The sequence below is a fragment of the Enterococcus sp. DIV1639a genome, assembly GCF_050530445.1.
In the GTDB taxonomy this organism is placed as follows: domain Bacteria; phylum Bacillota; class Bacilli; order Lactobacillales; family Enterococcaceae; genus Enterococcus_B; species Enterococcus_B hirae.
On the sequence record NZ_CP172886.1, the window covers coordinates 1,010,172 to 1,125,514 of the forward strand.

Below are 115,343 nucleotides of genomic sequence, written 5' to 3' on the forward strand. Positions count from 1 at the left end.
TCAGTGGACCAAGAACTACGGGCGACGGTTATTATGAAGCAGTTATCCAAGATCCTGAAGGAAATCTGATTGAGTTAACGACAGATTGAGACGGATTACATCATACAAAAATATAGCAAAGGATAGAAAGCACATGGAATTCAGCGAAGAGAAAAAAATTGACCTTGATGCATTGTTCGCGCTCTATACAGCTGTAGGATGGTCAGCCTATACGAAGGACATCCAACAATTAGCTCTGGGAATCCAACAATCTCTCAAAGTGATAACGGTATGGGACGAACAACAATTGATTGGATTGATCCGTAGTGTCGGGGATGGCGAAACAATTCTTTACATTCAAGATTTGCTTGTTCATCCAGCTTATCAAAACATGGGGATTGGGACACAATTAATCGAAAAAATGGTACAAGCTTATCCAAAAGTCAGACAAAAAGTTTTATTGACAGAAAATGAACAACGAACCCGTCGATTTTATGAAAAATGCCAATTTAAATCGGTAGCGACACAAGAAATGATTTGTTTTTATCGCGAATATTGATAGTTACGAAAGAGCCCATTGTAGTGAAAACAAGGAGATAGTCACAACAATTACGCATGGTTGGCTGATGAAAAATTAGTCATTAATCAGCATAAGTGTTCTTGGTTGACTTTGACCAAGTTTGACGTATAATACAAATTGTTCGATACTTACAAAAAGTAAGGCGGACAGATTCTTTTTGGATTTTTCCAAAGAAGTCTATAATGGACAACAGATGAGAGCAAAACTTTAAAGCTCTAAATTAATTAGGAGGTTTGTTAATTATGGCAAAAGAACATTATGATAGAAGTAAACCACACGTAAATATTGGAACCATTGGACACGTCGACCATGGGAAAACTACTTTAACTGCTGCGATCACTACAGTACTAGGTAAAAAAGGCTTAGCAAATCCTCAAGACTATGCTAGTATCGACGCAGCACCAGAAGAACGTGAACGTGGAATCACGATCAATACTGCTCATGTGGAATACGAAACAGACAAACGCCACTATGCACATATCGATGCACCAGGGCATGCGGATTACGTGAAAAACATGATCACTGGGGCAGCTCAAATGGACGGAGCAATCTTGGTTGTTTCTGCTACGGATGGCCCAATGCCTCAAACTCGTGAACACATTTTACTTTCTCGCCAAGTAGGCGTGAAATATTTGATTGTTTTCTTAAACAAAACAGATTTAGTCGATGATGAAGAATTAATTGATCTAGTAGAAATGGAAGTTCGTGAACTATTAAGCGAATATGGATTTCCAGGTGATGATACACCTGTAATCAAAGGATCAGCATTAAAAGCATTACAAGGTGATCCTGATGCAGAAGCAGCTATCATGGAATTGATGGACACAGTCGATGAATACATCCCAACACCAGAACGTGATACGGACAAACCATTATTGTTACCCGTCGAAGATGTATTTTCAATTACTGGACGTGGAACAGTAGCATCTGGTCGGATTGACCGTGGGGCTGTTCGAGTCGGTGATGAAATCGAAATCGTAGGGATCAAACCAGAAACGCAAAAAGCCGTAGTAACAGGAGTTGAAATGTTCCGCAAAACGCTTGATTACGGTGAAGCAGGGGATAACGTAGGTGTGTTATTACGTGGGATTCAAAGAGAAGACATCGAACGTGGCCAAGTGATTGCCAAACCTGGTTCAATTACACCTCATACTAAATTCAAAGCAGAAGTGTATGTTTTGACCAAAGAAGAAGGCGGACGTCATACACCATTCTTCAATAATTATCGACCACAATTTTATTTCCGCACAACTGACGTAACAGGAACAATTGTTTTGCCAGAAGGAACGGAAATGGTCATGCCTGGCGACAACGTAACGATCGATGTAGAATTGATTCATCCTGTTGCTATTGAAAACGGGACGACTTTCTCCATTCGTGAAGGTGGTCGTACAGTAGGTTCAGGTATCGTAACAGAAATCGAAGCCTAAGAACAAAGGATAGATAAATAAAAAAGACGCACGATTCAACAAGTCAGATGACTTTTAGAATCATGCGTCTTTTTTTCTTCCATCATTAGATATAAGTTGTCATATTCAGCGTTTTTGTAACCATTTCTTTAAACCTACTAATCGCTTTTTATGGTCAACTGGTGCATTATCAATGATCAATAATGCGATCATGACATAGGCAATCCAACTGTCACGTGAATAGGAAGTATAGCGGGAAGTCCAATGAGTCGCATATTTATCTTTATACTCACGCAAGCCGTGGAAAGAGTAAAAATGTGAACCAAATTCATAAACTAAGTAAGCAATTCGTTCTTGAATAAAACTTTTTCTTGAGGTTCCAACGTTGGATAATGGCGCCATCCCCAAGTTGAAAAACTCAATCTGTTCCTCTTTCATATACTCAAATAAATGAAGGAAAAGATAATCCATACTTCCAGCTGGTGCTTTCTCAGGATCATAACGCATCAAATCAATCGTGCCGATTTTGTTATCTGTGTAGGTTGGCATGATCGAAGCAAATGCTACTAAGTCTTGTTGTGGGTCTTTTAAAACAGCGATCGGTGCCCGCTGTAGATAATCTTCTGAGAAGAACCCCAGTGAAAAACCTTTTTCTTTTCGGCTTCCTAACCATTGATCAGAAATTTGTTTGAGTTCAGTCATCTGTGTCGCAGAAAAAGGTGGCTGAATAATCTCAAAAGTAAAACCTTCTCGGTCAATCCGATTCAAGATCGCACGTGATCCTTTCATTTTCTTTCCAGAAGTAGTGAAATTGGCTAATTCAACGTGTGCTTCTTCGCCCATTTTGATGAAGTCATAGCCGAATTCATGTAAAATCATCACGATTTCTTCACTCGTTTCATAAAAGACGGGGAGGTAACACAAACGATCAGTTTCTTCAATAAACGCTTCGATAGCAGCAGGAAAATCTTCTTTTTTACCCGAAGGATCGCCCATCACGATACATTTATTATTGTAACAAGCAAACTGTAATAAAACCGTTCCAACTTGGTCTTTTTCGTAAATAAACATGCGCTTGTCTTTTAAGAAAATCAATTGACTGTCAGAATTTCCGCCAAAGGTATGGAGGATATTTAACGCTTTTTCTTCATCCAACGGTTCGCCGACTTGCTGTTTCTTTCCTTGTAGGAAGTGGACGAAAAGAATGATGATAAAGCTTACTGCAATAATAGCAAATAATCCAGATAACCAAATCTTTTCTGACGGGAACAAAAAGAACGAAATAAAATGATGCTTACGATGAGGAAATGTTGGCAGATTATAAACGCCAATAATGATGTAAAGCAACGCTAAGGCACCAATAATCACACCATCAATCGTCAACCATTCCCATGAATAAATGATTTGTTCTCTAAATAATTCATTTTTCGAAGCAATTACGATCAACAACAGTAACAATAGGAAAATAGCTGCAGTAAAGCTAAAGTCAATAATCGTCACATAAGATGCTGCTAAAAAGATCAGTGCAATAGTTGGCCAATAGGCTCTTTTGACTCTTGCAGCAATCCCACGCCCCATGATGACAAAGAGAAATCCTAACAACATACTTGGGAATTGAATAATAAAATGCAACCTTAACGGATTGATACTATGCAGCCAACGAAACTCGGTAAAAGCTTGTGGGATCGTTGCTGAAAGAACCATCATGATACCAGAAAAATATAAAAGGACGACGACGGCTTTATGAGCAATCTCTGTTGCCAGCTGCTTAGGAATACCAGAATAACGTTGATCAAAGGTTGAGCCAATATTCTTAAAGAAAAAGACGATTCCGATCAAAAAAGGAATAATGTAATAAAAAATTCGGTACAGTAAGATCCAAACGACTACAGTTGCCTTTGGCACACCTATGGCAGAAAGACCGATAATCATCATGATATCAAAACTACCGATTTCACCAGGAATCATCGAGACGATTCCGATAACTGAAGCTGCGATAAAGAGCGGTATCGTTTGCCACAAATCGACTTTGATATCCATAAGTGCCCCAACTGCTAGAAAGGTGAACAAGACACCAGACCATTCTAAGATCGAGACAAGCAGCAATTGTCCTTGTGTTTTTAATGAGAGTCCTCCGAGGTAGCCCTCTTTTTTTAAGGTAGTGACTACAAAAACAAGTGGGAAGTATAACCCACCACCGATCAACCAAATCCAATACTGCTTAATAAAAGGCGCAACCGGTGCAAAAAAGACCATAAAAAAAGAAATCAAACTATAAATAGACAGTCCAGCCATTAGAAATAAAAAGATCTTCGACAAAGCTTGCATCAACTGCTTACTGTCTTTTTTATGACCGTATAATTCGGAGCGTAATCCGATGCTGACAAAGCCGCCAAAACCGGCAACATTGTTGATGGTATTGATCAACCAACTTGTTTCAAATAAATAACTCTTTTTTAATTTTTGTCCCAACAAGCGGTTAAGGATGATGTCATACCCAATCATCGGTGCAACAGATAGTAATCCAACAATGAGCATCAACCCCGTCTTCCAAAGTGGGATTGTTGCAAATGTTTCGGCTAATTGAGCGATCGATAGTGTTTTGCCAATATTGATCAATTCACTAACGATAATGACAACCACAGAAATTAAAAAGATTGTTTTAAAGAGACCTAAATGGTTTTTGAACCATTGTAAGGCTTGTTTTAACAAAAAAATCACCTACTATTCTTATTATTCAGACAAAAAATCTAATACTTCTTGATTGAAACGTTGAGGATCTTTTCTAGCTAACTGATGTCCTTGTTCGTTCACTAAAACAAAAGAAGCATTTGGGATCGTTTTTGCTAGGTAAAGGGAGTGTTGCAGTTTGATCACATCTTTTTTTCCAACAATAATCAATGTTTTACATTTTATTTTCTCTAAATCTGCTGTTGAAAGACCGATATCTTTTAACAACAATTTGATCACCAATAAATTTTTTCTAAGCGATGGGCAAACTAAAGAAAGCAACCACATACCAATATAATGACAGTAGCTAAGCAGTCTCGCTGAGAATAAAACCCCTTTAACTAAAGTATTTCCTGAATTTAATATTAATCGATGTACTTTCTCTGGATAATAACTTGAAAAGACCAATCCAAGATTAGCTCCATCACTAAAACCTAGTATATTTGCTTTTGTAATTCCTTCAAGTAGCATGATGGTATAAAGATCTTCTGCCATCAAACGAAAAGACAAGGTATTTGCTTGATTCGTTGAACGTCCGTGACCTCGACTATCAATGAGATAAACGGTATAAAACTGACTAAAGACAGGAACTTGCTCTGAGAAGAAACGACCACTGCCATCATTACCATGGAGTAAAAACAGAGGCATGCCATTTCCGCTTTTCTCATAATAGATCTCTGTTCCATCAGTCATTTTTGCATATTTCTTTTCTTTTTTCACATAATCACCTACTGGTTAAAGTATAACGACAATTCTCCTATAAGAGCAATTGTTTTCCTAAAAAAACAACGATCATTTTCGTAAGATAGTAAAAAATTCCGAAAATTTCAGTTTTTATTAAGGAAAGGAACAAATGATTAGTAAGAAATAGCCAAGAACGATAATAAATAGTAAGATAAAAAAAGATGTCAAAATAACTAGGTGAATGTTTATGAAAAAAAAGAAAAAATCAATCTTTCGAAGAATCGTCTCTTTTTTAGTGATTGTCTTGGTCATAGGAGTATTGATCATCTTAGGAAAAACCTATCAATCGATTAAAAGAGTAGAAAAGTACGAACCAGAAATAACAACAGCAATCAAAAAGTACCATATGGAAGAGTACGAGTCTTTGGTCAAGGGGATCATTTTAACAGAATCAAAAGGCAAGGGGATTGATTTGATGCAAAGTTCGGAAAGCGCCTATGGTAAAGCCAATGTGATCGATAATCAAAAAGAAAGTATCGATCAAGGGGTCAGCTACTTAGCAGAAATGATCAATGAGGCAAAAAAACAAGGATGTGATCTTGATACAGCTATACAAGCCTATAACTTCGGTAAGGATTATATTGTCTACGTAAAAAACCGAGGTGGGGAAAATACCATGGAGATAGCAGAAGAATATTCCAAAAATGTCTTGAGTCCACTTTTAGGTAATGAGAAAAAAACCAAGTATCGCTATTGGCGAGTCCCCTCATTGCTTTACAATGGCGGTTATCTTTATCATAATGGAGGGAACATGTTTTACACAAAAGTTGTCAAGATGAATGAAGACCTCATTGAGTTATATGACAAAGTTTTTAACTAATTGAGTGTAATGCTGAGATTTTTTTGCTAGATCTTTATCTTATCAGAAAGAAGGAGTGCTCAAAAAAGTGGAAAAAGAACAAATCATAACAGAAAAGGTAGCGAAAGATTCAGGGAAAGACTGGCTATTGCGCTTTGTAAAGGGAATGTTTATCGGTTCGGGTTTTATTTTACCGGGGGTAAGCGGAGGCGCTTTAGCAGCTGTTTTTGGGATGTACGAACGATTGATCTCTTTTTTAGCTCATCTAACCAGAAATTTTAAAGAAAACGTGCTTTTCTTTTTGCCTGTCGGATTAGGAGGCATCAGCGGAGTCTTTTTGCTTTCCTTTTTGGTGAGTTTCTTATTAGGGACATATGAAACGACGATTTTATGGTTTTTTGTTGGGTGTATTGTAGGTACTGTTCCAGCGTTGTGGAAAGAAGCTGGAAAGAAAGGGCGGCAATCAGGTGATATCATCCTGATGATCGTCACATTGATCGTGGCTTATTTCTTTTTACTTTACGGATCACAACTATTTGATGGTCAAGTTGAACAAAACACAGTAACTTGGATCATCGCTGGCGGTCTAATCGGCTTAGGGATGATTGTTCCTGGACTGAGTCCCTCGAATTTTTTAGTCTATATGGGGTTATATAAGGCGATGGCTGATGGTTTCAAAGAAGCTCGCTTAGACGTGATTTTACCGATCGGTTTAGGCGCGGTAGTCTGCGTGTTGACGTTATCAAAGTTATTTGATTTTATCTTTTCTAAGGCATATAGTAAATTGTTCCATTTTATTTTAGGAGTTGTTTTTGCTTCGACGGTAATGATTGTTCCTACAGATTACACAAATTTAAGTTTACTAGGAATCATCTTTTGTCCCATTTTATTTTTTGCTGGTATCGCATTAGGTTGGTGGATGAGTCGTTTAGAAGAACAATATAAATAAAGGTTGAATGGCACATGATTTTTGCTGGGATTTCTCAGCGGCATAGAATCATGTGTTATTATTTTGTATAAATTTGTAAAAAATAAGTTGTTTTTAATAATAGAACAAGCTAGACTTAAATATATTGATTATTTTTTGAAAGTTGGCGAAAAATGGAAACGAAAGAAATGAAGGGTCTTACTCAGGAAGAAGTGAGACAAAAAATTTCCTCTGGGCAGCAAAATGATTACCAAGAGGATGCATCAAAAAGTACTAAGCAGATTCTTAGTGACAATATACTAACGCTGTTCAATTTTTTAAATTTTGGTATTGGGATTTGCTTACTATTGGTCGGTGCCTATTCCAATATGGCTTACCTGGCAATCATTGTGGTGAATATCATTATTGGTATCTATCAAGAAATCCATGCTAGAAATCTAGTAAGAAAGCTATCGATTGTTTCGCAATCAGAGGTACGAGTTATCCGCGAAGGAAAAGAGCAGTCGATTTCAACAAAAGAATTAGTTTTAGGAGATGTCGTAAAGATTGGTGCAGGGGAACAGATTCCTTCTGATTTAAAAGTGATCTCAGGACGCGCAGAAGCCAATGAGGCACTATTGACAGGGGAGTCAGACCTGATTGTCAAAACCGAAGGAGATGAATTGCTTTCAGGTAGTTTCTTAACCAGTGGTTCTGTTTTAGCTCAAACGATTCGTGTTGGCGCAGACAACTATGCAGTTCGCCTAACGAGTGAGGCAAAAACCCATAAAGCGATTCATTCTGAACTTGTCGATTCTATTCGAAAAGTATCGAAATTTACTAGCTTCATTATCATTCCATTAGGTATTATTTTATTTTTAGAAGCGTTATTTATCCGTGATGCTTCCATTAAGATTTCTGTTATTGCTTCGGCAGCAGCATTACTAGGGATGTTGCCTAAAGGCTTAGTCCTTTTGATTAGTATTGCACTGACTACTGGTGTAACGAAATTAGCAAAGAAAAGAATCTTGGTCCAAGATATGTATTCGATTGAAACACTTGCTCATGTAGATACGCTTTGCTTGGATAAAACAGGGACGATCACTGAAGGAAAAATGAGTATCCAACGGGTCGAAGCCCTAAATCCTAAGTACGAAAAAGCGATTCCTGAAATCATGGGAACCTATCTAGCTGAAAGCAGTGACAATAATCTTACCATGCGGGCACTTAGAGATTACTTTCAAGTAGCTAATCGCTATACTGTGACTGAAAAGTTAGCTTTCTCTTCTGACCGAAAATGGGGAGCGATGGAGTTTCCTGAATTAGGTGTGATCTATGTAGGAGCTCCTGAACGTTTGGTTGAAAAATCACAACTGCCAGAAAGTTTGGTGGATGCTCAAGCAAATGGCTACCGTGTATTGATGCTGGGGATCGCTCCTGAACAACATTTGACTGAAGGAGAGCCAAAAGGTGTTGAACCAATCGCGCTGTTTGAGATTGACGATCCAATACGTAAAAATGCAGAAGAAACATTAGCCTATTTACATGCTGAAGGTGTGAATCTAAAGGTTATTTCAGGTGATAATCCGTTCACAGTTTCAAATATTGCCCGCCGTGCAGGCTTACCAAATTATGATTCGTATGTTGATCTTTCTACGATGACAGAAGAAAAAGCTGTCCGGGAAGCCGCTCATGAGTACACGGTCTTTGGTCGTGTGAGTCCACAACAAAAGAAAACATTAGTGAATGAATTAAAACAAAGTGGTGGAACTGTGGCTATGACTGGGGATGGAGTCAATGACGTATTGGCACTGCGTGAAGCAGACTGCAGTATCGCCATGGCTGAAGGAGACGGTGCAACAAGACAAATTGCTAATCTCGTTTTACTTGATTCTGATTTTACGACTTTACCAGAAGTCTTATTCGAAGGGCGTCGTGTCGTAAACAATGTGACCAAAGTTTCAGGTATTTTCTTTATCAAGACGATCTATTCGTTTATTCTTTCTATCTTATGCGCAATTACTGCAATCGGGTTTCCATTCATCCCAATCCAGATCACATTGATTGACTTAGCTATTGAAGGTTATCCTTCTTTCTTCTTATCGTTTGAACAAGATAAACGAAAGATTACCTATCGTTATTTACCAACAGCATTGATCAATGCATTGCCAAATGCATTGCTAGTCGTATTGAATATTATTGTGGTTTATATTTTAGGAAAAGTTTTGCCATTTACCCAGTTGCAAACGACCACTTTAATGTATTATCTATTGATCGGAATCAGCTGTATGGCAGTAGTCAAAGCGTGTTATCCATTTAATCCGTTGCGAATTTTCTTAGCGGTAACAACTGTTGTAGGGATTTATGTAGCAGCGATGCTTTTCCATCATCTGTTAGAAGTTGATCTAGGGTTAGGAACGGCTTGGCCATATTTCATTGGTTTTATGATCGTTAATATCATTTTGAGACTGATTTATGGAAAGACCAATATCCGTGACTACTTATTGAATAAATTAGCAACAACGAAATAAACCGTTGCTTGTTCTTAGAATGACAAGTATTATACTTGAAAAAGTTTAGAATTGTGATAGAATGAAATATGTATAATTGTGTCCTTTAAAATCGCACTGATTTTCGTTAGTGCGATTTTTTACCGGTTATTCTCCTGAGGTATCTCTTTGACAGATGCCAATTAGCTATTTACAGGGGGTGAAAGCATGGCTCAACGGATTCCTCAAGAAGTCATTGAAACGATTCGTGGACAAACGAATATTGTTGAGGTGATTGGTCAATACGTCCAATTAAAAAAATCTGGAAAGAATTATTTAGGTTTGTGTCCTTTTCATGAAGAACGAACACCATCTTTCTCGGTGGCTGAAGATAAACAGATTTTTCATTGCTTTGGTTGCGGAAAAGGAGGAAACGTCTTTACTTTTCTTCAAGAACTAGAAGGACTTAGTTTCCCAGAAGCAGTCGTCAAAGTTGCTGATTTTGAACAAATTCAGTTAGAAGATCAATGGCGCAAACAAACACTTCCCTTCGAAAATAGCGATTCAATTACAGGAAAATTGATTTTAGCGCATGAAAAAGCCGCAGAAGTATATCATCATATGTTGCTACACACGAAAGTAGGCGAGCAAGCTTTAGATTACTTACTACAACGTGGTTTGACACTAGAATTGATTGAAGAATTTGCGATCGGATTTGCACCGAATGAACGTTCATTTTTGAAACAAGTATTTAAAACTGAAGCATACGATCAAGAAGTGTTGGAACGTTCTGGTTTGTTTATCTCTCATGAGGATGGAGGAATATCTGATCGGTTTTACCAACGTATCATGTTTCCTATCAGAAACCCTCAAGGGCGCACGATTGGTTTTTCTGGACGCTGGCTTGCACCAGAAAAAGGACAAGAAAAAGATCAACCCAAATATTTGAATAGTCCAGAAACAGAATTATTCAATAAAAGACAAGTGTTGTTCAACTTGGATAAAGCACGTAGTGATATCCGAAAAAGCGGTGAAGTTCTTTTATTTGAAGGTTTCATGGATGTCATTGCTTCTTGGCAAGCAGGTGTAAAAAATGGGATAGCTTCCATGGGAACGAGTTTAACGAATCAACAGATCCAGCAGATTGAACGAGTAACCAAAGAACTAGTTTTTTGTTACGATGGAGATAAGGCAGGATTCGAGGCAACGAATCGAGGGATCGAATTGTTACGACAAAATAGTCGATTGCAATTATCAATCGTTGTGATTCCGGAAAAACTTGATCCCGATGAATATTTACGTAAATATGGAAATGACTCCTTTAATGAACTGATCTTTCATGGTCGTGAAACGGTCTTTACTTTCAAGTCACGTTATTTGAAGCAAGACAAGAATCTGGAGAATGAAAAAGATAAAATCCAGTACTTAGAAGAGGTATCGAGAGAACTTAGTCAAGTTGTCTCGCCAATCGAACAAGATATGTATTTGTCGCAACTAGCGACCGAATTTCAACTTAGTCGTGAAACCCTGCAAAAGCAAATACGGGATTTTCGCAGGGAAAATCAAACGAATCGAACCAACCAACCAACGACATTGCCAGAACCAGCTATTTCACGGACGGCAATAACGAAAAAGAGACCGCTGACTCAAGTAGAAAAAGCGGAACAAATGCTCTTGTACAGAGTGTTCAAAGAGATATCTGTCCGTAATCTTTTGAAAGAACAGCAATTTCAGTTTATTCATGACATTTATGCAGAAGTATATTTTTTATTCGATGCATTTGTGTCACAACATGATGAATTCAACCTTGCGGAGTTTTTGGACTTTTTGCAAGATGAAAATTTAAGGCGTTTAGTGGTGGAAATCGAGTATTTGCGTGTAGCCGAAGAAAGCACACCAAGAGAAATCCAAGACTTATTGCGTGTAATCAGAAAGTCTAGTTTAGCTGATGAAATAACTTTAAAAAAACAAATGCAGCAAGAGGCTAGAAGAACTGGAAACAAGCAATTAGAATTGGAATTAACGATTGAGATCATTAATTTAACAAAACAGTTAAAACAAGCCGAATAGCTACTCAAGGGGGGCCTTCTTTTATGGCAAATGTAACAGAGAATAAAAAGTATGAAGCAGCAGTAGCAGCTTTTATCAAAGAAAACAAACCAAAAAGACAAGTCGTGTATGATGATCTTTCAAATAAACTTGCAACGCCATTCACATTGAATGCGGATGAGATGGATAAATTGATCCAAAAAGTCGAGGATGCTGGAATCAGCGTTGTTGATGAAAATGGAGATCCATCGATCCATAGCTTGAAGAGTGCAGAGAAAAAAGCGGAACAAGCAAAAACAGAAGATCTGTCAGCACCTACTGGTGTAAAAATCAACGATCCAGTTCGTATGTATTTAAAAGAGATTGGTCGTGTTTCCCTATTAACTGCGGAAGAAGAAGTAGCTCTTGCTTTAAAAATCGAAGAAGGTGATCAAGAAGCAAAACAGCGTTTAGCTGAAGCAAACCTTCGTTTGGTCGTAAGTATTGCTAAGAGATATGTTGGACGTGGCATGCAATTTCTTGATTTGATCCAAGAAGGAAATATGGGCTTGATGAAAGCTGTTGAAAAATTTGACTACCGTAAAGGATTCAAATTTTCAACTTATGCTACATGGTGGATCAGACAAGCAATCACTCGTGCCATCGCTGACCAAGCACGTACGATCCGTATCCCAGTGCATATGGTAGAAACCATCAATAAATTGATCCGTATCCAACGTCAATTACTTCAAGATTTAGGAAGAGAACCGACGCCAGAAGAAATTGGTGCAGAAATGGACCTTCCTACAGAAAAAGTACGTGAAATATTGAAAATTGCGCAAGAGCCAGTTTCTTTAGAAACACCAATTGGTGAAGAAGATGATTCTCATTTAGGAGACTTCATTGAAGACCAAGAAGCTACTAGTCCTGCAGAACATGCGGCTTATGAATTGTTAAAAGAACAATTAGAAGATGTTTTAGATACATTGACTGACCGCGAAGAAAATGTTCTCCGCCTACGTTTTGGTTTAGACGATGGTCGTACCAGAACACTCGAAGAAGTTGGGAAAGTATTCGGAGTAACACGTGAACGTATTCGACAAATCGAAGCGAAAGCGTTACGTAAATTACGCCATCCATCACGCTCAAAACAATTGAAAGATTTCTTAGAGTAAAAATAGGATTCAAATTTTGAATCTTATAGACAATGACTGTCTTTTAAAATAGCGAGTAGCCTTTAGTGAAAACAAAGTAGCACGGGATCAGAATAGATGATCCCATGCTACTTTTTTAGTCAATAGCTGAGTCAAAAGCTTGAATCTGATCATAATAAACAAATAATTGATGCGCTATTAAGATTATGATGATGAAAACATAAATAATTGCGTAACTATGCGTAATTATAAGAAACTTTTTGTAAATTATTTGTTTTATGTTTACGAGTTATACTATTTGATATCCGTTTGATCAAAATAGGCTCTTGGCGAAACTTTCAGAATATGGTAGATTAAATGGTAGCGTAAACCTAACAAAAGGAGCCGATCGCTCAGTGATAAAAAAATGCCCAACGTGTGGATCAAAGAAAATCAAAGGAAAGTTGATTTGTCCTGATTGTGGTTACCAAATAAAAGAGCAAGACCAACACACGAATGAAGAAAAGAACAACAGTCAATTACCAATAGATTCTTCAGAAGAACATTTTCCTGACACGGAATTAAATGATTCAATCGAATGGTCAGAATTAACAGAGTTACCATTAGAATCGGTCATGGCCTTGTTTAAAGAAGAATCATCTGAAGAAACGAATCTAGCAGAAACTAATGATGCTGAAGAAGAAGTCACTAAAAAGCTAAATACAAAGCCGTCAACAAGTGAAGAAGGAACTAATTCGAAAAAACAAGTTAACGGCGATGAAATGACGGATGAACTCGAAGCAGAACAACAAAAAAGAGTAGCTGAATTAAAAGAATTTGTTGATCATGAAAAAGAAAATTCGATTTTATCTGCTTATATCAAAGCTCATAGAGAAGATACAACAGAAGAACATGCAGAAGAATTGATGCGAATGATCCAAGAGGAACTCGCAGCTAAAAATGCCAAAGAGACTGATTCAAAACAAGAAAGTACAGTGCCAGGAACTAACGAACGTGAAACGAAAGAAAAGGAAACAGTTGATACGAAGGATAGCGTTGTTCAGCCAACTGACCATCAAGCGATTGATCAAGAAGAAACGTTCGAAACGGCAACAGAAAAAAATCATGAACGCTTAACGGCACCCCAAACTTCAGAAGAAAATCAACTGCTTTCTTCTAAGGAACAAACTGAAGAACCAGTGCCCGCTTCAAAATCGACTCACGTCCAATCGTCGTCAGAAAATCTTTTGATAGGAAAAAAAGAAGTCGAAGAAAAAGCGAGTGCGGAAGATGTCGATAAAAACTCAACCCAAGAGGACGAAGCGTTAAACGAAAATTTGAAACCTGAAGTTTCAGAAAAAGATATTCCGAAAGCAGCTCCATCACAAGAGAATCAATCAAACGGAGAAGTTCTAAAAGAAGAAATATCGAAAAAAGAAACAGCAAAAGAAGAAGTACCGAAAGAAGAATCGGTAAAAGAAGAAGAACCAAAAGAAGAAATTCGTAAGAAAGATTCTTCAAAACCAGAAGCTATAGAAAAAACAGAATTATCAAATGAAATCGATCAAAGGACAGAAACGGAACAAAAAGAACCAGTTACATCAGCTAAGACTGATGAGGGGAAACGAAAAAGATCGAAAAAAGGACCGTATCTGGCTTTAGCAGCAATCGTCTTGCTCGGAGTCGGTGGTTGGGCTTATTATGACCATCAGCAAGATGTTCAGGCACAAATCGCTGCACAAGAAGAAAGACAAAAACAAAAGGTGGCAGATCTACAAACAGCCTTGAATGCTTTTTATACAGATCCGTCTCACCAGTTTATCCGTACTTCAATGATCAATCAAGACTTAGCTAAACTAAAGACTGATCTGAATGACGTAAAAAAAGAGAAAGAATACCCTGAATTAGAAAAAACATTCCAGGATATCCAAACCAAAATCAAAGATATTCAACGTGTCAACCAGTTATTTACTTCGGTAGTGATTGACGATGATCATTTAGCAGCTGATCCCAAACTAAAAGAGGATCAAGCCATTCAACCAATCACTACAAATGAAACTGCTTTTGGACGTCTGATCAAGCAAGCGCAAACCGAAGCAGAGGATCAATACAAACAATTGCAGACGGCTAAAGATAAAGTGAACGTTGTCTATCATGATAATCAAGTCGTAGACAGTGCGAACAGAGAGCAGTATGACGAAGCAAAAAATGCTGTAGAGCAAATCAAAAATGAAGAGCTAGCTGTCGCTTTAAAAGATCAACTAAAAAAAGTAGATGAAACCTTGACTGCGAAAGAGCAGAAAGAAGCACAAGCAAAAGAAGAAGCAAAAAAAGCTGAAGAAGCAAAAAAAGCAGCTGAAGCAGCCAAACAAGCTGCAGCTCTGGCTGCACAACAAGCAAAATCTAGTTCCACTACCAATAAGACTAATTCAGCCAATCAACCCATCATGTCAACTCGACAAAGTGATGTGGCTGATGCATCTAATCCAGCATGGAATTGGGCACCAGGAGTCCAACAAAGTGTTATTGCTACTTGTATTCAACGAGGCTACATTGTGGCAGGTGGATATAAACTAGAAAAAGCGAGAATCGAAAATGGTGAAGGTTACTATAATCTTTATGCTACTTCAACCCAATCTAATTTGATGCGTGGAATCGGTGAAAGTGCATTACCATTTTATATTGTGACGATCAATTGTAAAACAGGCTGGTTTGGCGGAAATGGCAGCCATTAATCTGCTAGATAGACAATGATCAAATACTACTCAGATATCGTAGATCGTATGGAACTAAGTGGATGACCATATAGGATCAGATACACGATGTCTGAGTTTTTTTGCGACGACTAAGACCAAACCAACTACTAATCATGGAAACATTATGTTATGATAGCTAAGAAAAGATGGCTGAATCTTTTATAAATAAGGAGAAATAAGATGAATGAATTACTGGCAACAATATTTACCGGAATGGTAATTGATGAAAATGAAAAAAATTACTTTGTCCAGAAAAATGGACAAACTTTTGGGTTAAGTAAAACCGAAGGGACCTATCGTATCGGTGAAGCAGTCGAAGGGTTTGGTTATCAAAATCAAAAACATGAAAATCGTTTTACTACGTTGATTCCTAAAAGTCGAATTGGTCACTATGCTTTTGGTACAGTGACCGCTTCACGAAAAGATTTAGGAGTATTCGTCGATATTGGATTACCCGACAAAGATTTTGTGGTCTCATTAGATGAACTACCAACAATGACAGAACTTTGGCCTAAAAAAGGCGATCGTTTAATGGTTGCTTTAAGAGTCGATAGCAAAGACCGAATTTGGGGTAGTTTAGCCGATGAAAAGATTTTTAAATCATTGAGTAAACGTGGAACAGAAGAAATCAAAAATAAAGACATTACAGGCGTTGCTTACCGCTTGAAACTGACCGGAACGTACGTCTTAACAGATGATTATTATATCGGATTTATCCACCCATCAGAACGCTATAATGAGCCGCGCTTAGGTGAACAAGTCAAAGGACGAGTAATTGGTGTGAGACCTGATGGAGTATTGAATCTTTCATTAAAACCAAGAGCATATGAAGCAATCTCTGATGATGCACAAATGATTTTAACAATCATCGAACGATCAGCAGATGAGCAAATCCATTTTACTGACAAATCTGATCCGGAAGATATCATGAAAACTTTTGGTATAAGCAAGGGAGCTTTTAAACGAGCAATCGGCAATCTATTAAAACAAGGACTAGTCAAACAAGAAGCAGGCGTAACGAAACGAATTAGAAAATCTAATTGAGAATACCTTGCATGTTTTTCTTAACTAGCTTATAATTATTTTAATTTAGAAAGAGATTCTTTTTGTTTGATTATAATTATTATAAATTGTCGGGGTTGAATACATGGTTATGAATGCGATGTCAGTAATGAAAAAAACGAAACAACAATTGCACGAGTCGGGGTTCAAATTAACCCCACAAAGAGAAGCAACTTTACAAGTACTTTTAGAAAATGAGAAAGAACATTTATCGGCAGAAGAAGTCTTTTTTCTAGTGAAAAAAAAGAGTCCAGAAATTGGGTTAGCTACTGTCTATCGGACGTTAGAGATTTTGACCGATTTGAAAGTCATTGATAAAGTCAGCTTCAATGATGGTGTTGCTCGCTATGACTTGAGAAAAGAAGGAGCAAAACATTTCCATCATCATTTATTGTGTTTACGATGTGGCACGATTGAAGAGGTCGAAGAAGATTTATTGTGTGAAGTGGAAGAAATTGTGGAGCAACGGTATCACTTTTTGGTAAAAGATCATCGCTTAACATTTCATGGTATTTGTCAAAAATGTTACACTAAAGAAAAAGAAAGCAAAACCGTCTGATTGCTAGACGGCTTTTTCTTTGCCTAGCTGTAAAATAGACTATCGAAAATGAAGGGTATCTGATATGATAGAAGAGCACGAGGTGGATTATTATGAATGAAGAAATTAATGATTATCTCCACTATTTGACGATTGAACGTGGCTTGTCATTAAATACGAGAAAAAGTTATGAACGAGATTTGTTACAGTATCTTCACTATTTAGAAGATGAGCAAATCACTTCCTGGCAAGATGTCGATCGCTACGTCGTGATCAATTATCTGGAAAAGATGCATGATGAAAAGAAAGCTCCAGCAACCGTGACCAGAATGATTACTAGCTTGAGAAGATTTCATCAATTCTTACGTCAAGAACGATTGACTGATCATGACCCGATGCAACACATTGATACGCCTAAAAAGGTTCAAAAGTTACCTAGTACCTTATCCTTGACTGAGGTTGAACGATTGATCGAAACACCTGATACAACCAAAAATCTAGGGATCAGAGATCGAGCAATTCTAGAAGTCATGTATGCAACAGGTATGCGTGTCAGTGAACTCGTTGGTTTAAAGCTAAGTGATCTTCACTTGTCGCTCGGCTTGGTCCAAACACTTGGTAAAGGGGACAAAGAACGGATCATACCTCTAGGTGATTATGCGATCCAATGGTTGGAGCGGTATCTAGACGAAGCACGCCCCCTCCTTGTAGCGAATCCTTCTGAAACGCATGTATTTGTCAATCATCATGGTACAGGGTTATCACGGCAAGGTATCTGGAAAAACCTTAAACAATTAGTGCGTGAAGCAGGAATCAATAAAGAGGTGACCCCTCATACTTTAAGGCATAGTTTTGCGACACATTTGCTGGAAAATGGTGCAGATCTTCGAACGGTACAGGAATTATTAGGACATGCTGATATCTCAACAACACAAATTTATACACATATCACAAAGAAAAGAATGACGGATGTTTATAAGCAGCATTTTCCAAGGGCTTAGTCATAGGAAGGTGAAAAAATGTTAACACATTACCGAAAAGAAAATCGTAAAATTGCTATGGGACTGTTAAGTTTTCATAAGAAACTAACGGATAAATCGAATTTACTCAAAGAAATCAATACCTATGAAACAGAAGAAGGATATGAACTTTTTTTCTTCACACCAGAAGGTTCAACGAATATTCAAGGGATTATTGGTGTTTATTGGGGTGAAAATCAGGAATTGATTATTCACGATGTTTCATTGAATCCATCTTATCGGGGAGATCAGATGGGCTTTCAAATGCTTGATGAACTTCAAGAAAAATACCCAGACTTTTCCATACGACCAACAGAGATTACCCGTCCATATCTCGCAAAATGGGTCGATCGAAACAAGAAGAAAGAGTGAATATGGTGACAGAAATCAATATCAAATTAGATATATTTGAAGGACCCTTAGATTTACTCCTTCATTTGATCCAGCAAATGGAGATCGATATTTATGATATCCCGATTGCAACGATCACTGAGCAATACATGAGTTATATCCATACGATGAAAACTCTTGAACTTGCTGTTGCTGGAGAATATCTAGTGATGGCTGCCACGTTGATGGCGATCAAAAGCAAAACTTTGTTACCTGTTCAAGAAGCAATCATTGAAGATGAGTATTGGGAAGAGGACCCGCGTGACGAATTAGTCAATCAATTATTGGAATATCGAAAGTATAAGTATGCTGCAGAGCAGTTAACCGAAAAAGCCCAAGAGAGAAGCTTATATTATACGAAAGAACCAGTTGCAGTAGACGATCTCATTGGACAAGAGAAACCATTGAAACGTGGACAAGTCAAAAAGATTGATTTGTTTCATGCGATGGAAAAAATCTTAGAGCGAAAGAAATTCTCAGAGAAAGTTGAAAAAACGATTACTCCTGATGATACAACAATTGAAGAACGTATCATCTTTATTGAAGAGCGTCTTAAGCAACATCATAAGGGATGCTCTTTTGAGTCTTTTTTTGAAACGCCTTCGAAAACAGAAGTAGTCACTACATTTATGGCTTTATTAGAAATGATGAAAAATGGTCAGATCGTTGCGCAACAAGAAGGAAATTATGAAACAATTATGCTTTATCTAGCAGTAGGAGATACCAAAGATGACAAAATTAAGTGAACTTGAAGCCATTTTATTTATTGTTGGCGAGGAAGGAATCGGGTTAGAAGAAATCAGCTATCTGTTAACTATTACGAAAGAAGAGACAGTGGCTTTATTAACGGAATTAAAAACAAGATATGAAAATGATCCAGCTAGTGCTTTGCATATTTTGGAAACAGAGGCACATGTCGTTTTAACAACCAAAAAAGAGTTAGCGCCATTGTTGAAACGCTATGCCCAAGGGACGTCTAATACTCTCTCACAAGCAGCTGTCGAAACGTTGGCGATCATTGCATATAAACAACCGATTACCAGAGTAGAAATCGAACAAATTCGTGGGGTTCAAGTCTCAGGTGCCATTCAGCGGCTAGCTGCTCATCAGTTGATTGAAGAAAAAGGACGCGTGGAAGGACCTGGACGACCTATTTTGTATGGGACGACTCCTTATTTTTTAGATTATTTTGGTCTCAACTCATTAAAAGACTTACCAGATATACAAGCAATGGAGCATTCATTAAACGAAGAGTCTTCACTCGACTTATTCTTTGATGAAATGGATGAAGGAGAACAGATATAATGGAAAGACTACAAAAAGTAATTGCGCATGCAGGGATCACTTCCAGACGTAAAGCGGAAGAATATATTTTGGCTGGACGAGTAAAAGTCAACGGCAAAGTAGTAAAAGAACTCGGAGTAAAAGTTAGCAAACGTGATTTGATCGAAGTAGATGAAGTGCCGATTTATCAAGAAGAATACGGGTACTATTTACTATATAAACCAAAAGGCGTGATTTCCGCTGTTGCTGATGACAAGGGACGAAAAGTCGTAACTGATTTGCTCCCAATGGTGAAAGAACGAATTTATCCAGTAGGACGATTAGATTATGATACTTCGGGTATACTGCTCTTGACTAATGACGGTGATTTTGCGCAACGTTTGACCCACCCGAAACATGAAGTAGACAAAGTATATGTGGCGAAAGTCAAAGGGATTGCTACTAAAACAATGTTATCTCCCTTGACGAAAGGGATAAAAATCGAAGGGAAACGAACTTCACCAGCACGTTACCAAATATTATCTGTGGATCCTAAGACAAATCATAGTATCGTTGAATTGACTATCCATGAAGGTAGAAATCATCAGGTAAAAAATATGCTTCAAGCAGTTGGCTTACCTGTTCAAAAATTAAAACGAGAAAAATACGGCGATTTGACGCTTCAAGGCTTACGCCCTGGCGACTATCGTGAGTTGAACAAAAAAGAAGTCAGCAGTTTATTGAATCAATCAAAATGATTACTTACTTATTATAAGAATAAATGATTGCATTTTTTCTCAAGCGATGTATAATGTAAAGGTAAACAAAATTATAAATGGTTCGTCTTCAGGGGCAGGGTGAAATTCCCGACCGGTGGTTATAGTCCACGACCTACTTTACCTAAGTAGCTGAATCGGTGAAATTCCGATACCGACAGTATAGTCTGGATAAAGAAGATAGAGCTTATTTGACGTAGTTTTTTGCCAAATAACTCTAACTCTCCCTGTTATTGGAGAGTTTTTTTATTTGCAAAAAGTTCGTCGAAAAGTTCGCTGAAGAGGAGTCCTAACAGGAGGATTTCAAATGAAGAACACCCGTGTACAAAAAATGGTCGCTGTGGCATTATTTGCTGCGATCGGATTGGTTTTGCAATATATCGCATTTCCGATCATGCCAGCCTTTAGTTTTTTAAAGATCGATTTTAGTGATATCCCAGTACTGATCAGTATGTTTTTATTTGGTCCAGTTGCTGGATTGGTTACAGCTTTCTTACGATCGATCTTACACTTGATCACTACTGGCTTTTCACCAGATAATTTGGTAGGAGATACAGCTAGCTTTTTAGCAACAGCTATCTTTACCTTACCTATTTTCTACTTCTTCCGTAAGAAGACTCAAGTAGGGAAAAATAAGTTTTTAGGTGTAATTTCTGGTACGATCGCAATGACGATCTTCATGAGTGTCGCAAACTATTTTGTGATTACCCCATTATACCTTATGTTTTTAGGTTTAAATGCTAATCAAATGTTAGGGATGCCGTTAGCTAATTATGTCCTGATCGGAATTGTCCCATTTAATATCATTAAAGGATTTATCGTCAGTGCTGCCTTTTTGGTTTTACACGCAAAATTATTGCCATGGTTAAGTCGGAAACAACACCAGTTGGCACAAAGACATACAGTGACGAACAACAAATAAATAGTACAGCAGCTCATGCTCGTTTATCCATTTTTAGAGGGAAGCATGAATTGATGCCACTTTCTTAATTATTTTATCATTAAAAAAATCAGTCAAGGCTCCTTAACTTTTACAATATAAAAAGTTAAGGAGCCGTTTTTGTCAGTACTAGTATTTCTGAAAAAGTAGTCCAACTATTAGAAAAAAAGGGGATGAGAAAATAAACATTGTTTTTTCTAAAAAGAATTCAAGGAAATAAAAAAATATCGGAAATTTTAATGAAAAAAAATTCATTAACTCACGTTGTGTAAGCGTTTTATAAACGGTGTTTGAGTATTTCTTTTGTTTATGCATAAAAATGTATTTTATGATTCAAAATGTGAAATTAATCACTTTTTGAATGATAAATAGTTTTGTTATAATGGGAGTGGAAAACGCTACAATTGTATTGAAAAAGCTTTACCTTAAATTTCATAGAGAAAGGAGTGAAAGCAGGATTTTTGAATAAAATTTGCCAAATCAATAGGTTATTGTTTTGGTTATCGTATTCTTTTTGATAAAATAACTGATGGAATCACTCTTATAAGATTCTAATGTTACAAGAAAGGGAGAAGAACATGGAACAAACAAAGAAGAAACAATTTCAAATGCCTTCAGCGTATACGGTCTTATTTATTATTATTGCGATTATCGCTGTACTAACTTGGTTCATACCAGCTGGACATTATAGTGTCAATGATGCAGGCAACATCATTGCTGGATCATATGAACGAGTAGAGCAAAATCCTCAGGGGCTATGGGATATCTTTATGGCACCGATTAATGGGATGCTAGGTGTACCTGCTGGGGAATTAACGAAAGAAACACCGGCTGCTATTCCAATTTCATTCTTTATTTTAGTTGTGGGTGGTTTCTTAGGTATTATCAATAAAACTGGTGCTTTGGATGCAGGGATTGCTTCCGTTGTAAAACGCTTTAAAGGGAAAGAAAAAATGTTGATCCCTGTGTTGATGATCCTATTTGCATTAGGTGGTTCAACTTATGGTATGGCGGAAGAAACTATTCCGTTCTATGCTTTATTGATTCCTGTTATGATGGCTGTTGGGTTTGATACAGTTGTTGCAGTAGCTATCGTTTTAGTAGGGTCACAAGTTGGTTGTTTAGCTTCAACCGTTAATCCATTTGCTACTGGGGTCGCTTCTCAAGCAGTTGGTATCTCAATGGGTGAAGGAATCGGGTTACGTTTCTTGATGTTCGTGGTACTATTGGCTATCTCAATTGCTTATGTCTACCGTTACGCATCTAAAGTGGAAAAAGACCCAACGAAATCACTTGTATATAAACAACGTGAAGAAGACATCAAACATTTTGATATCGATTCAATTGGTCGTCAAGAATCAATTACTAAAAGACAAAAACATGTAAATATCCTATTTTTCATTACCTTTGGTATTATGATCATTAGTTTGATTCCTTGGACAACATTGAATAAAAACTTTACGATTTTTGAATCATTAACTAACTGGTTAACAGGGTTACCTGTAGTCGGAACTGTTTTAGGTAAAAACATGCTTCCTTTAGGAGAATGGTATTTCCCAGAAATTACCATGTTGTTCTTAGTGATGGCTATTGTAGTGGCAATCACTTACGGAATGAAAGAATCAGTCTTTATTTCTGAATTCTTAGCAGGAGCTTCAGATTTGATCGGTGTTGCGATCGTGGTAGCTGTTGCACGTGGTATCCAAGTTGTGATGAATAATGGTTTAATCACTGATACGATCTTACATTGGGGTGAACAAGGATTAAGTTCATTGTCATCTAGTGTCTTCTTGATCTTAACGTTTATCTTCTATATCCCTATGTCATTCTTGATCCCATCAACTTCTGGACTAGCAGCAGCTACTATGGGAATCATGGGACCAATGGGTGAATTTGCAGGCGTTGGTAAAGATTTAGTTATCACTGCTTATCAATCAGCATCTGGTTTGGTCAACTTGATCACACCAACATCAGCAATCGTTATGGGGGCTGTTGCGATCGCTCGTTTTGATATTTCCGTTTGGTGGAAATTCACAGGAAAATTGATTGCTATCCTATTTGTAGCCATTTGTGTTATCTTAGGTGTAGCGGCAATGTTATAACAAAGTAGACAAAACCGTTGACTTAGAGTGTACATGGTTTTTTACTTGATGTGAATGGACAAGATCCAAGCTCAACTATTTATTGTTTGAAAAAAGAGGTTGTGTCTGTTGTTTTGACATAACCTTTTTATTATATTAGGAGGCTAGTAACATGAAACAATTTGTAACAAAACAACATCATGAACAAGCATTGGAATCTTTAAATGAATTGATTCGAATCCCTTCAGTTCTGGACGAATCAGATACTGGTGAAGGGCATCCTTTTGGGACAAAAGTGATCGAAGCATTGGATAAAGTGTTAGAAATCAGTGAAAATCTAGGATTTAAGACATTTAAAGATCCAGAAGGATATTATGGTTATGCGGAAGTCGGATCTGGCGATGAGCTATTTGGTATCTTGTGTCATATGGATGTCGTTCCAGCTGGCGATGAAAACAATTGGGATTCTAAACCATTTGAACCAACTGTCAAAGATGGTTGGTTGATTGGACGAGGATCACAAGATGACAAGGGACCTTCCATCGCTGCAATGTATGCTGTCAAATCTTTGATGGATGCAGGCGTTGAATTTAATACACGTATCCGATTTATTTTTGGAACCGATGAAGAAAACTTGTGGCGTTGTTTAGATAAATACAACGAAAAAGAAGAAGGTATTACGCAAGGATTCGCACCAGATGCAGAGTTTCCATTGATTTATGCTGAAAAAGGATTACTACAAGCTTACCTAACTGGACCGGGAACATCTGAATTTTCAGTTAAAGCTGGTGGCGCACTGAATGTCGTTCCAGATGCAGCTCCTTATGCTGGTGAAAAATTAGCTGAAGTCAAAGAAGCATTGAAAAAACATGGATTTGACTTTGAAGATCAAGGAGAATCAATTGTCGTTCTTGGAAAAAGTATCCATGCCAAAGATGCAGCAGAAGGTGTCAATGCAATCTCTCGTTTAGCGATTGCTCTTTCTGAAGTATTTGATTTTGCTCCAATCAACTTCTTAGGTCAATTAGTTCAAGAAAATGCTACTGGTGAAAACGTGGTAGGAAAAACGGTGGATGAACAATCTGGCGAATTGACAATGAACTTTGCTAGTCTGGAAATCACTCCTGAACAAACTAAAATCGGGGTCGACATGCGTATCCCAGTAACTTTCAAAAAAGATGAACTCGTAGAAAAACTAACAGAAACTGCTAAAAAGTATGAGTTGACTTATGAAGAATTTGACTTCTTAGATTCCCTTTATGTTCCATTAGACAGTGAATTGATCAAAAATCTTTTAGGAACTTACCGTGATATTACTGGTGATATGACTGAACCATTTGTATCTGGCGGTGCAACTTTTGCACGGACGATGAACCAATGTGTAGCATTTGGTGCAATGTTCCCAGATACCCCTGATTTTATGCATCAGGCAAATGAACGTTGGGAACTAAGCAGCATGTACAAAGCAATGGAAATCTATGCAGAAGCTGTTTACCGTTTGTGTGGAAAATAATCATTTGAAATGCTCAACTAAATACACTTTAGTTCAATAGAGAACGAAACTGCTCTCTTACTGTTAAAGGCTGATGAAGGTCAATGTACATTCATCAGCCTTTTTTTTGTTATAGTGGGTCTTGTTGAGGGGAAGAGTTAGGTCTAAGAAAGATCGCATTTAGTGCCACTGGCTAAACAAATTTATTCTTTTTCAAGAAAAAAGAGTTGCAATTTATTCGTATTTTATTTAGTGTGAATTTATAATCGATCAATAGGTACGATAAAAGGAGAATAGGTGAGAGATGTGAAGATATTTAAGCGAGTATTAATTGGTATAATTATTTTTTTGGGGCTAGCAGGAGGCGCTGGGTACTACTATTTACAACAAAATACCTATGAACCATCTAGTCAAGCAAGTCAAATAGCCCAAAATGGAAAGGATAAAAAAGATTATTTATTTTTTGAGACGAAAGAAAAAAGTCAAAAACCACTGGTTATTTTTTATCCAGGTGCTTTGGTTGAACCAGCTAGTTATAGTGTCTGGGCTGAACAATTAGCAAAAAGTGGATACTCCGTAGCAATCGCTAAGATGCCTCTTGACTTAGCCATACTTAGTGGGAATAAGGCAGATAAGATCAAAGAAGACTTTTCAAATCGAAATTATGTGATTGGTGGACACTCATTGGGGGGCGTCATGGCGAGTCGTTATGCTAATCAGCATTCTTCTGACAAACACTTAAAAGGAATCTTTTTCTTAGCAAGCTATCCTGATGAAAAAGGTACATTGGCGAAAACGACATTACCTGTATTAAGCCTGACTGCTTCTAATGATAAAGTCTTGAATCAAAAAGCCTATGAATCAGCTAAAGAATATTTACCTGAGCAAACAGAATATGTTTCGATTAATGGAGGAAATCATGGCGGATTTGGCAGCTATGGGGAACAAAAGGGAGACGGTAAAGCTAAGATTACAAACGAAGACCAACAAACAGCGATTACCAATACGTTAATCAATTGGTTAGGAGAATAGAGTTCCAGACCTAAATCTTACAGCTCACTTTAAAAATGAGTAAAAAGTGTGCATCAGCTCTTTGAAAAAAGCTTGAATTTTTTTAAACATGAGAAACTGTTAAAAAAAAATTCAAGCTTATTGTTATCGTAGCTTCCCGCTTCTTTCATGACTTTATCTAAGGCAGTTCAGAAGTCCATTTATCAGAAACTTTGCCGAAGAGCTACATAAGTCACAATCTTTATATAAATAGACTAGAGATAAATCAACTCAAACTTTCACTTGAACATAGAAAGAAATTTGTTCAAACACCATTTCCAGGTCAACTGCCTACTTTTCAAATCATCATTATTAGAAACACTTACATTGATCTATATTCATTTGGTTAACTAGTTTTCATGATTTCTCTAATAAAATAGCTCTTACTGGACATTTTTGATAAGCTTTTCTGACGGCTTCCTCGTCAGTTTGAGAAACAAATTGCTGATGAGCTTCTGGTTCTTGCGCAAATAAAACGATTCCTTCTTCATCATAATCAAAGATATCTGGGGCTTCAATTTGACAAAGACCACAAGCGATACAGCGCTCAGGTACTAATTTACATAGTAATGACATTTTGACCATCCTATTCTTAAGGGGAGTAATATGACTTCATTTATTTTAGCTTTATTTTCAACAAGAAACAAGTTAAGGATCAGCTCCTTATACCAAGTTATCACAGGAAAACGAACGAGTTCGGTATTGATTTATAGTTTTTTAAACCATTTATTATTTATACATGGTAGTTTTCCTAAAATGAATCAAGAAGAATTTACACGTATCATTGACCAATTAGTTGACCAAAAGTTCCTTATTCAGCTAGAAGATGGCGTGATGATCACTCATTTAGGTGAAAAAACTTTAGCAGAAAAAAAGATTGATCTAGAAGGGCTCCATTATGATCGTTATGGCAGAACCGCTGAGAATTGTTGGCGGTTGATCAAGTTTGCTGTTCAAGTTGTCTCTCATCTGGTAAATAATAAAAAGGAATACTTACCGATTGAAACTAGTCCGTATTATACTATCCAAGTAAAAAAATGGTTAGCTGACACACAACTAGATCGACAAACCCTAGCAAAAAAATTAAGCCAAGAACTGAGTGAAATCTTTTCAACGATGACATCTGAATCGGCTAACTTTCTGGCCAATCAATTTTCAGGTATCAAGTCACCTGGTCTATTAACTTATCAATTAACAGAAATAACCAATGAAGTGCAACGTGAATTGTATGAAGCAAAGCAAGTACACCTGCTGCTAAAAACAATCGAAGAAAAAAAAGATTCGTTGCTTTTTCAATTGGTTTCACCACTACTTATGCAAAACTTCAATCAAAGTATGTTAACGACGAGAAAACTGATTTTATCTGGATGCTCAATTGATGAAGTAATGAAGATACGTCATTTAAAAAGAGGAACAGTAACCGATCATTTGATCGAATGGCAACTTTATTTAACTGATTTTCCTTATCAAAAAATGATCACCGAGCAGACATTTAAGCGACTAAGTCAACTATCGAACATCAAAGAATGGAATTATCGAGAATTAAATGAAGTCGCACCACTAGACTATGGAGAGTTTCGTTTTTATCAAATTGGTGTATTGAAAGGGGAACTGAAGAATGTCGCTGAAGGATGAACTACAAAAACGTTTTGGATTTACTTCGTTTCGTTCAGGACAAGAAGAAATCATCCAGTCTTTATTGAATGACCAAGATGTCCTCGCAGTGTTACCGACAGGAAATGGAAAAAGTCTATGCTACCAACTGACCGGTTATCTGCGTGAAGGAATGGTTATCATTGTTTCACCTTTGCTTTCATTGATGGAGGATCAGGTGATGCAACTACAGAAACAAGGAGAAAAGCGAGTTGTTGCTTTCAATAGTTTACTATCTAGAACGGAACGATATTATGTGTTAAATCATTTGTCCAATTATAAATTTTTATTTTTAAGTCCAGAAATGTTGACGCAAAAAGATGTGATAGAACAATTACAAAAACAAAAAATTGGGTTATATGTGATCGATGAGGCGCATTGCGTTTCTCAGTGGGGGGTAGATTTCCGTCCGGAATACCAACAACTAGGAGAAATTGCTCAGAAATTAGGCTCTCCAGTAACGCTTGCCTTGACAGCAACCGCTACTGCAGCCGTGCAACATGATATTGAAACTGTTCTGTTTAAAAAATTGCCAGTTCGCATTATCCATTCGGTTAATCGACAAAATATTGCTTTATATGTCAAAAAAACCACTCAAAAAGAAGTTGACCTAGAGCTCTTGATGAAACAAGCCAAAGGATCGATGATCATTTATTGTGCGACTAAGAAAGAGGTAGAGCGTTTGTATCAGCTATTTCGCTCACGTTTTACTATCGGCTATTATCATGGTGGGTTAGAGGCATCACAAAGACGACAGTTGCAACAACAATTTAGTCAAAATAAACTTCAATTTTTGATTGCGACGAATGCTTTTGGTATGGGCATCGATAAGCCAGATATCCGTTATGTTGTCCATTACGATTTACCAGATAGTTTAGAAAATTATGTTCAAGAAATCGGGCGTGCGGGAAGAGACCAACAGGCGAGTGAAGCGATTCTTTTATACAAAGAAAATGACGAACGCATTCATTATTTTTTTAATCAACTTTCTAGAGAACAACGACAAAGTTTTGAAATTTATCTGCAGTATCATAGCAATGAACAAGAACAATTCGATGAGATTCAACAAAAATGGTTAGAAATAATTGCACAAACGAGCAATCCGCAAGAGTGGTTAAATCGGCTAAAACGTCAAGAAAAAGAAAAGGAATATCGACTACAACAAATGCTTCATTATGTCAATGCAAAGACTTGTCGAAGAGCGCTGATTCTTGAATACTTTGGGGAGAAACTGATAAAAAAACCAGAAAAATGTTGTGATATTGATGGAGCGGTCCTTACGAGTCAGGAAAATAGAGAAGTCAGCCCATCTGTAGAGCTAAAACAGTGGCAAGATATTTTACTAAATTTATTTTAAAAAAACATTGGATAGAAAATTTATAAGACAATCGCGTTCTGGCTATGGTATAATATTCACGATAGAAATTAGGAGGTTAATAAGGTGAGCAGAAAAGATAGACATCATTCATCAGAAAATAATGAAACACAAGAGCCATGGGAACAACCGATTTATGACACTGAAGACGAAGTTTCTTCAAGAAGTTCTCAACGACAACAAAAGAAAGGCAACACGCTGTTTTTGTCTCTCTTCTTAGTATTATTAGTATTGTGTATTGCAATTCCAGCGGGAGCTTACTTCTGGATTAGAAATGGGTCTTCCAATGCTTCAAGTGCATCATCAACTACAACAACGTCTTCTGTAGTGGAAAGTACGACCTCATCAGAAGTATCATCAACAAAAGAATCAAGTACGGAGCCTGAAAGCACTACTCAGACAGAATCAGTAGTAGCAAGTACACCACAAAGTACTACTGTACCAGAGGAAACAACGCCTTCGACAACGTCTACTTACCAACAAGAAACACAACCAACTAGCACGGTAGAAGAAGCGACAACACCATCCTCTTCGGCTGCTGCAGATGGATCAACAGTGACTGTTCAACCAGGTGACGGACCTAAACAAGTAGCTGAACGTGCCGGGATCACTATTGATCAATTATTTGCATTAAATGGTTTAGATCCAAATAATTATATGATTTATCCTGGACAACAATTAAAAGTTAAATAATCTTAGCCGCGATCTGCGGCTTTTTTTTTGAAAAGGGAGTTATAGCATGACACAAATCAGTATTGCAATAGATGGACCTGCTTCGTCAGGTAAAAGTACTGTTGCAAAAATTTTGGCAAAAGAATACAACTATATTTATACCGATACAGGCGCCATGTATCGTGCCATTACGTATCTAGCGATAAAACATCAAGTACCTTTTGGAGATGAAGAGCAACTCGTAAAGCTGATCCAAGCCTATCCAATCTCTTTTATCCAAGAGACAGACGGTCAACACGTTTTGGTGGCAGACCAAGATGTAACTACAGAAATTCGTCAGCCAGATGTGACCAAGGCAGTTTCTGAAGTTTCTGCTCATCAAAAAGTACGTGAAGCACTGGTTTCGATCCAACGTAAAATTGGTGAACATGGTGGGGTTGTAATGGACGGCCGAGATATTGGTACTTCTGTTTTACCTCAGGCAGAAGTGAAAATATTTTTAGTAGCAAGTGTAACAGAACGGGCACAAAGACGCTATAAAGAAAATATTGAAAAAGGGATACCAACAGAGTTGGAAACTCTTACGAAGGAAATCCAAGAGAGAGATCATTATGATTCTACAAGAAAAGTATCCCCTTTAAGACAAGCGGATGATGCCATTCGAATCGACACTACTGGAAAATCGATTACGGAAGTTGTCCAATCCATCAAAAAAGTGGTCACAGAAAAAGGCTATCTTTTGTAAAAAGGGAAAAACTCAGGATTTTTAGGGTAAACCAAACGAAATCGCTTTATTTTTTTTAAATAATCAATTAAACTAAAATTAGTACCGTTGTTACGGCAGAATGTTGGTTAGGAGGACAAATGTTATGACAGAATTTGAACAAAATCAAACAGAAAACAGTCAATCAATGGAAGATGCAATGAATAGCGTCCAAGAAGTAAACGTTGGAGACGTTGTATCCGGCGAAGTTTTAGTAATCGAAGATAAACAAGTTGTGGTAGGAATCGAAGGTGCCGGAGTTGAAGGCGTCGTTCCTGCTAAAGAATTGTCTACTTCACCTGTTGAAGATATCAACGAGGTAGTAAAAGTAGGAGATACTCTAGAACTTGTAGTTATCAGTACTATCGGAAAAGATAAAGAAAACGGTAGCTATTTGCTTTCAAAACGCCGTTTGGATGCCAAAAAAGTTTGGGAAGATATCGAAAAAGATTTCCAAGCAGGTAATATCATCGAAGCACCTGTGACGAATGTCGTAAAAGGCGGCTTAGTCGTTGATGTAGGTGTTCGTGGTTTTGTACCAGCTTCAATGGTGGAAGATCATTTTGTTGCTGATTTTTCAGAATACAAAGGTCAAACATTGGCGTTCAAGATCGTTGAGATCGAACCTTCAGAAAACCGTTTAATTCTTTCACACAAAGCAGTTGTGGAAACGGAAAAAGAAGAAAAGAAAAAAGAAATTCTAGCCAATATTCACGAGGGAGACGTTATCGACGGACGAGTAGCTCGTATTACTGATTTTGGTGCTTTCGTTGATTTAGGTGGAATTGATGGATTGGTCCATGTTTCTGAGATCTCACATAGCCATGTGGCGAAGCCTAGTGATGCTTTAGCAGTTGGGGATGAAGTAAAAGTAAAAGTTCTTTCGATTAATCCTGAACAAGAACGTGTTTCTCTTTCAATTAAAGACACGTTGCCTGGGCCTTGGACTGATATTGAAGAAAAAGCCACTGTTGGTTCAGTTTTAGATGGAAAAGTGAAACGTTTGACAAGCTTTGGTGCATTTGTAGAAGTATTCCCAGGGGTAGAAGGTCTGGTTCATATTTCTCAAATCTCTCACAAGCACATCGCTACACCTCATGAAGTACTTCATGAAGGGGATGAAGTGCAAGTAAAAGTTTTAGAAGTACATCCTGAAGAACATCGTATTGCCCTTAGCATCAAGGCTTTAGAAGAAAAACCAGCATCGGAAGAAGAACCAAAAGATGTTGAAACCTATGAATTACCAGAAGAAAATACTGGTTTCACAATGGGTGATCTTTTAGGTGATGCTTTGAAAGAAGAAGTCGAAGAAACGACTACTGATGATTCAGAGAAATAAAATTTTTGAGTGTTCATTTTAAAAAGACTGAAATGAGACAAAAAGATCAATCAATGTTTACAACATTGATTGATCTTTTTCTGTTATTATCATTAGAACTAGTTAAACTCACAAATCGAGTGAAAGATAAAACCAACTGCTGTGAGAAGGGTTAAGGAATACCTAATAAAGTACATCGTTTAGACCATACCCAATGGCTGTGCAAATGCCATATTGTATTCACAATTGGAGATATTAGATAGATGATTTGCTTAAACTATTTATCAGAGCTGGAGATTTCTGTCAAACTACTATCAAAACTCTATCATTGTTTAATTAGAAGCTATTTTTTGGGCTAGCCCTAAACAACCGATAATTCCAGCTTGATCTCCTAATTTTGGAAAAACAATATATTCTTCTATTTTCGGATGAGCAACATAATTCTGATTAAGTTTTGAAAATTCACGATGAATTTTCTCTTGTAAGTGTACTTGTTTCATTACACCGCCACCTAGAATGATAATATCCGGTGAAAACATCATTGTAGTATTATGAATGCATTGGGCAATGTAAAAAGCTTCCATGTCCCAAAAAGGATGATCTTCCTTTAAATCTTGACCTTTAATTCCTATTCTCTTTTCGATAGCAGGTCCTGCTGCCATACCTTCTAAACAATTTTGATGATAAGGGCAGTTACCCTTAAAGTGATCGTCAGGGTGATTACGTACAATCATATGCCCCATTTCCGGATGACTGAATCCCTCGATAAATCTTCCATTTTGCAGTGCACCACCACCTATACCTGTGCCAACTGTATAATAAACAACTAATGAATGGCCTTGACCATGTCCAGCTATATATTCTCCATAAGCTGCAGCATTGACATCAGTTGTCCAATAAAAAGGAATTTTCTCAAAATTTCTTTTTAGATAACCAATAAAATCAAAATTTCTCCACGGTATTTTAGGTGTTGAGGTTATATATCCATATGTTTTCGATTCAGGATGGATATCAATAGGTCCGAAAGAACCAACAGCAATGCTGGACAATTCTGTTTCATATTTTTTGAAAAAAGAAACAACTTGTGGCATTGTTTCTCCTGGATTCAAAGTTTCAAAACTCACTCTCTCAATAACCTCTAATTGTGCATTACCAACTGCACAGACAAATTTTGTTCCTCCTGCTTCAATTGCACCGTATAGCATAAAACATTTCTCCTTATAGTTAAAGATGATTTCATGGGCAGTTATGCATTTAACCAATTTATTGTTCAGATTTTTAAAGAATTTAACTCGTTTATTTGTTATTTTCTTTTGAAAAATCGCTATTATTCCAGTTAATACATACATCAGATCGCGCATTGCCCTTTAAATTATCCGTTTATTGATGTTTTGGTTAGAAAGAATAATCAGTACTATTGACTATTCCATTATTCAACTTCAAGTAAATCAGTAGTAGCGGTAACTGTTCCTTTAATAAGTGGTGTCACTTTTGAATAATCTGCGGTATTTGTCACAATAACCATTGTTGTATCATCAAGTCCTGCTTCTTTAATTAGCGTACGATCAAACGTTCCAAGGATATCTCCTTTTTTTACTTTTTGATTAGCAGTAACTTTTTGTATAAATCCTTTACCGCCCATCGATACGGTGTCAATACCAATATGAATCAGTATTTCAGCGCCATCATTCGATTTAAGACCGTAAGCATGTCCAGTCTCAAATGTAACTTGAATAGTACCATCTACTGGAGAATAAACAGTGTCCCCAGTTGGTTTAATCGCAATACCTTTTCCCATAGTCTCTGAAGAAAATACTGGATCATTTACTGAATCAAGTCCAATCACTTCACCTGCAAGGGGACTAACGATTGTTTCTGAAGAATGATTTGTTTTAGTAGGTTCTCCAGAAGTAACTGTGGATTGTTGGGTGTTTTCTGAATGATTCGTCACTGTTTGATCCGTAAGAGCTTCTGCTGCAAAGATGCCTGAAGCTTTTGTTTTTCCATAAAAGTAAGTAATTGCAAAAGCAATCGCAAAGCTAATTAATTCACATAGTAAATAAAATGGGATAGAGGTTGCATTAATTGAAAGAAATCCAAGAAAACCTGCTGAACCAAGTGATACAGCAACTACTTTCAGTAGCCCTGCTACTGCAGCGGCAACTCCCGAACCAATTAAAGCACAGAAAAATGGGAAACGATATTTTAAATTGACACCAAACAGAGCTGGTTCAGTAATTCCAAGAAGAGCTGATACCCCTGCAGAGGAAGCAAGACTTTTTGTTTTAGCATTTTTAGTCAAGAACCAGATAGCAAATGTTGCAGCACCTTGGGCAACGTTCGCCATAGAAGCAACTACAAATATAAAGTCTCCATGTCCAATACCATTAGTCCATGCTGAAAGTAACTGCGTTTCAATTGCAGGAAATGATTGATGAAGACCTGTCATAACGATTAACGAGTAAGTTCCACCAAAAATACCCATTCCAATAAATCCGGTTGCATTATATAGCCAAACGATCGCATCTGTAATCCCGTTAGAAAGCAATAACATGACAGGGCCGATGACTGTGAAGGTTAGAAATCCGGTAATGATTACAGATAATAAGGGGGTAAATGTAAAGTCAACGGATGATGGAAGTTTTTTGTGAAAAAACTTTTCCAGTATTGATAATAGCCAAACAGCTGCTAACACAGGAATGACTTGATAAGCATAGTTAGTTTGTGAGACATGATAACCAAAAATATTCCAATATTCCATAGAACCACCAAGTTGTGGTGTTGTCATAATCATTCCAATTGCAGCACCAAGGAACTGATTGGCTCCAAAACGTTTAGCAGCGGAAATACCAACTAGAATAGGCAAAAACATAAATGGTGCAGCGGACATCAGTTGGATCATTGAGGAAATACCTTCAATCGCAGGATACATTTCTTCAATTGATTTTGGTCCAAAAAGTCCAGCAGCTGTTAAAAAGTTTTGTAATGCCATTAATAAACCACCTGCAACAAGGGCAGGTATAATTGGAACAAAAATATCTGATAATAATTTAATTAATGCCATAATGGGGTTGAATTTTTTATCTTTACTAGCAATTTGTTTTAAATCATCTGTTGAAATTTCTGAAAGTCCAGTTTTTTTGATAAGTTCGTCATAAACGAAATTAACATCACCTGCACCGATAATCACTTGATATTGCCCATCAATTTTAAATGTGCCTTTCACATCTGGATTTTCGTCTAAAGCTTTTTGATTCACTTTCGTGTCATCTTTTAGTACGAGACGAAGACGTGTAGCGCAGTGTGCAGCTGCAATAAGGTTATCTTTTCCGACCGCTTGTATTACGTCGGAAGCTACTTTACTGTAATTCATTCGAATCACTCCTTTTTTATTTTTACGTGAAAACGGTTCACTGAAATGCAAATTTATTTTAGCATATCTTAAAAATATGTCAAACGTTTGTCATATAATTTATTTTTTTAAATGAAATGATTGATTTTTCAACGGAAAACGTTTACCATACTAGTTGTAAAAAGATAAATTGAAGGAGTAAAATATGAACTTACCTCGAGAAATACGATATCGTGCTTATTCTGATTGGACTAAAGATGAGATGGATAAAGTTAAGGATAATGTAAAACGATCACCTTGGCGTGCTAGCTATCATATCGAACCTAAAACAGGATTGTTAAACGATCCTAATGGTTTTTCTTTTTTTAACGGAAAATATACGCTTTTTTATCAAAATTGGCCATTTGGAGCTGCTCATGGTTTGAAAGAATGGGTGCACACTGAATCAGATGACTTAGTTCATTTTCATTTAACAGGAGCAGAACTTCTTCCAGACACAAAACGAGATAGCCACGGCGCTTATTCCGGTTCTGCATATGAAATAGAGGGGAATCTATTCTTACTCTATACAGGGAACGTTCGAAATGAAAATTGGGAACGTGATACACTTCAAATCGGAGCATGGATGGATAAAGACTACAACATTACGAAAGGTGAGAATGTTCTTATTCATCCACCTGCTGATGTAACTGATCATTTTCGTGATCCACAAATGTTTAATTATGAAGGACAATTGTATGCGATTGTTGGAGCACAAAATTTAGAAAAATCAGGCTTTATCAAACTTTACAAAGCGACTGACAATAACGTGGAAACATGGGAAGAAGTTGGCAACCTTGATTTTGGCGGCACTGGTTCAGAATACATGATTGAGTGTCCAAACCTGGTATTTGTAGACAAAAAACCTGTTCTTATTTATTGTCCTCAAGGGTTGGATAAATCTGAGCTTAATTATGGAAATATCTACCCAAATACTTTTAAGATCTGTCAATCGCTTGACATAGAAAAAGTAAAACTTGTGGGCACTTCAGAAATTCAAAATCTTGATTATGGATTTGAAGCGTATGCGACTCAAGGATTCAATACTCCTGATGGTCGTGCTCTGATTGTCAGTTGGATTGGACTACCTGATATCGATTATCCAACTGATAAGTATGATTATCAGGGAGCAATGAGTCTTGTAAAAGAACTTTCAATAAAAGATGGTAAACTTTACCAATATCCAGTAGAAGCTATTACATCATTACGTGCTAGTTCTGAACAATTTACAGCAAAAGCAGAAACAAATAATACTTATGAGCTTGAACTAACTTTTCCTCCAAATCAGAAATCGGAGTTACTTCTTTTCTCTGATAGTAAAGGAAATGGACTTAGCTTGATTGTAGATACCAAAGAAGGAAAAATTATTTTAGATCGCAGTAAAGCAGGCATTCAATATGCCACTGACTTTGGTACGATTCGTGAATGCTCAATTGATACTAAAGAAACAATTGCTAACATTTTTGTAGATAATTCAATCATTGAGATTTTTATTAATAAAGGAGAAAAAGTATTTACTAGTCGCGTATTCCCTGAGAAACACCAAAATGGTATTCAACTTAAATCAGGTGAACCGACTGGAAAATACTTTGAATTAAAATATTAATATGGTAGCAAAATTATCTGATGTCGCTGAACTAGCTGGAGTTAGCCCAACTACCGTTTCACGTGTCATTAACAATAAGGGATATCTATCGGAAAAAACAAAACAAAAAGTTCATGAAGCTATGAAAACTCTTGGTTACAAACCTAATAATCTAGCACGTGGACTTCAAGGAAAGTCACCCCAACTTATTGGGCTTATTTTTCCTAATATCAGTAATATCTTTTACTCTGAACTGATTGAGTATCTGGAAATCGAATTATTCAAACATGGCTATAAAACAATTATTTGCAATAGTCAGAACGATCCTGCTAAAGAGCGGGAATATATTGAAATGCTTGAAGCGAATCAAGTTGATGGGATTATCTCATCTAGTCATAATCTTGGAATTGCTGATTATGAGCGTGTGGGAGCACCTATTGTCGCTTTTGATAGAAACTTAGCTCCCAATGTTTCCATTGTTTCTTCAGACAACTTTGAAGGTGGAAAACTGGCTGCTAAAACGTTACAAAAAAATGGTTGTCAAAATAGTATTATGATTACAGGAAATGACAATACGGATTCTCCAACAGGGTTACGTGCGCTTGGTTTTTCTTTTCAAAATCCAAATGGCAAAGTTTTCAAAATTCCTAATAATCTCTCTACGATTCGTCGAGAAATGGAAATCAAGTCGACGATCCTAAGTCACAAACCAGATGGTATTTTTGTTTCTGATGATCTAACAGCCATTCTTACTATGAAAATTGCTCATCAGCTTAAACTTAATATCCCAGAAGATCTAAAAATTATTGGCTATGATGGAACATCTTTTGTTGAGAAATTTTTCCCACAATTGACCACAATCAGACAACCAATTGATGAAATCGCAAGTCTGATTGTTGATGTTCTTCTGAAAAAAATAAAGAATGAAAAGACAAGCAAGGATTACATTTTGCCAATCTCATTACTTCCTGGAGGGAGCATTTAACGTCAAATTCTTTTCTTGATGTTTATCACATTCGTTCAAAAAAATTTGGAGCTGATCGCTTCTTTCACGACCTTATCCACATGGTTCAAGAAGTTGCTTTAACAAAAAATTGCTGAAGAATACCAAAAATAGGAGGAACTATTTTTGGATTCTTCGGCTTATTTCTCATAGCTAGATATGGCATAAACTTTCCGGTTGTAGATTAATGAAATATGCATGTCCAGTTTTACAGGCTATTTAAAAGAAAAAGGACGTTAATAATTTCTGGTAAACATGAAAATAATAATTTGAGTTTGAAAATCAACATTTTTGGGCATCAGGCTATATTGTAGGCACAGTGGGACTAATGAAGTGACCATAAGAAAACACAGGCTAGAATAAGGAATTAGGATATTGCGCTAGATAAACTGAGAGTTTGAGAATATGAAGATCGTTGAAAGAATGAGAGTGAAGAAAAGAGCTTTCACATATCATGAAACAATAAAAAGAGTAGAAAATGAAAACGAGAGAAACAAATTATGCTATAATCAAATGTCACTGATCGATTTTAAGTTCAGTAGTGTGTGAATATTTAGGCTAACGCTCATCTAGCGGTTCTGAATATGGTTTTTAGGGTTATTTGAACAATGTAGTTCTTTAACCAAAGAAACAAGAATAAAAGATGGTTTCCTAGGGTTCAATATTCACTTTGATGTTTTATGAAAAAAAGTTGTCCAATGAATAAATACTTGCGTAATTTTAGCGAACAATGCTTGAAAGTTCGCAAAGCTTTCGTTACACTAAGTAAGATTGGAAACTTGTGAGGAGGAAAAAATATGGCAAATCCAACAATTGCAATCGTTGGCCGCCCGAACGTCGGTAAGTCTACGATTTTTAACCGCATCGCTGGCGAGCGTATCTCGATTGTCGAAGATACTCCAGGAGTAACTCGCGATCGTATTTATGCTAAAGGCGAATGGTTAGGTCGAGAATTCAGTGTGATCGATACAGGTGGGATTGATTTAGGTGACGAACCATTCATGGATCAAATCAAGCATCAAGCAGAAATCGCGATTGAAGAAGCAGATGTCATCATCTGTGTTGTCAGCGGACGTGAAGGAGTCACCGATGCAGATGAAGTAGTAGCAAAAATTTTATACCGCAGTAATAAACCTGTGATTTTAGCAGTTAACAAAGTGGATAATCCCGAAATGCGAAACGATATTTACGAATTTTATTCATTAGGATTGGGTGATCCATATCCAGTGTCAGGGAGTCACGGTTTAGGGATCGGCGACGTATTAGATGAAGCAATTAAACACTTTTCAAATGATGGGGAAGAAGAAGAGGATGATACGATCAAATTTAGTTTGATCGGCCGCCCAAATGTTGGGAAATCTTCATTGATTAATGCGATTCTAGGAGAAGAACGAGTGATCGTTTCGGATATAGAAGGAACGACTAGAGATGCTATCGATACTCACTTTGTATCTGATAACGGACAGAAATTTTTAATGATCGATACTGCAGGAATGCGTAAGCGTGGAAAAGTATATGAAAATACCGAAAAATACAGTGTGATGCGTGCGATGCGTGCTATTGACCGTTCCGACATCGTTTTGATGGTTTTGAATGCTGAAGAAGGAATCCGTGAGCAAGACAAACGGGTAGCTGGATACGCTCATGAAGCTGGACGTGGTGTGATCATCGTGGTAAACAAATGGGATCTTGTCAAAAAAGAAACCAATACGATGCGTGATTTTGAGCAAGAAATTCGTGAAGAATTTCGTTATTTAGATTACGCGCCAATCGTCTTCGTATCAGCAGTCACAAAACAACGTTTAGAACGTTTACCTGAAATGATCGAAGAAGTAAGCATGAATCAAAACTTGCGTGTGCCGTCTGCTGTCTTGAATGATATCATCATGGATGCAGTAGCGATCAACCCGACTCCAACAGATAAAGGGAAGCGTTTGAAGATTTTCTATGCTACGCAAGTGGCTGTAAAACCACCAACCTTCGTCGTTTTTGTTAACGAAGAAGAGTTGATGCATTTTTCTTATGAACGTTTCTTAGAAAATCAAATTCGTAAAGCATTTACTTTCGAAGGAACTTCGATCCGAATCATTCCAAGAAGACGAAAATAGGCATTTTACCACATCGGAAGATTTTTTTCAAAAAAAATAGGTGGTTTTGTTTATTACGTTTTTATGACTAAAAAAAGCACGTGAAAAATGGTAAAAACCTTGCTATTAAGCGGTTTATATGATATCGTGATAACAGAATATTGAACTAGATCAATATTTCTTTTAAACTTCTGGACCACTCAGAATGTTTTTAACTAAACTGATGTTTTACATCATATCTCTTGTGGAGGAGGTGAATCTATCCATGGCAAACAAAGCAGAATTAATCGAAAAAGTTGCTTCAGCTACTGACTTAACTAAAAAAGATGCAACTGCAGCAGTCGATGCTGTATTTTCAACTATTCAAGATGCTTTAGCTAACGGCGAAAAAGTTCAATTAATCGGTTTTGGTAACTTTGAAGTTCGCGAACGTGCTGCACGTAAAGGACGTAATCCACAAACTGGTGAAGAAATCGAAATCCCAGCTAGCAAAGTACCTGCATTCAAACCAGGTAAAGCATTAAAAGACGCTGTTAAATAATACGGCTCATAAAAAAGCGCTTGTGGCTTTAAGCTGCAAGTGCTTTTTTATATTTCCTATTGTTTTGAGTTTTAGAGTGAAGAAATTAGGAGACGAAGGGTACTTTGCGTCTCCGTTATTTATGAATCTGAGATATAAATCTTATTTTTTAGTTTAAAATGAGTAATGGTCTACAAGAAGCAACTTCTCAGCAATAAGCGATGATTTTCTAAAATAGGAGAAGCTATTTCAAAAAATCTTTTCTTATTGTCATTGAAGCTCCGATGCTTTCACAACCTTACTTTAAACAATAATAAAAAAATCTGAGGCAGAATACGGTTCATTCTGTCCCAGATTTTTTAATACAAAACTTATCAGTCATTATTGACGAAAAGCTATTTTTTCAAACTATCTTAATGAATAAGATAGTCGTTATTTTTACAACCTCTTATTTATTCAAAGTTGCTTGCTTCACTCATTGCCTCATTTTTCTATCTGGCTGTTTAGAAAAAATCTTTTGCTCATCGGTTATTGCGTGCGTTTGTTTTTACTGAAAAATTTGCATCGTTTGCTCATATAGTAAGCAATGATGATAACCACTGTTAATATTCGGATATAAATAGCTGATCTGAATAGTTTACTTGGTTTATATCCTACAATAATTTCATTTGTACCAATCTTTGGAGAAATTCTTAGAGCGCCTATTGAAGTCAGTGAATATTGTGCTTCACTTCTAGATTTTCCATTGATTATGAGAGAACTATTGTGGTAAATGATTACTGGTAAAGTTATTTTATTTGTATCTTTAGCAGTGAAAGTTAGATGTATATTCCCTTGTTTGTCAATTGATCTTTTAAGAGGGATAGAATTGTGTAAAACGTCCTCTTTATAAGCTTTGTAAGGATCTTCCAATTGTCCACCACTAGCGGGTAAATAGTCAGCCATCGGTTTTCTGTGTATTTGTAAAGCAGCAGATAGATCAGCATTGCCTCCAAATAGGTGACGAATATTACTTGCATTACTTTCTAAGGTTTCAGCAGCACTTGTGTCTTTAGAAAGTGGGGCATCACTATTCCAGATAGCCGCTGTATCCGAAATTAAAGCATAGCCACCTGTTAAATTTAACAATGAAAAAGTTAGTAATAGTGGCACACTGATTTTTAAAACTGATTGTTTCTCTAAAGTTACAAAGGCTTTTTGAATGGTAAAACCGAACCCTAGTATTAATAAGATACATGCGAGGCAACCCAGTCTTTGTGGAAATTGCATTTTGCGAACAAATGTAAAATAATTGCCGATATCATTCCAAGGAATGTATTTAGAAGAGACAAGTAAAAAGAATGCTCCGACTAAGTTGATTGTTTTTTCCAACACACTGAGTTTATTAAAGTGGACGATAGTAAACACAAGTTGAAAAACAAATATCATAGAAAGGATTAGTCCAAAGTTTGTCCAGCCAATTGAACCAAACGAAAGTGAAGTACTATTCGATAATAGATCAGTTACTGCGTATGGTGGAATCAAGGTATCATTGGACAAATCCAGAAAAGCAGTAAACGTATTGAAAGAAAGACCGATAGCGATCACCACTGCTAGTAGAGCCTGTTTGATTATTACTAGTTTTTTGTTCGAGTGAAGAAAACCTACAAGGAAAAAGGGAATCAAAGCGGCTACGGCTAGTAAGGTTGAAAACATATGGACAGATAGCAATAATGAAATGGTTCCTCCTAGCACCACAGGTTGGATTGGGCTTTCCCGATTTCTTATCATTCTAACAGCTGGAATAAAAATAAGAGGTAAAAAGGCAGCACCCCAACCAGAAAAATTTTGGGCAAGAGTGTAGTAAAAAATGGTAGGTGTACCCATGTATAAAATAGCCATCCCCGTAGCAATTTTTTGCTCTAAATGGCAGTACCGTCCAAGGAAATACATCGATGTACCGGCAGTGAAGTAACACAGAAAAGTAGATACAAGTTGGAATCTGAACCAAGTTTTAAAAATTAAAAGTAACAGTCCATGTAAATAGGCAAAGTCAGTTCCATAAAGGGCATTGATGACTCTTCCCGATTGGCTAAAACCGTAGATGGATTGGAAATAATTAAACGTTCCATTTTTTAATTGCATAGCCGTGTCATAGAAACGGTTCATATGAAATACCCAGTCATTTGAAACAATGAGTGCATGTTTATAAATTTGAGGTGAAACCATAAAAAAAGCACATAGGGAGATAATTAAAATTGCTGTAACTGATTTTTTATTTATTTTTGACAAAACTTATCCCTCATTTTTGATGAAATTTAGTTGAATAAAATTGCTTAATCCATTTCTCCGTTTTATAAAATGAAAAGCAAAGTCCTATATAATCTTTTACTTCGTATTACAGTATACCATGCCCGATTTATTACACAAGAATTCTTTAAATAGGTGCTCTTAAATGTAGGTGAATTACGAAGTTTTTCTATATTCTCCCAAGAATTTACCCTATTCTTTTCCGATTTTACTTACTAATGGTAAAATAAAGAAAAGGAGGGGTGCTTATGGAAATCGACTATCAAGGACAAGAAGAACAAACAAAAATCTATTATGGGGAAACGTTGGTCAGCCAACTGAAAACAATAACGATTGATCAGCCTGTTTTATTTTTGACGAACCAACGGTATTACGATTTGTTTGTTGAGAAAATCAACCAACAGTTTCCTAACCCAAGTGAGATTGATTGGTATATCTGTGCCAATACTCAATGTAATCACTTAACAGAACTAAGTAATCTTGTGACATTTGCAAAACGATATCCTGAAAACCAATCCTTACTTATAATTGGGTTTGGGAATGAGGGAATCATGGATTTAGCAGGTTTTTTCCAGAAGCATACCTCACTTGCATCAACATTATGGCTAATACCGGTATCGATTCGTTCAATGGCCCGGGCATTAACTCCTCAACGAAATATTTTACAATTGCCAAATCAAGTCGTCTTGCGAACCACCAACCTTCCAGAACGAATTGTTTACGATCAAACAATCAGTGAAAAACAAGGAGAAGGGAAACAAATAGATTTTTTGACTTTGATAACATGTGGTTTAGTTTGTGATTATCATTTTTTACAAAATCTCTATAAAAACTATCCGCAACCAAGGCAGTTATCTCAGCGGGCTTTTACGGGGATGCTGGAAGAAATGATTAGTTTTTACCAAGTAGATGCGGAAAATCTCTCAAATTATGGTAAACTATTTGAACAAGCTTTTTACCTAACAGAAAATGGTCATTTGTTATCAGCTAGTATGAAAAAACTATTAGGAATGCTTTTTCATCTTACTTGGAATGTAGGACTAGCGGATATGTCCTTTCAATTGAAAAATTTTTTTATCTGGTTGAAACATCTGGGTTATCCTATCGATTGGCCAGAACAATTATCAAAAATTGATTATTTAGAAAATGTCTTACTTCTAGCGGAAAAAAGCAAAAAAATTCTTGTTTTGAAAAAAATTGGTATAATAGAGAAATATCAATCGCCAAAGGAACAAGAATTAATACAAACAATGAAATCTTATGACGAGATTATTAGTGAGATTAGAGGGATTTAAATGAATACAAATAGTGAAAAAATGTTACAAGCATTGTCAGAGGAAGATTTGGCGCAAGCTCAGTTATATCTGACACAAGCTTTGAAAGAAGATCCGGCCGATGTTTTGGCTGAATTAGGGGAAGAACTCTTAGCGATTGGTTTTTTAGAAGAAGCAAAGCAAATTTTTGAACAGTTAGTGAAACAGTACCCCGAAAATGATGAGTTGTTCATTCCATTGGCGGAAATTGCGATTGAAGATAATGAAATCGATCAAGCATTTGAATATCTGGAAAACATTTCAAAAGAAAGTGACTACTATCCTCAAGCTTTATTAGCAATTGCTGATTTATATCAAGTAATCGGTATTCCTGAAGTCAGTGAAGCGAAATTAAAGGAAGCAGCTGCGTTGTTGCCTGATGAACCATTGATCCAATTTGCTTTAGCCGAACTTTACTTTTCAGTCGATCGTTTTGCTGAAGCTGCAACGATCTATCAACTATTATTATCAAGTAATATTGATGAGATTTCTGGTATCTCTATGCAGGAACGTTTAGGACAATCTCTAAGCATGCAAGGAGAGTTTGAAGCAGCAATCGAACCATTGGAACAAGCATTGCAGGAAGAACGGACAGATGATCGCTTATTCCAGTTAGCTTTCACCAATCTGCAGCTAAAAGAAAATGAAAAAGCGATCAATTATTTACAAGAATTGAGAGAAGTAAATCCCCAATATCAATCTCTTTATCTTTATTTAGGTCAAGCATTACAAGAAGAAGAATTGATTGAAGAAGCGCAGAAAGTTCTTGAAGATGGGATCAAAGAAAATCCTTATCAAGTAGAACTCTATCACTTAGCTTCTGAAAATGCGTATCGCCTACATGACAAAGAAAAAGCAGAAAAACTATTATTAAATGCGTTGGAATTAGGTGAAAAACAAGACGAAACATTATTAACATTAAGTAATTTGTATTTAGATGAAGAACGTTACGAAGATGTGATCAAGAGTATCGATCAAATGGAAGAAACTGCAAATCCATATGCGGAATGGAATTTAGCCCATGCCTATAATGAATTAGAGGACTTCACGCTAGCAGCTGTTCATTATGAACAAGCGTATCACGAATTGGAGCATGAACCTGATTTTCTAAAAGAATACGCCTTATTCTTACGAGAAGAAGGACAATTGACAAAAACAAAAGATCTACTTACTCATTATTTAGAATTGGAACCTGGAGATTTGGAGGCATTGTCAGTATTAGACGACCTAGCAGAGAGGTGAGTAAAATGCTAATAGATGTAAAGGAAAAAAAGAATTTCTTAACTTGGATGGTCAATCATGTTTCATTTAGTCGCAGAGAGGTTTTTTGGATTTTGAATTACTTGGCTAATCATGAAGCAATCTTAAGTAATGTTCATTTTGTTGAAGGAGCGAATCAAGCAAATCGGGGATTACAAATCAGTGACCTTTCTTTCGATGGAGAACCAATGAAATTATTTCTCGAGGGGAAAGAGTTTACCGATACTGATCAAATTTTTCATGAAATTCGATTAAATTGGAAAAGACCGCTATATGTAGAATGCCTTTTTGAAAATGCTTGGCAGACGAAAGAGTATTTAATGGTTTTAGAAGAGAACCCCTTTGCATCTTGGAACGACTCTATTAGTGAAGAAGATCTTGAACTAGTCGAGCAATATCTCAAAGAGAAAGAACAAGCAGCCCATCTCAAAATGCTTTACTTACAGATTGATCAAGCGCTTGAAAAAGGGGATAAAGATGCTTTCTTGGAATTGTCCGATGAAGTTAATCGTGAAATATTAAGCAAGAACCAAGTAAAAGGCGAACATGCAGGAAAGAATCCTAACTAAGGATACTTTTATTTAACCGTTTATTCGTTTTTAAAGATACTAAAAGAGACTGAGGAAAGTTGATATGCTCCCCCTATATAGGACACTGAAATATAAAAGTCCTGTATAGGGGGATTTTGTATGCCAAAAAGAAAGATGAAACTCACTCCAGAAAAACGAGTAGAACTAGGAGAGAGCTATATTCGCTTAAATAACTTAGTCTGTGGTTTAAGATAAGTGAATCCTTCTCCTTCGACCTCATGGACATTGATAATCGATAGAAAGGCTTTTTCATCGATTTCATGGACGATTCGTTTCACTTCATTCAATTCACTCGAACTAACTACCATATAGATAATTTTTTTAGAATGACCAGAAAACCCACCTTCACCACTTAAAAAAGTAACGCCACGTTCTAATCCAGTCATCAACAGTGGGGCAATTTCTTCATTTTTGTTTGAGACGACTAAAATCCCTTTTGCTGAGTAACCGCCATCTAAGATTGAATCAATGACACGGCTGAAAACATAAGAAACAATTAACGTATACATCATGCGTTTCAAGTCAATATAAGTCAATGAAGCCAACAAAACGATAACATCTAATACCAGTAAAGATCGACCCATTGAGATCCCATAATTCTTTTCTAATATACGAGCAATGATATCACTTCCACCGGTAGTTCCACCCATCCGATAGACCAGACCACTTCCAGTTCCGGCAATTAAGCCAGCCAATAATGAGACGATCAGTAAGTCATGTTGAAGATTGATTTGTAAAGGAACACGTTGCCAAATCCATAAAAATGCAGACAACGAAACTGTTCCTAAGACGGTATAAGCGAGTGAACGTTTTCCTAAAATTTTTCCACCAATCAAAATCAAAGGTATATTGATCAATAGCGTAGAGTAGGCAGGATCAATCCCAAAAAGTGCGCGTAAGATCAAAGTGATCCCTGAAACGCCACCTTCTGCTAAATGATTCGCAATATTTAAATAAACGAGTCCAAACGCATAAATACTTGTACCAACCATAATCATTACGACTTCTTTAACTGTTTTCATTGAGATCATCAAACCACTCCTTCGATAAACCGACTAATATTTTCGCAATATTTCATTCTTTTTACATCACATTACTCAATGTAGCACGTAATCTTTATTTTCTCAATCGCTCTTGCCTAGGATTTGGACGTAGTTTTTGGTAAGATAAATAGGAAAGGTGGAGAAGAAATGACAAAAGAACGTTCTTTAAGAAGTATGCAACAGGAAGTAGATGACTATATCCAACAGTTTAAAGTAGGCTATTTTTCTCCATTAGCTCAAATGGCACGCTTAACAGAAGAAGTCGGGGAGCTGGCTCGAGAAGTCAATCATACATACGGTGAAAAAGCGAAGAAAGAAACGGAGCCCAACAATTCTGTAGCAGAAGAATTAGGTGATGTTTTATTTGTCACTATGATCATGGCAAATTCCCTGGAAATCGATTTAACGGATGTATTTGAAAAAAATATGGAAAAATTTAATCGCAGAGATCACAATCGCTTTGAAAGAAAAGAAGCAAATAAGGATGATAAAAAAGCGTAAGCCATCAAGTTGGAAGAGGGAAAACAATGAAACTAAAACAATTACCAAGAGAATACCAAAAAGCGATTCCTGTCTTGAATAAATTGGAGCAAGCAGGTTTTGAAGCTTATTTTGTCGGGGGAAGCGTCAGAGATATCTTGTTGGATCAACCCATCCATGATGTAGATATCGCAACAAGTGCATTCCCAGAAGAAATCAAACAACTTTTTCCGAAAACCATTGATATCGGCATTGAACATGGCACCGTTTTAGTCTTGGCTGAAGAGGAACAATATGAAATCACGACCTTTCGGACAGAATCGACCTATCAAGATTATCGCCGTCCAGATCATGTCGAATTTGTCCGTTCACTTGAAGAGGATCTAAAAAGACGTGATTTTACGATCAATGCATTTGCATTAAAAGAAGATGGTCAAATCATTGATTTATTTGACGGGTTAGCTGATTTAGAAAACCAGATCCTTCGAGCAGTAGGCGATCCACAGGAACGGTTTCATGAAGATGCTTTGCGTATGATGCGTGGGATTCGATTTGTTAGTCAAATTGGGTTTACACTCGAGCAAGAGACGGCTGCGGCCATTCAGGCCAACCATTCATTATTAGGAAAAATTTCAGTCGAACGGATTAATGTGGAATTCATCAAAATGTTATTAGGGAAAGAGCGTTCTACAGGATTGAGAACATTCGTTGAGACGCAATGTTATATTTATTGTCCAGGTTTAAGAGACTATGGTGAAGCCTTGTTACGTTTTGCCGATTTACCAGATGAACCATTGCAAACTGAAAGTCAGGCGTGGGCATTGCTGATCGATCAGTTAGGACTTCAAGAAAGTGAGATCCGTCCTTTCTTAAAGGAATGGAAATGTTCCAACCAAATGATTCGAGAAGTTCAAATGATCGTTCATGGATTGATTCAACGTAAAAGACAGATGTTGGAACCAATGGTACTCTATTGTTTGGGAAAAGAGAACGCTTTGAAGACAGAAGAACTCATGATTTATTTTGGTGAAACACCTCAACTAGAACAAGTAGCAAAGCGCTATGATCAATTACCGATTACATCCATGCGAGAGTTAGCAATTGATGGGAAGAAACTTCTTAGTGTGAGTGACAAGAAACCAGGGAAATGGGTCAGTGATGCACTTCAAGCTGCAGAAAGAGCAGTGGTAGAGGGAAATTTAGCAAATGAAGCAAGTGCCCTTTTTGATTATCTCCAGCAAAATAACCATTTATAGATTTCGATGAATGTCGAAGTCGCGCTTTAATAGAGATTCTGAAAGAAGCAATCAGCTCTGAGTAATAAGTGAGGAATTTAAAAATTTCTCCTATTTAGAAAATCCTCGCTTATTGCTGGGGAGTTGCTTCCGGATTTTTTTGTCAATAGTGGAACGCTTCTAAAGTTTCACATCTTTGAAAAAACTTTAGATGTGACCTTCACGTGGGATGTGTGCTAAACTAAAAGGGAACCAGAATAAATGACGTCAAAAGGGGATTTTTTTATGAGTAAAGAAATGACAGCGCTAAAATTTTATTTCCGAAACGGCGAAACGTGGACGATCAATCGTCGCCATATTGGTGATTTGTGGATTAAACAAATAACAACGAGTTTTGGACGAATCAATGGTAGTGAATTTATGGAAATCCATCCTTGTGCTGGATTTAAGATCGAAATTTTTCACGAAGGTGATTCCGTAGCAACTCACGACATCAACTTAGGTGGATTAGAGATGGGCATGTTCAACCGTGCATTAAAATATGAAGATATTGAACGGATGGAGATTCTTTATCGCAATGGTACACCTGACCTAGTTTATTTCCCTTATCTTGATAAAGGAACAGAAGGATTGGATAATCAATACCAATCAACTAAAATCAGTGAAAAAACAGGTAATTTATACATCGTGATCAATCCGGATCAACGTGTTGAAGATATCTATGGCGAGTTTTTTGAATAAAACCAAAGTTTAATGGATAGCTGAGAAAGGAGCGGAAATGGTTTCCCAGCTCCTTTTTTGGTGTGTTTTCCGCACTTGATATTTTCTTCCATTTGGAATAGAATGAGTTTCTGAAATTCAAGCAAACTTATTCTTCGAATCCAGCTGAACTTGTCTAATGAAGGAGAATCCTTTTCCTTTTAACGTTCAGTGTTTCATGAAGATCAAGTTTGCATTTAGGAGATCTTAAAAATGAGGAAGAGCTTTGAAGAACAAAAGAAACTGTTGCATGATCGTTATGGTGCGTTTTCAATGGAAGATCGTCGGCAAATCCTTTGTAAGCTGCGAAAGAAAAATATCATCATGTATCGTCAGCTTGAGCGATTGAAACATGATTTGCTACGTTTAGAATCAAAGCGAGTACAGTGTGAATTAGAAGGAAACAATGTACAAGCAGAAGTGGTAGAAAACAAAATATTGAAGAAAAAAGAACAATTTCTAAAGGTACTCGCTCAAAATAAAAAATAAAGGGGACGGACCATGGAATTTGCTGAGTTAGTGATCGTATTTGCTGTAACGATCACCTTATCTAATATAGCTAGCCGCATTTTACCTATGATCCCAGCTCCACTGATCCAAATATTTCTTGGTATCATCTTAGGCTTAACAGAATGGGGCCAATCGATCAACTTTGAACCAGAACTCTTTCTAGTGATGATCATTGCGCCGTTGCTTTTTCGTGAAGGAGAAAAAGCCGATGTATCCTCGATCCTGAAAAACTTTGATACGATTTTATTTCTGGCTTTTGGAGGGGTAATCCTGACATTAGTCGGGGTTGGTTTTACGCTGTCGTTTTTATTACCCAGCGTGCCATTAGCTGCTTGTTTTGCTTTTGGAGCGGCTCTTGGACCAACCGATGCTGTCGCTGTCAGCTCGCTCTCTGGACGGGTGAATATCCCAAATAAAGCGATGCATATTTTAGAAGGCGAAGGATTATTAAATGATGCTTCAGGTGTTACCGCCTTTCAATTTGCATTAGCTGCATTGATCACGGGCTCTTTTTCTGCAGTCAACGCAGGATTTACACTTGTGTTTTCTAGTATAGGAGGAGCCGTCGTTGGCTTTTTACTTGTCTGGGTCAAACGAAAAGTGATTAATCTGATTGAGAAGGCTTCTGCCAGAGATGTGACAGGTTACTTGTTAATTGAATTGCTATTACCGTTTTTAGCGTATGTTTTAGCAGAAGTATTTGATGTTTCAGGGATTATTGCCGCAGTAGTAGCTGGGGTATTGCAAGCTTCGGGATTTAGAAAAATCTCGGTGTTTGATGCGGAGTTATCAAGTTTGTCCGATAGTACATGGACAACAATCACATTTACGCTGAATGCGTTAGTTTTTATCTTTTTAGGAATTGAATTAACTCAAGTATTTTCTCCAGTTTGGGGAGATGGGCTTTATTCAAACTGGTTGCTGTTAATCACGATTTTGTTGATCTCAATGATCTTATTTATGATTCGCTTTGTTTCGATCAGTCTTTTTTATTTATTTAAATATAAAGGAAAAGAATTCAAGGAACAATTGAATGAGATTTTGATTTTAACTTTTGGTGGTGTGAAAGGAACGGTTAGTTTAGCAACGATTTTCATCTTACCTTTTACGATTAACCAAATGATTTTTTATCAGCGCTCTTTATTATTATTTTTGACGGCAGGAGTTATTTTGGTAACACTGATCGTAGGAATCGTGGTTTTACCCCTGTTGACAGAAACGGAAGAGGTAGTGAAAACAGATTTGAATGCTTTAATGATCCTAGAAGAAGTCATTGAAGTATTGAAATCTGAAATCAAAACGTTAGATAAAGATTCAAAAGAATATTTAGCAACTGAAGCAGTGATCGAAAACTATCAAGAGCGTATCCGTGATCTTTATTTAAAAGATCTTTCTGATGATGAAAAGCAAGAAGTACAAGAAATTCAAGCATTGATTTTATCCATCGAACGTGATGGGTTAGATAAAAGTTATCGTTCTGGTAAGCTTTCCTCAAATGGCTATCGTTTTTATTCACGATTTCTTGCTAATTTTGAACACTCTATTACTAGTCAGGTACTATCGTTTGTCGGCTTCTGGTTTATTTTTGTTCGACGGTTGATTCGAATCATCTTACATCCCAAAATGTTCTGGCAACGACAAAAATCAGATCGAAAGACACTGATTTCCGAAAAAGATATTCAAGAAATTCGGGAAACCTATCAAAAAAACACACAATTGATCATTGAGAGTTTAGAAAACCTAACCGATGTTTATGATGAAACAATGGTCAACTTTTTCATCCAACAACGAAAAATGGAAGGCATCAAAATGGCTTCAGGAAATTTGATCTCCTCTTGGATGATCCAACAAGACAGTCTTTATTCTAAAAAAATGTTACGTGGCTATTACTTAGAGCGCAAAATCGTTGATGAGTATGAAGAAGCTGAGAAGATCACGACTTTTTCTGCTAATAGTTATCGGAAAAATATTAATTTACTGGAATCCTATACTATGAATAAGCCAGTTGATGATTTTTCATTTAAATTCGCATTGCGGGCAAGAAAACGTTCGCTTCCGGCTAAAAAAGTTGAGTAAGTGCTCAGCGTGATCAAATCTGGGTCAGAATGAACCTCATTCTGTCTCAGATTTTTTGTTATTTCACGTTGATTCATTGATGGTATGAATGATAACCCATGGTATAGTTTACTCTTGCAGCAAAAAGGTATACCAGTAAGTTTGTCCTTAGGTAGAGTCCAAACCCCAACAACATCTATGATTTACCAATTGCAAGAAAAGATCAGGAACATCAAGAAAAACCTTACTTTGAAGGAAAAGCCCAGATAATCGCTTAAAACGGAGAGTTTTGTGCCAAGCTTGATCCGAATGAAACTCAAATCACATAAGAAGCATTTGAAGCGTATTTAAAAGAAAATGGCTTTCAATTAGCAAAACAGCTTTAGTGATAGTAGAAGAGACTGAGACAAGTTTTGTCCCAGTCTCACAAATGACAATAGATTCTTCAATTTAATTAGCTAACTAGTTTTAGGCCAATCACAGAAAATAAAATAATAATCATGGAAGTAAATTGTAGCCAGTTCATTTTTTCTTTAAATAAAAATACTCCAAGGATCATTGAACCAATGGAACCAAAAGCTACCCAAATACTATAGCTAACCCCAGCTTCTAATGTATTCATTGAATGTGATAAAAGTAGTAAACTAGAGGCTGCAGAAATAATAGTTATAATACTCCAATTTATTTTTTTAAATCCGTGTGAATTTTTAAGAGAAAAGACCATTATGATCTCTGCTATTCCTGCTAGTATAAGATAAAGTATATCCACAGATTATTCCTCCTTTGTTGTGATTTTTAGACCCAAAATTCCTATAACTAATAATGCAGAAAACAATATTTTTTGCACAGATACACTTTCTTTCAGAAATAAAATACCAAAAATGATTGTTCCGACTGCACCTATTCCAGTAAACACTGTATATGCTGCTCCAGTAGGTAAGCTTTCCATACCTTTAGCAAATAAATAAAAGCTAATAACAACGAGCAAAATCGTCAAAATGGAATAGAAAAAATGATGGAAATTCTCTGATTTTTTTAAACAAAGTACCCAAAAAATTTCTAAAAAACCTCCGAAGATAACGTAAAACCAGTTCTTCTCCATTTCGTACCTCCTTAAGAAAAATTAGATATCAGAAGACAAAAAAGGGATTGGATAAGAGTAATCTTATCCAATCCCTTAGGATCCTCCGATATTCGAAAAAATTGTAATATATTTTTCTATTAATGTAAAGAAGATATTTCTTCTAGTCTCGAAAAATCAAGTAAAGTATACTATGTTGGACTTCCACATTATAAAATCAATAGGATAAATGACAGTTATTTTTCAAGATTTTCTTCACCTTTCTAATCGTTGTAAACTAATAAAAGCATCGTTCTTAACGTCTATTCTTAATTTAATGACATAATTCAATGACTGTCCATCAGACTATCACTATAAAAAATAAATTTAGGCACTTTAATCATACAAGGTTGTGTGTGTTTTGCGTACCTTAAAAAATGAGGCAATAATCAGATTTTTTCTAACTATTGTCCCAATCTCATGAAAAAATCAACACTATCTTATTTTCCCCTTTATTTTGTCTAAGATGATAATAGAAAAAATATCCGTAATTAAATTGTTTTATGATACAATAACCAAGATGAGGAGGGAATGGATTGAAAGAATTAAAAGTAACTGACCTCAATAAAACGTATGGTGAAAAAGAACTATTTAACCAGATTTCTTTTTTGATCCACGAAAAAGACCGAATCGGTTTGATTGGAACTAATGGAACTGGAAAAACAAGTTTATTAAATATTTTAGCAGGTATCGACAGTGGGGATGGAGATCGACCAACAGTTTTTTATCCGAATGATTATCGAATTGGATATTTGTCACAGACAACCGAATTTTCTGATGAATTGACTGTACTTCAAGCGGTTTTTCAAGGAAATAGTCCATTAATCCGTACCGTGAGAGAATATGAGGAAGCTTTGCTTGTATTAGCTGAGAATGGCGAGGACGAGAGCGTTCAGAGACGTTATGCCAAGGCAGAAGAACAAATGAACAAAGAAGATGCTTGGACCACAGATACAAATGCTAAGATTATCTTACAAAAATTAGGCATCAGTGAATTAGACAAAAAGATTGGCGCACTGTCAGGTGGACAAAAAAAACGTGTAAGTTTAGCACAAGTCCTAATCGATGAGCCTGATTTATTATTATTAGATGAACCCACGAACCACTTGGATTATGAAGCGATTGAATGGTTAGAAAATTACTTAAAACAGTATCGTGGATCGTTATTAATGGTCACCCATGATCGTTATTTCTTGGATCGAGTGACGAATCGCATTTTTGAACTATCATTTGGACAACTACACGAGTATCGAGGGAATTATGAAGCTTATATTTTAGAAAAAGCTGAAAGAGATCGTGTGGAAGTGGAACAAGAAGAAAAACGAAAGCGCCTGTACAAACAAGAATTAGCCTGGATGAGAGCTGGAGTTCAAGCACGCGGAACGAAGCAACAAGCACGCATCAATCGTTTTGAGGATCTTAAAGAAAACTTGTATCAAGTCAATCATGAAGCAGACCTCGAATTGAATATCGCAACGAAACGTTTAGGAAAAAAAGTATTAGAGATCAAAGATGGAACATATGCTATTGAAGGGAAACTGCTGATCAACCATTTAGATTTGTTGATTCAATCACGAGAACGTTTAGGGATCACTGGGAAAAATGGTGCCGGTAAATCAACCTTACTGAACATTTTAGCGGGACGTATTCCTTTAGATAATGGTACGTTTACGGTTGGTGAGACTGTTCGTATCGCCTACTATACACAAGAAAATGAAGAGATGAATCCCGAAAAACGTATGATTGCTTATTTGCAAGAAGCAGCTGAAGAAGCTCAAACGGCAGAAGGTATGCAAATTGGTGTGGCTGAATTATTGGAAAGATTTTTATTTCCTCGATTTATGCATGGCACATTGATCAAAAAATTATCTGGTGGCGAAAAACGTCGACTATATCTATTGAAATTGCTGATCCAACAACCTAATGTTTTACTCTTGGATGAACCAACGAATGATTTAGATATCGCCACACTGACCATTTTAGAAGATTATTTCAAGAGTTTCCCAGGTGCCGTGATTACTGTATCACATGACCGTTATTTCTTAGACAAAGTAGCAGAAAAATTATTAGTTTTTCAAGGAAATGCTAAGCAAGAATTATATTATGGGAATATGTCGAGTTATTTATTGACACAAAAAGATACAGCGCCTTTAGGTAAAGAAAAAATGAATGAACCAACGAAGCCGGCTGCTGACGTTAAAAAGGAAACAAAAAAGAAACTTTCTTATTTAGAGCAAAAAGAATGGGAAACGATCGAAGATGAAATTGCTGAACTAGAAGAACAGATTTCAGAGCTGCAAGAAGAAATGAATCATCAAGGAGATAACTTTACTCGTTTACAAGAATTACAAGCAAACGTTTCACAAGCAGAAAGCAAATTAGATGAGAAAATGGCTCATTGGGAATACTTAAGCGAATGGGTAGAAGACTAGGAGGAAAAAAATGGAGCAAGCATATCTTGATTTAGGCAGGAAACTACTAGAAGAAGGACATGAAAAAGGCGACCGAACAGGTACCGGTACACGCAGCATTTTTGGCTATCAAATGCGTTTCGACCTACAAAAAGGATTTCCATTATTAACAACGAAACGGGTTCCATTTGGGTTGATTAAGAGTGAATTGTTATGGTTTTTAAAAGGGGATACGAATATCCGTTATCTTTTACAAAATAACAATCATATCTGGGATGAATGGGCGTTTGAACGATATATCAAAAGTGATGAATACCATGGGCCAGATATGACTGATTTTGGCCATCGAAGCATCTCTGATCCTGAGTTTAATAAACAATATCAAGAACAAAGTCAGCTATTTTGTGAAAGAATTTTAACTGATGACGCATTTGCTGAAAAATATGGCGATTTAGGTCACATCTATGGGTACCAGTGGCGCCATTGGGAAACGAAAGATGGTGGGTTTATCGATCAAATCAAGGAAGTGGTCGAAGCAATCAAAAAAACACCTGATTCAAGACGTTTGATCGTGTCTGCTTGGAATCCAGAAGATGTTCCTAGTATGGCGTTACCGCCTTGCCACACGATGTTTCAATTTTATGTTCATGATGGTCGTTTAAGTTGTCAATTGTATCAACGGAGTGGTGATGTATTTCTAGGTGTGCCTTTCAATATTGCCAGTTATGCTTTGTTAACCCATCTGATTGCGCATGAAACTGGATTAGAAGTTGGTGAATTTATCCATACTTTAGGTGATGCTCATCTCTATTCAAATCATGTGGAACAAATGAAAGAACAACTTTCAAGAGAAATGCGTGCGTTTCCTAAATTAGTTTTAAATACAGAAAAAAAATCTGTGTTTGACTTTGAAATGGATGATATCAATGTTGAAGGCTATGAACCTCATCCAGCAATCAAAGCGCCAATCGCAGTATGAACACAGAAAGGATGATGAAATGTTAGCTGCTATCTGGGCACAAGATGAAAATGGGTTGATCGGTAAAGAAGACCAACTGCCTTGGCGATTACCCAATGATCTGAAGTTTTTTAAACAAATGACTGAAGCAAACACTTTAGTTATGGGAAGAAAAACATTTGAAGGTATGGGAAGTCGTCCGTTGCCTAACCGTCAAACAATCGTGATGACAAGAGATCGTGATTACCAAGCTGACAATGTCATGGTTATGCACGAGATTGAAGAAGTATTGGACTACGCAAAGGAAAACGATGGCATTTTGTTCGTTGCGGGAGGATCAGCTATTTATAAAGAATTTCTTCCTTTTTGTTCGGTGCTGTATCGCACAGTCATCCATCATTCTTTTACAGGGGATACTTATTTTCCAGAAGTTGATTGGGATCAATGGTCATTAATCAATATCAGCCAAGGGGAGATGGACGAAAAAAATCCTTATGCCCATCAATTTGAAACATATCAACGAAAAAGAAAATAAATAACCAATGAAAAAAGGTATTTCCTGAAAGCTTGTTTAGCACATTTTGGGAAATATCTTTTTTAATAAAGTTGAAATGATCAATACCACATCTTTGGATGAAAACGGAATCGTTCGTAGAGGTATTTAATGAAAAAACGTCTGTTGTCTGTTATACTTAAAAAAGAAATTGCCTTTATTAGTACTTGTTGTAAACCAAAAGGCATCTTGTTAAAGGAAGAGTGAGATAGTATGACAAATGTAAAAATCGTAACAGATTCTTCTTGTACAATGGAAAAAAGTGTGCGAGATAACTTAAATATCCAGGTGATGCCGCTAGCTATCATGATCGATGGCGTGGTCTATCCTGATGATGATCAATTAGGTGGAGAAAAATTCATGGATATGATGGCTCAAGCTAAATCATTACCAAAAACGAGTCAACCGCCAATCGGTGAATTTATTTCAACCTATGATCAACTTGGCGAAGATGGCAGTGAAGTTATCTCGATCCATATGACTAAAGGTTTGAGTGGAACGGTTGAAGCGGCCCGTCAGGCAAGCAATCTGACTAAAACGAAAGTGACTGTCATCGATAGTGATACAACCGATCAGGGGCTGTCCTTCCAAGTGATCCGTGCTGCTGAACTTGCACAAGCAGGAAAAAGTGCTGATGAGATTCTTGAAGAAATCAAAAAAGTACAAGAAAATACAAAATTATATATTGGGATCTCTACATTAGATAACTTAGTCAAAGGTGGGCGCATTAGCCGAGCAACTGGTTTATTGTCAAGTGTATTGAACATACGTGCTGTGATGAATTTCACTCATGGAGAGTTGATCCCAGTTGCTAAGGGTCGAGGAAAGAAAACTTTTGACAAATGGTTCAATAATTTGAAGAAAGAATTAAAAGAACTACCAAATGTTCGTCAAATTGGGATCTCTCATGCAGATGCTCAAGAGCTTGCTCAAGAATTTAAAGAAGGACTACAAGAATTATTTCCTGATATGACGATTCCTGTTCTACACACGAATCCAGTTATTGCAACACATACGGGGAAAAACGCCTTTGCAATCATGTATTACGTTGACTAAATCAAGAGGATAAATCATTGGTCAGTTAGCCATTGATTTTATCCTTTTTTTCTTTATAATAATTCTTATTTTTTTCAGAAACACTACCTTTTTATTTTAATTTTTGATAACATAAGAAACAATCGAATAATATGAGGTGAATGATATGAAATTAACAAAACGACAACTATTGCTCGTTTTGTTCCCATTACTTATCGCTATATTTGTATATTTAGGACTATCTTTATCGATTCCAAAAGCTAAACCGCTATTAAAACCAGCAGCGACAGTTAGTCAAAAGACGGATCAAAAAGAAAAAATCCATTATGTAGCTATCGGCGATTCGTTAACTGAAGGAATAGGAGATCAAACGAAACAAGGTGGTTTTGTTCCATTAGTAGCCAACGATTTAAAAGATCGCTATGATCTGACTGCTGTTGAAATTGAAAACTATGGGGTAAACGGTGAACGGAGCGATCAAATTTTAAAACGGCTCAAGAAAAATTCAGAGATTCAAACAAACATTAAATCAGCTGACTTTATCACTTTGACAGTGGGCGGAAATGACTTAATGAAAGTGATTCAAAACGATCTATTTGGGATCAGTATCCAATCATTTAAGCGACCATTACAAAAGTATCAGAAAAATGTTGAACAACTGATCGAAGAAATTAGGAAGTTAAATGGTCACGCACCGGTTTACATCTTAGGTATTTATAATCCATTCTATTTGAATTTCCCTGAGATTAAAGACATGCAGACGATTGTGAACAACTGGAATGCTGGGACTGAGTCTGTTGTCAAAAATGCGGACAACTGCTATTTTATCCCAATCAATGATTTACTATATCAAGGGTTAAACCAAAAAGTTGGCGTAACTGAAGAAGGAACGAATCAGTCAAGTACTAGCGAAAGTACGTCAAATAGCAAAAATAATGTATTGTATGAAGAAGATCATTTTCATCCTAATAACTTAGGCTATCAATTGATGGCCAATGCTGTACGAGATGAATTAATTGAAACGCAAGACCAATGGTTGCCAAGGGAGGATCAGAAATAATGGAAAAACGCTCAAAAAAGGTTTCGACACAAACGAATACTGAAATTCAAAAGAAAAATTATTGGAAATGGGCTTTTTTGATCCTTTTAGGAGTTGTTTTTGGATCAAGCATCTTTTTAGGTACTCGGATTTTTGCGAATCGAGAACCGGATTTTGCTAAGGTGCCAGCGATCACCCAAAGACAAGGAGATCCAGTCTTGACCATCAACACCAATAAAGAAAAGGTCAATCAAATGATCAGTTTTTTCTTGACAGATTATCAAAAAGACCAAGGTATTCAATATAAATTTTATCTTGAAAATGAAGCGATGTTGAATGGTACGTTTGAAGTATTAGGATTTCCAATCAACTTTTATCTGTACTTTGATCCATATGTGATGGAAAATGGAAATGTCCAATTAAAAGCGAAAAGTCTTTCGATCGGCACATTGAGTCTACCGATCAAAGATATCATGAATATGATCAAGCGAAATTATAAGTTGCCTGATTGGATTGAAATCAATACGGATGATTTGACGATCATGCTACGTTTAGATCGCTTCCGTATGCAAAATGGTATGTACATCAAAGCAGATAAAATTGATTTAGTGAATGATGACATTCGTTTTAGTCTATATCTACCTAAAGAAACTGGTGAAAAGACAACGAGCAATAAAACGACAAAGAATACTGATACCACCGACACGAGTGTAACGAAGCAAACAGTGGGTCATTGATGGGAGAGAGAAGGATGGAAAGAGCAATTTTTGCTGGAGGATGCTTTTGGTGTATGATTCAGCCCTTTGATACGCTACCAGGGATTCATACGATCATGTCTGGCTATACAGGTGGACATGTGCCATCTCCAACCTATGAACAAGTCAAATCTAAAACGACTGGTCATACAGAAGCGGTAGAGATCATCTACGATCCAGAGAAAATATCATATCAAGAATTAGTGGAAATTTATTGGCAGCAAACCGATCCAACGGATGCATTTGGACAATTTGAAGATCGTGGCGAGAATTATCGGCCGGTTATTTACTTTACGACAAATGAACAGAAGAGAATCGCGGAAGAAAGTAAAAATCGATTAGCGGCTAGTGGTCGGTTTACAAAACCGATCGTGACCACGATTGAAAAAGCACAACCATTTTATTTGGCTGAGCCAGAGCATCAAGATTATTATAAAAAAAATCCTGAAAATTTTGAGCGAAACCATGCAAGAAGAGCGGCTTTCGTCAAAGAAAACTGGGAGGAAAGAATGTGAATCAAAGCTTCTATCATTATTTAATGACTCTTCGTGGCGGTAAACAAGCAGATCAACAATCTGTTTTCGCCACAGAAGCAGGGAAAGATATCCAGTTTCCTAAACATAGTACGAGTTATGAAGAAATTTCCGATTATCTAGAATTGAATGTGGATTATTTGTCATCTATGGATATATTTGATGAGGTGTGGGAAAAATATTTAGAAAACAGCCATTGATTCTGCGTTTGTTTTCTTCATTTTTTAGAAAAGATCAAAAAGGAAACATCTAGTCGCATTTTTTGTTTTTTTTTTCTATAATAGAGAAAGAACGATAACCTTGAGAGTGGAATGATGGATATTGACAAAAAAACAACGCTATATCGACCGTTTTTGGCTTATAATCAAATATATACTTTGCTCCATCTTGATCGCTTTTATTTTAAGAGGATTTCTTCTTATTCCAGTGCCAGTGGAAGGTAATTCGATGGAAAACGTCTTGAAACAAGGTGACATGGTTGTAATGGAAAAATTTTCTGAAATCAGACGGTTTGACGTAGTTGTTTTTCAATTGGCTGATGGAACGATTTATATCAAACGAGTGATCGGGTTGCCAGGAGAGACAATTAGCTATGAGAATGATCAGCTGAAAGTGAATGGAAAAGTGGTCGAAGAACCTTTTCTAACGAAAAATAGAAAGTCAGATCATGAAAGTAGTCCTTATACAACGGACTTTACTCTGGAAGAATTAACGAATAAGACAAAGCTGCCAGCCGACAGTTACTTTGTTTTAGGGGACAATCGACGTGTTTCGAAAGACAGTCGCTCCTTTGGTATGATTACAGGAAGCGAAATATTGGGTAAGGCTCGCTTTGTTTACTATCCTTTGAACGAGATAAAATGGATTGGGTAAAGAAAAGAGATCATTCAGGATGATTTCAAGGCGCTAATGCCAGCGCTTATTTGTTTTAGAGTGAAGAGGAAAGCAACCTCCAAAAGTTAGATTTTTTGGTCTAACTTTTGGAGGTCGCTTTTTTACTTGATTAAAAGAGTACAATTAAGATATAAAATGATCTAATTTCTTGCCATTTTATGTTCTAAAAGAGATGATAGGAGAAAAAGTAAGAAGGGATAAAAGTGCGCTATCATATCATGGAAAGTTTAGATATTCGGAGAAATCTAGCAACAGAAGAATATCTTATGAACAGTTTCGACAGTGATGAACCCTTATTTTTATTATATATTCAAAAACCTTGTGTGATCATTGGACGAAACCAAAATAGTTATGAAGAGATCGATCTAAATTATTTAAGAGAAAAAAACGTGACACTCACTCGGCGAACCTCTGGAGGAGGAGCTGTATATGATGACTTAGGTAATCTAAGTTTTAGCTTTGTGACCAGTAAAAATGCAATGAAATTTGGTGAGTATGAATCCATTACCTCGCCTATTGTCACAGCATTAAGAAAAATGGGCGCAACCAAAGCAGAAGTTGGTGGACGTAATGATATGTATATCGAAGGAATGAAATTTTCAGGGAATGCCATGTATACGAAAAAAAATCGGTTATACTCACATGGTACATTAATGTATGATGTTGATTTGTCCGTTCTTGATAAAATTTTGACGGTTTCCAAAGAGAAAATTGAGTCTAAAGCAACGAAATCAGTAAAAAAAAGTGTGACGAATCTTAAACCATTTTTAAAGGAAGAATATCAATTTGAAAAAACCGCTGACTTTAGAGATGCACTGATTTGTGAAGTCTATCAGGTCGATGATCTGCAAGAAATTGAAGATAAAAGGGTAGATTTGACGAAGAAAGATGAACAAAACATTGAACAAATCGTCCAGAATCGTTATGCCAATGATGATTGGGTCTATGGTGAAACACCAAGGTTTTCGGTGAAACGCAGAATCAGGCTCCCAAAAGTTGGAATTGTGGATGTCCGTTTGTCGACACTGCATGGGAGAATCAATGAGATTCGTTTTTATGGTGATTTTTTTGGACAAAAAGATGTAAGTATTCTTGAACAACAATTACTTGGTCAAAAATTTATTTATGAAGAAATAAAAAACGCATTAAATGATATGACTGTTTCAGATTATATCTTTCATTTTAATAACGAAGATCTACTAGCACTACTATTTTAGTCAAACAAGCCAAAATAAGTGCATAGGAGACCAAGATAATTTATCTAAAAAAGCCTTCCATCTGTTTTTCTAATGGAGGGCTTTAAAAAATTTACATTTTCATCCAGACAGGTTCTAATGTATTTCCATCTAAATCTTGGACTTCAAGTGAAAACATTTCTTCTTCAGACATGCCCATATCGACTTCATGGTAGCTTCCGCCATTTTCTTTCGCCGTATTTGCAAACTTTTTAACTTCATCCGCATTTGCTACGCTAAAAGAAATCAAGGCGCCACTTGTTTTTTTATTATCTGCGATTTCTTTGTCTTTTAAGAATTTTTTGTAAAAACCGTGAGAGAGTAACATGATCCAAAATGTGTCGTCCCAAACCACAGCGCTTGCTTCGTCAGTTGAAAATTCTTCATTTTTCTTAAAGCCCAATTTTTCATAAAAAGCAACAGACTTGTCTACATCTTCAACGGGGAAATTAACAAAAACCATACTGTTCATTTGTACCTCTCCTTTCTTTTATCCTATCATCTATTAAAATGTAAACGTTGTCAAAAGATGCGTGCTGAAAGAATTCTTCTTTACAGTTTTATAAACGTTCATTGAATATATTTATCGGCAGAATACTAGAAAAAACGATTAAACCCAATCGAATGTCGTTCATCATTAAAGACAGGAACATTCTTCATTTGAAGAAGCAGGGTACACCTGAATAGGGAGGAAGTATTGAAATGTTTCCTATCTCTTGCAATCTTCTTGCGAAAAAGTGCAACCTCATGGAAAGGAATTGAATATGGTATGCGTACGGCTTAAACTGAGAGTATCAAAGCAAGGAGGAGAAAATTTGAGAATAAAATTTGGAATTGATAATCACATTGCACAGGATACAGTGAAGGTAACTACCCATTCTTCTTGCGAAAAAACGTGGGGGAGAATAAAAGAAGCTATTCTGACTACGGAGCAAACAATCGTAGTAATTGATGCAAAAACAAATAAGAAAGTTTCCAGGCTATTAAGTGATGTCTCCTCAATCGAGTCAAAAGAACAGATGTGTCATGTCGTTTTTACATCAAATGAGAGGTATCTATTAGCTGTACGGTTAAAAATAGTTGAGAAGCAATTTACAAGTTACGGATTTGTGCGGATCAACATTAGTACGCTGGTTAATCGATCTTTTATTAAAGCTTTTCGTTCTACGGATAATGCAAGGGTTGAAATTGAAATGAAAAATGGTTCTAAATTTATTGTGAATCGTCACTATGTAAAAAAATTTAAGGAGATGTGGGTATGAGTAAACAGATAAAACATAATTTTTTTCAAACGTTCTCGTTAAGCAGCATCTGGTTGATATTTATAATAACAAGCTTCTTTGCGAAAGGACAGATGATCCATGTTTATTTTCTTTGGCACGTAATGGGTGTTAGTCTAGTTTGTGCATTAGTCTTTGGTGTGATGTATGATGTGCTTTGGAATCATCTTACGCTGAAACCAGTCAGTAATATTTTGATTGCGACTGTTGGAAATACAGTTGCGGGTTTAGCGATTTTCAATTTGCTTTCATTCAAACTGCCTTTGGCAATTTCACCAATTAATCTTTTGGCAATTTATCTTATTTTAAATTTGATCTTACACACCATTGCTTTTTATCTATACGCAAAAAATGAGAGCAAAAAGCAAGCAAGAGCGTTAAATAAAAAAATAAATAACTCAATCGATTAAACGTTAGAAAGCAGGATGGGGGGGTCCGCTCATTTTTAACTGAAAAAGGATAATCGACAGTTGATGATTCCAAAACTCAGAGTCGATAATTAAGTGAAAAAATATCTCAAATTATATTGAGTAATGGATAACGAAGAGGTCTTAGAGGAAGTGTTATCTCACCAATTTGTAGCATGGAGGAATCAAGAACCCAGAGAACGGAAAATGCCAAAATGAGAGTGCGATTAGTAGGGAAATATGATAAAATACGGAACAGGCGCCTTTTTGTTATTTATAATGATGTATTTTCTTTTTATTATTATAGTAATAAAATTACAAAACATGTTTGATAAAGAAAAATACCCTAAGGCGTTGAGATTTAGTATCATGATAGAAGGATTATTCTGCCGAACCACTGATGAATAAAAAGCGGTATCCACTTTAAAAAATTGTAAAGTCAGGATAAATGCATAAAAATAATCGCTGATCTTAGGTTCATGGTAGTATGGATAGTTGCAGAGCTGCTTTTGAAAGAGTCTACCCAATAATTGTTTTGAATAATATAAGGAAAATGAGCCTAATCAACTTACTTGATGGTAGTAGACTTGTATGCATAGATTTACTAAGGTTAAATATGATAATGTAAGAATAAGGTTTGAAATCCTTATATGAAAGGAATGAATTTATTCTATGACGATCCAATGGTTCCCAGGGCACATGGCAAAAGCCCGTCGTGAAGTTTCTGAGAAAATGAAATATGTCGATATCGTCTTTGAATTAGTCGATGCACGATTACCTTTGTCTTCACGTAATCCAATGCTTGATCAGATCATCCAACAAAAGCCAAGGTTGGTATTATTAAATAAAGCTGATCTAGCAGACCCCCAACAAACGAAGTTATGGCAAACGTATTTTCAACAACAAGGTCATCAAGCATTAGCGATTACCGCTCAAGAGAGTAAAGGGATTAAAGCGTTGATTCCAGCAGCCAAAGAAGCACTGAAAGAAAAAAGAGCACGTGATGCCGCTCGAGGGATCAAACCACGAGCAATCAGAGCCATGGTTTTAGGTATTCCAAATGTCGGGAAGTCAACATTGATGAACCGCTTAGTTGGGAAAAAAATTGCGCAAACAGGTAATAAACCTGGTGTGACAAAAGGACAACAATGGTTGCGCCTAGGTAGCGAATTAGAGTTATTAGATACGCCAGGAATCTTATGGCCTAAATTTGAAGATGAAGAGATCGGTAAAAAACTAGCACTAACCGGAGCCATTAAAGACCAGTTAGTTCATTTAGATGATCTCGCTATCTATGGCTTAGATTTTTTCGCTCGTTACTATCCAGGAAGAATTGCGGAGCGCTATCAGTTGCCAGAAGAAGCAGAACAACAATTAGCACCTGAATTATTGATGACGATTACTGCAAAGCGTGGCTATAAAGATGATTATGATCGTGGTAGTGAAGTGGTAGTCTTCGATATCCGTCAAGGAAAACTTGGGCGCTACACATTAGATCGATGTGAAGAAATGGGGAAAACAAGCGATGAGTGAATCGATCCAAAGTATCAAGGAACGATTAAAAACAGTGACGTCGTTAACTGATCCCTTCATTGCCGAACTAAAGCAAGATCAGCGAAAAGGGGTACAACAAGCGCTTCTATCCTTTGAGAAACAAGTAAAAAAAACGGCATTGATCCAAGAAAAATATTTGGAAATGTCATTATTTGAGAATCAGGCATATGAACAAGGATATGAATGGATTGCGGGGATTGATGAAGTAGGACGTGGGCCTTTAGCAGGGCCAGTAGTAGCGGCCGCTGTCATCCTATCTAAAGACGAACCGATCCTTGGATTAAATGACTCGAAACAATTATCAGAAAAAAAACGAGAACAGCTTTATGACCAAATCCAACAAAAAGCACTTGCTATCGGTATCGGCATCATTGATGAAAAAAAGATTGATGAGGTCAATATTTATGAGGCAAGCAAACTAGCAATGATCCAAGCTGTAGAAAAGCTGGCGATACGTCCAAATTATCTCTTAATTGATGCCATGACACTGGATTTGCCAATCCAGCAAGAAAAATTGATCAAGGGAGATGCTCGTTCAGTTTCTATTGCGGCAGCAAGTATCATTGCAAAAGTTTATCGTGATGATTTAATGAAAAAATATGATGAACTATATCCAGGTTATGGTTTTGGCCATAATGCTGGTTATGGAACGAAAGAACATCTACAAGGCTTAGCAACACAAGGAATTACCCCTATTCATCGACGCTCTTTTGCACCGATAAAAAATTATTTAACTTAAGATGTTTGACCGTCTCTTGCGTATTTTATTTAAAAGTAACTTCGAGAGGCGGTTTTCGTTCATGGATCAGATTGAAGGATTTTTACTTAAATTAGCTTATGCGAAAGGAATTAGCAGTCAAGGAAAATGGGCGGTTGTCCAGGCTTTATTGGAAGCTCAAACAAGCGAGTTGTCTTCTTATGAAATCATTGAAATCGCAAAAATTGTTCGTCATCGAGAAAAATTTCAAGAAAGTTGGCGGCAAATCAATCAAAATTTTTCGAAGTTTAAAACAGCTCAGTCATTCATTACTTGTCTTGACCCGTGCTATCCCCCGCAACTTTTTCATCTTGCGACACCACCGATTCTTTTATTTTATTCTGGTGATCTTTCTCTACTAAAACAAAAGATGCTCAGTGTGGTTGGGGGCAGGAAAACCTCGGTCTTGGCAAAAAAAGTTGTACATGAACTTTTAACTCCGGTCATAGATGCTAACTATGTCATCGTTAGTGGCTGTGCCAAAGGAATCGATACATACGCACATTTGGCTGCGATTAAAAATACTGGAAAGACGATTGCGGTAATCGGTACAGGAATTAAAAAAGCCTACCCAAAGGAAAACCAATTTCTTCAAGCAGAAATTGGAAAGAATCATCTTTTACTTAGTGAATATCCACCATACGAAGGACCAAAACAATACCGCTTTCCCATGAGAAATCGAATCATTGCTGCTTTGTCACAAGGCACTTGTGTCATTGAAGCAAAGCAAAAGAGTGGTTCTTTGATAACAGCACAACAAGCGTTAGAAATCGGTCGAACTGTTTTTTCTGTACCTGGAAATATTTTGACACAATACTCAACTGGCTCCCATCAACTAATTCAAGATGGTGCTGTTTGTGTGATTTCTGGTGAAGATTTATTGTTCGAGTTGAAAGAATAACAGGAACTTCTCATTTGATTTTCTTGACAAACGTTTTCTGAATGGATATGATAAGCTACGATTTGTATGAGTCCGCTTAATATAGTAGGAACATGTCAATGGAAAGGAGTCCATTCAGTAATGGCATATAAATATTTAGTGATTGTGGAATCACCTGCAAAGGCCAAAACCATTGAAAAATATCTTGGTCGTAATTATAAAGTAATGGCCAGTGTCGGTCATATACGTGATTTACCTAAAAGTAAAATGGGAATTGATGTCGAAAACAACTATGAACCCCATTATATTTCAATTCGCGGAAAAGGCGATGTGATAAAAAGTTTAAAATCAGCAGCAAAAAAAGCGCAAAAAGTTTATCTTGCAAGTGACCCGGATAGAGAAGGGGAAGCAATTGCTTGGCATTTAGCCTATTTACTAGGTTTAGATTTATCAGAAAAAAATCGTGTGGTTTTTAACGAAATTACTAAGGAAGCGGTAAAAGCAGCCTTCAAGGAACCAAGAACGATCGACGTGGATTTAGTGGATGCCCAACAAGCAAGACGGGCGTTAGACCGCTTGGTGGGCTACTCCATCAGTCCGATCCTATGGCGCAAAGTCAAAAAAGGATTAAGTGCTGGAAGAGTACAGTCTATTGCATTAAAAATTATCATTGATCGTGAAAAAGAAATCCGTGATTTCATTCCAGAAGAATACTGGAGCATTGACGGTAATTTCAAAAAAACACGTAAAAAATTTAAAGCAAACTTTTGGGGAATTGATGGTAAGAAAAAGAAATTGCCTGATGCCCAATCCGTAAAAGAAGTTACTGATCGTATTGATGGACCAGATTTCACCGTTCAAAAAGTCGAAAAGAAAGAACGGAAACGAAATCCAGCAAACCCATTTACTACGAGTAGCCTACAACAAGAAGCTGCTAGAAAATTGAATTTTAGAACACGGAAAACGATGATGGTTGCGCAACAATTATATGAAGGGATCTCCTTAGGTAAGCAAGGGACTGTAGGTTTGATCACATATATGCGTACCGATTCAACACGGATCGCTGAGACTGCGAAAGCAGAAGCGGCTACCTTCATCGAAGAAACTTACGGGAAAGAATTTTCAAGTCATGCACAACGCAAAATCAAAAATGCGCAAGGTGCGCAAGACGCCCATGAAGCAGTTCGCCCGACAAGTGTCCTACGTACTCCTGAGGAAATCAAACAATATTTAGACAAGGACCAATTAAAACTCTACACCCTTATTTGGTCACGATTTGTTGCTAGTCAAATGACACCAGCGATATTAGATACCATGAAAGTTACCTTAGAACAAAATGGCGTACTTTTTATTGCGAATGGCTCTAAAGTTAAATTTAAAGGGTTCATGCAAGTCTATGTTGAAGGCAGAGATGATGGGAAAGAAGATAAAGAAAATATCTTACCAGAACTAGCACAAGGGGACATTGTTCAATCAGTGGACATTGAACCGAAGCAACATTTCACGCAACCGCCAGCAAGATTCAGTGAAGCAACTTTAATCCGTGCTTTGGAAGAAAATGGTGTGGGACGTCCTTCCACTTATGCGCCAACGCTGGATACGATCCAACGACGTTACTATGTTAAATTGACTCAAAAACGCTTCGAACCAACTGAATTGGGTGAAATCGTCAATTCTTTGATTTGTGATTTCTTCCCCCAAATCGTCGATATCCATTTTACCGCTGAAATGGAAGGTGATTTGGATAAAATTGAAGAAGGAAAAGAAGCGTGGATCGAAGTGGTGGACCGTTTCTACAAACCATTTGAAAAAGAATTGACCAATGCAGAAGAAAAAATCGAAAAAATTCAAATCAAAGATGAACCGGCTGGATTTGACTGTGATATTTGTGGGCATCCGATGGTTATAAAATTAGGAAAGTATGGTAAATTTTATGCATGTAGTAATTTTCCTGATTGTCGAAATACGAAACCAATCGTTAAAGAGATCGGTGTGACTTGTCCAGTTTGTCATGAGGGTCAGGTGATTGAACGCAAGTCTAAGAAAAACCGAATCTTTTACGGGTGTTCACGTTTTCCAGACTGTGACTTTACTTCTTGGGACAAACCAGTAGGACGAAATTGTCCGAAATGTGACCAGTATTTAGTTGAAAAGAAAGTCAAAGGCGGAAAACAAGTCGTATGTATCAATGGCGACTATGAAGAAGACATTCAAAAATAAAATGAGAAGAGGTCTTTATTTGAAAACTGTTAATGTAATAGGTGCAGGATTAGCTGGAAGTGAAGCAGCTTGGCAAGTCGCTCAAGCAGGTGTTCCTGTTCGTTTATACGAGATGCGCCCAGTGAAATCAACAGAAGCACACCATACAAGTAATTTTGCAGAGTTAGTCTGTTCCAACTCCTTGAGAGGGAATAGTTTAGCAAATGCAGTAGGTTTATTAAAAGAAGAAATGCGACGGTTAAATTCAGTCGTGATCACTTCAGCTGATGAAACAGCTGTTCCAGCTGGCGGTGCCTTAGCAGTGGATCGGGATTCTTTTTCTGAGACGATCACACGTAAAGTCAAAGAACACCCGCTAGTAACAGTCATCAATGAAGAAATCACTGAAATTCCAGAAGGGATCACGATCATTGCTACTGGTCCCTTAACCTCTCACCCGTTAGCTGAAAGTATTAAAGCATTCAATGGTTCTGACGGATTCTATTTTTATGATGCAGCAGCACCGATCGTAGACAAAGCAACGATCGATATGGATAAAGTCTATTTAAAATCACGCTATGATAAAGGGGAAGCAGCTTATCTAAACTGTCCAATGACTGAAGAAGAGTTTAAAGCATTCCACGAAGCTTTAACAACAGCTGAAGTAGCCGAACTTAAATCATTTGAAAAAGAAAAATACTTTGAAGGCTGTATGCCGATCGAAGTGATGGCTCAGCGTGGCTTTAAAACAATGCTGTTTGGTCCAATGAAACCAGTTGGATTAGAAGATCCAAAAACCGGTAAACGCCCTTATGCGGTGATCCAGTTACGTCAGGACAATGCCGCTGCCTCATTGTATAACATCGTTGGTTTCCAAACGCACTTAAAATGGGGAGAACAAAAACGGGTTTTCCGTATGATCCCAGGTTTAGAAAACGCAGAATTTGTCCGTTATGGTGTAATGCACCGCAACAGTTTTATGAATTCACCAGAATTATTGAAACCAACTTATCAATCAACGAAGCGTGAAGACTTGTTCTTTGCAGGACAAATGACTGGTGTGGAAGGTTATGTTGAAAGTGCAGCTAGTGGTTTGCTTGCAGGGATCAATGCTGCTCGTTTAGCTAAAGAAAGTGAGCCGATTGAGTTTCCACGAGAAACAGCGATTGGGAGTATGGCGTATTATATTACACATGCTGAAGGAAAACATTTCCAACCAATGAATGCGAATTATGGTTTGTTCCCTGAATTACCAGAGCGCATTCGTGACAAAAAAACACGTTATGAAGCGATTGCTCAAAGAGCACTTCAGGCAAATGAACAAATAAAAAAAGAATTAATTGATGAAGTAACAGCTCAGTAACATGAAGTGAGCCCGGGACAAAGGTGTTCCGGGCTCTTTACTAGGCATAAAATAAATATACAACACATCTTTTATTTGCAGTGTTCCAAAAAAAATTTTTTCTTTTGGTAAAAAATGAGTAAATATCAGATTAAAAAAAAGGTCGTAATCTAAGAATTTTGTCAAATTAATTGTTTCAATTGTGAACAAACTTAGAAATATTGATTAAATTCTGACAATTTATTTGTTTTTTTAATTTTGCTATGCTAAATTTATCTCTGGGATTAAAAGGAAGGTGATAAAATGCTAGAACAAACGTGGAAAGATAAGTTTTTACGTTATTTAATCGTGGAACGTGGTTACTCTGAAAAAACACGAGAAGCATACGAGGAAGACCTCACTAATTTTGAAAGATTTCTTACAGAATCAGGAGAGGATGATTTATTAAAAATCAATCACTTAGATGTTCGAGTGTATTTAAGTTACCTAACTGATGAAAGATATAGCAGAAATTCGATCAGTCGTAAGATTGCAAGTCTGCGCTCTTTTTATCAATACCTTTTAAAAGAAGAAGTGATCAAAGAAAATCCTTTTTCTTATGTCCACCTAAAAAAGAAAAATTTGAAACTACCTCGCTTTTTTTATGAGAATGAAATGCAAGCATTATTTGACAGTGTCAAAGGAGAAAAACCTTTAGATTTAAGGAACCAAGCGCTATTAGAAGTTCTTTACGGTTCGGGGATTCGATTAAGCGAGTGCAGTAATTTGAAACTAGCAGAAATCGATTTCGACTCCGAAGTCATGTTGATTCATGGTAAAGGGAATAAAGAACGGTATGCACCACTTGGTTCATTCGCACAAGATGCCTTACAAGAGTATTTTGAAAAAGGGCGAAAGGTTTTGATGGATAAATACCACAAGAGTCATGACTATGTTTTTGTGAACCATCATGGTGAACCAATTACGCCAACAGGGATCGAGTATGTATTGAATCAAGTGATTAAAAAGAGTAGTTTAGATAGTTCGATCCATCCACATATGCTGCGGCATACCTTTGCTACACACTTGCTGAATAATGGTGCAGATATGCGGACAGTTCAAGAGCTGTTGGGTCATGCTAATCTATCTACTACACAGATCTATGCTCACGTGACAAAAGAAAGTTTACAAAAAAATTATCGCTCGTTTCATCCAAGAGCGTAATAGAAAAGGATCAGTAATCTTAATTGGGAGGAAATAACTATGGTAGAATCACAATTTCATTCAACGACGATTTGTGCCGTTGAAAAAGATGGAAAATTTGCAATGGCAGGTGACGGTCAAGTTACAATGGGCGAATCCGTGGTGATGAAAGGAAGCGCAAGAAAAGTCCGTCGAATCTATAATGATGAAGTCATCGTAGGATTTGCTGGAAGTGTCGCAGACGCATTTACATTGGAAGAAAAATTTGAAGGCAAATTAAATGAATACAATGGTAATTTACAGCGAGCTGCAGTGGAATTAGCGCAAGAATGGCGGACACAACAGTCCATGCAAAAACTAGAAGCAATGTTGATCGTAATGAATGAAAAAGAAATGTTACTAGTTTCAGGTACTGGGGAAGTGATTGCACCAGATGATGGAATTTTGGCAATTGGTTCAGGAGGGAATTTTGCATTAGCTGCTGCTCGGGCAATGAAGAACTACGCACAAAACGATATGAGTGCCAAAGAAATCGCAGAGAATGCATTGAATATTGCAGCAGACATTTGTATCTTTACAAATCATAATATTATTGTGGAAGAATTATAGAGGTGAAGAAGAATGTATGAATTAAAACAAACACCAAGACAAATCGTTAATGAATTAGATCAATATATCATTGGACAACAAGCAGCTAAAAAATCAGTTGCGGTCGCTTTGCGCAATCGCTATCGCCGTTTACAATTAGATGAAAAAATGCAACAAGACATCACACCTAAAAATATGTTGATGATCGGACCAACAGGGGTAGGGAAAACAGAGATCGCTCGTCGATTGGCGAAAATCGTCAACGCTCCTTTCGTGAAAGTAGAAGCAACGAAATTTACAGAAGTAGGTTATGTTGGTCGAGATGTGGAGTCGATGGTTCGTGATCTAGTAGAAAATGCGATCCAGATCGTTGAAAAAGAACAATATAGCCGTGTATATACTGAAGCTAAGAAAAGAGCAGAAAAACGCCTAGTAAAAGTGCTGGTTCCTGGGATTAAAAAAGAACAAAAACAAACAGGAAATCAATTTGAACAAATGATGAACATGTTCAATGTTGCGCAACAAAATACAGCAGAACCGCAAGAAGAAGTGACTGAAGAAATCCGTGTCAATCGGAAAACGGTTCTAGAACAATTACAAAAAGGTTTACTTGATAACCGTCAAGTAACAATCGAAATAGAAGAACAAAAGAAACCAGCTCCAATGATGAACAATGGTTTGGAACAGATGGGCATTGATTTAAATGAAACATTAGGGGCGCTAACACCGAAGAAAAAGGTTGAGCGCACGTTAGCAGTAAAAGATGCACTTGAACTGTTGATCAAAGAAGAATCAAGTAAACTAGTCAAAGATGCTGACATCCATAGTGAAGCCATTCAATTAGCACAATCAAGCGGGATCATTTTTATTGATGAAATCGATAAAATCACTTCAAAATCACAACAATCTGGTGAAGTATCACGTGAAGGCGTCCAAAGAGATATCCTGCCAATCGTTGAAGGTTCACAAGTGAACACGAAGTATGGAGTTATCCAAACGGATCACGTCTTATTTATTGCTTCTGGTGCCTTCCATTTATCAAAACCAAGTGATTTGATTCCAGAATTGCAAGGACGTTTTCCAATACGTGTAGAATTAGATGATTTAACTGCAGATGACTTTATTAAGATCTTGACTGAACCAAACAATGCACTGATCAAACAATACGTAGCATTGATTGGCACAGAAAATGTTTCAGTGATCTTTACGAAAGAAGCAATTGAGAAAATCGCTCAAATCGCTTATGATGTAAATCGCGATACGGATAATATCGGAGCTAGACGTTTGCACACGATCTTAGAAAAATTGTTAGAAGACTTATTGTTTGAAGCACCTGACATGCAAATGGGAGAAATCACGATTACGGAAGCTTATGTGGAAGAAAAATTAGGTTCGATTGTAGCAAATGAAGATTTAAGTCGTTTTATTTTATAAAATCGGAGGAAGAAAATGACGGATTTATTAACAAAAACCCGCAATATCAACAAATTATTACAACAAAAAAATACTTTCGATCTGCGAGCTGATTTACCTTATGATAAAATGGCTGTGACATTAGGTGCTATTTTAGATAGTAACGTCTATATCATCAGCAGTGAAGGAGTCTTATTAGGCTATGATGAACGTCATGATGTCAACAATGAACGGATAAAAATGATGTTTGTTGAAAAGCAATTTCCCGATTCTTATACTGACACAGTTGATCAATTGAACAAAACGGAAGCCAATATTCCGATCAGTAGTGAAATGACTGCTTTTCCTTTTGAAGCAAGAGAAAAATACCCATTTGGTTTGACGACAGTAGTTCCTATTTTTGGTGCTGGCGAGCGGTTAGGAACCATTATTTTATCAAGGATGGAACAAGCCTTTACCGATGAAGACCTAGTGTTAGCTGAATATGGTGCGACGGTAGTCGGCATGCAGATCCTTTATCAAAAATCACGTAGTATTGAAGCGGATGTCAGAAGTGCAACAGCTGTCCAAATGGCGATCAATACTTTGTCTTACAGCGAATTGAAGGCAGTTCAAGCGATTTTTGATGCCTTAGAAGGCGATGAAGGACGTTTAACAGCATCCAATATTGCGGATAAAATTGGGATCACTCGCTCAGTGATCGTCAATGCATTACGTAAATTAGAGTCAGCTGGGATCATTGAATCACGCTCCCTTGGGATGAAAGGGACGTATTTAAAAGTTCTAAATTCCAGATTCAAAGAGGAATTAACAAAACACAGTTACTAAAAATCTATGACCGATTGATTAGATAAATCTATTCAGTAGGAACGAAGTAAACAAAAAGAGTCTCCTTTAGGTTTTCTTTTCGCTGAAACACACGAGTAATGCCAAGGATGATTCGGATACTTCTTGTTGGAAAAAATAAGAATAGCTTAGGACCTGAGACTAGCTATCTCAGGTCCTAAGATTTAACGGTGGAGGAATTATAATGACTGTAATCATTCAAAATGATCAATTGATTGCTGAAATTGCTGAACATGGAGCAGAATTGGTCAGTTTAAAATCAAAGGATAATAATCTTGAGTATATTTGGCAAGCTGATCCAGCGTATTGGGGAAGACATGCGCCCGTTTTATTTCCATTTGTTGGAAGATTAAAGGATGACCAATACACGTACCAAGGAAAGACTTATTCAATGGGGCAACATGGCTTTGCGAGAGATATGGATTTTGAAGTAATCGAACATGGTCAAGAATTAGCCAGCTTTTTGTTAAGAAGCACACCCGAGACCAAAAAAAATTATCCTTTTGATTTTGAATTAGTGATTTCTTATGAATTAGGTGGAGATGGGATCACCGTTCATTATCAAGTGGCTAATACTGGAGAAGAAGAAATGTTCTTTTCGATTGGGGGTCACCCAGCCTTTAATGTTCCTCTGGAAGAAGGATTGACTTTTGATGATTTTTATCTTGCGTTTTCACCTAAAAAATCACGTTTGCGTTTACCTTTAAGTGGGCCATATATCGATATGGAACAAAAAACACTTGGACAAACAAATACCAACCTTGCATTAGTACACGATCTTTTTGAAAATGATGCACTAGTATTTGAAACGAAAGGATTGAACGCTTATGCCATCCGTAGTGAAAAATCTAGCCACAGTGTGACATTGAGTTATAAAGATATGCCATATGTTGGGATTTGGTCACCTTATCCAAAAGAAGCGCCTTTTGTTTGTATCGAACCTTGGTGTGGTATCGCAGATACAGTAAACAGCTCGGGAGAATTGATGGAAAAAGCTGGAATCAATCAACTAGGCGCACATGAAATTTTTCAAACAAAATATTCGATTACGGTAAAATAGTGGTTATCCTAAAGTTGTTTGATTTCAATTAATCAGAGGAAATCAGGTATAATGATTCATGTTTCCTTTATTTTGCTAATCGTTTCTTTTCGCTTCTTAACGAATCAATCATTTAAAAGCTAAAAAAACAGTTGGCTGATTAGTCAACTGTTTTTCTCTCAGGTCAATTTTTTTTCTTACTACTATTCAATCCGAAGGGGATACGACTTTCTGTATGGTTTTTGATTCGTAGGATATTCTCTTTATGGCGATAGAAAATAAAGGCAGAAACTAAAAATGCAATGATCGTCAATAGCCAGTTTTGCTTAGGTAAGATACCAGGTGCGATGTAAGGAAGGATAATCGTTGATAAAGTGATCAAAGTTGCACTGATCATACTTGTTAAACTTACCATACTAGTACAAAAGAGCGTAACAACGAAGATGATACTGGAATAGATAAAAAATAGAGGATTGAATCCAAGTAACATTCCAGCACTTGTTGCAACTGCTTTGCCTCCTTTAAAGCCAGCGAAAATAGGGAACGTATGACCTAAGATCGCACAAACACCAAACCATAGGGGATTAATGGTTGTAACGTGGAAAATAACTGGTAAGCAAGTTGCCAAGGTTCCTTTCAAGATATCCATGAACAACACAATTGTACCTGCTGTTTTTCCTAAAACTCTAAAAGTATTGGTGGTGCCAGTATTTCCGCTACCATGTTGGCGGATGTCTTTTTTGAAAAATAATTTACCTATCCAAACCCCCGAAGGAATCGAGCCTAGAAGATAGGCAAGTACCAATAATAAAATTAATTTCATTGTTCTACCTCTTTCAATTTGAAACTAATATTTATTTTAGCATGAATAAAGTACGTGAACAATTGGAAATACTTGAAAGAGTGAAGGAAAGGGAGTATTATTTATGTCATTTGAAAATCCAACACAAGAAAAAATCTTCGATTATTTAAAAACAGCAAAAACGATTGCAATTGTTGGTTTGAGTAACAAGGAAGAACGAACAAGTTACCAAATTGCTCGATTTCTGCAAGAACGGGGATATCGTATCATTCCGGTGAACCCATTATTAGCAGGAGAGATCATTTTAGACGAAAAGGTCTATGCGTCGCTACAGGAAATCCAAGAACCGATCGATATCGTGGATATTTTTCGGCGTAGTGAATTTTTGCCAGAGGTAGCTGCTGACTTTTTACAGACTCAAGCAAAAGTATTTTGGGCGCAATTAGGTATCGCAAATGAAGAAGCAGCAAACAAGCTTCAATCAGCAAATCGCAAAGACATCGTCATGGATCGTTGTATAAAAATCGAGTGGAACAATATGAACGAAAAAGATAACTAAATGTTTGCATTTTAAATAACATGAAATATTTAATCGACAAGACAAAAGCGAACAATAGGATAAAAAAGATGGTATTTTCAAAGGTTAGTTAGTAATTAAGTTTTAATTCTTTCCTAACCTCTTTTTTTTCATGCGTATTTCTAGTATGATTATCGTGATGCGGTTTTAACCGTAAAGTATTATTGAAGGAGCGTTTGCCTTGGCAAAAAAAGTAAAGAACGAATATAATGATGCATCGATCCAGGTTCTTGAAGGATTAGAGGCAGTTAGAAAACGACCAGGAATGTATATCGGGTCAACGGATAGCCGGGGCTTACATCATTTAGTCTATGAGATCGTTGACAATGCGGTTGATGAAGCTTTATCTGGATATGGAAATGAAATTGATGTAACCATTCATGAAGACAATAGTATCACTGTGACAGATAGCGGTCGTGGTATGCCAGTTGGGATGCATGCTTCTGGTATCCCCACAGTTGAAGTGATTTTTACTGTACTACATGCCGGCGGAAAGTTCGGTCAAGGAGGATACAAGACCTCAGGGGGACTACACGGTGTCGGAGCAAGTGTGGTCAATGCTTTATCAAAATGGTTGGTTGTTACAATCGTCCGTGATGGGATTGAATACCAACAAAAATTCAGCAATGGTGGTAAGCCTGATGGTACACTGAAAAAAATCGGGAAAACCAAGAAATCCAATGGAACGACAGTTCATTTCTTACCAGATGACACGATCTTTTCCACTACTAAATTTTCTTATGATATTTTATCTGAACGTTTGCGAGAATCAGCTTTTCTTTTAAGAGGAGTAAAAATCACACTTTCTGATCTGCGTGGTGAAGAACCAATCAAGGAAGTTTTTCACTATGAAGAAGGAATCAAAGAATTTGTTGATTACCTAAACGAAGAAAAAGATACGTTGACACCAGTTGTTTATTTTTCTGGTGAAAAAGACGGTATCGAAGTCGAAGTTGCTTACCAATATAATGATGGATATTCAGAAAACGTGTTGTCATTTGTGAATAATGTCCGAACGAAAGATGGAGGCACCCATGAAGTCGGTATGAAGTCAGCGATGACGAAAGCCTACAATGAATATGCCCGAAAAGTGGGCTTACTGAAGGAACGAGATAAGAATCTCGAAGGTAGTGATTTTAGAGAAGGTTTAGCAGCTGTTCTCTCCATTCGAGTACCTGAGAATCTCTTACAATTTGAAGGACAAACAAAAGAAAAATTGGGTACACCAATTGCCCGTACGGCAGTAGATAATGTCATTGGAGAACAAATGGGCTTTTATTTACAAGAAAACAGTGAAATGAGCCAAATGTTAGTGCGAAAAGCAATCAAAGCCCGAGAAGCTCGTGAAGCTGCCCGAAAAGCTCGAGAAGAAAGCCGTAATGGGAAAAAACGTAAAAAAGGTGAATCATTACTCTCAGGAAAACTGACACCTGCTCAATCACGAAATCCGAAAAAGAATGAATTATACCTCGTGGAGGGAGACTCTGCTGGTGGTTCAGCAAAACAAGGAAGAGACCGTAAATTCCAAGCCATCTTGCCTCTTCGTGGGAAAGTGATCAACACTGAAAAAGCAAAAATGCAAGACATCTTGAAAAATGAAGAAATCAATACGATGATCTATACGATCGGTTCAGGTGTTGGACCTGAGTTTTCAATTGAAGATTGCAATTATGACAAAATTATTATCATGACCGATGCGGATACCGATGGTGCGCATATTCAAGTGTTATTACTGACATTCTTTTATCGTTACATGAAACCATTGATCGAAGCAGGAAAAGTGTATATCGCATTACCACCGCTTTATAAGGTTTCTAAAGGTCAAGGAAAAAAACAAGTGGTCGAATATGCTTGGACAGATGACGAATTAGCAGCGACCATCAAAAAAATTGGTAAAGGCTATATGTTGCAACGCTATAAAGGTCTTGGAGAAATGAATGCAGAACAATTGTGGGAAACTACCATGGACCCAGCCTCTCGAACGTTGATTCGCGTGAGGATAGATGATGCTGCTCAAGCGGAACGTCGCGTGACGACATTAATGGGGGACAAAGTTGAACCTCGCCGAAAATGGATCGAAAATCATGTGCAATTCACGTTAGAAGAAGATGGTAGTATCTTAGATAAAAAAGAAGATATTGAAAATACAGCTACGTCCAATGAATTGTTCGATGAAGAGAAACAATCTGAATTAGTAGAAGAATAGGAGGTCACCTAATGGAAGAACGTCAAGAAGTCCAAGAACTAACCCTAGAAGAAGTGATGGGTGACCGCTTTGGACGTTACTCAAAATATATTATTCAAGAAAGAGCATTGCCAGACATCCGAGATGGATTGAAACCCGTTCAAAGACGAATTTTATTTGCGATGAATAAAGATGGCAATACTTTTGATAAAGGATTCCGTAAATCTGCCAAATCTGTCGGAAATATCATGGGGAATTATCATCCTCATGGGGACAGTAGTATTTATGAAGCCATGGTTCGGATGAGTCAGGATTGGAAGCTAAGAGAAGTACTTATAGAGATGCACGGAAATAACGGTAGTATGGATGGTGACCCACCAGCTGCTATGCGTTATACAGAAGCACGGCTCTCCCAATTAAGTGGTGAAATGTTGGCAGATATTGAAAAAAATACGGTTGATCTTGTATGGAACTTTGATGATACTGAAAAAGAACCAACTGTGTTGCCAGCGAGATATCCAAACCTATTAGTCAATGGTTCAACGGGAATTTCCGCTGGTTATGCTACGGAGATCCCTACCCATAACTTAGCAGAAGTCATTGATGGTACGATTTACCTCATTGATCATCCCCAAGCGAGTTTAGAGAAACTAATGGATTATATCCCTGGTCCTGATTTTCCTACTGGGGGAATCTTGCAAGGAAAAGCAGAAATCAAAAAAGCTTATGAAACTGGACGTGGAAAAGTCATTCTGCGATCAAAGACTAAAATTGAAGCGATTAAAGGGAACAAGCAGCAAATCGTGATTTCCGAGATCCCTTATGAAGTAAATAAAGCCACATTAGTGAAGAAAATGGATGAAATCCGGTTAAATAAAAAAATCGATGGCATTGCTGAAGTTAGAGATGAAAGTGACCGCACTGGATTACAGATCGTGGTTGAATTGAAAAAAGATGCTAACGCACAAGGTATCCTCAATTACCTGTTTAAAAATACTGAACTACAAATCAATTACAACTTCAATATGGTAGCTATTGATCATATGACACCGCATCAAGTGGGGTTAAAAGATATTTTAAGTAGTTATATTGATCATCGAAAACAAGTAATCACGAAACGAAGTCAATTTGATTTAGAAAAAGCACAAAAGCGCCAGCATATCGTAGAAGGTTTAATGAAAGCTTTGTCGATCTTGGATGAAGTCATTGCCACGATTCGAGAAAGTAAAGATAAGAAAAACGCGAAGCAAAATTTAGTCGAAGTTTTTCAGTTTACGGAAGAACAAGCTGAAGCAATCGTGACGTTGCAACTATATCGTCTAACAAATACGGATATTACAGAATTACGTAAAGAATCAGAAAGCTTAATAGCACAAATCACTGAATTGAACAAAATTCTATCTAATGATAAAGAATTATTCTCGGTCATGAAGAAAGAACTTCGTGAGGTCAAGAAAAAGTATGCTAATGCACGTTTAACGACAATTGAAGACGAAATCGAAGAAATCAAAATTGATACAAAAGTGTTAGTAGCACAAGAAGATGTGATTGTCAGCGTAACGAAGGAAGGTTATGTGAAACGGACTAGTCTACGTTCATATAGTGCTTCTAAACCAGAGGAAATCGGCATGAGAGAAGGGGACTATCTCTTGTATTCTGGTGAACTAAATACCTTGGATCATGTGTTGTTGATCACCAATAAGGCAAATGTCATTTATCGTCCTGTCCATGAATTGCCAGATTTAAAATGGAAAGATGCTGGAGAACATATTTCACAAACGATTGTCAATCTTTCGGTTGATGAATCGATTCTAGCTGTTTTTCCATACAAAAAAATCGAAGCAGAAAAAACATTGGTCTTCATCAGTAAAAATGGCTGGGTAAAACAAACTCGAATGACTGAATTTGAACCATGGCGTACTTATAAGAGTCGTCCGTTAAGTGGCATGAAACTCAAAAGTGACGATGATGAATTAGTTGCGTCTTACTTGGTAGAAGGTCAAACGGATTTAGATCTCTTTTTAGTCACCTACCAAGGGATGGGGTTACGATATCCATTAGAAGAAGTACCTGTGGTAGGAGCAAAAGCTGCTGGCGTTCGTTCAATCAACCTCAAAGACGAAGATACTGTCGTTAACGGGTTACTCGTTTTGACAGAAGGAGATACGCCAATCATCATCGTCACTCAACGTGGTGCGGTGAAACGGATGCTTGCGCAAGAAATTAGTCAAACCTCTCGAGCAAAACGTGGTGTTACGGTTCTACGTGAACTAAAGAAAAACCCACATCGAGTTATTCATATGTCTGAAGGAAACGCCAAAGAAATAATGATCATCAATCAAAAAGGTCAAGAGCTAATGATTGACCCAACGGATTATCCGATTGGCGATCGAACGTCTAATGGCTCATTTGCAGTTGACGAGAAAAAAGGCGGCGAAGTGATCAAAGTCATTGAGCCACCTGAAGTAGCCATTACCGATTAACTGTTATAGTTTTTTTGAAAGAAGGTAGATCTGTTTTAATACAGGACTACCTTCTTTTTTCTGATTATTAAAAAATTATAAATATTAAGATAAAAAAATATGAAAGTGTTCACAATTGCTAAAGCTTGGTATATTAGCGTTTGTTGATATAAGTGAATAAAAACGCCATCTTTTGTTAAATAAAAAACAAGAAAACCCTTGCAAAGATGCTCGTCTGTGTTATACTAATCACGTAAAAACTGTTACATAAAACAGATAACGGGAGGTCCATACAATGGAGCAATGGAATGGATTTAAAGGAACGAAATGGAAAGAAGGCGTAGATACAAGAGACTTCATCCAAAATAACTACACTGAATACCGTGGAGACGACAGCTTTTTAGAAAAACCAACTGAAGCAACAGAAAAGCTTTGGGCAGAATTACAAAAACTAAATGATATTCAATTTGAACGCAATGGCGTTTATGACATGGACACAGAAATCGTTTCAACGATTACCTCACATGATGCAGGTTATTTAGACAAAGATCTTGAAAAAATCGTTGGTTTACAAACAGATAAACCGTTGAAACAAGCATTTATGCCATTTGGTGGTATCAATATGGCTAACAATGCATTAACAAGTAATGGTTACACACCTAATGATGAGTTGACACATATCTTTAGCGATTGGCGTAAAACACATAACCAAGGTGTATTTGATGCCTACACAGCTGAAATGCGTGCAGCACGTAAAAACAAAATCATTACAGGCCTTCCAGATGCTTATGGACGTGGACGAATCATTGGTGACTACCGTCGTATCGCATTGTATGGTATTGACTATTTGATGGAACAAAAGAAAAAAGACCATGATATGACAGGTTTCCATACAATGGATGAAGAAGTCATTCGTCTTCGTGAAGAAATCACAGAACAATATCGTGCTTTAGCACAAATGAAAGAAATGGCTGCAAAATATGGCTATGATATTTCTAAACCAGCTGCTAATGCAAAAGAAGCAGTACAATGGTTATACTTCGGTTATTTAGCAGCAATCAAATCACAAAATGGTGCAGCAATGTCAATCGGACGTATCTCTGCTTTCTTAGATATCTATATCCAACGTGACTTAGATAATGGCGTGATCACCGAACAAGAAGCACAAGAATTGATCGATCACTTAGTCATGAAATTGCGTATGGTGAAATTTGCCCGTACACCAGAATACAATCAATTATTCTCAGGATTCCCAATCTGGGCGACTCTTTCAATCGCTGGAATGGGCTTAGATGGACGCTCATTAGTAACTAAGAATGATTTCCGTCTATTGCACACATTGACTAACATGGGTCCTTCTCCTGAACCAAACTTAACAGTTTTATATTCAGAACATTTACCAGAAGGCTTCAGAACTTATGCAAGTAAAATTGCAATCGAAAGCTCATCTATCCAATTTGAAAATGACAATCTTCTTCGTGAACAATGGGGTTCAGATGATTGTGCTATTGCATGTTGTGTATCTGGAACAGTTGTTGGAAAAGACATGCAGTTCTTCGGTGCTCGTGCGAACTTAGCAAAAGCATTATTATACGCAATCAACGGTGGGGTTGATGAAGTAACTGGTGCCCAAGTTGCTCCTGAATATCGTCCAATCACAGCTGATGTATTAGACTTTGAAGAAGTAAAACACAAATTTATGAATGTGATGGACTGGTTAGCTGAGTTATATGTGAATACATTAAACATCATCCATTATATGCATGATAAATATTCTTATGAAGCAGCTCAACTGGCATTGATGGATTCAGATTTGAAACGTACATTTGCAACAGGGATTGCTGGAATCTCTCATGCAGCGGATAGCTTGTCAGCGATCAAATATGCAGATGTGAAACCAATCCGTAACGAAAAAGGAATTGCCGTTGATTTCGAAGTAACTGGCGACTTCCCTAAATACGGAAATGATGATGATGCAGCAGATGAGTTAGCAGAATGGATCTTAGAATACTTTATGACACAAATCAAACGTCATAAAACTTACCGCAACTCCACACCAACAACGTCATTATTAACAATCACATCAAACGTGGTTTATGGTAAAAACACTGGTAACACACCTGATGGACGTGAAGCAGGTAAACCTCTTGCTCCTGGGGCAAACCCAAGTTACAATGCAGAACAAAATGGATTGTTGGCAAGTCTTAACTCAACTGCTAAAATCAATTATGGTTATGCACGTGACGGGATCTCTAATACGCAAACGATCAATCCTTCCGGTCTTGGAAAAGATGAAGAAACACGTATCGGCAACTTGCGTAATGTATTAGATGGTTACTTCTCTAAAGGAGCATACCATTTGAACGTCAATGTATTTAGTAATGATCTATTACGTGACGCTATGGAAAATCCAATGAAATACCCTAACTTGACGATCCGTGTCTCAGGTTATGCTGTTAAATTCCGTGATCTAACGAGAGAACAACAATTAGACGTATTGATGAGAACATCACACGATAGAATGTAAAGCGGAATAAATAATACGATCTATCATTAAAAAGAACGATTGAAAAAGGTTGAGGGCAAGGCGGAGGTCTTTGCCCTCGTCTTTTCCTAGCAATCGGTTGATTCAAGTGTCTTTTGAAATAAAATGAAATCAAAGAAAAGAAGTGATCCTTATGGAAGAAAAAACAATTGGCTATGTTCATTCGATCGAAACGTTTGGTTCTGTAGATGGACCAGGCGTTAGATTCGTCGTTTTTATGCAAGGTTGTCGCATGCGTTGTGAATTTTGTCATAATCCTGATACATGGAATATAGGCGGAGGAAAAGAATATACGGCGGATGAACTATTAGACCAAGCAGAGCGCTATCGTTCCTATTGGGGTTCAGAAGGCGGTATCACTGTTAGTGGAGGCGAACCTTTATTACAGATCGATTTTTTGATCGAACTGTTCAAGAAAGCGAAAGAGCGTGGTATGCATACTACGCTAGATACTTGTGGGAAGCCTTTCACGCGTGACGAACCATTCTTTTCTCGTTTTCAAGAATTGATGAAGTATACTGAATTGTTACTGTTTGATATCAAACACATCGACAACGAAGAGCATAAAAAGTTAACACGTTGGGATAATGAAAATATTCTGGAGATGGCGCAATATCTTTCTGAGATCAATAAGCCAGTGTGGATCAGACACGTATTAGTTCCTGAACGCAGTGACTATGATGAATACTTGATTCGGCTAGATGACTTTATCAAGACATTGAACAATGTAGCTAAAGTAGAGATTCTACCTTACCATACGATGGGGAAATATAAGTGGGAAACACTTGGCTTAGATTATCCACTAGAAGGTATTGAACCGCCAACAAAAGAAAGAGTCGAGAATGCCAAACGACTACTTCACACAGAAGACTATCGAGGATATCTCAGCAATAAGAACTGAGTAGCTGTGTAAAATCAAATCTGGGTCAGAATGAATCATATTCTGTCTCAGATTTTTTTCATTTACTTTAATTAATTGATTTAAATCTGTAAGTTACTCGTTTGGTTGTCTTTTCATGAGGATTCTTCGCTTCTATTTTCCCATTAGAGTACGGAGAAATCAGCGCATTGGTGTTCCCATCTTCATAGTACAGAAGGTTTGAAGCTTCACTCGAAAGCTTTCATCTTGCGTTTCTGGAATTTCTTTTAACAATGAACAAAAAAGAGAAAAGAGACATCACGTATGAACAAGCTTTTACAGGATTCTTTGAGGTAAATTAGTTAAAATTACAAATAGTTAACTAATATATGGGTGGTTTATCCTATTTTTGATTGGTTTTATCGTAAAATTAAATAACGAAATTTATATAGAATAAATATTGACAACTTTAAATTTTTCTATTATTCTAAAAACACAGAAAACGTTTTCTTAATCTATTATTACTGAGAGAGAACACCATGAAAAAGCATTTATTTAAAACAATGTTATTATCAATGTCCATTTTGACTTTAGGTTCTGCCATTATGCCTAGCGTTAGAGTATTAGCTAGTGAGCATAATATTTCTAATATAGCTGCTTATTCTGATGATGACTATTATTACGTATTAGATGAATCTACTATTCAAACGAGAACTTGGTCAAAACCTCAAAACTGGTCAATCAAGAAAGGAACTCGAACTTATTTAGGTGTAGAAACTCATACCCGTGGTACAAAATTATCCATTAGTGATAATATTTTTGGAATGAAAATCGAATTAAATAGAACTACTTCTGCAAGTGGAAAATTTAAAAAATATCGTCAAAATGCAACAATAACCGTAACCTATAAAGTTTATAGGAAAGTTGATAATCGTTATGTTCGTACAGAAACTGCAAAAGCAAACACACAGTATATTGATTATATTCCTATTGGATAGTGATTGAATGGTTAAATGGTTATTTTGTAGTACGTACTTACTCCTAACTTTTATTATTCCTTCGCTTGGTGTACCCTCGAATATTTATTTTTTATTTGAGCATAGTAGTATCTTCTTTTTCATTTTGTCAGTCGTTTTATTTTATTCTACTTTAATCCAAGAATTGAAAAAAATCAGTATAACAAAACTCTTAAGAGTTGTTATTTCTTCATTTCTCATACTATTTATTATTAATTTTATTAATACACCAATTTCAAAAAGTTTAAGCCCGAGTGATTTAAAAAATCCACTCTCTTTCTTCTTTTTTAGCGCAATTACTTATGGCGTAATTTTAGAAGAAATAGTTTTTCGCTTCTGTATGATTAACCTTCAAACTAATAAAAAAAGTCAGTATATAATAATGCTAATCTCTGCTTTTTTATTTGCACTTGTTCATGGATTCGGTTTAGTGATTTTCTTAAGTGGAATTCTTTTAGGATTTGTCTATATAAAAACACAAAACATTTGGTATTCCATAATAACGCATAGTTTATATAATTGTTTTGCTATATTGGTTTATTTATTTTTAACTTAATTATTACAAAAAGTGTTTAGCAAATGCGACTCTTTATCAATAAGAACTGAGTAGCTGTGTAAAATCAAATCTGGGTCAGAATGAATCTCATTCTGTCTCAGATTTTTTGTTTCGCACAAAGCGCACGAAAATGTGACTGAAGAATCCTCCAGTCACATAAATGATAGAGCCAATTAAGCAATGGCCTCAATACTGTATGTTCATTTTTTAGTGATACCAAAACACTTTTGATAGCGGATTGTCTTGTTTGAGGATCTGTGATTTCAGGTCAACCAATAGCTTGATGTAGTTGGGCTGTTTCTTTTGATGAAGCAAATAAGTGCTGTTTGAGTCACCTGCTTTTTGAGAAGAAAAAGGGTGAGTAACAAGGGCGTTTGTTTGGCTGGTTGCGAAAGTTCTATCAACAAGTTGAACAATGAGAAATATTGGATGCTCCAATTGTTTTTTGTCCATTTATATTTCTCATTCAGTGGGATACACCAAGTGAATGTCATTTTTTTCAATGATTCTATGATAAATCTTAGGCGGTTTTTTATTGGTAACAATCGCATCATAATCATAATAATCACCTATCTTGAAAAAATGAGTAGAGTCAAATTTCGTTTCGTCAGCCAATAAAACAATCTCTTGTGCTTTATTCATCATTTCTTTTTTGATTTGTGCTTGATTGAAGTTTGCTTCATAAATCCCTTCATGGTCGAGCCCCCGGCAAGATAAAAAGGCAGCATTGAAACGAAAGGAACTGGTAATGGGATCAAGTGTATTTGAAATAACTGTACTAGCATTAAGTTTGACTTCACCGCCAGTCAAATAAATTTTTAAAGATTCGTTCTGACATTCACTTAACTTTAAAGCTGTACGCAAACCATTGGTAATGATAATTAAGTTAGGTATCTTAACAAGTAGTGGAATAAGGTGTAGAACCGTACTGCTGGAATCTAAAAAAATACACATACCTGGTGCAATAAAATCTCGTGCTAATTCACTGATGATCTTTTTTTCCGGGATATTACTGGCTTCTCTTTGAAGATAAGTATATTCCATGTTTGTCGTTTCGTTCAAGATCGCTCCGCCCCAAGTTCTGCGGATCAATTTTCGTTTTTCTAGCTCAAGTAATTCTCTGCGAAGTGTACTTATACTACAGTGAAGGTGAGTACAAAGTTCTTTGGAAGTTGCTTGTTTCTTTTTTACCAAATAGCTTAAAAGATCGCTTGTACGTCTAGTCTCCATTTTTTTCTCCAAGTTTTTCTTTTATTATAGCGCTTTCTTTTTGCGAATAAAATGCTTTTGAATAAAAATGAATGAGTTGAACAAAAATCTTGCTAATTTTTGAACAATGATCAAAATTTTAAGCAAGGATTTCCTTTATTTAGAAAGCGCTTTATAATCGAGGCATACATACGTTGGAATAAAAGGAAACGATGGAAGAATAACAGATAAAAATTAGATTTGTGATATATGTAAATAAAATGTGGCGGCAAAAAGCTGGGTTGTCAGGATAATGTAAATGGTTCTATGAAGTTGATGGATCAGCTTTTTTAGGTATTTTCATCGGGATCAGCAGCCTGTAGATTATTCATTGACCAGTGCGGATGGAATTGTGAGGAGTAATTATAGAAATGAAAAGTTGCTATTTATAACTAAAGCCCTAGATACCACGACAGGATTAGCTAAAGAATCAAGGAGGGACATATGGTACGAGAAGTTGCTACTAACGGGAAAAATAAACAGCACAGACAGCTTTCTAAGTCGATTTTATCTTATCTTTTTGTCTTTCTAGTGCCATTTTTTATGGTATCGTTAATTTGGTTTCATACGGCTAAAGAAAGCATTAATCAGCAAGTTGTTTTGACAGCCAAAAATCAGTTACTCCAATTGAAGTACTCATCTGAAAATAAGTTTTTGCAATTGGATAATATCACTCAACATATTCCTTATAACACCAATCTTTCACCTGGAAGGCTTTCCCATAGTTATTATGCTCGTGAAGGACAACTTAGCTTGCAACAATATAAGCTAAGTAATGATTTTGTTGAGGAAATTTATCTTTACTACAAAGAAAACCCAAATACATTATTTTCATCTACCGGTAGCTTGACAGTGGACAATTTTTTGCAACGAAAAATCAATAATCATTCGCTTGATAAAAAAGAGCTGCTTTCACATCTTGATAACGATATTCCAACTGGGCTAACCCTGAAAAAAGAACCTAATTCTACACAAATTTTTTACATTGTTCCAATTAAAGATGCAGAAATGCATTTTTACGGCGCAGCAATCTATTCAATCAATCTTTCGATTTTGAATAAGCTGTTGAATCTTTCCAATAGTGATGGTATCAGTACCAACTATCTGATTGATGACTCGTATCGTATTCTAGCAGCAGATACCAGTAATAACAAACTAACGGCGCATTTGCATCAGCCGAAGCAAATTCAAATGATCTTGCAACAGGATGATTTTTACTACAACCATCGAAACTATCTTGTCCAGTCTTTGAATAGCAGGGATTTGAATATGTCGTTTGTTTCTGTAATGGATCCATCACAAGCTTTGACAAAGATCAATACCATCCACCAAAAGTTTTTAAAACTTTTTTTTGTGATATTTGTGTTTGGTCTAGTGCTTGTAGTGATTATAGGTACTCGTTTTTCACAGCCGATCCGCAACATTGAAAAATTGATTGATCAATATTATCGAAATAAAATCGGTGTAGCTGTTTCCAACGGGAATGTCTATGAAACGTTGGCGCAATTTTTGAACGAACATGAAGAGCTACATAAAGAAATTAAACGACAGACTCCCCATGCGAGAGAACAGGTCCTTAGAAAAATTTTAGGAGGGAAATTTAAGTCTCCAGAAGATTCATTAGTTCTACTGAACTCTGTCCAAGTGCATTTTACCGGTACTTGCTATTTTGTCGTCGTAGTTGATTATCCTATCCAGAGCATTGACGACACAGCTAATGAGTTACCGCCGAAAGTAAGCGGAAAGAACTTTTCGGGATATGGTACAGAGATCCTATCTGCAGGAGTGACCGCCTATATCTTTAGTACCTATGAAAAAACTAGTCACAAGAAAGTTGTAATAGAGATGATTCAGCAACTAAAAAAAGCGTGTTACGGTACTTTTAGGATGGGAGTAGGAAATAGTACTGAAAACCTTACGAAGATCAATGCTTCTTATATTGAAGGTTTGGCCGCATTAGACTATTCAACAGTAGAAAATAACTTTGTTTTCTATAATGAAATTCCAGGTGAAGAGTCTTCAACTAGCATTAATTACCCAGATGGAGAAAAACTGAAATTGATTCAAAGTCTGCGTCAAGGAGACTTAACGATTGCTGCGGAAACGATTGAATCGTTGATTGAGCGGGGGATTAAAGAACACTTTTCTTATAGTGGACAAAAAATGTATGGTTTTTATCTATTAAATGCAGTTGCTAAAGTAAGTAGTAATTTGCAAAATAAAACAATTTTGAAAAAAGCAGAAAAAAGTGCCAAGTTTAGTAATTTACTCGAATTGAAGCAACAACTATTAATGCTCGCAAAAATGATCTGTGAGGTTATGCAAGTTAAGCCACAAAATCAAGAGTCTGTGCTGAAAAAAGAATTGTTCGAATATCTTCACAAAAACTATGCTTCTTTCCAATTATCTATGGAAAAGTTGGCAGATGAATTTCAACTTTCAGTTTCGTATCTTAGCCGTTTTATCAAAAAAGAAACAGGTACTACTTTCTCAAAATATCTGCAAGAATTGCGGCTAGAAAAAATCAAGCAAGACTTAATAGAAACTGATTTACCAATAAAAACGATTATTCAAAAGAATGGTTATTATGATGTTTCAAACTATACGAGAAAATTCAGGACGAACGTTGGTGTGACTCCAGGTCAATACCGAACAATGAATAGAGAAGGAACTTTATAAGCAATAAATAGGAGTAAACTAAGGGGGGATATCGAACTGGAGCAGGACGGAGAAGTCATTTTATTTCCAGTTTTGAGCTTCTTACAAAAAAACAAAAGCAAATAATTGTAAAAGACTGAAATAACTACCCAAATTGTTGCTTTTTCAGCATACAACTTGGGTAGTTATTCAAATGTTTTACGATATTTCTCACTAAAAGTATGTTTTTACAAGCTTTCGATGCCGATATTTTTTGTGAATCACCGAAGGAAGTATCATCTGCTTTTTATTTGGTCTTTATTTGCTCTTTATTCGTCTTTCAAGGTAATTTCAATTACTGGGATCAGCACATCAGGCTTGATGATTGGCAAGGTGATGACAAGATCTTCTGGAGCAATGACTGCTTCTGTAGAAGTAATCACTTCGTCCGGATCAAATCCTCGATAAAAAATTTCTGAGCCATCATTGAGCAGACGAATAAACTCAACTTTACCTGCTAATCCTTTAAGATGAAGGTTGCGGTAAGGATAAGAAAAGAGATGCAGATAAAGCTTGTTTCCATTTTGTGTATATCGGCAATCGTCAGGAGCTTCAAAGGCGCTATATGAACAGCCAATGACAGATGCTTTGTGAAGGGTCATCCAATCTCCGATAGCATGAAGCCGTTCCAACGTTTTCGTATCAATCATTCCTCGTGGATTAGGACCAATATTCATCAAGAAATTCCCATTTTTTGAAACGGTATCAATCAGCATTTTCAAAAGCATCTCACTACTTTTCCATTCCATATTGTCACGGTCATACCCCCAAGTGCCATACATTGTCTGACAAGCTTCCCAGATAACAGGCATGCCGTTTTTCTCTAATGGTTTATCAGGTTGAAACTGTTCTGGAGTAGTGATGCCATGGCCTAAATCAAGTCGATCATTCAATAGGAGATGAGGTTGCAGTTCTAAGCAGAGCTTTTCTAGTGCTTCGCTATCCCAATCAATGTGCCCTTTTCCTGTTGACCATCCCCAATCGCGGTGGCTGTAAGAAAAATCGAACCATAAATAATCGATTTTTCCATATTCTGTCAGTAATTCTTTGACTTGTTCACGTAGATAGCGTTGATAAATCTTGATATCTCTTTCGGAATTTTTTTCTCGCAGTTTCTGGTTCTCTCTTTCAGGATGCAGTCCGTCCAGTGGGAAATGTTCATGGCGCCAATCGATCAGTGAATGGTATAACCCGATTTTGATCCCGACTTTGCGAAAAGCCGGGAGTAGCTCTGCCAGAAGATCTCGTCCAAAAGCAGTATTGGTGATTTTGTAATCAGTTTGTTTCGTATCCCATAAGGCAAAGCCTTCATGATGTTTTGTCGTGAATACCATGTATTTCACCCCACAGCGAGCGGCTTCTTTTGCCCAAGCATCTGCATCAAACAAATCAGGGTTAAAATGCTGAAAATATTTTTTTGAATATTCCTCTAAAGAGACTTGTTCTGTGGTCATAAACCATTCGTGTCTAGCTCCCACACTGAACAAGCCAAAATGGATAAACAAACCAAAACGATCATGGATAAACCAGTTAGGATCAGGATAGTCGGTGGGCCAATTATTGAATTTTTTCATATGAACACTCCTAATTTAAAAATTGTGTATTTGTCATTGTTGTTTCTTTGATTTTCCATTTATTCTCTTCAAAAATAAAGGTGTGATATGCCGTTGTGATATGATCTCGATATGCCTTCTTCCCATGATTCACTGTTTTTTGTTCTGCCACTACTAACATCGATTGAGGTGCTTGTTTGATTACTTCGAAAGAAAGCAGTTCATGACTGACATCATAGTCTTTAAAAAATTGCTGCATTTCTTTTGTGGTCGCTTTATGTGCATCTTTGACTAGTGTTGCTAAATAGTCGTTCAGATTTTTATCCGTTGCAGCCTTTAAATTTTGTTGCAAAAGCTGATGGCAGATATTCGCAGTTCTTTGATTATTGATTTTCCCAGTGATTTTAGTAGATGTCTGTTTTGCTTCGACACGAGGCACGTTTCTGACAAGCTGAGAAGCAGCAGTGACCAACAAAAAAATACTCAGAATGACCAAAAAAAGAGTTCTCTTTTTCATTTTTTATCCCTGCCTTTAGATATCTGATAGTTTACTAGCACTATAAATTCCATGGAACAAGTTTCGCCCGACACCGCTTGCTGTTTTGAAAGGAGCATCGAAGGGTAAAGGCGTTTGCTCAAGCTCAGGCAATTGCTTGATTTCTCCTGTTAAAAATTTATTCAGTCGCCAAACGGTTGTTTCTATCCGACTTTTTAAGGCACCGTAACGAAGATCGATAATTTCATAGCCAAAGGGTTTATTCCATTCAAACCATAGCTGGCGATGGAGGTGTTGCAACTCATTGATCTTTTTGGTGAGAACTTCCAGTTCGCGAAGGATTAGTTGTAACTGGTCATTCCTTTTTGATTGGTAGGCTCGATAAGAGCAACCGATCAAACTTGTTTTTATAAAAAGGACTTGTGCTAATTTCTGATAAAAAGTAAACATCGTTTGTGTGTCCTCATTAGCTGTTACGCTAGATAGTTTCTCACTTAAGTCCTTATAATGCGCAGGAAGTTCTAAATTTTGCAGATCAACATCGTAAAGACCGTATAATAGATCTTGATAAAGTGCCAACTTACTACTATTTGATCCATCAGGGTTATTTTTTTCTACACCTTTCGTCTGATCAAAAGTATCTAGCAGTAAAAAATCATCAGCCTCAAGATGGTGGAAGAGACGGAAACGCTCTTTAATCAGTTCCATGCTTACTTCAGGAGCAAATTGTTCCTCGCTGAATTGTTGTAATCCTAACAAACTTGCGATGATCGGTGTTTCAGCACTATCATCGCCCCATAAAGTAGCATAAACTTCGTTGATTTTTTCCTCTTTTGCGACAGAAAGACTAGCGCTGGTCGTTTCAAACGATTTTCCATAATTTGGTGCAAGACCATTCCACGTCCAGATACCGCCCGCAAAAACGATCGGTCGTTGCAATTTTTTATGATTTGAAAAATGCAATTGGTATTCTTCTTTTGAATGATGGTAATAATCCCAATAAACCATACGAATTTCAGGAATCTTTGCAATCAAATCTTCTGGAAAATGTACGTCTTTATCGTAATAGTCTCCTGACTTTGAACCGATTCTAAAAAACATATCGCTCCACATCATGGGCTGTAACTGATAGTTCCTGCAGATTTCCATTACTTTTTTCAGATGCTTTTCCATAATATCAAAGCGATCGATCAAACCATGCTGGGTTAAATAATGACCACGTCCCAGATCATGAGCTTCGTCCATCCCGATATGAATTTTTGACGTTTTAAAAGCGGCTGCGATCACAGAAATTGCACGATCTAAAAATTGATATGTTTTTTCCTCTTCCACAAGGAGAATATCACTTGTATCTCTCATGCCATTGGCAAATCCCCATTTTAGCGGATTAGTTAAATGAGCCAGCGTTTGAATACAAGGAATCAGCTCGATCCCTACCGTCTCTGCAAAAGCATCCAACGCCTTTAATTCCTCAAGAGAATAGGCACCACGACAATAACCAAAATAAGGATAATCAGGGATTTGATACGTATCTTCCATATAAAGCATGCAGCTATTTAATCCCATCTTGCTACAAAGAACAAAAAAGTGTTTCAGCTGATCAACAGTCATCACAGCATTTCTAGAAAGATCTACCATGGGCCCAATTTTTTCAAATTGCGGAAACTCTTCATAAACAAATTCTTCTTCACAGCGATCTAACCAGAGTGACAGCGCTCGAAAAAGATGGGCTTTTTCCTGAAAATAGATAAACGTTTCGTTTTCTTTATTTTCAATTTTTAATGAACCGTTGCGCTGAATCAGTTGGAGTGGTTTTCCATTATCTGAAATAGTTAACGCTAATTCGTTTGTCGCAATTTCAAAAAAATCACGCATGACATCTGTAAGTTCGATTGAAACTTGCATAATAACCTCCTTGAAGTAATCGTTTTCATTTTCAGTATATAGCACTTGTAAAAAAAGAAAATAACTAGCTTGAAAGTACATAATCTGTTTATTTGACATAGTGAAAGTTGATGAATATACATAGCCAATCAGCTTCTGGAAAATAATAAATGAAAGAAAAAACGAAAGGGATAAGTAACAGGTAGTAGCCTTAGCAAAAATTGAAAAAAGGCTTGAGTCAACGATTGGCAGAAGGTTCCCTTTGATGGCGACAATTATGAATAAGGAGTGAAACAGACATTTGACTTTTACCCAAAGGGCTGACGAATCGCATTGTAGATTGTAAGTTAAAAAAAGAGCTATTATTGAGGTTTCCTTGTAAAATCTCCTCGCAGTTCTGTAGTAGCATTTAACTGTTTGTTTGATTTAAGATTCGTTTTTTGTTATTGCGTTAACGTACGATTTTTTTCTTCAATTTTAATCATTGATTGCAAAGAGAACCAACTTAATGGCAAACAGAATAAAGGCACAAAAGCCACGATTGTCAAAATTGGGAAAAAGGTAGAGACAGCCGTCACGACAAAGATCCCCAGAATAATCGCTACGGTTTCAATCAAGCTACACAAAGATAGAAATAATGCTTGTTTGAAATATTGTGTGAATGACAAATCATAACGTAAAAATACTGGGAATAAATAAAGAATGACTATGACAGTTGCGATAAATAATAATAAGATCCCCATATGAATGAAAGGGTTTTGTAAATACACAGCTGCAATTCTCAGATCCATCCATAGAAATCCTAGTAACATGCCAGCAGCATAGCCTAGTTGATTTGTTGAAATAAACAGATTATTGAAGCTTGTTTGAAAATCTGAATATAAGACTTGAGGAATTTGTTTTTCTTCAAATAAATGATAGAAAAATTTGAGAACGGTAACACTTGCGGGAAAAGTTCCTAGTAGAATACAACCTCTTAATACCGATAAAAACCAAAATACTTGGAGCTTGATGAGAAAAAGCAAGAATTTTCCTAAAGAATAGGTAAAATCAAAAATAGAATGTGGTGATCGTTTATGTTGATTCATAGCTAAAACCTCCTTGTATTAGTCATACAGCTCTTTTTATTATAGTAAGGTTTATTTATGTTTTCTATCAGTATGCGATTATTACATAGCTTTTTCTACTTTTACATAGTTACTTTCCGACTAAGAGATAAGATATAGATATCCTCTAAATAAGTTACGCTTTATGCTGTTTCTACATAGCTTATGCTTTTTACATATTGCTGTTGCCTTGCTTTTTTTGTAAATTTAAAGCACAAACATGAAAGGGGTTTCATAAATGACGATACGCGGAGATATCGAAGTACCTAAAGAGGTTGAATTAGATCATAGGACTTATCCAGAAACAGAAATGCTAAAAGAACGATTAGAATGGTTTCAAGATTTAAAACTTGGCGTGATTTTTCACTACGGACTTTATGCTCAAGCAGGAATCGTAGAATCTTGGCAACTTTCTGAAAAAGACCTTTGGGCAAGAGAAGGGCGTGAGTTTCGGAAAGATTTTAAACAACTGCAACTAGACTACTGGAATTTGATTAAAGAGTTTAACCCAGAAAAATTACAGGCAAAGAAATGGGCAAGTATATGTAAAGAAGCAGGCTTTAAGTATTGTATTTTTACAACGAAACATCACGATGGGTTTAATATGTACAATACTCTTGAAACAGAATATAAGGTTGGCGGTAAACAAAGCCCGTTTAAAAGAGATATTTTAAAAGAAGTTTTTGAGGCTTTTCGTAAGGAAGAAATAGCAACAGGAGCCTACTATTCAAAAGCCGATTGGTATTCGCCGTTTTATTGGTTGGATGACGATACGATCAAGGGGCGTCATGCGAGCTATGATACGGAACGTTACCCAGAAATTTGGCAACGTTACGTAAGTTTTGTTCATAATCAGATTAAAGAAATCACGCATAACTATGGTCATGTGGATCTTTTATGGTTAGATGCTGGTTGGTGTGGACAGAAAAAAGAAGACCTGGAAATGGATCGATTAGCAGAAATCGCTCGTGAGAAGCAACCGGAATTAATTATTGTGGATCGTATGATGGGGGGCAGACATGAGAACTATGTGACCCCTGAACGAAAGGTGCCAGAACTAGCTGAAATTCCCAAGAAAGTTTGGGAAAGTAATATCCCGATTGGTGATGATTGGGGCTATGTACCAAATGATCGCTTTAAGAGTTCCCAAGAACTATTGGAAACTTTTGTCGATGTGGTCAGCAAAGGTGGGAATTTGATCTTAGGAGTTGGGCCAAAACCAGATGGTACCTTTACTGATGAAGAAACCAAAATCTTACAGGAAATTGGGAATTGGCTAAATATCTATGGAGAAGGAATCTATGAAACTCGCTCACAACCTAAAGAATGGCAAAATCAGTGGAAATTAACATACAGCAAAGATCAAACCAAACATTATGCTTTTCAAAGTATTCGCTTTACACAAGAAAAAATATTTTTAGCTGACATTGAAGCCGGGAAACATCATGTGATTAAAGATTTATCTACGAAAAAAGAATTAGAAGTATATACGGAAGAAGATCAAATATATATCCTCAGCAGTGAATTAGAGAAACCAGCAATTGGGCTGATTGGTCTTGAAATTTTAAAAAAGCCACAAGGATAGAGATGAGTGAACTTCATAAAAGGAGGTTAAAAAATGGCTGATGCATTACTTGATGTCAATAAAGAGAAAGAGAAAACAAAATGGTCAGAGATCAAAAAAAAATTATATAAAAGCCGACAGCTGTATGTTTTTGTCATTCCAGCATTGGTGGTGGTTGCTGTTTTTTCTTACGGTCCCATGTACGGCGTGATTATAGCATTCAAGGATTATATCCCATCATTAGGGATTTTTGGAAGTCCTTGGGTAGGATTTAAGCATTTCCAACGTTTTTTTGATTCCTACTATTTCTGGGATCTAATTAAAAACACGTTAGGTATCAGTATATATTCTTTGGTCGTAGGATTTCCGCTACCGATTATATTAGCACTAGCACTAAATGAGTTGAAAGATGGAAAATTTAAAAAATTTACGCAGACAGTGACTTATGCACCTAATTTTATTTCAGTCGTTGTCGTATGCGGTATGTTAATTGCTTTTTTGACGCCTTCCACCGGTATTATTAACCATCTACTGGTTTTTCTAGGTTTTGAGCGAATTAGTTTCATGACAGATCCTCGTTGGTTTAAAACGATCTACGTATTATCTGGGGTTTGGCAAGGAACAGGATGGGGTTCAGTGATTTATTTAGCTGCATTATCTGGTGTTGATACACAGCTTCATGAAGCTGCAACTGTTGATGGTGCAACGAGATGGCAAAGAATCTGGTATATCAACCTACCGACTATCATTCCTACTATGGTTATTTTACTGATCATGAATGTGGGGAGTTTGATGTCATTAGGTTATGAAAAAATCCTGTTGATGCAAAATGCGTTGAATATGGATTCTTCAAATGTGATTGCCACGTTTGTTTACAAACAAGGATTGCTTGACGCACAGTACAGCTATGCATCAGCTGTCGGACTGTTCAATGCAGCAATCAACGCATTTTTATTGATCACAGTAAATAAAATTTCGCGTAAAGTCAGCGAAACAAGTTTATGGTAATGGAGGGAAAATAATGTATTCAAAAGCGATCCGATCATCGAAAGGCGACAAATTTTTCATGTTTCTCATCTACTTGTTTATTGCCATTGCCCTTTTGTTGGTTATTTATCCGTTGATTTATGTTATAAGCGCATCTATATCTAGTCCGACCTCCGTCAATTCTGGAGAAATGTGGTTATTGCCAAAAAAGATCACTTGGGATGGTTACAAAACGATTTTTACGTATAAAAGTATCTGGCAAGGTTACCGGAACACGATTTATTACACATTACTAGGAACATTTATCAATTTATTATGTACACTTCCTTGTGCATATGCTCTAGGAAGAGCAGAATTTTATGGGAAAAATCTATTTATGAAGTTTTTGATGGTTCCTATGTTTATCAGTGGCGGTTTGGTACCTACTTATTTATTGATTAAAAATCTAGGGATGAATGATTCGATTTGGGCGTTAGTTATTCCAGGGGCCGTTTCAGTTTATAATATTGCAATTACACGTACTTTCTTTCAATCCACCATCCCTAGAGAAATGGAGGAAGCGGCATTGATTGATGGATGTTCTGACTTTCAGATATTTATGAAGATTGTTTTACCTTTATCAATGCCAATTATTGCAGTAATGGGACTATTTTGCGGAGTGGCCCATTGGAATAGTTATTTTAGTGCGTTAATCTATTTAACAAACAAATCAATGTATCCGCTTCAATTAATCCTGCGAGAGATTTTAGTGAATCAAGATTTAACAAAAGGAACAACAGAGATGACAGCAGCGGCAGCAGAAGTAGCTTATAGTAAACAACAGCTTGCACAAGTCATTAAATATGGAGTAATGATCGTTTCGACATTACCAATCATTATGATCTATCCGTTTTTACAAAAGTACTTTGTTAAAGGTGTCATGGTTGGTTCTTTGAAAGGCTAACTAAAAATAAATAAGAGAGTGAGTGAAATGAATGAAAAAATGTTATTTAGTAATTGCATCATTAGTGTTGACAACAACTCTTTTGGGTGCTTGTGGGAACAAGGGAAATACTGCTGGAAAAGAAGAAACTATTGCCGTTGAAAAAACCGGAATGCCAATCGTCAAAGAAAAAATCAACATGACGATGATGGCTCCTGGTGGAGAAGCAGAATGGGATGAGTTAGCTTCGGCTAAAGCGTTAGCGGAATTAACTGGAATCAATTTTGATTATATTACTCCGCCAAGCACAGATTTTGAAGCGAAATTGAATTTGGCTTTTGCTTCTGGTGAGTTACCAGATGTTATTTTTGGTGCAGGAAGTGGTCTTTCAAATGCCAAACAATCAGATTATGGATCACAAGGAATTTTAATTGCCTTGGAGGATTTGATTGATGACTATGCGCCAAATTTAAAGAAAATCCTTGATGAGAACCCAGAGTTCAAAAAATCAATTACTGCACCAGATGGTCACATTTATTCTTTACCACGATTATATCCAGAAGATACCTCTAGCCCTCTTTATATCTCACCTTTATGGTATAACGGCGAGTGGCTAGAAAAATTAGGGGTAACCGAATTGCCAAAAAACACGGATGAGTTATATAAATTGTTGAAGCGATTCAAAGAAGAAGACCCCAACGGTAATGGCAAACAAGATGAGATTCCGTTATCAGACGGCAACAAGTTGGCAATTATTCGTACGTGGTTGCTACCTGCTTTTGGTATGAAATCTCTAGGAATCGAAGAAGTTAACGGAAAAGTGCGTTATGCTGCTGCATCGGCTAACTATAAGGAATATTTAACGTATATGAATAAACTTTATTCAGAAGGATTGCTGGACCCAGAAGTCTTCTCGCAGTCAGAAGAAAAGTATCAAGGAAACACACAAACAGATAAAGTCGGTTTATTTGGCGCGTATGCTTCATACATGGCTACTGGTAAAATGCCTGAGGAGTCTTTATCAGATCCAATGTTTTCACCAGTTACTTCAAGTATTCAAAATACACCTTTAGCACCGGGTCATCCTCGTGTAACAACTGGAACGTTTGCGATTACCAATAAATGTAAAAGTCCAGAGGCAGCAATGCGATGGGCGGACTATCTTTACACAGAAGAAGGGCAAGATTTAATGACAAAAGGTCCAGAAGGGGCATTTTGGAAATATGAAACAAACGATTCTGGAGAAAAAGTTCGGGTATATACAGGTGAAAATAAACAAAAGATGGAAGAAGACCGTGGGAAAATTGCAATGGATTATGGCTTAGTCGTACCGGGATTAGAAGACGATTATGCCCAAAGTGTTTTAGCTAATGTCAACGATCCTGATCCTAGTGTATGGACGGAATTTCGCATGAAAGAAATCAACGAGAAAATCATGCCCAATACCGAGGTACCTTTCCCAATTGTTTATATGACGAAAGATGAAGCAGATCAAATTGCGATCAACGCGACGGACATTCGGACTTATGTAGAGCAAATGGAAGCTAAATTTATTACAGGTGTGGAAAGTTTGGCTAAATGGGATGAATATGTCAGTACATTAAAATCAATGGGATTAAATGATTTTGTCAGCACTTATCAAAAAGCATATGATCGTTGGGCTAAAACCGAATAATCATCTTTAACATCAAAGTGGACGTTTGGGATGTTCCTAGCGTCCAGCTTTGTTTGAACAAAACATCAAGAGTTTGGAGAAACCAAAATGAGATCATTAGCAACTAGCATAGCGATGATGGTCAAACAAATGGTTTCATGATAAAGATCAAAGAGAACGAGTATCACACTGACTAAATAATTTTGCCAAATCATGGTAAATATAAATGAGAAAAAGAATGAACCAACATAAACGATGATCATTGGGTTCACTGACTGAAGGGAATCAGTGGATAAAACGATAGAAAAGGAAGGAAATTTTAAATGGATACATTTCCACAAAACTTTCTGTGGGGAGCAGCGGCTTCTGCCCCTCAGACAGAAGGAGCTGCTTTGGTTGATGGCAAGAGCCCATCAACTTGGGATAAGTGGTTTGAAATAGAACCAGAATTGTTTTATAACGGAACAGGACCAGAAAATACCTCTAATACGTATTATCAATACAAAGAAGATGTTGCCTGTATGAAGGCAATGAATTTAAATTCCTATCGGACATCGATTGCTTGGACGCGTCTTTTACCGGATGGCAAGACATTAAATCCGCAAGCTGTTGATTTTTACCGAGCCTATTTTCAGGAAATGTTGGATAATGGCATTGAGCCGATCATCAATTTGTTCCATTTTGATATGCCTTGGTGGCTGATGGAAAAAGGTGGCTGGGAAGTTCGTGAGTCAGCGGATCATTTTGCATTTTACGCAAAGACTGCGTTTGAAGCTTTTGGCGATTTAGTAAAAAAATGGGCGACGTTCAATGAGCCTCTTGTACACATCGAATGTGGGTATATGGGAGATGCACATTGGCCCAAGGTGCATGATTTTAAACGAGCTATACAAGTTGCCTATCACACACTACTAGCGCATGCGAAAGCTGTAAAGGAGTACCGGCGCTCTTCTTTTAATGACGGACAAATTTCTATCATTCTCAATTTAGCACCCGTTTACTCTAAAAGCGAAGAAGCTGAAGACGTGGCTGCTGCAAAGTGGGCAGACCTGTTTTATATTCGCAGCTTTCTGGACTGTGCGGTACGAGGTACTTTTCCAGAAGAGCTGGTAGAGGTATTACGAGAAAGTGATTTACTTCCTAAAACAGAAACAGGTGATAAAGAAATTTTTGCGGAGAATACAGTAGACTTTATTGGTTGTAATTATTACCAGCCATTACGTGTACAAGCACCTCAAGAAAAGAAACGGCGAATTACGGGGCTACGGGATTTATTCCGAGGCTATGATTGGCCGGAGAAACGAATAAACCCACATCGTGGCTGGGAGATTTATCCGCGAGGAATCTATGATATTGCGATGCGGTTAAAAAACAGTTATAGCAATATTCCTTGGTATATTTCAGAAAACGGGATGGGTGTGTCGCAAGAAGAACGGTTCAACAATAAAGAGAATGTTATTGACGACAACTACCGAATTGATTTTTTATTTGAACATTTGACGCAACTGCAGCAGGCAATTTCAGAAGGTTCTCCTTGCTTTGGGTATCATATGTGGACATTTGCTGACTGTTGGAGTTGGTTGAATGCCTATAAAAATAGATATGGTTTTTATCGTGTCGATCTGGACAATGGCTATAAACGGTTACCGAAACAATCAAGTTTATGGATGGCACAGGTAATCGCTGAAAACCGATTAGTTGAACCGTTTGCTCAAAACTCAAGTAGTCATTAAAGGCTAGTAAAGAAAAAAACGATAAATGATTTACTTTTTCCAACTTTTTCTTTCAGTGCGAAGAGTTCTGCAATGAAATGAGTAATGGCATGGCCAACTTTTTAAATGACTGTTCCATGGTACTTCGCGCTATCAAAAATTTTGTTTACGATTGTTTGATATAAAAGTAAGATGGATCGGAATTTCTTCCATCCTAGAAATTATAGCGTCAGTATTGCTTCTTTCGGTTTTTTTGCTATTATTAAGTAGGAGAAACCATAAAGGAGCGAGACAAATGTCAAAAATTTTAGTTTTTGGTCACCAAAATCCAGATACAGATGCAATTGGAGCGGCAATCGCCTTTTCACACTTGCAAAATCAACTAGGAAAAGAAACTGAAGCTGTAGCTTTAGGTACACCTAACGAAGAAACACAATATGCATTAGATTACTTTAAGTTATCTGCCCCACGTGTCGTTCAATCAGCAAAAGAAGAAGCAACACAAGTGATGCTAGTGGACCATAATGAATTTCAACAAAGTATTTCTGATATTGCAGAAGTAGAAATTTTAGCGGTCGTTGATCATCATCGGATTGCAAATTTTGAAACAGCCAATCCACTTTATTACCGAGCTGAACCAGTAGGTTGTACAAGTACAATCATTTTGAAGTTATATAAAGAAAACCAAGTAGAACTTCCTAAAGAGATTGCTGGCATTATGCTTTCTGCAATTTTATCTGATACATTGCTATTCAAATCACCAACATGCACATCAGAAGATGAGGCAGCTGCAAAAGAACTTGCAACAATTGCAGGCGTTGATTTGACAAGCTATGGGTTAGATATGTTAAAGGCCGGTACAAATCTTAGCGATAAATCAGCTGCAACCTTACTTGATCTTGATGCCAAAAGCTTCCCAATGGGAGAAGCTAATGTTCGTATTGCACAAGTGAATACAGTCGATTTAAGCGAAGTAATGGCTCGTCAAACGGAACTGGAAGAAGCGATGACTGAAGAAATGGCTAAAAATGGATATGACCTCTTTGTCCTAGTGGTAACGAATATCCTAGATAGCGATTCTGAATTATTAGTTGCAGGTCAAGGATTAGATAAAGTCGAAGAAGCTTTCCAAGTTAAATTAACGAACAATCGTGCCTTATTAAAAGGAGTTGTTTCTCGTAAGAAACAAGTCGTTCCTCAGCTAACAGCAGTTTTTAACTAAGCTAGCTAAGGGGTTGCTAACACCTTTTATTCGATAGTTATTAAAGAGCCTGACAGCTATTTGTTCCAGGCTCACAATGCCAGCCTAGCTTGTTCGATCAAAATGAGGTTGGAACAGAAGTGATCCAGCTTTAAAAAATAAGCCGAAGAATCCGAAAATAGTTGCTCGTATTTTTGGGATTCTTCGGCCTATTTCCGATTGAGCTAGGGAAAACGAGAAGGGGAAAAAATGAACTATTTTTATTCACAAAATCACCAGCAGTTGCTTAGCAAACTAGTAAACAATGCTGTTTTTCCAACTTTGATTGAGTATTTGCATCATCATCAAGAAGAAGACATTATTTTGAGAGAGTTGAAAAAAAATTTTGATCAACCGAAATTTGAAGCTTTTCTTGATCAGTTGATTGATGAAAATCTAATCAAGCGGGAAAATCGTCGTTATAAGTTGAATTTTCCAATATTTGAAGAAGAAACTTATCAAAAAGAAATTGAAGAAGCTGCAGCCCAGATTTTACAAGCTATTAGTCATTTGTCGCAAACGGAAAAACAGTTGGTTATGGGAAATGAATGTTGGCAAGAATGTTTCGTGTCTAATTCAACCTATTTTTATGCAACCGTAGAAGATCTTATTCCTGTGACGAGACAGGTTGCCGGCAATGAGAATTATCGATTTGTTTCTTTAAATTATCATAACAAGTTATCTTATTCACTTGCCAATTATTTTTATTTACAAAAGAAACAATTACCTGTGCCATCAGAATTTTTAAAACTTGTAGAACTGATCGGTGACGTCAACGAAACTTATTATTTTGATCAAGTTGAAGTAATCATTGAGCGTATCCAAGCTCAAAAATATAAGAATCGTCGTTCCAGTATCTTCTTTGATTCACTGATCTTGTCGAATACTGTTAAAGTTGTGAAAACTGATGATCAGTTCAACTATCAATTAGCATTGCCGTTGGTTAAAACGGCAAACAGCAGAAGACAACTACCCAAAATCGCTGCTGGAAGAACCGTGGAAGAGCATGCTTATATTGCTAGAAAAGTCTATGATCGTCTTATCAAGGAACTAAATTTAGCAGATTTTTCTTATATAGAAAAAATCAACTGAAAAATTTTTAGACTCAACTGTTAATAATCCTCAGACATCAAAGTTATCAGAAATGACTAGCTTTGATGTTTTTTATGTAAAATTCAATCATTTATGTCTATTGTAAAGGATTCTTTATTAGCAATATCATCCGAAAAATAAAAAAACAGTTCAAGGCACTTAGACTTACTTGTCCTGAACTGTTTTTCTTATTTGCCACATCATCATTCCTAAACACGAAATGAAGAGTAATTCAAGAAAATTACTAGTGATTTGAATATTTGCTGGATCAAAAGTTGGCGCTAACGCTAATACAAGAAAAGAAAAGACACTATAGACAAAGCAGAATAGTGGGATTAGTTGCATTAAAAGTGGCAAGCGTAACTTTTTGAATATTAGTGAAAAAATAAAGTAAGTAAAGATGGATAAAATGATAACCAGTCCATTCAGTATAAAAAAGAACAATGAATTTTGGTTAAAGGAATAGAATAAAACGGTCAGCAATGCGAGCAACCTAGATGCAACAAAAATTGTAGCAGCTTCATCCATCTTTTTGGGGATTTGTTTTTTCACATATGTTCGAAAAGCCAATGAAAAAATAAAACCACACAAAGATGAAAGAATTAACAAGAAGAGGCTCTCATCTACCTGACTTAAACCGGGGTGATCTAACAATAACCAGCCAAAGGCATTACATGGTATATCGGAAGATCTGAAATAGGAATAGCATAAGAACAAAAAAAGTGTCAATAGGGCGAAAAGCGTCCCTATGTGCAAAAATGTACTTGTCTGTCGTTTCGTTTTCATATATTCTCCTGATAAAAATAGTGTTAATCAGATATATGATAACAAAATGATGAGTATATGTCGATGCTTTTTAATGGAAATAAAAAATAAAGGCTTTTTTTATATGGTAAATTTCATTTTAACTTCAATTACAAATTTTCAAACTAATTTAATTAAAGGTTTTACTAATGATGTGCCTCACTTAAATGTTTTTATTCACAAAGGAATTTAGTGACAACATTGATTATTACTTATGAGTTAATAATAGATCAGTTTGATGTAGATTTTCCCAAAAGTATATTTATTCTCTATTTTAAAAAGGAGAAGTTTGAACATGAAATGCCTGAAAAAAGAATTAAGTTTTTTCAGAACTAGACAGTCAAAATGAGGAGCATGACAAAAAATCAAGAGGTACTTATAGGTTGTTAGGTCATTTTAATTGTGAACGATTATTTGGAAAAAAGAAAAAATTAAAATTTAAGCCTTTTTTGTTCTAAATGATGATAAAACGATTATAATAGAATTATAAAGAGAGTTGGTGATACGAATGAAAATAATAAACCGAGCCATAGGAGTCACTCATGTTCTCAGTGTTGCCTCTTGTGGGTATTTAGATTTATATTTACTTCAGCAGCCCATCGTAGCCAATAATAATATCTTTCAGATATCATTGACCGATAGCTTGCTTTTAAGTATTTTTTTATTTTCCGTGATCTTTATCGGAAATATTTTTGGCAGCTTTGCTAGTTTTTTTAATTTCACAATTTATCCACTGCTGACCTTAGGATTAGGACTAGCTGGTCTTTTAGCATTATTGCTCTTTTCAAAAACGATGAGCTTATTTTTGATTTTGTTTGGTACGATTTGTTTATTTCAAATTGTGGTTAGTGGATGGGAAATATTTCGTTCGACTATTTTGATGAAGATCGGAGACTAAAGAAGTGAATCCAATGATATTAAAACGTAAAGTAAATAATATTCCATTATTAGAAGTTGTCCTAACCGAATTAAGAGCTGAAAAAATTCCGATAATTATTTATTATCATGGTTGGCAAACGAGTAAAGAATTAGTTTTGACACAAGGAAGAAAGTTTGCTAAACAAGGATTTCGTGTCTTACTACCAGATGCAATGAACCATGGTGAAAGAAAGCAAGTAGTTTCTGCTATTCCTTCCTTTACCTTTTGGAATAGTATTTATGGAAACTTATTTGAATTTGAGACTTTATTGAAGCACTTAGAAAAACGAGATGTTCTTCATGAAAAAGTAGCTGTAGGTGGCGTATCAATGGGGGGGATGACGACTTGTGCGTTGTTAACAAAACATCCGCATTTGGTTGGTGGTATTTGTCTGATGGGTTCCCCTGCGCCTGAACAGTATGCTAAAGAAATTTACAAAAGAGCTCATCAGTACCAATACATACTGCCGAACGATTATTTTGATTTAATTTCTTGGGTCGAAAAATATGATTTATCTTTGCAGCCAGAAAAACTAGCTGGGCGACCTTTATATTTTTGGCACGGTGAAAAAGACGAGAAAATTCCCTTTCAACAAACCAATGATTTTGTGAAAAATAATCAAAAAGAACGTTATGGTCAAGGACTTGTTTTTGATTATTCGCAAACCGAAAAGCATATGGTAAAAGTACCATTGATGGATAGAGCAACCAAATTTTTGGTGCAAATGATGAATGGATCCAAAGAATAGAAAAGACAGGTGTATTCTGATTTTTTATAACAAATTAAATAGATAGAGAAGTAAACAATGCTATGAAATAATCGAAGTTGAGGTTGAGAAATAAGCGTTTAGCATCAAGAAATACGAAAGAATATCCAAAAATTGACAAGAAACACAAACACTGGTTTTTTTTGTTGATGGATACTTACTAGGTGTTTCTCAAATTTTTAGTCAATTTCGGCAAATTTTTTGATGTTGTTGCTCCTTAAACACCGTTTATTCGTTTTAGAGATACTAGAAGAGGAGGCTATTTTTGGCTTAGTCTCATTCTTTGCTATTTTCTAGTTCATATCTGAAACTAGAAAATAGATGGAGATAACGTACATTTTTCTAATAAAATGGAGTAACTGGCTTTCGATTCTAGTGAACTTTTATTAAAAAGATGCTGGCGTGCAGATGATTTTTACGATATTTCTACATTTTATCGCTTTCAAGTTTGCTATAATGGTAGAAAACAGAAAAAAGTTTTCTATTGTGAAAGGAGCAACCTATGCCAACATTAGCTGATGTTGCTAAAAAAGCAAATGTATCCAAAATGACGGTGTCTCGTGTCATCAATCACCCGGAACAAGTAACGGATGAGTTAAAAGAATTAGTTTTTTCTGCGATGGCAGAATTAGATTATCGCCCCAATATTGCAGCAAAAGCACTCGTTTCTAATCGGTCACAAATCATCAAACTTTTCATCCTTGAAGAGATTGATACAACAGAACCGTATTATATGAATTTATTGATGGGAATTGCAAAATGTATTGGCAAAGCGCACTATTCTTTGCAGTTGGTAACCAATGATGCATTTGACGTAGGGTCTTGCGACGGCTACATCATTACAGGGGTGAGAGAAAAAGATTTTGACTGGATCGACCGATTGGAAAAACCAGTCGTCCTTTTTGGTGAAAATCGTTTTGGCTATGATTATGTAGATAGCGATAATCATTATGGCACAGCAAAGGCTTCACAATATGCTATGGAATGCGGTTACGAGACCATTATTTATATTGGGATTGACGAGGATGAGCCATTTGAGTTATCAAGAGAAGCAGGCTACCTTTCAGTTATGGAGACAGCCAACATGAAGCCGCAAATATTACGTTTCCCAAATCATTCGACAATGGCAGAGAAATATCTTGCCGATCATTGGTCAACTATTAAACCAAAGACTTGTTTTATTTGCAGCTCTGACCGACTAGCTTTAGGGATTGTAAGAGGTATTGCTAAAGAAAAGGGGAAAATTCCTGAAGATTTTGGAGTCATTGGCTTTGATGGTGTATTTTTAGACCAAATCAGTTCACCCAAATTAACTACGGTAAAACAAGATATCGTACGAATGGGTGAAGTTTGTGGTGAAATGTTGTTAAAAAAAATTACCGAAAAAGGAGAAAGTCAAGGATACCGTCGATTTTTCCCTGAATTGGTCATTCGAGAAACGACCAGATGACCGTCGAAAGAGGTTAAATTTAGTTATGGTTACTATGGAAAATGAAAAAATTATGCTATGATTGAGAAAAGTTCCATTTATGAGAAGGATGGTTTAAAATGAATGAAATTAGACGGAAACATTTTCGTTTTCCTGCCTATGATGACGAAATTGGCGTCAAACTAGCAAAAAACCAAAGGCGTGTTTTATTTGATGGACAGGATGATCTATTAACCGAAAACAATAATCAACCAATGTTTGAGCAAATGCAAGAATTTCACTTTGCTCAAGGCGATGCTAGAGAACAACGCAAACGTCGAAATTTGAGCAATTCAAAAAAATCAACAATTCCAAAAGAAAATTTAGTCAGACACAAAGAACAGCTTCCTGATTATCATACGCATCAAGCAAGTAATCGCCCATTGACTAATCAGCGGACGAGAAAAGCGGCTGATTCAATGAATAGTCAGAAGAGTCAAGAGCAGCACACAAGTACCAAAGCCTATACATCGAACCAACAAAAAAATGGTCGTGGGCGTTCTTACTTTGTACCTAAGTATGTGCCAGCATCAATTATTCCTGATCCAAAAGTATCTAGTATTTCTGACGCAGAACTAGTTGATTCAATGAAAAAAATGAAAGATTCATATTTGTTATTTGATAATGAACCGGTACCTTACCAAACAAAAAAAGCCGGCTCTCCTTCTGTACAACCTTTTAACAAAGCTGAGAAAGAACCACTCAGTGCGACATCAAAAAGAAAAGATAAAAATCATGGTGTTTTAGAAAGATCATTAAAAGGATTGATAGAAGAACAAGGGAATTCTTTGGGAGAAAATAGCTATTTTAAATAATGGAAAGCCTGGATAACTCCTTTCGTGGATTGATCCAGGTCTTTTTGTATAAAGAAAGAAGGAAAGGTTTCTATGAAAAAACAAATGAAGCAAATAGGGTTTTATGAGGGATTACCATTGACTGACAAAAATAGTTTTTTAGAAAAGTTGGCAGAAACTCCGGTTCCTAAAAAAAGGGAGTTATTGGTGGAGATTTCAGCGGTTTCAGTGAATCCAGTGGATGTAAAATTTAGAATGCAGACGCCAAAACAAGAGTCTTTTACTGTTTTGGGATTTGATGCGGTAGGGAGAATAGTTGCAAAAGGTCCCCAATCTGAAAATTTTGAGATAGGAGACCGTATTTATTATGCTGGTTCAGAAAAACAACCAGGTAGTAACCAAGAATATCAGTTGGTAGATGAACGAATTGTGGCAAAAGCACCAGAAAATCTCACGGACGAAGCTAGTGCAGCATTACCGTTAACTGCGATCACCGCCTATGAACTCTTATTTGAGAAATTTCAATTGATTCCTAAAGAATCAGCGAATAAAGGTAAAAAAATATTGGTCATCAACGGTGCTGGAGGTGTCGGTTCGATTCTCACACAATTAGCAAAATGGAGTGGATTAGAGGTGGTTGCGACAGCCAGCCCCAAAAACTTTCAATGGTTAAAAGAAAATGGGGTCGATCATCCAATTGATTACCATCAAGAGTTAAAGCCTCAACTAGAAAAGGTTGGGATAAGCACCGTCGATGTCGTAGCGGTTTTACATGATATCCGTCCCTATCTAACTGAGCTGGCAGAAATGATTCAACCTATGGGGAAAATTGGGATGATCGTAGGACTTGATGGACCAATCGATATTGCAAGTTTTAAAAATTTATCTGTTTCATTTGAATGGGAGTATATGTTTACTAAAACGGATTATGGTCAACTAATCGAGACACAAGGGGAAATATTAAAACATTTGACAGCATTGGTAGAAGAAGAAAAAATCCATACTACTTTAGGAAAAGTATACAGAGAAGGCATCAGCAAAGAGACTTTAAAGCAGGCAACGAAAGAAGTAGAGACTGGAAAAGTACATGGTAAAGTAGTGATTACTGGAGGTTTTGCTAGTAACGAAATAGCGACTGAAAAGTAGAAATATACTTTTCAGTCGCTAACCAATCATTTAAGAATGTTATTCAAATTGTTCTGCAGAATCAAGAGTATCAAAAGGTTCTTTTGAACGATTTGCAGAAAAAGGATTGAGAGAACCTTTTACTTCGAGATATTTCACTTTGTTTAACGTATAAGATAAGATGGAGCAACTGAGTAAGGTATAAACAAAATGTGTTACATCCAGATATAATAAAGAAACAACCAAGATACCAAATGTAATCAAGAATAGACTTTTACCGATCTTGATATGGAAATATTTTTCAAAGGCTTGGTAAATAATGTCTGTTCCGCCAGTGCTTCCACCAAAGCGAAAGACCAGACCACAACCGATACCAGATAATACACCAGTCATCAGGCTATTGAGTAAAAGATTGTGGACAGCAAAATGGACGTTTAGTCCTTCCCACAAATGTAAAAAGAACACTAAGGCAAAGGTTCCGACAATCGTTCGCAGAAAAGCCTGCTTACCAAAAATGAATAATGAAACCAATAGCAATGGTAAATTGATAATAAGTGATGTAATGGAAGGAGCAAAACCGAATAAATTATTAAGTAAAAGGGCAATCCCAGTTACACCACCATCTGCTAATTTAGCAGGAATATTGATCCCGGTCACAGCTAAACCGTAAAGTGCAGCGCCAAAACTGATACCAACCAGATCAATTAATAGATTTATTTTTTTCATTCTCAAACCTCTTTTCTTTTGAAAATTTTCAGCAACTTCTTTATTATACTTATTAGTTAAGAATCTTCAATAGATAATTTGAAAAATTTTTTCAACATTTAAAGGATGTTCAAGGAAAGGAGTAACTATGCGAGCAGCTGATCTATTAACACTCATCACAACTTCTCCAACGAAAAGAGAGTATAAAGGCATCTATTGTGATCTTCATGATAATCTGCAGGCTTTGACGAGTATTCAAAAAAAGGGTGAGACTCAATGTGTGTTTTTATTTGAACCAAATAAACCCAATCTGCCGATGAAAGAGTTGCTTGTTTTCTTGATGAAAAATCGTGAAAAAGAAATTTTGTATCAAAAAGGTCAAGAATTTTACCCATTATACGGAGTGAAAGAAAGAGCAAACCAGCTAGTCATTTGAGAAAAAATAGGAATTTCGAGAAAAATTGAACGTTTATGACTCTAAAACGATCATTTATTACTTTTTTTTATCATTGGACAAAACTTACAGTATAATAATTTATGAACAAGCCAGTAAAAATTATCTCCCCCACGAGGTTTCTGCTTTACTGGCTGTTTTTTTATATTCAAATAAATTAGACACATTTCTCGTTCAAATTCGTGAGATGTGTCTTTTTTTATATAAAAGAAATACATAGAGTTTGAAGAAATAAATTTCCTCTTTCTTTCCATTTTCTTTCCATTTATTGATTAAGGACTTCATTGCTAGTTTGAAGCATACTCTAAGAATTGCCGGGGTGTTGGGTTTACAAATGATGAAGTACGCATCTTTTTTGTTCTTTTCAGACAACTTAGTTGGGGATTTTTTCGTCTATGTTTATACTTAAATTAGAATGGAAAGGAAGATCCTATGAATAATTTTTTTCAAACGCTTGATGAGCGAAAAGGAGAATTGATCTCCGCAACATTTCAGCACTTATCAATTTCATTAATTGCCTTATTGATTGCGATTGTTATTGCAATCCCATTAGCTATTTGGGCAGTGAACCATAAAAAAATGGCAGAAGTATTGTTGCAGATAACCAGTGTTTTACAGACGATCCCATCTTTAGCTTTATTAGGATTGTTGATCCCCTTCGTTGGAATCGGAACAGTGCCAGCGTTGATTGCATTAGTGATCTATGCGTTATTACCAATTTTTCAAAATACGTATATCGGACTTAGTGAAATTGATCCATCCATTGAAGAAGCAGCAGTTGCTTTTGGTATGTCACGCATGAGACGGTTGATCAAAGTGGAATTGCCAATCGCATTACCTGTTATTATTTCAGGTATTCGGACAGCCCTTGTCTTGATCATTGGAACAGCAACGTTAGCAGCATTGATCGGTGCCGGTGGCTTAGGAACGTTTATCTTATTAGGAATTGATCGAAATACGCCAGTTTTGACTTTGATTGGTGCAATCAGTTCAGCTTTGTTAGCGATTATTTTCAGTAGTTTAATCAGACTTCTTCAACATTTGAAACCTCGATATACAGTTATCACTTTATTGCTTATCTTTTTGGGAATCGGCGGAATATCTTTGTATCAAAGCGGACTCTTTAAAGAAGATAAGGTGACAATTGCTGGGAAATTAGGTTCAGAACCAGATATTTTGATTCAAATGTATAAAGAATTAATTGAAGATAATTCAGATGTTGAAGTTGAATTAAAACCGAACTTCGGCAAAACCAGTTTTCTTTTTAGTGCATTGGAGAATCAACAGATCGATATTTATCCGGAATTTACAGGAACTGTTTTAGAAAGCTTAGTTAAAGTACCTGATGACTTAAAAAATAAAGAATTGAATGAAAAAGAAACCTATAATCAAGCGAATCGCTTATTAGGTGAACAATTTGAAATGACACTTCTTCAACCAATGGCGTATCAAAATACCTATGCTTTAGCGGTGAAGCGATCATTTGCCAAAGAAAATGGGCTAAAAACCATTTCTGATTTGGGAAAGATTGAAGATCAGATAAAAGCCGGTTTCACATTAGAATTTATTGATCGTTCGGATGGCTATAAAGGAATCCAAGAACTTTACAAGCTTAATTTTCCAAGTGTACAAAGTATGGAACCAAGTTTACGCTATCAAGCCATCGATAACGGAGATGTCAATGTAGTAGATGCTTATTCGACGGATAGTGATCTAAAACAATATGACCTTGTCACCTTAGAAGATGATCAGGGATTATTTCCAAATTATCAAGGAGCTCCTTTGATGACCAAAGCCTTTGCGAAGGAACATCCAGAAATCGTTGCAGCTCTAAACAAGCTCGCTGGCAAAATAACAGAATCTCAAATGATTGAAATGAATTATCAAGTGAATGTAGAAAAACAACAACCTGCGGAAGTAGCGCATGCATTCTTGGAAAAAGAAGGACTACTGAAGGAGGGGAATAAATGAATAATTTGATAGAATTCAAGCAAGTCCAAAAGAAATTTGGCGAAAAATATGCAATTAAAGAACTAAACTTATCGATTGAACAAGGGGAAATCTTTGTTTTGGTGGGTCCCTCTGGTAGCGGGAAGACGACCTCGCTTAAAATGATCAATGGTCTATCTCAGCCGAGCGCAGGGGAGATATTCTTCAAGGGTAAATCGTTAAAAGACTATGATTTACAAAAAATGCGGTGGAAAATGGGCTATGTTTTACAACAAATTGCGTTGTTTCCAACTATGACTGTCCAACAAAATATCGAAGTTATTCCAGAAATGCTAGGATGGGAAAGAAGAAAAAGAGAAAAAATAGCTGACCAATTACTTGAGAAAGTCGGACTTGATCCTACAATCTATCGAAATAGAATGCCACAGGAATTATCCGGTGGAGAGCAACAACGGATCGGTATCGTCCGTGCTTTGGCAGCTAGCCCAGAAGTTATTTTGATGGACGAACCATTTAGTGCTTTAGATCCTTTGTCTCGAGCTTCTTTACAAGACCTTGTACTTTCCTTACATCAAGAATTAGGCACAACGATCGTCTTTGTGACGCATAATATGGATGAAGCCATAAAATTAGGAGATCGGATCGCTGTCATGAAAGAGGGCGAATTAATTCAATGTGACCAACCCGACCAGTTGTTGACTCAGCCTAAAAATGAATTTGTACGGAGCTTTTTTGATGAAACGATTCAACAAAAACAACAAACAGTAAAAGAGCTGATCGTAGCTGACGATTACAGCAAAGGACTTCATCAAGCGGATTTTCCAGATGTTTACTTAAGTACACCGCTGACTGAAGTATTCGAATTATTGATCCAACATGAAGCAGTAAATATTCGAGAAAATGAGGAAAATCTAGGGGAGATTACAAGAAAAGATATCTTCACTTATTTATCTAGAAAGGAAAGGGAAAATGAAAGAATATGATGAAGTTGTGATTGGTTCTGGCGTAGCTGGTATGAGCGTGGCTTATGGGTTAAAAAAAGCAGGGAAGAACGTCTTGATCATCGAAGAAAATCTTTGGGGTGGTACTTGTCCTAATCGAGGATGTGACCCTAA

102 protein-coding genes, 2 pseudogenes and 1 riboswitch (2 of these 105 cut by a window edge) are annotated in these 115,343 nt (G+C 36.6%); of the genes and pseudogenes, 84 read left to right on the forward strand and 20 right to left on the reverse strand.

Annotated features, from left to right (window positions below):
• The 3 genes from IGJ32_RS04600 to tuf form a co-directional block, all read left to right on the forward strand.
• Window positions 1-89, forward strand: partial view of a VOC family protein gene (locus IGJ32_RS04600; protein ID WP_207414565.1) — the 3' end only. The gene continues 292 nt to the left of window position 1, outside the view; 89 of the gene's 381 nt are visible here — the last part of the coding sequence; the start codon falls outside the window, past its left edge; it ends in the stop codon at window positions 87-89.
• Window positions 90-133: 44 nt separating this feature from the next.
• Window positions 134-538 carry a GNAT family N-acetyltransferase gene (locus IGJ32_RS04605; protein ID WP_342081932.1) on the forward strand — a complete coding sequence of 135 codons (405 nt, stop codon included), beginning with the start codon at window positions 134-136 and terminating at the stop codon, window positions 536-538.
• 263 nt (window positions 539-801) lie between these two features.
• Window positions 802-1,989, forward strand: coding sequence for an elongation factor Tu (gene tuf / locus IGJ32_RS04610; protein WP_010719593.1), 1,188 nt, complete (start codon window positions 802-804; stop codon window positions 1,987-1,989).
• Between the two features lie 105 nt (window positions 1,990-2,094).
• On the opposite strand, the gene mprF is transcribed toward tuf, so the two are convergent.
• Window positions 2,095-4,680, reverse strand: a complete 2,586-nt coding sequence (mprF, locus tag IGJ32_RS04615; RefSeq protein WP_010737339.1) for a bifunctional lysylphosphatidylglycerol flippase/synthetase MprF — start codon at window positions 4,678-4,680, stop codon at window positions 2,095-2,097.
• Between the two features lie 21 nt (window positions 4,681-4,701).
• Window positions 4,702-5,418, reverse strand: a complete 717-nt coding sequence (locus IGJ32_RS04620; RefSeq protein ID WP_010719591.1) for an alpha/beta fold hydrolase — start codon at window positions 5,416-5,418, stop codon at window positions 4,702-4,704.
• Window positions 5,419-5,629: 211 nt separating this feature from the next.
• Between IGJ32_RS04620 and IGJ32_RS04625 the strand changes: the two genes are divergently transcribed.
• The 17 genes from IGJ32_RS04625 to IGJ32_RS04705 all read left to right on the forward strand — a co-directional run bounded on the left by IGJ32_RS04625 (window position 5,630) and on the right by IGJ32_RS04705 (window position 26,147).
• Window positions 5,630-6,262, forward strand: coding sequence for a lysozyme family protein (locus IGJ32_RS04625; protein WP_053766455.1), 633 nt, complete (start codon window positions 5,630-5,632; stop codon window positions 6,260-6,262).
• A gap of 145 nt (window positions 6,263-6,407) precedes the next feature.
• Window positions 6,408-7,190 carry a DUF368 domain-containing protein gene (locus IGJ32_RS04630; RefSeq protein WP_225792594.1) on the forward strand — a complete coding sequence of 261 codons (783 nt, stop codon included), beginning with the start codon at window positions 6,408-6,410 and terminating at the stop codon, window positions 7,188-7,190.
• 167 nt (window positions 7,191-7,357) lie between these two features.
• Window positions 7,358-9,679 (forward strand): cation-translocating P-type ATPase, encoded by a 2,322-nt coding sequence (locus IGJ32_RS04635; RefSeq protein ID WP_342081954.1) that lies wholly within the window; start codon window positions 7,358-7,360, stop codon window positions 9,677-9,679.
• A gap of 186 nt (window positions 9,680-9,865) precedes the next feature.
• Window positions 9,866-11,707, forward strand: coding sequence for a DNA primase (dnaG, locus tag IGJ32_RS04640; protein WP_010719587.1), 1,842 nt, complete (start codon window positions 9,866-9,868; stop codon window positions 11,705-11,707).
• 23 nt (window positions 11,708-11,730) lie between these two features.
• Window positions 11,731-12,840: an RNA polymerase sigma factor RpoD gene (gene rpoD, locus IGJ32_RS04645; protein ID WP_010719586.1), complete on the forward strand. Its 1,110-nt coding sequence runs from the start codon at window positions 11,731-11,733 to the stop codon at window positions 12,838-12,840.
• 374 nt (window positions 12,841-13,214) lie between these two features.
• Window positions 13,215-15,533 carry a cell division site-positioning protein MapZ family protein gene (locus IGJ32_RS04650; RefSeq protein ID WP_342081933.1) on the forward strand — a complete coding sequence of 773 codons (2,319 nt, stop codon included), beginning with the start codon at window positions 13,215-13,217 and terminating at the stop codon, window positions 15,531-15,533.
• A gap of 201 nt (window positions 15,534-15,734) precedes the next feature.
• Window positions 15,735-16,598 (forward strand): CvfB family protein, encoded by an 864-nt coding sequence (locus IGJ32_RS04655; protein WP_010719584.1) that lies wholly within the window; start codon window positions 15,735-15,737, stop codon window positions 16,596-16,598.
• A 103-nt stretch (window positions 16,599-16,701) separates the two neighbouring features.
• Window positions 16,702-17,175 (forward strand): Fur family transcriptional regulator, encoded by a 474-nt coding sequence (locus IGJ32_RS04660; RefSeq protein WP_010719583.1) that lies wholly within the window; start codon window positions 16,702-16,704, stop codon window positions 17,173-17,175.
• Between the two features lie 92 nt (window positions 17,176-17,267).
• Window positions 17,268-18,155: a site-specific tyrosine recombinase XerD gene (gene xerD, locus IGJ32_RS04665; RefSeq protein ID WP_010719582.1), complete on the forward strand. Its 888-nt coding sequence runs from the start codon at window positions 17,268-17,270 to the stop codon at window positions 18,153-18,155.
• A gap of 18 nt (window positions 18,156-18,173) precedes the next feature.
• Window positions 18,174-18,545, forward strand: coding sequence for a hypothetical protein (locus tag IGJ32_RS04670; RefSeq protein ID WP_010719581.1), 372 nt, complete (start codon window positions 18,174-18,176; stop codon window positions 18,543-18,545).
• Entirely contained in the window at window positions 18,542-19,309 is a 768-nt protein-coding gene (locus IGJ32_RS04675) for a segregation/condensation protein A (RefSeq protein ID WP_277749450.1), read from the forward strand. The genes IGJ32_RS04670 and IGJ32_RS04675 overlap by 4 nt, the downstream gene beginning before the upstream one ends.
• Window positions 19,293-19,868 carry an SMC-Scp complex subunit ScpB gene (gene scpB / locus IGJ32_RS04680; RefSeq protein WP_010719579.1) on the forward strand — a complete coding sequence of 192 codons (576 nt, stop codon included), beginning with the start codon at window positions 19,293-19,295 and terminating at the stop codon, window positions 19,866-19,868. The genes IGJ32_RS04675 and scpB overlap by 17 nt, the downstream gene beginning before the upstream one ends.
• The gene (locus IGJ32_RS04685) at window positions 19,868-20,584 is read left to right on the forward strand and encodes a pseudouridine synthase (RefSeq protein ID WP_010719578.1); all 717 of its coding nucleotides are present in this window, start codon (window positions 19,868-19,870) and stop codon (window positions 20,582-20,584) included. Before scpB ends, IGJ32_RS04685 begins: the two co-directional genes overlap by 1 nt.
• An 80-nt stretch (window positions 20,585-20,664) precedes the next feature.
• Window positions 20,665-20,788: riboswitch (FMN riboswitch) on the forward strand.
• A 121-nt stretch (window positions 20,789-20,909) separates the two neighbouring features.
• The gene (locus IGJ32_RS04690; protein ID WP_010737347.1) at window positions 20,910-21,524 is read left to right on the forward strand and encodes an ECF transporter S component; all 615 of its coding nucleotides are present in this window, start codon (window positions 20,910-20,912) and stop codon (window positions 21,522-21,524) included.
• Window positions 21,525-22,120: 596 nt separating this feature from the next.
• On the forward strand, window positions 22,121-23,644 hold the full coding sequence (locus IGJ32_RS04695) for a YfcC family protein (RefSeq protein WP_010719576.1): 1,524 nt from the start codon (window positions 22,121-22,123) through the stop codon (window positions 23,642-23,644).
• A 151-nt stretch (window positions 23,645-23,795) separates the two neighbouring features.
• Window positions 23,796-25,136: a M20 family metallopeptidase gene (locus IGJ32_RS04700; protein ID WP_034700263.1), complete on the forward strand. Its 1,341-nt coding sequence runs from the start codon at window positions 23,796-23,798 to the stop codon at window positions 25,134-25,136.
• Between the two features lie 285 nt (window positions 25,137-25,421).
• Window positions 25,422-26,147 carry an alpha/beta hydrolase gene (locus IGJ32_RS04705; RefSeq protein WP_025480478.1) on the forward strand — a complete coding sequence of 242 codons (726 nt, stop codon included), beginning with the start codon at window positions 25,422-25,424 and terminating at the stop codon, window positions 26,145-26,147.
• A gap of 375 nt (window positions 26,148-26,522) precedes the next feature.
• Here the strand turns inward: IGJ32_RS04705 and IGJ32_RS04710 are convergent, their stop codons facing one another.
• Complete coding sequence (locus IGJ32_RS04710; protein WP_010719573.1) at window positions 26,523-26,741, reverse strand: ferredoxin; 219 nt, start codon at window positions 26,739-26,741, stop codon at window positions 26,523-26,525.
• 30 nt (window positions 26,742-26,771) lie between these two features.
• On the opposite strand from IGJ32_RS04710, the gene IGJ32_RS04715 reads away from it, so the two are divergent.
• The 5 genes from IGJ32_RS04715 (at window position 26,772) to rpsA (ending at window position 31,967) form a co-directional block, all read left to right on the forward strand.
• Window positions 26,772-27,800: a helix-turn-helix domain-containing protein gene (locus tag IGJ32_RS04715; RefSeq protein ID WP_342081934.1), complete on the forward strand. Its 1,029-nt coding sequence runs from the start codon at window positions 26,772-26,774 to the stop codon at window positions 27,798-27,800.
• Window positions 27,784-29,175, forward strand: a complete 1,392-nt coding sequence (locus IGJ32_RS04720) for a RecQ family ATP-dependent DNA helicase (protein ID WP_342081935.1) — start codon at window positions 27,784-27,786, stop codon at window positions 29,173-29,175. Before IGJ32_RS04715 ends, IGJ32_RS04720 begins: the two co-directional genes overlap by 17 nt.
• Window positions 29,176-29,259: 84 nt before the next feature.
• Window positions 29,260-29,886 carry an SAG1386/EF1546 family surface-associated protein gene (locus IGJ32_RS04725; RefSeq protein WP_010719570.1) on the forward strand — a complete coding sequence of 209 codons (627 nt, stop codon included), beginning with the start codon at window positions 29,260-29,262 and terminating at the stop codon, window positions 29,884-29,886.
• 46 nt (window positions 29,887-29,932) lie between these two features.
• Window positions 29,933-30,610, forward strand: coding sequence for a (d)CMP kinase (cmk, locus tag IGJ32_RS04730; RefSeq protein WP_010719569.1), 678 nt, complete (start codon window positions 29,933-29,935; stop codon window positions 30,608-30,610).
• A 124-nt stretch (window positions 30,611-30,734) separates the two neighbouring features.
• On the forward strand, window positions 30,735-31,967 hold the full coding sequence (rpsA, locus tag IGJ32_RS04735) for a 30S ribosomal protein S1 (RefSeq protein WP_010719568.1): 1,233 nt from the start codon (window positions 30,735-30,737) through the stop codon (window positions 31,965-31,967).
• Between the two features lie 311 nt (window positions 31,968-32,278).
• Here rpsA and IGJ32_RS04740 read toward each other — a convergent pair whose 3' ends face one another.
• Complete coding sequence (locus IGJ32_RS04740) at window positions 32,279-33,151, reverse strand: ROK family protein (RefSeq protein ID WP_010737353.1); 873 nt, start codon at window positions 33,149-33,151, stop codon at window positions 32,279-32,281.
• Window positions 33,152-33,375: 224 nt separating this feature from the next.
• A complete protein-coding gene (locus tag IGJ32_RS04745; protein WP_081128711.1) occupies window positions 33,376-35,319 on the reverse strand; it encodes a sucrose-specific PTS transporter subunit IIBC in 1,944 nt (647 codons plus the stop codon).
• Window positions 35,320-35,503: 184 nt separating this feature from the next.
• On the opposite strand from IGJ32_RS04745, the gene IGJ32_RS04750 reads away from it, so the two are divergent.
• The 4 genes from IGJ32_RS04750 to IGJ32_RS04765 all read left to right on the forward strand — a co-directional run bounded on the left by IGJ32_RS04750 (window position 35,504) and on the right by IGJ32_RS04765 (window position 40,553).
• Window positions 35,504-36,943 (forward strand): sucrose-6-phosphate hydrolase, encoded by a 1,440-nt coding sequence (locus tag IGJ32_RS04750; protein ID WP_342081936.1) that lies wholly within the window; start codon window positions 35,504-35,506, stop codon window positions 36,941-36,943.
• A gap of 1 nt (window position 36,944) precedes the next feature.
• Complete coding sequence (locus IGJ32_RS04755) at window positions 36,945-37,907, forward strand: LacI family DNA-binding transcriptional regulator (RefSeq protein ID WP_010719564.1); 963 nt, start codon at window positions 36,945-36,947, stop codon at window positions 37,905-37,907.
• An 815-nt stretch (window positions 37,908-38,722) separates the two neighbouring features.
• Window positions 38,723-40,033: a ribosome biogenesis GTPase Der gene (gene der, locus IGJ32_RS04760; RefSeq protein WP_010719563.1), complete on the forward strand. Its 1,311-nt coding sequence runs from the start codon at window positions 38,723-38,725 to the stop codon at window positions 40,031-40,033.
• A gap of 244 nt (window positions 40,034-40,277) precedes the next feature.
• A complete protein-coding gene (locus IGJ32_RS04765) occupies window positions 40,278-40,553 on the forward strand; it encodes an HU family DNA-binding protein (protein ID WP_002290178.1) in 276 nt (91 codons plus the stop codon).
• Between the two features lie 507 nt (window positions 40,554-41,060).
• Here IGJ32_RS04765 and IGJ32_RS04770 read toward each other — a convergent pair.
• A complete protein-coding gene (locus IGJ32_RS04770; protein WP_126344297.1) occupies window positions 41,061-42,803 on the reverse strand; it encodes a hypothetical protein in 1,743 nt (580 codons plus the stop codon).
• Window positions 42,804-43,069: 266 nt separating this feature from the next.
• Here IGJ32_RS04770 and IGJ32_RS04775 point away from each other — a divergent pair, with 266 nt between their 5' ends.
• From IGJ32_RS04775 to IGJ32_RS04785, 3 genes are read left to right on the forward strand one after another with little or no spacing between them, the layout of a single operon-like run.
• Window positions 43,070-44,116: a hypothetical protein gene (locus IGJ32_RS04775; protein WP_010737358.1), complete on the forward strand. Its 1,047-nt coding sequence runs from the start codon at window positions 43,070-43,072 to the stop codon at window positions 44,114-44,116.
• Window positions 44,117-45,376 (forward strand): tetratricopeptide repeat protein, encoded by a 1,260-nt coding sequence (locus tag IGJ32_RS04780; protein ID WP_088775133.1) that lies wholly within the window; start codon window positions 44,117-44,119, stop codon window positions 45,374-45,376. It abuts the gene before it with no gap.
• 5 nt (window positions 45,377-45,381) lie between these two features.
• Window positions 45,382-45,963 (forward strand): ReoY family proteolytic degradation factor, encoded by a 582-nt coding sequence (locus IGJ32_RS04785; protein WP_010719559.1) that lies wholly within the window; start codon window positions 45,382-45,384, stop codon window positions 45,961-45,963.
• A gap of 176 nt (window positions 45,964-46,139) precedes the next feature.
• On the opposite strand, the gene IGJ32_RS04790 is transcribed toward IGJ32_RS04785, so the two are convergent.
• On the reverse strand, window positions 46,140-47,015 hold the full coding sequence (locus tag IGJ32_RS04790; RefSeq protein WP_034700281.1) for a YitT family protein: 876 nt from the start codon (window positions 47,013-47,015) through the stop codon (window positions 46,140-46,142).
• A 159-nt stretch (window positions 47,016-47,174) separates the two neighbouring features.
• Here IGJ32_RS04790 and IGJ32_RS04795 point away from each other — a divergent pair, with 159 nt between their 5' ends.
• The 6 genes and pseudogenes from IGJ32_RS04795 to IGJ32_RS04820 form a co-directional block, all read left to right on the forward strand.
• Window positions 47,175-47,528, forward strand: a complete 354-nt coding sequence (locus IGJ32_RS04795; protein ID WP_010719556.1) for a nucleotide pyrophosphohydrolase — start codon at window positions 47,175-47,177, stop codon at window positions 47,526-47,528.
• Between the two features lie 26 nt (window positions 47,529-47,554).
• Window positions 47,555-48,763: a CCA tRNA nucleotidyltransferase gene (locus IGJ32_RS04800; protein WP_010719555.1), complete on the forward strand. Its 1,209-nt coding sequence runs from the start codon at window positions 47,555-47,557 to the stop codon at window positions 48,761-48,763.
• A gap of 264 nt (window positions 48,764-49,027) precedes the next feature.
• On the forward strand, window positions 49,028-49,483 hold the full coding sequence (locus tag IGJ32_RS04805; protein WP_010751262.1) for a hypothetical protein: 456 nt from the start codon (window positions 49,028-49,030) through the stop codon (window positions 49,481-49,483).
• A gap of 231 nt (window positions 49,484-49,714) precedes the next feature.
• On the forward strand, window positions 49,715-49,990 hold the full coding sequence (locus tag IGJ32_RS04810; RefSeq protein ID WP_010719553.1) for a hypothetical protein: 276 nt from the start codon (window positions 49,715-49,717) through the stop codon (window positions 49,988-49,990).
• Window positions 49,991-50,002: 12 nt separating this feature from the next.
• A complete protein-coding gene (locus IGJ32_RS04815) occupies window positions 50,003-52,087 on the forward strand; it encodes a cation:proton antiporter (protein ID WP_010719552.1) in 2,085 nt (694 codons plus the stop codon).
• Between the two features lie 84 nt (window positions 52,088-52,171).
• Window positions 52,172-52,392 (forward strand): annotated as a pseudogene (locus IGJ32_RS04820) (type IA DNA topoisomerase); the annotation flags it as partial.
• Between the two features lie 128 nt (window positions 52,393-52,520).
• Here IGJ32_RS04820 and IGJ32_RS04825 read toward each other — a convergent pair.
• Both IGJ32_RS04825 and IGJ32_RS04830 read right to left on the reverse strand, forming a co-directional pair.
• Entirely contained in the window at window positions 52,521-52,835 is a 315-nt protein-coding gene (locus IGJ32_RS04825) for a DMT family transporter (protein WP_010719551.1), read from the reverse strand.
• A 3-nt stretch (window positions 52,836-52,838) separates the two neighbouring features.
• Window positions 52,839-53,168: a DMT family transporter gene (locus IGJ32_RS04830; RefSeq protein WP_053766436.1), complete on the reverse strand. Its 330-nt coding sequence runs from the start codon at window positions 53,166-53,168 to the stop codon at window positions 52,839-52,841.
• A 554-nt stretch (window positions 53,169-53,722) separates the two neighbouring features.
• Between IGJ32_RS04830 and IGJ32_RS04835 the strand changes: the two genes are divergently transcribed.
• From IGJ32_RS04835 to IGJ32_RS04880, 10 genes are all read left to right on the forward strand, one after another.
• Window positions 53,723-55,618 (forward strand): ABC-F family ATP-binding cassette domain-containing protein, encoded by a 1,896-nt coding sequence (locus tag IGJ32_RS04835; protein ID WP_430610862.1) that lies wholly within the window; start codon window positions 53,723-53,725, stop codon window positions 55,616-55,618.
• A 10-nt stretch (window positions 55,619-55,628) separates the two neighbouring features.
• Entirely contained in the window at window positions 55,629-56,576 is a 948-nt protein-coding gene (locus IGJ32_RS04840) for a thymidylate synthase (RefSeq protein ID WP_081128702.1), read from the forward strand.
• 19 nt (window positions 56,577-56,595) lie between these two features.
• Window positions 56,596-57,090, forward strand: a complete 495-nt coding sequence (locus IGJ32_RS04845; RefSeq protein WP_010719546.1) for a dihydrofolate reductase — start codon at window positions 56,596-56,598, stop codon at window positions 57,088-57,090.
• 231 nt (window positions 57,091-57,321) lie between these two features.
• Window positions 57,322-58,164, forward strand: a complete 843-nt coding sequence (locus IGJ32_RS04850; RefSeq protein ID WP_010719545.1) for a DegV family protein — start codon at window positions 57,322-57,324, stop codon at window positions 58,162-58,164.
• A 145-nt stretch (window positions 58,165-58,309) separates the two neighbouring features.
• Entirely contained in the window at window positions 58,310-59,203 is an 894-nt protein-coding gene (locus tag IGJ32_RS04855) for an SGNH/GDSL hydrolase family protein (protein ID WP_010719544.1), read from the forward strand.
• The gene (locus IGJ32_RS04860; RefSeq protein WP_081128701.1) at window positions 59,203-59,919 is read left to right on the forward strand and encodes a YpmS family protein; all 717 of its coding nucleotides are present in this window, start codon (window positions 59,203-59,205) and stop codon (window positions 59,917-59,919) included. The genes IGJ32_RS04855 and IGJ32_RS04860 overlap by 1 nt, the downstream gene beginning before the upstream one ends.
• A 14-nt stretch (window positions 59,920-59,933) precedes the next feature.
• On the forward strand, window positions 59,934-60,452 hold the full coding sequence (gene msrA, locus IGJ32_RS04865) for a peptide-methionine (S)-S-oxide reductase MsrA (protein WP_010737371.1): 519 nt from the start codon (window positions 59,934-59,936) through the stop codon (window positions 60,450-60,452).
• Complete coding sequence (locus IGJ32_RS04870; RefSeq protein ID WP_010719473.1) at window positions 60,449-60,670, forward strand: YozE family protein; 222 nt, start codon at window positions 60,449-60,451, stop codon at window positions 60,668-60,670. The genes msrA and IGJ32_RS04870 overlap by 4 nt, the downstream gene beginning before the upstream one ends.
• A gap of 121 nt (window positions 60,671-60,791) precedes the next feature.
• Window positions 60,792-61,343, forward strand: coding sequence for a signal peptidase I (gene lepB, locus IGJ32_RS04875; protein ID WP_010719472.1), 552 nt, complete (start codon window positions 60,792-60,794; stop codon window positions 61,341-61,343).
• Window positions 61,344-61,567: 224 nt separating this feature from the next.
• Window positions 61,568-62,581, forward strand: a complete 1,014-nt coding sequence (locus IGJ32_RS04880; RefSeq protein ID WP_081128700.1) for a lipoate--protein ligase — start codon at window positions 61,568-61,570, stop codon at window positions 62,579-62,581.
• 91 nt (window positions 62,582-62,672) lie between these two features.
• Here the strand turns inward: IGJ32_RS04880 and IGJ32_RS04885 are convergent, their stop codons facing one another.
• A complete protein-coding gene (locus tag IGJ32_RS04885) occupies window positions 62,673-63,071 on the reverse strand; it encodes a VOC family protein (protein WP_010737374.1) in 399 nt (132 codons plus the stop codon).
• Between the two features lie 343 nt (window positions 63,072-63,414).
• Here IGJ32_RS04885 and IGJ32_RS04890 point away from each other — a divergent pair, with 343 nt between their 5' ends.
• The 12 genes from IGJ32_RS04890 (at window position 63,415) to IGJ32_RS04945 (ending at window position 76,107) form a co-directional block, all read left to right on the forward strand.
• Window positions 63,415-63,861, forward strand: a complete 447-nt coding sequence (locus IGJ32_RS04890) for a LytTR family DNA-binding domain-containing protein (protein WP_034700296.1) — start codon at window positions 63,415-63,417, stop codon at window positions 63,859-63,861.
• Window positions 63,858-64,289: a hypothetical protein gene (locus tag IGJ32_RS04895; RefSeq protein ID WP_010737376.1), complete on the forward strand. Its 432-nt coding sequence runs from the start codon at window positions 63,858-63,860 to the stop codon at window positions 64,287-64,289. Before IGJ32_RS04890 ends, IGJ32_RS04895 begins: the two co-directional genes overlap by 4 nt.
• Before the next feature lie 669 nt (window positions 64,290-64,958).
• A complete protein-coding gene (ylqF, locus tag IGJ32_RS04900; RefSeq protein WP_010719467.1) occupies window positions 64,959-65,819 on the forward strand; it encodes a ribosome biogenesis GTPase YlqF in 861 nt (286 codons plus the stop codon).
• Window positions 65,812-66,579 carry a ribonuclease HII gene (locus IGJ32_RS04905; protein WP_342081939.1) on the forward strand — a complete coding sequence of 256 codons (768 nt, stop codon included), beginning with the start codon at window positions 65,812-65,814 and terminating at the stop codon, window positions 66,577-66,579. Before ylqF ends, IGJ32_RS04905 begins: the two co-directional genes overlap by 8 nt.
• A gap of 61 nt (window positions 66,580-66,640) precedes the next feature.
• Window positions 66,641-67,498 carry a DNA-processing protein DprA gene (gene dprA, locus IGJ32_RS04910; protein ID WP_081128696.1) on the forward strand — a complete coding sequence of 286 codons (858 nt, stop codon included), beginning with the start codon at window positions 66,641-66,643 and terminating at the stop codon, window positions 67,496-67,498.
• A gap of 120 nt (window positions 67,499-67,618) precedes the next feature.
• The gene (gene topA / locus IGJ32_RS04915; protein ID WP_010719464.1) at window positions 67,619-69,697 is read left to right on the forward strand and encodes a type I DNA topoisomerase; all 2,079 of its coding nucleotides are present in this window, start codon (window positions 67,619-67,621) and stop codon (window positions 69,695-69,697) included.
• The gene (gene trmFO, locus IGJ32_RS04920; RefSeq protein WP_051092533.1) at window positions 69,666-71,039 is read left to right on the forward strand and encodes an FADH(2)-oxidizing methylenetetrahydrofolate--tRNA-(uracil(54)-C(5))-methyltransferase TrmFO; all 1,374 of its coding nucleotides are present in this window, start codon (window positions 69,666-69,668) and stop codon (window positions 71,037-71,039) included. Before topA ends, trmFO begins: the two co-directional genes overlap by 32 nt.
• A gap of 282 nt (window positions 71,040-71,321) precedes the next feature.
• A complete protein-coding gene (gene xerC / locus IGJ32_RS04925; RefSeq protein ID WP_010719462.1) occupies window positions 71,322-72,221 on the forward strand; it encodes a tyrosine recombinase XerC in 900 nt (299 codons plus the stop codon).
• Window positions 72,222-72,260: 39 nt separating this feature from the next.
• Window positions 72,261-72,809, forward strand: coding sequence for an ATP-dependent protease subunit HslV (gene hslV / locus IGJ32_RS04930; protein ID WP_010719461.1), 549 nt, complete (start codon window positions 72,261-72,263; stop codon window positions 72,807-72,809).
• A 12-nt stretch (window positions 72,810-72,821) separates the two neighbouring features.
• Window positions 72,822-74,222: an ATP-dependent protease ATPase subunit HslU gene (gene hslU, locus IGJ32_RS04935; RefSeq protein ID WP_010719460.1), complete on the forward strand. Its 1,401-nt coding sequence runs from the start codon at window positions 72,822-72,824 to the stop codon at window positions 74,220-74,222.
• 15 nt (window positions 74,223-74,237) lie between these two features.
• Window positions 74,238-75,029 (forward strand): GTP-sensing pleiotropic transcriptional regulator CodY, encoded by a 792-nt coding sequence (gene codY / locus IGJ32_RS04940; protein ID WP_010719459.1) that lies wholly within the window; start codon window positions 74,238-74,240, stop codon window positions 75,027-75,029.
• A gap of 202 nt (window positions 75,030-75,231) precedes the next feature.
• A complete protein-coding gene (locus tag IGJ32_RS04945; protein ID WP_034700304.1) occupies window positions 75,232-76,107 on the forward strand; it encodes an aldose 1-epimerase family protein in 876 nt (291 codons plus the stop codon).
• 163 nt (window positions 76,108-76,270) lie between these two features.
• Here the strand turns inward: IGJ32_RS04945 and plsY are convergent, their stop codons facing one another.
• Window positions 76,271-76,909 (reverse strand): glycerol-3-phosphate 1-O-acyltransferase PlsY, encoded by a 639-nt coding sequence (plsY, locus tag IGJ32_RS04950; protein ID WP_010719457.1) that lies wholly within the window; start codon window positions 76,907-76,909, stop codon window positions 76,271-76,273.
• Window positions 76,910-77,012: 103 nt separating this feature from the next.
• Here plsY and IGJ32_RS04955 point away from each other — a divergent pair, with 103 nt between their 5' ends.
• From IGJ32_RS04955 to pflA, 5 genes are all read left to right on the forward strand, one after another.
• The gene (locus IGJ32_RS04955; protein ID WP_342081940.1) at window positions 77,013-77,447 is read left to right on the forward strand and encodes a CoA-binding protein; all 435 of its coding nucleotides are present in this window, start codon (window positions 77,013-77,015) and stop codon (window positions 77,445-77,447) included.
• A 199-nt stretch (window positions 77,448-77,646) separates the two neighbouring features.
• Complete coding sequence (parE, locus tag IGJ32_RS04960; RefSeq protein WP_010737383.1) at window positions 77,647-79,671, forward strand: DNA topoisomerase IV subunit B; 2,025 nt, start codon at window positions 77,647-77,649, stop codon at window positions 79,669-79,671.
• An 11-nt stretch (window positions 79,672-79,682) separates the two neighbouring features.
• The gene (parC, locus tag IGJ32_RS04965) at window positions 79,683-82,133 is read left to right on the forward strand and encodes a DNA topoisomerase IV subunit A (RefSeq protein ID WP_010719454.1); all 2,451 of its coding nucleotides are present in this window, start codon (window positions 79,683-79,685) and stop codon (window positions 82,131-82,133) included.
• A 274-nt stretch (window positions 82,134-82,407) separates the two neighbouring features.
• Window positions 82,408-84,639 (forward strand): formate C-acetyltransferase, encoded by a 2,232-nt coding sequence (gene pflB, locus IGJ32_RS04970; RefSeq protein WP_010719453.1) that lies wholly within the window; start codon window positions 82,408-82,410, stop codon window positions 84,637-84,639.
• 151 nt (window positions 84,640-84,790) lie between these two features.
• The gene (pflA, locus tag IGJ32_RS04975) at window positions 84,791-85,558 is read left to right on the forward strand and encodes a pyruvate formate-lyase-activating protein (protein WP_010737384.1); all 768 of its coding nucleotides are present in this window, start codon (window positions 84,791-84,793) and stop codon (window positions 85,556-85,558) included.
• A gap of 67 nt (window positions 85,559-85,625) precedes the next feature.
• Here pflA and IGJ32_RS04980 read toward each other — a convergent pair.
• Window positions 85,626-85,822 (reverse strand): annotated as a pseudogene (locus IGJ32_RS04980) (ISL3 family transposase); the annotation flags it as partial.
• Between the two features lie 233 nt (window positions 85,823-86,055).
• Here IGJ32_RS04980 and IGJ32_RS04985 point away from each other — a divergent pair.
• Together IGJ32_RS04985 and IGJ32_RS04990 are read left to right on the forward strand one after the other, a co-directional pair.
• Window positions 86,056-86,514 carry an LMxysn_1693 family intestinal colonization protein gene (locus tag IGJ32_RS04985; RefSeq protein ID WP_342081941.1) on the forward strand — a complete coding sequence of 153 codons (459 nt, stop codon included), beginning with the start codon at window positions 86,056-86,058 and terminating at the stop codon, window positions 86,512-86,514.
• Window positions 86,515-86,521: 7 nt separating this feature from the next.
• Window positions 86,522-87,088: a CPBP family intramembrane glutamic endopeptidase gene (locus IGJ32_RS04990; RefSeq protein WP_240273936.1), complete on the forward strand. Its 567-nt coding sequence runs from the start codon at window positions 86,522-86,524 to the stop codon at window positions 87,086-87,088.
• A gap of 207 nt (window positions 87,089-87,295) precedes the next feature.
• Here the strand turns inward: IGJ32_RS04990 and IGJ32_RS04995 are convergent, their stop codons facing one another.
• Both IGJ32_RS04995 and IGJ32_RS05000 read right to left on the reverse strand, forming a co-directional pair.
• Window positions 87,296-87,541: a hypothetical protein gene (locus IGJ32_RS04995; RefSeq protein WP_240273937.1), complete on the reverse strand. Its 246-nt coding sequence runs from the start codon at window positions 87,539-87,541 to the stop codon at window positions 87,296-87,298.
• Window positions 87,542-87,550: 9 nt separating this feature from the next.
• Window positions 87,551-88,318 carry a DeoR/GlpR family DNA-binding transcription regulator gene (locus IGJ32_RS05000; RefSeq protein ID WP_010737385.1) on the reverse strand — a complete coding sequence of 256 codons (768 nt, stop codon included), beginning with the start codon at window positions 88,316-88,318 and terminating at the stop codon, window positions 87,551-87,553.
• Between the two features lie 462 nt (window positions 88,319-88,780).
• Between IGJ32_RS05000 and IGJ32_RS05005 the strand changes: the two genes are divergently transcribed.
• Window positions 88,781-91,015 carry a helix-turn-helix domain-containing protein gene (locus tag IGJ32_RS05005; RefSeq protein ID WP_430610869.1) on the forward strand — a complete coding sequence of 745 codons (2,235 nt, stop codon included), beginning with the start codon at window positions 88,781-88,783 and terminating at the stop codon, window positions 91,013-91,015.
• A 287-nt stretch (window positions 91,016-91,302) separates the two neighbouring features.
• Here IGJ32_RS05005 and IGJ32_RS05010 read toward each other — a convergent pair whose 3' ends face one another.
• The 4 genes from IGJ32_RS05010 to IGJ32_RS05025 form a co-directional block, all read right to left on the reverse strand.
• Window positions 91,303-92,607, reverse strand: coding sequence for an alpha-L-fucosidase (locus tag IGJ32_RS05010; RefSeq protein ID WP_207427529.1), 1,305 nt, complete (start codon window positions 92,605-92,607; stop codon window positions 91,303-91,305).
• Window positions 92,608-92,617: 10 nt separating this feature from the next.
• Entirely contained in the window at window positions 92,618-93,103 is a 486-nt protein-coding gene (locus tag IGJ32_RS05015; protein WP_034867543.1) for a hypothetical protein, read from the reverse strand.
• A 15-nt stretch (window positions 93,104-93,118) separates the two neighbouring features.
• Complete coding sequence (locus IGJ32_RS05020) at window positions 93,119-94,987, reverse strand: beta-N-acetylhexosaminidase (RefSeq protein WP_342081945.1); 1,869 nt, start codon at window positions 94,985-94,987, stop codon at window positions 93,119-93,121.
• 422 nt (window positions 94,988-95,409) lie between these two features.
• Window positions 95,410-96,054: a DUF624 domain-containing protein gene (locus IGJ32_RS05025; RefSeq protein WP_053766422.1), complete on the reverse strand. Its 645-nt coding sequence runs from the start codon at window positions 96,052-96,054 to the stop codon at window positions 95,410-95,412.
• Window positions 96,055-96,310: 256 nt separating this feature from the next.
• Here IGJ32_RS05025 and IGJ32_RS05030 point away from each other — a divergent pair, with 256 nt between their 5' ends.
• The 7 genes from IGJ32_RS05030 to IGJ32_RS05060 all read left to right on the forward strand — a co-directional run bounded on the left by IGJ32_RS05030 (window position 96,311) and on the right by IGJ32_RS05060 (window position 105,243).
• Window positions 96,311-97,657, forward strand: coding sequence for an alpha-L-fucosidase (locus tag IGJ32_RS05030; RefSeq protein WP_342081946.1), 1,347 nt, complete (start codon window positions 96,311-96,313; stop codon window positions 97,655-97,657).
• Between the two features lie 33 nt (window positions 97,658-97,690).
• A complete protein-coding gene (locus IGJ32_RS05035) occupies window positions 97,691-98,644 on the forward strand; it encodes an ABC transporter permease (protein WP_034867549.1) in 954 nt (317 codons plus the stop codon).
• A gap of 10 nt (window positions 98,645-98,654) precedes the next feature.
• A complete protein-coding gene (locus tag IGJ32_RS05040; RefSeq protein WP_370566457.1) occupies window positions 98,655-99,566 on the forward strand; it encodes a carbohydrate ABC transporter permease in 912 nt (303 codons plus the stop codon).
• Window positions 99,567-99,597: 31 nt separating this feature from the next.
• A complete protein-coding gene (locus IGJ32_RS05045) occupies window positions 99,598-101,220 on the forward strand; it encodes an extracellular solute-binding protein (RefSeq protein WP_081128673.1) in 1,623 nt (540 codons plus the stop codon).
• A gap of 302 nt (window positions 101,221-101,522) precedes the next feature.
• Window positions 101,523-102,932 (forward strand): glycoside hydrolase family 1 protein, encoded by a 1,410-nt coding sequence (locus IGJ32_RS05050; RefSeq protein WP_342081947.1) that lies wholly within the window; start codon window positions 101,523-101,525, stop codon window positions 102,930-102,932.
• 274 nt (window positions 102,933-103,206) lie between these two features.
• Complete coding sequence (locus tag IGJ32_RS05055; protein ID WP_010719439.1) at window positions 103,207-104,133, forward strand: manganese-dependent inorganic pyrophosphatase; 927 nt, start codon at window positions 103,207-103,209, stop codon at window positions 104,131-104,133.
• A gap of 228 nt (window positions 104,134-104,361) precedes the next feature.
• A complete protein-coding gene (locus IGJ32_RS05060; RefSeq protein WP_342081948.1) occupies window positions 104,362-105,243 on the forward strand; it encodes a DUF1803 domain-containing protein in 882 nt (293 codons plus the stop codon).
• A 165-nt stretch (window positions 105,244-105,408) separates the two neighbouring features.
• On the opposite strand, the gene IGJ32_RS05065 is transcribed toward IGJ32_RS05060, so the two are convergent.
• On the reverse strand, window positions 105,409-106,029 hold the full coding sequence (locus IGJ32_RS05065; protein ID WP_010719437.1) for a hypothetical protein: 621 nt from the start codon (window positions 106,027-106,029) through the stop codon (window positions 105,409-105,411).
• Window positions 106,030-106,555: 526 nt separating this feature from the next.
• Here IGJ32_RS05065 and IGJ32_RS05070 point away from each other — a divergent pair.
• From IGJ32_RS05070 to IGJ32_RS05090, 5 genes are all read left to right on the forward strand, one after another.
• The gene (locus IGJ32_RS05070; protein ID WP_342081949.1) at window positions 106,556-106,945 is read left to right on the forward strand and encodes a hypothetical protein; all 390 of its coding nucleotides are present in this window, start codon (window positions 106,556-106,558) and stop codon (window positions 106,943-106,945) included.
• A gap of 4 nt (window positions 106,946-106,949) precedes the next feature.
• Window positions 106,950-107,714: an alpha/beta fold hydrolase gene (locus IGJ32_RS05075; protein WP_342081950.1), complete on the forward strand. Its 765-nt coding sequence runs from the start codon at window positions 106,950-106,952 to the stop codon at window positions 107,712-107,714.
• A 520-nt stretch (window positions 107,715-108,234) separates the two neighbouring features.
• Window positions 108,235-109,182: a LacI family DNA-binding transcriptional regulator gene (locus tag IGJ32_RS05080; protein WP_034700335.1), complete on the forward strand. Its 948-nt coding sequence runs from the start codon at window positions 108,235-108,237 to the stop codon at window positions 109,180-109,182.
• A gap of 98 nt (window positions 109,183-109,280) precedes the next feature.
• The gene (locus IGJ32_RS05085; RefSeq protein WP_010737399.1) at window positions 109,281-110,015 is read left to right on the forward strand and encodes a hypothetical protein; all 735 of its coding nucleotides are present in this window, start codon (window positions 109,281-109,283) and stop codon (window positions 110,013-110,015) included.
• Between the two features lie 72 nt (window positions 110,016-110,087).
• The gene (locus IGJ32_RS05090) at window positions 110,088-111,140 is read left to right on the forward strand and encodes a zinc-binding alcohol dehydrogenase family protein (protein WP_342081951.1); all 1,053 of its coding nucleotides are present in this window, start codon (window positions 110,088-110,090) and stop codon (window positions 111,138-111,140) included.
• 39 nt (window positions 111,141-111,179) lie between these two features.
• On the opposite strand, the gene IGJ32_RS05095 is transcribed toward IGJ32_RS05090, so the two are convergent.
• Window positions 111,180-111,845, reverse strand: a complete 666-nt coding sequence (locus tag IGJ32_RS05095; protein WP_010719430.1) for a YitT family protein — start codon at window positions 111,843-111,845, stop codon at window positions 111,180-111,182.
• A gap of 127 nt (window positions 111,846-111,972) precedes the next feature.
• Between IGJ32_RS05095 and IGJ32_RS05100 the strand changes: the two genes are divergently transcribed.
• From IGJ32_RS05100 to IGJ32_RS05115, 4 genes are all read left to right on the forward strand, one after another.
• Window positions 111,973-112,260: a hypothetical protein gene (locus IGJ32_RS05100; RefSeq protein ID WP_034700338.1), complete on the forward strand. Its 288-nt coding sequence runs from the start codon at window positions 111,973-111,975 to the stop codon at window positions 112,258-112,260.
• Window positions 112,261-112,710: 450 nt separating this feature from the next.
• Window positions 112,711-114,249: an ABC transporter permease/substrate-binding protein gene (locus tag IGJ32_RS05105; protein ID WP_207427548.1), complete on the forward strand. Its 1,539-nt coding sequence runs from the start codon at window positions 112,711-112,713 to the stop codon at window positions 114,247-114,249.
• Window positions 114,246-115,211 (forward strand): ABC transporter ATP-binding protein, encoded by a 966-nt coding sequence (locus IGJ32_RS05110; RefSeq protein WP_088775651.1) that lies wholly within the window; start codon window positions 114,246-114,248, stop codon window positions 115,209-115,211. The genes IGJ32_RS05105 and IGJ32_RS05110 overlap by 4 nt, the downstream gene beginning before the upstream one ends.
• Window positions 115,198-115,343 carry the 5' end (the start) of a dihydrolipoyl dehydrogenase family protein gene (locus tag IGJ32_RS05115; protein ID WP_342081952.1) on the forward strand. The gene runs 1,177 nt beyond the window's last position, so 146 of the gene's 1,323 nt are visible here — the first part of the coding sequence; it begins with the start codon at window positions 115,198-115,200; its stop codon lies beyond the right edge, outside the window. Before IGJ32_RS05110 ends, IGJ32_RS05115 begins: the two co-directional genes overlap by 14 nt.

What these genes read in the sequence shown, in the direction of transcription:
- IGJ32_RS04605 (WP_342081932.1), top strand. Translation starts at nt 134, where the DNA reads ATGGAATTCAGCGAAGAGAAAAAAATTGACCTTGATGCATTGTTCGCG.
- tuf (WP_010719593.1), top strand. Translation starts at nt 802, where the DNA reads ATGGCAAAAGAACATTATGATAGAAGTAAACCACACGTAAATATTGGA.
- IGJ32_RS04625 (WP_053766455.1), top strand. Translation starts at nt 5,630, where the DNA reads ATGAAAAAAAAGAAAAAATCAATCTTTCGAAGAATCGTCTCTTTTTTA.
- IGJ32_RS04630 (WP_225792594.1), top strand. Translation starts at nt 6,408, where the DNA reads ATGTTTATCGGTTCGGGTTTTATTTTACCGGGGGTAAGCGGAGGCGCT.
- IGJ32_RS04635 (WP_342081954.1), top strand. Translation starts at nt 7,358, where the DNA reads ATGAAGGGTCTTACTCAGGAAGAAGTGAGACAAAAAATTTCCTCTGGG.
- dnaG (WP_010719587.1), top strand. Translation starts at nt 9,866, where the DNA reads ATGGCTCAACGGATTCCTCAAGAAGTCATTGAAACGATTCGTGGACAA.
- rpoD (WP_010719586.1), top strand. Translation starts at nt 11,731, where the DNA reads ATGGCAAATGTAACAGAGAATAAAAAGTATGAAGCAGCAGTAGCAGCT.
- IGJ32_RS04655 (WP_010719584.1), top strand. Translation starts at nt 15,735, where the DNA reads ATGAATGAATTACTGGCAACAATATTTACCGGAATGGTAATTGATGAA.
- IGJ32_RS04660 (WP_010719583.1), top strand. Translation starts at nt 16,702, where the DNA reads ATGGTTATGAATGCGATGTCAGTAATGAAAAAAACGAAACAACAATTG.
- xerD (WP_010719582.1), top strand. Translation starts at nt 17,268, where the DNA reads ATGAATGAAGAAATTAATGATTATCTCCACTATTTGACGATTGAACGT.
- IGJ32_RS04670 (WP_010719581.1), top strand. Translation starts at nt 18,174, where the DNA reads ATGTTAACACATTACCGAAAAGAAAATCGTAAAATTGCTATGGGACTG.
- scpB (WP_010719579.1), top strand. Translation starts at nt 19,293, where the DNA reads ATGACAAAATTAAGTGAACTTGAAGCCATTTTATTTATTGTTGGCGAG.
- IGJ32_RS04685 (WP_010719578.1), top strand. Translation starts at nt 19,868, where the DNA reads ATGGAAAGACTACAAAAAGTAATTGCGCATGCAGGGATCACTTCCAGA.
- IGJ32_RS04690 (WP_010737347.1), top strand. Translation starts at nt 20,910, where the DNA reads ATGAAGAACACCCGTGTACAAAAAATGGTCGCTGTGGCATTATTTGCT.
- IGJ32_RS04695 (WP_010719576.1), top strand. Translation starts at nt 22,121, where the DNA reads ATGGAACAAACAAAGAAGAAACAATTTCAAATGCCTTCAGCGTATACG.
- IGJ32_RS04700 (WP_034700263.1), top strand. Translation starts at nt 23,796, where the DNA reads ATGAAACAATTTGTAACAAAACAACATCATGAACAAGCATTGGAATCT.
- IGJ32_RS04710 (WP_010719573.1), bottom strand. Translation starts at nt 26,741, where the DNA reads ATGTCATTACTATGTAAATTAGTACCTGAGCGCTGTATCGCTTGTGGT.
- IGJ32_RS04715 (WP_342081934.1), top strand. Translation starts at nt 26,772, where the DNA reads ATGACTTCATTTATTTTAGCTTTATTTTCAACAAGAAACAAGTTAAGG.
- IGJ32_RS04720 (WP_342081935.1), top strand. Translation starts at nt 27,784, where the DNA reads ATGTCGCTGAAGGATGAACTACAAAAACGTTTTGGATTTACTTCGTTT.
- cmk (WP_010719569.1), top strand. Translation starts at nt 29,933, where the DNA reads ATGACACAAATCAGTATTGCAATAGATGGACCTGCTTCGTCAGGTAAA.
- rpsA (WP_010719568.1), top strand. Translation starts at nt 30,735, where the DNA reads ATGACAGAATTTGAACAAAATCAAACAGAAAACAGTCAATCAATGGAA.
- IGJ32_RS04740 (WP_010737353.1), bottom strand. Translation starts at nt 33,151, where the DNA reads ATGCTATACGGTGCAATTGAAGCAGGAGGAACAAAATTTGTCTGTGCA.
- IGJ32_RS04745 (WP_081128711.1), bottom strand. Translation starts at nt 35,319, where the DNA reads ATGAATTACAGTAAAGTAGCTTCCGACGTAATACAAGCGGTCGGAAAA.
- IGJ32_RS04750 (WP_342081936.1), top strand. Translation starts at nt 35,504, where the DNA reads ATGAACTTACCTCGAGAAATACGATATCGTGCTTATTCTGATTGGACT.
- IGJ32_RS04755 (WP_010719564.1), top strand. Translation starts at nt 36,945, where the DNA reads ATGGTAGCAAAATTATCTGATGTCGCTGAACTAGCTGGAGTTAGCCCA.
- der (WP_010719563.1), top strand. Translation starts at nt 38,723, where the DNA reads ATGGCAAATCCAACAATTGCAATCGTTGGCCGCCCGAACGTCGGTAAG.
- IGJ32_RS04765 (WP_002290178.1), top strand. Translation starts at nt 40,278, where the DNA reads ATGGCAAACAAAGCAGAATTAATCGAAAAAGTTGCTTCAGCTACTGAC.
- IGJ32_RS04775 (WP_010737358.1), top strand. Translation starts at nt 43,070, where the DNA reads ATGGAAATCGACTATCAAGGACAAGAAGAACAAACAAAAATCTATTAT.
- IGJ32_RS04780 (WP_088775133.1), top strand. Translation starts at nt 44,117, where the DNA reads ATGAATACAAATAGTGAAAAAATGTTACAAGCATTGTCAGAGGAAGAT.
- IGJ32_RS04785 (WP_010719559.1), top strand. Translation starts at nt 45,382, where the DNA reads ATGCTAATAGATGTAAAGGAAAAAAAGAATTTCTTAACTTGGATGGTC.
- IGJ32_RS04790 (WP_034700281.1), bottom strand. Translation starts at nt 47,015, where the DNA reads ATGATCTCAATGAAAACAGTTAAAGAAGTCGTAATGATTATGGTTGGT.
- IGJ32_RS04795 (WP_010719556.1), top strand. Translation starts at nt 47,175, where the DNA reads ATGACAAAAGAACGTTCTTTAAGAAGTATGCAACAGGAAGTAGATGAC.
- IGJ32_RS04800 (WP_010719555.1), top strand. Translation starts at nt 47,555, where the DNA reads ATGAAACTAAAACAATTACCAAGAGAATACCAAAAAGCGATTCCTGTC.
- IGJ32_RS04805 (WP_010751262.1), top strand. Translation starts at nt 49,028, where the DNA reads ATGAGTAAAGAAATGACAGCGCTAAAATTTTATTTCCGAAACGGCGAA.
- IGJ32_RS04810 (WP_010719553.1), top strand. Translation starts at nt 49,715, where the DNA reads ATGAGGAAGAGCTTTGAAGAACAAAAGAAACTGTTGCATGATCGTTAT.
- IGJ32_RS04815 (WP_010719552.1), top strand. Translation starts at nt 50,003, where the DNA reads ATGGAATTTGCTGAGTTAGTGATCGTATTTGCTGTAACGATCACCTTA.
- IGJ32_RS04830 (WP_053766436.1), bottom strand. Translation starts at nt 53,168, where the DNA reads ATGGAGAAGAACTGGTTTTACGTTATCTTCGGAGGTTTTTTAGAAATT.
- IGJ32_RS04840 (WP_081128702.1), top strand. Translation starts at nt 55,629, where the DNA reads ATGGAGCAAGCATATCTTGATTTAGGCAGGAAACTACTAGAAGAAGGA.
- IGJ32_RS04845 (WP_010719546.1), top strand. Translation starts at nt 56,596, where the DNA reads ATGTTAGCTGCTATCTGGGCACAAGATGAAAATGGGTTGATCGGTAAA.
- IGJ32_RS04850 (WP_010719545.1), top strand. Translation starts at nt 57,322, where the DNA reads ATGACAAATGTAAAAATCGTAACAGATTCTTCTTGTACAATGGAAAAA.
- IGJ32_RS04855 (WP_010719544.1), top strand. Translation starts at nt 58,310, where the DNA reads ATGAAATTAACAAAACGACAACTATTGCTCGTTTTGTTCCCATTACTT.
- IGJ32_RS04860 (WP_081128701.1), top strand. Translation starts at nt 59,203, where the DNA reads ATGGAAAAACGCTCAAAAAAGGTTTCGACACAAACGAATACTGAAATT.
- msrA (WP_010737371.1), top strand. Translation starts at nt 59,934, where the DNA reads ATGGAAAGAGCAATTTTTGCTGGAGGATGCTTTTGGTGTATGATTCAG.
- IGJ32_RS04885 (WP_010737374.1), bottom strand. Translation starts at nt 63,071, where the DNA reads ATGAACAGTATGGTTTTTGTTAATTTCCCCGTTGAAGATGTAGACAAG.
- IGJ32_RS04895 (WP_010737376.1), top strand. Translation starts at nt 63,858, where the DNA reads ATGAGTAAACAGATAAAACATAATTTTTTTCAAACGTTCTCGTTAAGC.
- ylqF (WP_010719467.1), top strand. Translation starts at nt 64,959, where the DNA reads ATGACGATCCAATGGTTCCCAGGGCACATGGCAAAAGCCCGTCGTGAA.
- IGJ32_RS04905 (WP_342081939.1), top strand. Translation starts at nt 65,812, where the DNA reads ATGAGTGAATCGATCCAAAGTATCAAGGAACGATTAAAAACAGTGACG.
- dprA (WP_081128696.1), top strand. Translation starts at nt 66,641, where the DNA reads ATGGATCAGATTGAAGGATTTTTACTTAAATTAGCTTATGCGAAAGGA.
- topA (WP_010719464.1), top strand. Translation starts at nt 67,619, where the DNA reads ATGGCATATAAATATTTAGTGATTGTGGAATCACCTGCAAAGGCCAAA.
- trmFO (WP_051092533.1), top strand. Translation starts at nt 69,666, where the DNA reads ATGGCGACTATGAAGAAGACATTCAAAAATAAAATGAGAAGAGGTCTT.
- xerC (WP_010719462.1), top strand. Translation starts at nt 71,322, where the DNA reads ATGCTAGAACAAACGTGGAAAGATAAGTTTTTACGTTATTTAATCGTG.
- hslV (WP_010719461.1), top strand. Translation starts at nt 72,261, where the DNA reads ATGGTAGAATCACAATTTCATTCAACGACGATTTGTGCCGTTGAAAAA.
- hslU (WP_010719460.1), top strand. Translation starts at nt 72,822, where the DNA reads ATGTATGAATTAAAACAAACACCAAGACAAATCGTTAATGAATTAGAT.
- codY (WP_010719459.1), top strand. Translation starts at nt 74,238, where the DNA reads ATGACGGATTTATTAACAAAAACCCGCAATATCAACAAATTATTACAA.
- IGJ32_RS04945 (WP_034700304.1), top strand. Translation starts at nt 75,232, where the DNA reads ATGACTGTAATCATTCAAAATGATCAATTGATTGCTGAAATTGCTGAA.
- plsY (WP_010719457.1), bottom strand. Translation starts at nt 76,909, where the DNA reads ATGAAATTAATTTTATTATTGGTACTTGCCTATCTTCTAGGCTCGATT.
- IGJ32_RS04955 (WP_342081940.1), top strand. Translation starts at nt 77,013, where the DNA reads ATGTCATTTGAAAATCCAACACAAGAAAAAATCTTCGATTATTTAAAA.
- parC (WP_010719454.1), top strand. Translation starts at nt 79,683, where the DNA reads ATGGAAGAACGTCAAGAAGTCCAAGAACTAACCCTAGAAGAAGTGATG.
- pflB (WP_010719453.1), top strand. Translation starts at nt 82,408, where the DNA reads ATGGAGCAATGGAATGGATTTAAAGGAACGAAATGGAAAGAAGGCGTA.
- pflA (WP_010737384.1), top strand. Translation starts at nt 84,791, where the DNA reads ATGGAAGAAAAAACAATTGGCTATGTTCATTCGATCGAAACGTTTGGT.
- IGJ32_RS04985 (WP_342081941.1), top strand. Translation starts at nt 86,056, where the DNA reads ATGAAAAAGCATTTATTTAAAACAATGTTATTATCAATGTCCATTTTG.
- IGJ32_RS04990 (WP_240273936.1), top strand. Translation starts at nt 86,522, where the DNA reads ATGGTTAAATGGTTATTTTGTAGTACGTACTTACTCCTAACTTTTATT.
- IGJ32_RS04995 (WP_240273937.1), bottom strand. Translation starts at nt 87,541, where the DNA reads ATGGACAAAAAACAATTGGAGCATCCAATATTTCTCATTGTTCAACTT.
- IGJ32_RS05000 (WP_010737385.1), bottom strand. Translation starts at nt 88,318, where the DNA reads ATGGAGACTAGACGTACAAGCGATCTTTTAAGCTATTTGGTAAAAAAG.
- IGJ32_RS05005 (WP_430610869.1), top strand. Translation starts at nt 88,781, where the DNA reads ATGGTACGAGAAGTTGCTACTAACGGGAAAAATAAACAGCACAGACAG.
- IGJ32_RS05010 (WP_207427529.1), bottom strand. Translation starts at nt 92,607, where the DNA reads ATGAAAAAATTCAATAATTGGCCCACCGACTATCCTGATCCTAACTGG.
- IGJ32_RS05015 (WP_034867543.1), bottom strand. Translation starts at nt 93,103, where the DNA reads ATGAAAAAGAGAACTCTTTTTTTGGTCATTCTGAGTATTTTTTTGTTG.
- IGJ32_RS05020 (WP_342081945.1), bottom strand. Translation starts at nt 94,987, where the DNA reads ATGCAAGTTTCAATCGAACTTACAGATGTCATGCGTGATTTTTTTGAA.
- IGJ32_RS05025 (WP_053766422.1), bottom strand. Translation starts at nt 96,054, where the DNA reads ATGAATCAACATAAACGATCACCACATTCTATTTTTGATTTTACCTAT.
- IGJ32_RS05030 (WP_342081946.1), top strand. Translation starts at nt 96,311, where the DNA reads ATGACGATACGCGGAGATATCGAAGTACCTAAAGAGGTTGAATTAGAT.
- IGJ32_RS05035 (WP_034867549.1), top strand. Translation starts at nt 97,691, where the DNA reads ATGGCTGATGCATTACTTGATGTCAATAAAGAGAAAGAGAAAACAAAA.
- IGJ32_RS05045 (WP_081128673.1), top strand. Translation starts at nt 99,598, where the DNA reads ATGAAAAAATGTTATTTAGTAATTGCATCATTAGTGTTGACAACAACT.
- IGJ32_RS05050 (WP_342081947.1), top strand. Translation starts at nt 101,523, where the DNA reads ATGGATACATTTCCACAAAACTTTCTGTGGGGAGCAGCGGCTTCTGCC.
- IGJ32_RS05055 (WP_010719439.1), top strand. Translation starts at nt 103,207, where the DNA reads ATGTCAAAAATTTTAGTTTTTGGTCACCAAAATCCAGATACAGATGCA.
- IGJ32_RS05060 (WP_342081948.1), top strand. Translation starts at nt 104,362, where the DNA reads ATGAACTATTTTTATTCACAAAATCACCAGCAGTTGCTTAGCAAACTA.
- IGJ32_RS05065 (WP_010719437.1), bottom strand. Translation starts at nt 106,029, where the DNA reads ATGAAAACGAAACGACAGACAAGTACATTTTTGCACATAGGGACGCTT.
- IGJ32_RS05070 (WP_342081949.1), top strand. Translation starts at nt 106,556, where the DNA reads ATGAAAATAATAAACCGAGCCATAGGAGTCACTCATGTTCTCAGTGTT.
- IGJ32_RS05080 (WP_034700335.1), top strand. Translation starts at nt 108,235, where the DNA reads ATGCCAACATTAGCTGATGTTGCTAAAAAAGCAAATGTATCCAAAATG.
- IGJ32_RS05085 (WP_010737399.1), top strand. Translation starts at nt 109,281, where the DNA reads ATGAATGAAATTAGACGGAAACATTTTCGTTTTCCTGCCTATGATGAC.
- IGJ32_RS05090 (WP_342081951.1), top strand. Translation starts at nt 110,088, where the DNA reads ATGAAAAAACAAATGAAGCAAATAGGGTTTTATGAGGGATTACCATTG.
- IGJ32_RS05095 (WP_010719430.1), bottom strand. Translation starts at nt 111,845, where the DNA reads ATGAAAAAAATAAATCTATTAATTGATCTGGTTGGTATCAGTTTTGGC.
- IGJ32_RS05100 (WP_034700338.1), top strand. Translation starts at nt 111,973, where the DNA reads ATGCGAGCAGCTGATCTATTAACACTCATCACAACTTCTCCAACGAAA.
- IGJ32_RS05105 (WP_207427548.1), top strand. Translation starts at nt 112,711, where the DNA reads ATGAATAATTTTTTTCAAACGCTTGATGAGCGAAAAGGAGAATTGATC.
- IGJ32_RS05110 (WP_088775651.1), top strand. Translation starts at nt 114,246, where the DNA reads ATGAATAATTTGATAGAATTCAAGCAAGTCCAAAAGAAATTTGGCGAA.